Source organism: Methylobacterium fujisawaense, assembly GCF_039619325.1.
In the GTDB taxonomy this organism is placed as follows: domain Bacteria; phylum Pseudomonadota; class Alphaproteobacteria; order Rhizobiales; family Beijerinckiaceae; genus Methylobacterium; species Methylobacterium fujisawaense.
The window spans coordinates 3,171,471-3,283,027 of the sequence record NZ_CP155000.1 but is presented as its reverse complement, the minus strand read 5'-3'; the positions used below and the strand labels follow the sequence as shown (position 1 = coordinate 3,283,027).

General features: G+C 70.5%; 107 protein-coding genes and 1 tRNA gene (2 of these 108 cut by a window edge). 52 read left to right on the top strand and 56 right to left on the bottom strand.

Annotated features, from left to right (window positions below; translation table 11 throughout):
• On the top strand, positions 1-329 hold the 3' portion of the coding sequence (locus ABC766_RS15630; RefSeq protein ID WP_043759809.1) for a hypothetical protein. Its footprint begins 28 nt before the window's first position; 329 of the gene's 357 nt are visible here — the last part of the coding sequence; the start codon falls outside the window, past its left edge; the stop codon is at positions 327-329.
• Here ABC766_RS15630 and ABC766_RS15625 read toward each other — a convergent pair.
• The 4 genes from ABC766_RS15625 to ABC766_RS15610 all read right to left on the bottom strand — a co-directional run bounded on the left by ABC766_RS15625 (position 265) and on the right by ABC766_RS15610 (position 5,852).
• Positions 265-1,458, bottom strand: coding sequence for a GNAT family N-acetyltransferase (locus ABC766_RS15625; RefSeq protein WP_345822627.1), 1,194 nt, complete (start codon positions 1,456-1,458; stop codon positions 265-267). The genes ABC766_RS15630 and ABC766_RS15625 overlap by 65 nt on opposite strands.
• Before the next feature lie 10 nt (positions 1,459-1,468).
• A complete protein-coding gene (locus ABC766_RS15620) occupies positions 1,469-2,884 on the bottom strand; it encodes a lipopolysaccharide biosynthesis protein (RefSeq protein WP_345822626.1) in 1,416 nt (471 codons plus the stop codon).
• Between the two features lie 133 nt (positions 2,885-3,017).
• Positions 3,018-4,529: a 2,3-bisphosphoglycerate-independent phosphoglycerate mutase gene (gene gpmI, locus ABC766_RS15615; RefSeq protein ID WP_345822769.1), complete on the bottom strand. Its 1,512-nt coding sequence runs from the start codon at positions 4,527-4,529 to the stop codon at positions 3,018-3,020.
• Positions 4,530-4,772: 243 nt separating this feature from the next.
• A complete protein-coding gene (locus ABC766_RS15610; RefSeq protein WP_345822625.1) occupies positions 4,773-5,852 on the bottom strand; it encodes a glycosyltransferase family 2 protein in 1,080 nt (359 codons plus the stop codon).
• A 301-nt stretch (positions 5,853-6,153) separates the two neighbouring features.
• Between ABC766_RS15610 and ABC766_RS15605 the strand changes: the two genes are divergently transcribed.
• The 5 genes from ABC766_RS15605 to ABC766_RS15585 all read left to right on the top strand — a co-directional run bounded on the left by ABC766_RS15605 (position 6,154) and on the right by ABC766_RS15585 (position 11,373).
• The gene (locus ABC766_RS15605; RefSeq protein ID WP_043355138.1) at positions 6,154-7,050 is read left to right on the top strand and encodes an ABC transporter permease; all 897 of its coding nucleotides are present in this window, start codon (positions 6,154-6,156) and stop codon (positions 7,048-7,050) included.
• Entirely contained in the window at positions 7,050-8,270 is a 1,221-nt protein-coding gene (locus ABC766_RS15600; protein ID WP_043355139.1) for an ABC transporter ATP-binding protein, read from the top strand. Before ABC766_RS15605 ends, ABC766_RS15600 begins: the two co-directional genes overlap by 1 nt.
• Before the next feature lie 23 nt (positions 8,271-8,293).
• Positions 8,294-9,343, top strand: coding sequence for a glycosyltransferase family 2 protein (locus ABC766_RS15595; RefSeq protein WP_274926469.1), 1,050 nt, complete (start codon positions 8,294-8,296; stop codon positions 9,341-9,343).
• Between the two features lie 69 nt (positions 9,344-9,412).
• Positions 9,413-10,318: a glycosyltransferase family 8 protein gene (locus ABC766_RS15590; RefSeq protein WP_342141737.1), complete on the top strand. Its 906-nt coding sequence runs from the start codon at positions 9,413-9,415 to the stop codon at positions 10,316-10,318.
• A 95-nt stretch (positions 10,319-10,413) separates the two neighbouring features.
• Positions 10,414-11,373: a polysaccharide pyruvyl transferase family protein gene (locus ABC766_RS15585; protein ID WP_205782333.1), complete on the top strand. Its 960-nt coding sequence runs from the start codon at positions 10,414-10,416 to the stop codon at positions 11,371-11,373.
• A gap of 55 nt (positions 11,374-11,428) precedes the next feature.
• Here ABC766_RS15585 and ABC766_RS15580 read toward each other — a convergent pair whose 3' ends face one another.
• The 7 genes from ABC766_RS15580 to ABC766_RS15550 all read right to left on the bottom strand — a co-directional run bounded on the left by ABC766_RS15580 (position 11,429) and on the right by ABC766_RS15550 (position 18,111).
• Positions 11,429-12,376, bottom strand: a complete 948-nt coding sequence (locus ABC766_RS15580) for a glycosyltransferase family 2 protein (protein ID WP_043379183.1) — start codon at positions 12,374-12,376, stop codon at positions 11,429-11,431.
• Positions 12,377-12,463: 87 nt separating this feature from the next.
• Positions 12,464-13,264 (bottom strand): polysaccharide deacetylase family protein, encoded by an 801-nt coding sequence (locus tag ABC766_RS15575; RefSeq protein ID WP_274926467.1) that lies wholly within the window; start codon positions 13,262-13,264, stop codon positions 12,464-12,466.
• Positions 13,261-14,397, bottom strand: coding sequence for a DegT/DnrJ/EryC1/StrS family aminotransferase (locus ABC766_RS15570; RefSeq protein WP_345822624.1), 1,137 nt, complete (start codon positions 14,395-14,397; stop codon positions 13,261-13,263). The genes ABC766_RS15575 and ABC766_RS15570 overlap by 4 nt, the downstream gene beginning before the upstream one ends.
• Entirely contained in the window at positions 14,394-15,425 is a 1,032-nt protein-coding gene (locus ABC766_RS15565) for an NAD-dependent epimerase/dehydratase family protein (RefSeq protein WP_043759825.1), read from the bottom strand. The genes ABC766_RS15570 and ABC766_RS15565 overlap by 4 nt, the downstream gene beginning before the upstream one ends.
• Positions 15,409-16,524, bottom strand: a complete 1,116-nt coding sequence (locus tag ABC766_RS15560) for a DegT/DnrJ/EryC1/StrS family aminotransferase (protein WP_043379175.1) — start codon at positions 16,522-16,524, stop codon at positions 15,409-15,411. Before ABC766_RS15560 ends, ABC766_RS15565 begins: the two co-directional genes overlap by 17 nt.
• The gene (locus ABC766_RS15555; protein ID WP_043379174.1) at positions 16,521-17,549 is read right to left on the bottom strand and encodes a Gfo/Idh/MocA family protein; all 1,029 of its coding nucleotides are present in this window, start codon (positions 17,547-17,549) and stop codon (positions 16,521-16,523) included. The genes ABC766_RS15560 and ABC766_RS15555 overlap by 4 nt, the downstream gene beginning before the upstream one ends.
• Positions 17,550-17,562: 13 nt before the next feature.
• On the bottom strand, positions 17,563-18,111 hold the full coding sequence (locus ABC766_RS15550) for an acyltransferase (RefSeq protein ID WP_075381125.1): 549 nt from the start codon (positions 18,109-18,111) through the stop codon (positions 17,563-17,565).
• Between the two features lie 375 nt (positions 18,112-18,486).
• Here ABC766_RS15550 and ABC766_RS15545 point away from each other — a divergent pair, with 375 nt between their 5' ends.
• From ABC766_RS15545 to ABC766_RS15510, 8 genes are all read left to right on the top strand, one after another.
• A complete protein-coding gene (locus tag ABC766_RS15545; protein ID WP_043379172.1) occupies positions 18,487-19,776 on the top strand; it encodes a polysaccharide biosynthesis/export family protein in 1,290 nt (429 codons plus the stop codon).
• Between the two features lie 92 nt (positions 19,777-19,868).
• Positions 19,869-22,226, top strand: coding sequence for a polysaccharide biosynthesis tyrosine autokinase (locus ABC766_RS15540; RefSeq protein ID WP_345822623.1), 2,358 nt, complete (start codon positions 19,869-19,871; stop codon positions 22,224-22,226).
• Positions 22,223-23,458: a glucosyl transferase gene (locus ABC766_RS15535; RefSeq protein ID WP_345822622.1), complete on the top strand. Its 1,236-nt coding sequence runs from the start codon at positions 22,223-22,225 to the stop codon at positions 23,456-23,458. The genes ABC766_RS15540 and ABC766_RS15535 overlap by 4 nt, the downstream gene beginning before the upstream one ends.
• Before the next feature lie 695 nt (positions 23,459-24,153).
• Entirely contained in the window at positions 24,154-24,981 is an 828-nt protein-coding gene (locus tag ABC766_RS15530; protein WP_043355160.1) for a LuxR C-terminal-related transcriptional regulator, read from the top strand.
• Between the two features lie 800 nt (positions 24,982-25,781).
• A complete protein-coding gene (locus ABC766_RS15525; RefSeq protein ID WP_043355162.1) occupies positions 25,782-26,003 on the top strand; it encodes a DUF6894 family protein in 222 nt (73 codons plus the stop codon).
• Positions 26,004-26,100: 97 nt separating this feature from the next.
• Positions 26,101-26,343: a hypothetical protein gene (locus ABC766_RS15520; protein WP_043355164.1), complete on the top strand. Its 243-nt coding sequence runs from the start codon at positions 26,101-26,103 to the stop codon at positions 26,341-26,343.
• Positions 26,344-26,802: 459 nt separating this feature from the next.
• Positions 26,803-27,108, top strand: coding sequence for a hypothetical protein (locus ABC766_RS15515; protein WP_287089586.1), 306 nt, complete (start codon positions 26,803-26,805; stop codon positions 27,106-27,108).
• A gap of 194 nt (positions 27,109-27,302) precedes the next feature.
• On the top strand, positions 27,303-27,611 hold the full coding sequence (locus ABC766_RS15510; RefSeq protein ID WP_287089587.1) for a hypothetical protein: 309 nt from the start codon (positions 27,303-27,305) through the stop codon (positions 27,609-27,611).
• Positions 27,612-27,642: 31 nt separating this feature from the next.
• On the opposite strand, the gene ABC766_RS15505 is transcribed toward ABC766_RS15510, so the two are convergent.
• The gene (locus ABC766_RS15505) at positions 27,643-28,668 is read right to left on the bottom strand and encodes a glycosyltransferase (protein WP_345822621.1); all 1,026 of its coding nucleotides are present in this window, start codon (positions 28,666-28,668) and stop codon (positions 27,643-27,645) included.
• A gap of 202 nt (positions 28,669-28,870) precedes the next feature.
• On the opposite strand from ABC766_RS15505, the gene ABC766_RS15500 reads away from it, so the two are divergent.
• Complete coding sequence (locus tag ABC766_RS15500; protein ID WP_043355170.1) at positions 28,871-29,704, top strand: family 16 glycosylhydrolase; 834 nt, start codon at positions 28,871-28,873, stop codon at positions 29,702-29,704.
• 243 nt (positions 29,705-29,947) lie between these two features.
• Here ABC766_RS15500 and ABC766_RS15495 read toward each other — a convergent pair whose 3' ends face one another.
• Both ABC766_RS15495 and ABC766_RS15490 read right to left on the bottom strand, forming a co-directional pair.
• A complete protein-coding gene (locus tag ABC766_RS15495; RefSeq protein WP_043355172.1) occupies positions 29,948-30,178 on the bottom strand; it encodes a hypothetical protein in 231 nt (76 codons plus the stop codon).
• Positions 30,179-30,232: 54 nt separating this feature from the next.
• Positions 30,233-30,970, bottom strand: coding sequence for a sugar transferase (locus ABC766_RS15490; protein WP_051045014.1), 738 nt, complete (start codon positions 30,968-30,970; stop codon positions 30,233-30,235).
• 211 nt (positions 30,971-31,181) lie between these two features.
• Here ABC766_RS15490 and ABC766_RS15485 point away from each other — a divergent pair, with 211 nt between their 5' ends.
• Together ABC766_RS15485 and ABC766_RS15480 are read left to right on the top strand one after the other, a co-directional pair.
• A complete protein-coding gene (locus ABC766_RS15485) occupies positions 31,182-31,334 on the top strand; it encodes a hypothetical protein (RefSeq protein ID WP_164706357.1) in 153 nt (50 codons plus the stop codon).
• A gap of 177 nt (positions 31,335-31,511) precedes the next feature.
• Positions 31,512-32,588, top strand: a complete 1,077-nt coding sequence (locus tag ABC766_RS15480) for an acyltransferase (protein ID WP_345822620.1) — start codon at positions 31,512-31,514, stop codon at positions 32,586-32,588.
• A 59-nt stretch (positions 32,589-32,647) separates the two neighbouring features.
• Here the strand turns inward: ABC766_RS15480 and ABC766_RS15475 are convergent, their stop codons facing one another.
• Complete coding sequence (locus ABC766_RS15475) at positions 32,648-32,869, bottom strand: DUF6894 family protein (RefSeq protein WP_043355176.1); 222 nt, start codon at positions 32,867-32,869, stop codon at positions 32,648-32,650.
• Between the two features lie 542 nt (positions 32,870-33,411).
• Between ABC766_RS15475 and ABC766_RS15470 the strand changes: the two genes are divergently transcribed.
• A complete protein-coding gene (locus ABC766_RS15470) occupies positions 33,412-34,446 on the top strand; it encodes a glycosyltransferase family 2 protein (protein ID WP_342144641.1) in 1,035 nt (344 codons plus the stop codon).
• 4 nt (positions 34,447-34,450) lie between these two features.
• The gene (locus ABC766_RS15465) at positions 34,451-35,383 is read left to right on the top strand and encodes a glycosyltransferase family 2 protein (protein ID WP_043355178.1); all 933 of its coding nucleotides are present in this window, start codon (positions 34,451-34,453) and stop codon (positions 35,381-35,383) included.
• A gap of 16 nt (positions 35,384-35,399) precedes the next feature.
• Here the strand turns inward: ABC766_RS15465 and ABC766_RS15460 are convergent, their stop codons facing one another.
• The 9 genes from ABC766_RS15460 to ABC766_RS15420 all read right to left on the bottom strand — a co-directional run bounded on the left by ABC766_RS15460 (position 35,400) and on the right by ABC766_RS15420 (position 46,977).
• The gene (locus ABC766_RS15460) at positions 35,400-37,535 is read right to left on the bottom strand and encodes a TonB-dependent hemoglobin/transferrin/lactoferrin family receptor (RefSeq protein ID WP_345822619.1); all 2,136 of its coding nucleotides are present in this window, start codon (positions 37,533-37,535) and stop codon (positions 35,400-35,402) included.
• Positions 37,536-37,716: 181 nt separating this feature from the next.
• The gene (locus ABC766_RS15455) at positions 37,717-38,541 is read right to left on the bottom strand and encodes a heme ABC transporter ATP-binding protein (RefSeq protein ID WP_345822618.1); all 825 of its coding nucleotides are present in this window, start codon (positions 38,539-38,541) and stop codon (positions 37,717-37,719) included.
• A complete protein-coding gene (locus ABC766_RS15450) occupies positions 38,534-39,580 on the bottom strand; it encodes an iron ABC transporter permease (RefSeq protein WP_345822617.1) in 1,047 nt (348 codons plus the stop codon). Before ABC766_RS15450 ends, ABC766_RS15455 begins: the two co-directional genes overlap by 8 nt.
• A gap of 24 nt (positions 39,581-39,604) precedes the next feature.
• Positions 39,605-40,483, bottom strand: a complete 879-nt coding sequence (locus ABC766_RS15445; RefSeq protein WP_345822616.1) for a heme/hemin ABC transporter substrate-binding protein — start codon at positions 40,481-40,483, stop codon at positions 39,605-39,607.
• Complete coding sequence (locus tag ABC766_RS15440; RefSeq protein WP_345822615.1) at positions 40,480-40,692, bottom strand: hemin uptake protein HemP; 213 nt, start codon at positions 40,690-40,692, stop codon at positions 40,480-40,482. The genes ABC766_RS15445 and ABC766_RS15440 overlap by 4 nt, the downstream gene beginning before the upstream one ends.
• A gap of 390 nt (positions 40,693-41,082) precedes the next feature.
• On the bottom strand, positions 41,083-42,933 hold the full coding sequence (locus ABC766_RS15435; RefSeq protein WP_345822614.1) for an ABC transporter ATP-binding protein: 1,851 nt from the start codon (positions 42,931-42,933) through the stop codon (positions 41,083-41,085).
• A gap of 380 nt (positions 42,934-43,313) precedes the next feature.
• On the bottom strand, positions 43,314-44,246 hold the full coding sequence (locus ABC766_RS15430; protein WP_053609320.1) for an ABC transporter permease: 933 nt from the start codon (positions 44,244-44,246) through the stop codon (positions 43,314-43,316).
• The gene (locus ABC766_RS15425) at positions 44,212-45,171 is read right to left on the bottom strand and encodes an ABC transporter permease (RefSeq protein ID WP_345822613.1); all 960 of its coding nucleotides are present in this window, start codon (positions 45,169-45,171) and stop codon (positions 44,212-44,214) included. Before ABC766_RS15425 ends, ABC766_RS15430 begins: the two co-directional genes overlap by 35 nt.
• A 15-nt stretch (positions 45,172-45,186) precedes the next feature.
• Positions 45,187-46,977, bottom strand: coding sequence for a peptide ABC transporter substrate-binding protein (locus ABC766_RS15420; RefSeq protein ID WP_345822612.1), 1,791 nt, complete (start codon positions 46,975-46,977; stop codon positions 45,187-45,189).
• 330 nt (positions 46,978-47,307) lie between these two features.
• Here ABC766_RS15420 and ABC766_RS15415 point away from each other — a divergent pair, with 330 nt between their 5' ends.
• Positions 47,308-48,729, top strand: coding sequence for a M20 family metallopeptidase (locus ABC766_RS15415; RefSeq protein ID WP_345822611.1), 1,422 nt, complete (start codon positions 47,308-47,310; stop codon positions 48,727-48,729).
• A 7-nt stretch (positions 48,730-48,736) separates the two neighbouring features.
• On the opposite strand, the gene phnE (ABC766_RS15410) is transcribed toward ABC766_RS15415, so the two are convergent.
• The 4 genes from phnE (ABC766_RS15410) to phnD are packed head-to-tail and all read right to left on the bottom strand — an operon-like array spanning position 48,737 to position 52,204.
• The gene (gene phnE, locus ABC766_RS15410; protein WP_043356476.1) at positions 48,737-49,552 is read right to left on the bottom strand and encodes a phosphonate ABC transporter, permease protein PhnE; all 816 of its coding nucleotides are present in this window, start codon (positions 49,550-49,552) and stop codon (positions 48,737-48,739) included.
• Entirely contained in the window at positions 49,549-50,355 is an 807-nt protein-coding gene (gene phnE, locus ABC766_RS15405; protein ID WP_043356475.1) for a phosphonate ABC transporter, permease protein PhnE, read from the bottom strand. The genes phnE (ABC766_RS15410) and phnE (ABC766_RS15405) overlap by 4 nt, the downstream gene beginning before the upstream one ends.
• A complete protein-coding gene (gene phnC / locus ABC766_RS15400; protein ID WP_051045083.1) occupies positions 50,352-51,155 on the bottom strand; it encodes a phosphonate ABC transporter ATP-binding protein in 804 nt (267 codons plus the stop codon). Before phnC ends, phnE (ABC766_RS15405) begins: the two co-directional genes overlap by 4 nt.
• A gap of 26 nt (positions 51,156-51,181) precedes the next feature.
• The gene (phnD, locus tag ABC766_RS15395; RefSeq protein WP_043353999.1) at positions 51,182-52,204 is read right to left on the bottom strand and encodes a phosphate/phosphite/phosphonate ABC transporter substrate-binding protein; all 1,023 of its coding nucleotides are present in this window, start codon (positions 52,202-52,204) and stop codon (positions 51,182-51,184) included.
• Positions 52,205-52,530: 326 nt separating this feature from the next.
• Here phnD and ABC766_RS15390 point away from each other — a divergent pair, with 326 nt between their 5' ends.
• The gene (locus ABC766_RS15390) at positions 52,531-53,538 is read left to right on the top strand and encodes a dienelactone hydrolase family protein (protein ID WP_345822610.1); all 1,008 of its coding nucleotides are present in this window, start codon (positions 52,531-52,533) and stop codon (positions 53,536-53,538) included.
• 47 nt (positions 53,539-53,585) lie between these two features.
• Here ABC766_RS15390 and ABC766_RS15385 read toward each other — a convergent pair whose 3' ends face one another.
• Complete coding sequence (locus ABC766_RS15385; protein WP_345822609.1) at positions 53,586-53,978, bottom strand: hypothetical protein; 393 nt, start codon at positions 53,976-53,978, stop codon at positions 53,586-53,588.
• A complete protein-coding gene (locus ABC766_RS15380; protein WP_236952756.1) occupies positions 53,975-54,646 on the bottom strand; it encodes a hypothetical protein in 672 nt (223 codons plus the stop codon). The genes ABC766_RS15385 and ABC766_RS15380 overlap by 4 nt, the downstream gene beginning before the upstream one ends.
• A 576-nt stretch (positions 54,647-55,222) precedes the next feature.
• Between ABC766_RS15380 and ABC766_RS15375 the strand changes: the two genes are divergently transcribed.
• From ABC766_RS15375 to ABC766_RS15350, 6 genes are all read left to right on the top strand, one after another.
• Positions 55,223-56,041: a hypothetical protein gene (locus ABC766_RS15375; RefSeq protein WP_170867475.1), complete on the top strand. Its 819-nt coding sequence runs from the start codon at positions 55,223-55,225 to the stop codon at positions 56,039-56,041.
• A 152-nt stretch (positions 56,042-56,193) separates the two neighbouring features.
• Entirely contained in the window at positions 56,194-56,475 is a 282-nt protein-coding gene (csgH, locus tag ABC766_RS15370) for a curli-like amyloid fiber formation chaperone CsgH (protein WP_345822608.1), read from the top strand.
• Between the two features lie 237 nt (positions 56,476-56,712).
• The gene (locus ABC766_RS15365) at positions 56,713-57,276 is read left to right on the top strand and encodes a hypothetical protein (RefSeq protein ID WP_345822607.1); all 564 of its coding nucleotides are present in this window, start codon (positions 56,713-56,715) and stop codon (positions 57,274-57,276) included.
• 4 nt (positions 57,277-57,280) lie between these two features.
• Positions 57,281-57,778 carry a curli assembly protein CsgF gene (locus ABC766_RS15360; protein WP_274926454.1) on the top strand — a complete coding sequence of 166 codons (498 nt, stop codon included), beginning with the start codon at positions 57,281-57,283 and terminating at the stop codon, positions 57,776-57,778.
• Positions 57,779-57,894: 116 nt separating this feature from the next.
• A complete protein-coding gene (locus ABC766_RS15355) occupies positions 57,895-58,797 on the top strand; it encodes a CsgG/HfaB family protein (protein WP_111474318.1) in 903 nt (300 codons plus the stop codon).
• 6 nt (positions 58,798-58,803) lie between these two features.
• Positions 58,804-59,802: a lytic transglycosylase domain-containing protein gene (locus ABC766_RS15350; protein WP_345822606.1), complete on the top strand. Its 999-nt coding sequence runs from the start codon at positions 58,804-58,806 to the stop codon at positions 59,800-59,802.
• Here ABC766_RS15350 and ABC766_RS15345 read toward each other — a convergent pair.
• Together ABC766_RS15345 and ABC766_RS15340 are read right to left on the bottom strand one after the other, a co-directional pair.
• The gene (locus ABC766_RS15345) at positions 59,796-60,152 is read right to left on the bottom strand and encodes a hypothetical protein (RefSeq protein ID WP_043355336.1); all 357 of its coding nucleotides are present in this window, start codon (positions 60,150-60,152) and stop codon (positions 59,796-59,798) included. The two genes, ABC766_RS15350 and ABC766_RS15345, sit on opposite strands and share 7 nt — an antisense overlap.
• Positions 60,153-60,746: 594 nt before the next feature.
• Positions 60,747-61,217, bottom strand: a complete 471-nt coding sequence (locus tag ABC766_RS15340; protein WP_345822605.1) for a tRNA (cytidine(34)-2'-O)-methyltransferase — start codon at positions 61,215-61,217, stop codon at positions 60,747-60,749.
• 178 nt (positions 61,218-61,395) lie between these two features.
• Here ABC766_RS15340 and ABC766_RS15335 point away from each other — a divergent pair, with 178 nt between their 5' ends.
• Positions 61,396-61,899 carry a PRC-barrel domain-containing protein gene (locus ABC766_RS15335; protein ID WP_043355339.1) on the top strand — a complete coding sequence of 168 codons (504 nt, stop codon included), beginning with the start codon at positions 61,396-61,398 and terminating at the stop codon, positions 61,897-61,899.
• Positions 61,900-62,004: 105 nt separating this feature from the next.
• Entirely contained in the window at positions 62,005-62,586 is a 582-nt protein-coding gene (locus ABC766_RS15330; protein WP_345822604.1) for an SCO family protein, read from the top strand.
• Between the two features lie 27 nt (positions 62,587-62,613).
• On the opposite strand, the gene ABC766_RS15325 is transcribed toward ABC766_RS15330, so the two are convergent.
• Together ABC766_RS15325 and ABC766_RS15320 are read right to left on the bottom strand one after the other, a co-directional pair.
• A complete protein-coding gene (locus tag ABC766_RS15325; RefSeq protein ID WP_043355343.1) occupies positions 62,614-63,255 on the bottom strand; it encodes a PilZ domain-containing protein in 642 nt (213 codons plus the stop codon).
• 230 nt (positions 63,256-63,485) lie between these two features.
• Positions 63,486-64,085 carry a PAS domain-containing protein gene (locus ABC766_RS15320; RefSeq protein WP_043379090.1) on the bottom strand — a complete coding sequence of 200 codons (600 nt, stop codon included), beginning with the start codon at positions 64,083-64,085 and terminating at the stop codon, positions 63,486-63,488.
• Positions 64,086-64,435: 350 nt separating this feature from the next.
• Between ABC766_RS15320 and ABC766_RS15315 the strand changes: the two genes are divergently transcribed.
• Complete coding sequence (locus ABC766_RS15315; protein ID WP_043759868.1) at positions 64,436-65,257, top strand: rhomboid family intramembrane serine protease; 822 nt, start codon at positions 64,436-64,438, stop codon at positions 65,255-65,257.
• 131 nt (positions 65,258-65,388) lie between these two features.
• A complete protein-coding gene (locus ABC766_RS15310) occupies positions 65,389-65,820 on the top strand; it encodes a CBS domain-containing protein (RefSeq protein WP_043355353.1) in 432 nt (143 codons plus the stop codon).
• 179 nt (positions 65,821-65,999) lie between these two features.
• Here ABC766_RS15310 and ABC766_RS15305 read toward each other — a convergent pair whose 3' ends face one another.
• From ABC766_RS15305 to folE, 4 genes are all read right to left on the bottom strand, one after another.
• Positions 66,000-67,571, bottom strand: coding sequence for an alkaline phosphatase D family protein (locus ABC766_RS15305; protein ID WP_345822603.1), 1,572 nt, complete (start codon positions 67,569-67,571; stop codon positions 66,000-66,002).
• 97 nt (positions 67,572-67,668) lie between these two features.
• Positions 67,669-68,652: a patatin-like phospholipase family protein gene (locus ABC766_RS15300; protein WP_043379096.1), complete on the bottom strand. Its 984-nt coding sequence runs from the start codon at positions 68,650-68,652 to the stop codon at positions 67,669-67,671.
• Entirely contained in the window at positions 68,649-69,071 is a 423-nt protein-coding gene (hisI, locus tag ABC766_RS15295) for a phosphoribosyl-AMP cyclohydrolase (protein ID WP_043355359.1), read from the bottom strand. Before hisI ends, ABC766_RS15300 begins: the two co-directional genes overlap by 4 nt.
• A 20-nt stretch (positions 69,072-69,091) precedes the next feature.
• A complete protein-coding gene (folE, locus tag ABC766_RS15290) occupies positions 69,092-69,910 on the bottom strand; it encodes a GTP cyclohydrolase I FolE (RefSeq protein ID WP_043379097.1) in 819 nt (272 codons plus the stop codon).
• A gap of 239 nt (positions 69,911-70,149) precedes the next feature.
• Here folE and ABC766_RS15285 point away from each other — a divergent pair, with 239 nt between their 5' ends.
• The 5 genes from ABC766_RS15285 to uraD all read left to right on the top strand — a co-directional run bounded on the left by ABC766_RS15285 (position 70,150) and on the right by uraD (position 72,527).
• The gene (locus tag ABC766_RS15285) at positions 70,150-70,593 is read left to right on the top strand and encodes an iron-sulfur cluster assembly scaffold protein (RefSeq protein WP_342143578.1); all 444 of its coding nucleotides are present in this window, start codon (positions 70,150-70,152) and stop codon (positions 70,591-70,593) included.
• A 4-nt stretch (positions 70,594-70,597) separates the two neighbouring features.
• Positions 70,598-70,936, top strand: a complete 339-nt coding sequence (yidD, locus tag ABC766_RS15280; protein ID WP_182591374.1) for a membrane protein insertion efficiency factor YidD — start codon at positions 70,598-70,600, stop codon at positions 70,934-70,936.
• 239 nt (positions 70,937-71,175) lie between these two features.
• Complete coding sequence (locus tag ABC766_RS15275) at positions 71,176-71,346, top strand: DUF3606 domain-containing protein (RefSeq protein WP_075381142.1); 171 nt, start codon at positions 71,176-71,178, stop codon at positions 71,344-71,346.
• A gap of 61 nt (positions 71,347-71,407) precedes the next feature.
• A complete protein-coding gene (locus ABC766_RS15270; protein WP_345822602.1) occupies positions 71,408-71,665 on the top strand; it encodes a DUF2934 domain-containing protein in 258 nt (85 codons plus the stop codon).
• A gap of 352 nt (positions 71,666-72,017) precedes the next feature.
• On the top strand, positions 72,018-72,527 hold the full coding sequence (gene uraD / locus ABC766_RS15265; protein WP_278306233.1) for a 2-oxo-4-hydroxy-4-carboxy-5-ureidoimidazoline decarboxylase: 510 nt from the start codon (positions 72,018-72,020) through the stop codon (positions 72,525-72,527).
• A gap of 40 nt (positions 72,528-72,567) precedes the next feature.
• Here uraD and ABC766_RS15260 read toward each other — a convergent pair whose 3' ends face one another.
• The 7 genes from ABC766_RS15260 to ABC766_RS15230 form a co-directional block, all read right to left on the bottom strand.
• Positions 72,568-73,716 carry a methyl-accepting chemotaxis protein gene (locus ABC766_RS15260; RefSeq protein ID WP_236952758.1) on the bottom strand — a complete coding sequence of 383 codons (1,149 nt, stop codon included), beginning with the start codon at positions 73,714-73,716 and terminating at the stop codon, positions 72,568-72,570.
• A 267-nt stretch (positions 73,717-73,983) separates the two neighbouring features.
• On the bottom strand, positions 73,984-77,058 hold the full coding sequence (locus tag ABC766_RS15255) for an Rne/Rng family ribonuclease (protein ID WP_345822601.1): 3,075 nt from the start codon (positions 77,056-77,058) through the stop codon (positions 73,984-73,986).
• A gap of 673 nt (positions 77,059-77,731) precedes the next feature.
• Positions 77,732-79,060: a glycolate oxidase subunit GlcF gene (gene glcF / locus ABC766_RS15250; protein ID WP_345822600.1), complete on the bottom strand. Its 1,329-nt coding sequence runs from the start codon at positions 79,058-79,060 to the stop codon at positions 77,732-77,734.
• 148 nt (positions 79,061-79,208) lie between these two features.
• Complete coding sequence (locus ABC766_RS15245) at positions 79,209-80,396, bottom strand: FAD-binding protein (protein WP_342142280.1); 1,188 nt, start codon at positions 80,394-80,396, stop codon at positions 79,209-79,211.
• Positions 80,397-80,486: 90 nt separating this feature from the next.
• Positions 80,487-81,989, bottom strand: a complete 1,503-nt coding sequence (locus tag ABC766_RS15240) for a lipopolysaccharide biosynthesis protein (RefSeq protein WP_342142281.1) — start codon at positions 81,987-81,989, stop codon at positions 80,487-80,489.
• A 124-nt stretch (positions 81,990-82,113) separates the two neighbouring features.
• Complete coding sequence (locus tag ABC766_RS15235) at positions 82,114-84,213, bottom strand: methyl-accepting chemotaxis protein (RefSeq protein WP_342142282.1); 2,100 nt, start codon at positions 84,211-84,213, stop codon at positions 82,114-82,116.
• Positions 84,214-84,729: 516 nt separating this feature from the next.
• A complete protein-coding gene (locus ABC766_RS15230; RefSeq protein ID WP_043355384.1) occupies positions 84,730-85,236 on the bottom strand; it encodes a GNAT family N-acetyltransferase in 507 nt (168 codons plus the stop codon).
• 733 nt (positions 85,237-85,969) lie between these two features.
• Between ABC766_RS15230 and ABC766_RS15225 the strand changes: the two genes are divergently transcribed.
• The 5 genes from ABC766_RS15225 to ABC766_RS15205 all read left to right on the top strand — a co-directional run bounded on the left by ABC766_RS15225 (position 85,970) and on the right by ABC766_RS15205 (position 91,489).
• The gene (locus ABC766_RS15225) at positions 85,970-87,136 is read left to right on the top strand and encodes a type III PLP-dependent enzyme (RefSeq protein WP_043355385.1); all 1,167 of its coding nucleotides are present in this window, start codon (positions 85,970-85,972) and stop codon (positions 87,134-87,136) included.
• A gap of 252 nt (positions 87,137-87,388) precedes the next feature.
• The gene (locus ABC766_RS15220; RefSeq protein ID WP_345822599.1) at positions 87,389-87,940 is read left to right on the top strand and encodes an N-acetyltransferase; all 552 of its coding nucleotides are present in this window, start codon (positions 87,389-87,391) and stop codon (positions 87,938-87,940) included.
• A 318-nt stretch (positions 87,941-88,258) separates the two neighbouring features.
• Complete coding sequence (gene dgcN, locus ABC766_RS15215) at positions 88,259-89,272, top strand: N-acetyltransferase DgcN (RefSeq protein WP_043355388.1); 1,014 nt, start codon at positions 88,259-88,261, stop codon at positions 89,270-89,272.
• Between the two features lies 1 nt (position 89,273).
• The gene (gene dgcA, locus ABC766_RS15210; RefSeq protein ID WP_043759890.1) at positions 89,274-90,257 is read left to right on the top strand and encodes an N-acetyl-D-Glu racemase DgcA; all 984 of its coding nucleotides are present in this window, start codon (positions 89,274-89,276) and stop codon (positions 90,255-90,257) included.
• Positions 90,258-90,439: 182 nt separating this feature from the next.
• The gene (locus ABC766_RS15205) at positions 90,440-91,489 is read left to right on the top strand and encodes a ketopantoate reductase family protein (protein WP_043355391.1); all 1,050 of its coding nucleotides are present in this window, start codon (positions 90,440-90,442) and stop codon (positions 91,487-91,489) included.
• A 364-nt stretch (positions 91,490-91,853) separates the two neighbouring features.
• Here ABC766_RS15205 and ABC766_RS15200 read toward each other — a convergent pair whose 3' ends face one another.
• Positions 91,854-92,192 carry a DUF1491 family protein gene (locus tag ABC766_RS15200; RefSeq protein WP_043355392.1) on the bottom strand — a complete coding sequence of 113 codons (339 nt, stop codon included), beginning with the start codon at positions 92,190-92,192 and terminating at the stop codon, positions 91,854-91,856.
• A 318-nt stretch (positions 92,193-92,510) separates the two neighbouring features.
• On the opposite strand from ABC766_RS15200, the gene ABC766_RS15195 reads away from it, so the two are divergent.
• Positions 92,511-92,801 carry a hypothetical protein gene (locus ABC766_RS15195; RefSeq protein ID WP_043355394.1) on the top strand — a complete coding sequence of 97 codons (291 nt, stop codon included), beginning with the start codon at positions 92,511-92,513 and terminating at the stop codon, positions 92,799-92,801.
• 72 nt (positions 92,802-92,873) lie between these two features.
• On the opposite strand, the gene ABC766_RS15190 is transcribed toward ABC766_RS15195, so the two are convergent.
• Together ABC766_RS15190 and ABC766_RS15185 are read right to left on the bottom strand one after the other, a co-directional pair.
• Positions 92,874-93,590: a peptidoglycan-binding domain-containing protein gene (locus ABC766_RS15190; protein ID WP_043355396.1), complete on the bottom strand. Its 717-nt coding sequence runs from the start codon at positions 93,588-93,590 to the stop codon at positions 92,874-92,876.
• A 27-nt stretch (positions 93,591-93,617) separates the two neighbouring features.
• A complete protein-coding gene (locus ABC766_RS15185; RefSeq protein ID WP_043379122.1) occupies positions 93,618-95,510 on the bottom strand; it encodes a sensor histidine kinase in 1,893 nt (630 codons plus the stop codon).
• A 253-nt stretch (positions 95,511-95,763) separates the two neighbouring features.
• Between ABC766_RS15185 and ABC766_RS15180 the strand changes: the two genes are divergently transcribed.
• A complete protein-coding gene (locus ABC766_RS15180) occupies positions 95,764-96,093 on the top strand; it encodes a hypothetical protein (RefSeq protein ID WP_075382045.1) in 330 nt (109 codons plus the stop codon).
• An 11-nt stretch (positions 96,094-96,104) separates the two neighbouring features.
• Here the strand turns inward: ABC766_RS15180 and ABC766_RS15175 are convergent, their stop codons facing one another.
• The 3 genes from ABC766_RS15175 to ABC766_RS15165 all read right to left on the bottom strand — a co-directional run bounded on the left by ABC766_RS15175 (position 96,105) and on the right by ABC766_RS15165 (position 98,254).
• Complete coding sequence (locus ABC766_RS15175) at positions 96,105-97,235, bottom strand: DUF2336 domain-containing protein (RefSeq protein WP_345822596.1); 1,131 nt, start codon at positions 97,233-97,235, stop codon at positions 96,105-96,107.
• Positions 97,236-97,365: 130 nt separating this feature from the next.
• Positions 97,366-97,722: a hypothetical protein gene (locus tag ABC766_RS15170; RefSeq protein ID WP_043355404.1), complete on the bottom strand. Its 357-nt coding sequence runs from the start codon at positions 97,720-97,722 to the stop codon at positions 97,366-97,368.
• A 70-nt stretch (positions 97,723-97,792) separates the two neighbouring features.
• A complete protein-coding gene (locus ABC766_RS15165; protein WP_342142287.1) occupies positions 97,793-98,254 on the bottom strand; it encodes a GNAT family N-acetyltransferase in 462 nt (153 codons plus the stop codon).
• Between the two features lie 276 nt (positions 98,255-98,530).
• Here ABC766_RS15165 and ABC766_RS15160 point away from each other — a divergent pair, with 276 nt between their 5' ends.
• Positions 98,531-98,710, top strand: coding sequence for a hypothetical protein (locus tag ABC766_RS15160; protein ID WP_043355407.1), 180 nt, complete (start codon positions 98,531-98,533; stop codon positions 98,708-98,710).
• 61 nt (positions 98,711-98,771) lie between these two features.
• On the opposite strand, the gene ABC766_RS15155 is transcribed toward ABC766_RS15160, so the two are convergent.
• Positions 98,772-99,287 carry a MucR family transcriptional regulator gene (locus ABC766_RS15155; RefSeq protein ID WP_043355409.1) on the bottom strand — a complete coding sequence of 172 codons (516 nt, stop codon included), beginning with the start codon at positions 99,285-99,287 and terminating at the stop codon, positions 98,772-98,774.
• A 437-nt stretch (positions 99,288-99,724) separates the two neighbouring features.
• Between ABC766_RS15155 and ABC766_RS15150 the strand changes: the two genes are divergently transcribed.
• The 6 genes from ABC766_RS15150 (at position 99,725) to ABC766_RS15125 (ending at position 104,963) form a co-directional block, all read left to right on the top strand.
• Positions 99,725-100,138, top strand: a complete 414-nt coding sequence (locus ABC766_RS15150) for a hotdog fold thioesterase (RefSeq protein ID WP_053609299.1) — start codon at positions 99,725-99,727, stop codon at positions 100,136-100,138.
• Positions 100,139-100,242: 104 nt separating this feature from the next.
• Positions 100,243-101,175 (top strand): oxygen-dependent coproporphyrinogen oxidase, encoded by a 933-nt coding sequence (gene hemF, locus ABC766_RS15145; protein WP_345822595.1) that lies wholly within the window; start codon positions 100,243-100,245, stop codon positions 101,173-101,175.
• Positions 101,172-102,290 (top strand): ATP-dependent DNA helicase, encoded by a 1,119-nt coding sequence (locus ABC766_RS15140; protein ID WP_342142289.1) that lies wholly within the window; start codon positions 101,172-101,174, stop codon positions 102,288-102,290. Before hemF ends, ABC766_RS15140 begins: the two co-directional genes overlap by 4 nt.
• 81 nt (positions 102,291-102,371) lie before the next feature.
• A tRNA-Ser gene (locus ABC766_RS15135) sits at positions 102,372-102,461 on the top strand.
• Positions 102,462-102,560: 99 nt separating this feature from the next.
• Positions 102,561-104,198, top strand: a complete 1,638-nt coding sequence (locus tag ABC766_RS15130; protein WP_345822594.1) for a DUF6538 domain-containing protein — start codon at positions 102,561-102,563, stop codon at positions 104,196-104,198.
• A 162-nt stretch (positions 104,199-104,360) separates the two neighbouring features.
• Entirely contained in the window at positions 104,361-104,963 is a 603-nt protein-coding gene (locus ABC766_RS15125) for a hypothetical protein (RefSeq protein WP_342142306.1), read from the top strand.
• Between the two features lie 42 nt (positions 104,964-105,005).
• Here the strand turns inward: ABC766_RS15125 and ABC766_RS15120 are convergent, their stop codons facing one another.
• From ABC766_RS15120 to ABC766_RS15110, 3 genes are all read right to left on the bottom strand, one after another.
• Entirely contained in the window at positions 105,006-106,412 is a 1,407-nt protein-coding gene (locus ABC766_RS15120) for a reverse transcriptase domain-containing protein (protein WP_345822592.1), read from the bottom strand.
• A 1,202-nt stretch (positions 106,413-107,614) separates the two neighbouring features.
• Positions 107,615-107,872 (bottom strand): hypothetical protein, encoded by a 258-nt coding sequence (locus ABC766_RS15115; protein ID WP_342142308.1) that lies wholly within the window; start codon positions 107,870-107,872, stop codon positions 107,615-107,617.
• Positions 107,873-108,179: 307 nt separating this feature from the next.
• On the bottom strand, positions 108,180-108,584 hold the full coding sequence (locus tag ABC766_RS15110; RefSeq protein WP_342142309.1) for a hypothetical protein: 405 nt from the start codon (positions 108,582-108,584) through the stop codon (positions 108,180-108,182).
• Between the two features lie 795 nt (positions 108,585-109,379).
• On the opposite strand from ABC766_RS15110, the gene istA reads away from it, so the two are divergent.
• Positions 109,380-110,678: an IS21 family transposase gene (gene istA, locus ABC766_RS15105; RefSeq protein WP_427902312.1), complete on the top strand. Its 1,299-nt coding sequence runs from the start codon at positions 109,380-109,382 to the stop codon at positions 110,676-110,678.
• Positions 110,678-111,466 (top strand): IS21-like element helper ATPase IstB, encoded by a 789-nt coding sequence (gene istB, locus ABC766_RS15100; protein WP_127991182.1) that lies wholly within the window; start codon positions 110,678-110,680, stop codon positions 111,464-111,466. Before istA ends, istB begins: the two co-directional genes overlap by 1 nt.
• Here istB and ABC766_RS15095 read toward each other — a convergent pair.
• A protein-coding gene (locus ABC766_RS15095) for a hypothetical protein (RefSeq protein ID WP_345822590.1) crosses the window boundary here: on the bottom strand, positions 111,463-111,557 show its final stretch. It continues 181 nt past the right edge of the window; only the last 95 of its 276 coding nucleotides appear in the window; its start codon lies off the right edge, out of view; its stop codon occupies positions 111,463-111,465. The genes istB and ABC766_RS15095 overlap by 4 nt on opposite strands.

Genomic DNA, 111,557 nt, shown 5'->3' with positions numbered 1-111,557 from the left:
TGCTCCTCGCCGCCTGCGCGCTGTTCCTGCGCAGCTACACCCTGCCGCCGGCCCCCGACCGCCGGGGCGGCACCACGCTCCTGCTGACCTGGCCGAACCGCCCGGCCTTCGGCAGCCCCCGGGCCGATTGCCTCGCCGGGCCCGCGGACGGGCCGGTCCTGCCCTGCCTGATCGCCTCCGTCGCCCGGGCGCGCGACGATGGGTACACGCTGCTGCAACTGCCGTTCTGCGCGGCCTGCTACGACCTGTCCGGGCGGATCGCCGTCATGGGCGGCGACGCGGCGGCGACGCGGGCACGGCTGGAGCAGATCGCCCGCTTCGGATGGTGACACGCGCCCGGGCGACGCGCTCCCGGGCGCGCTCCAGGGTCCGGGCGACCGGGAACAGGGGATCGCGCCCCCCCTCGACCAGGAGATGGGCGATCGGCCGGCGCTCCGTCCAGAAGGTGGTGCCGAGGGCGAAGCCCGGCGGCGCGCAGGAATCGATCCGGTCGATCGGCCAGTCGCCCGCGGCCAGGGCCTCGGTCAGCCGGTGGACGAGCTGGACGCCCGGCGCGGTCTCCGGTCGGGTCTCGTCGTTGGCGATCTTCAGCACCCAGGCCTCCCGGCCGGTGACCGGCAGGATCAGGGAGGCCAGAAGTTGCTCCCCCCGGCGCAGGCGGGCGATGCGCACGCCATCCGCCGCGCCGAGATCGGCCAGGGCGGCGCGCAGGAAGGCGATCTCCGCCGGCCGCTGCGCCAGGCTCGTGCCGGCCTGCCCCTTCCAGCCGGCGGTCTCGAGGGCGACGTGGGCGTCCAGGGCCGTGCCGAGGGCTTCGGGCGCGGCGAGGATCTCGAAGGTCACGGGCCCCGCCGCCTCCAGGCGCGCGCGGCCGCGGCGCAGCTTGCGGCGGCGCTGACCGGAGAGGTGCCCGAGATAGCCGCTCCGCGCCTCCGGCGCGAAGCCGGTCAGATCGAGCAGGCCGCGGTCATGCGGCCAGTAGGCGGCCCGGCGTCCGCCCTGCGCGGTGAGGAGGTCCGGCAGGGGGCCGTCGGCGGGGGCGTTCGGCAGGAGGAGCCGCGGCGGCAGGCCGAGCATGCCCGGCGCGGCGAGCAGCCCCGCGAGGGCGGCCTGTGGATCGGCGCCGTCGAGGAGCGGCGCGCCGAACGGGGCGTAGCCGTGGGTCCAGCCCATGAGCAGCGGCAGCGGCAGGCCCCAGCGCCGCCGCGACAGCCGGAACGGCCAGACGGCGACGAGCCGGGCCCCCGGCGCCTCCGGCGGCCGGTCGGCGACGAGGAGGAGCCGGACATCCGCCCCGAAGGCGTCGCGGGCAGCCAGGGCGTAGCCGGCCTCGTAGAACGGGTTTCGGATGAGGGACGCCGCGCCCAGCGCCCGCCAAGCCGGGATCCAGGGGGCTCCGGGATCGAGGGGCCGGACCGCCGCCACGAACCCCCCCGGTAGCGCGGCGATGTCTGCCATAGCGGGACCGTCAGGCCGCGAGCCGGTGGCGGATCGCGCCGGCGAAGCCGAGCACGTCGTAGCGCCATGCCGTCATGCCGGCGGCGGCGGCGAGCAGGACCAGGCGCAGGGCCTGCCCCGGCGGCATCAGCCCGCCCGGGACCAGGGCGATGCCGGCATTCACCGCGCCGCAGGCGAGCGCGATCCCGGCGATCCCCGTCATGTCGGCGAGGGGCAGCGGCATCGTCGTGCCGGCCCGGCGGGCGCCCAGCACCAGCACGAGGCAGGCCGCGCTCTGGCCGCCCGCGAAGGCGAGGGCCGCCCCGGCGGCACCGAACCGCGGGATCAGCAGGAGCGACAGGGCGGCGACCGCGGCGAGGGTCGCGAAGGCGGCGGCGGCCTCCAGGCCGCTGGAGCGGGTGAAGTAGATCACCTGCCCGAAATAATAGGCGCGGAACATCATCAGGATGGAGGCCAGGATCAGGACCGGCGCGAGCTCCCGCGCCTCCGCCCGGTAGGCGGGCCCGAGCAGCACCGCCACGACCAGATCGTCGAAGCACAGGAAGAACACCGCCCCGAAGGCGGCGATCAGCGTCATGGCCCGGGCGGCGTCGCGCAGCACCCCGGACGCCGCCGCCATCCCGCCCGCCCGCGCCTCGCGCTTGGCGATGGAGATCAGCGACAGGGCGATCGCCTCGCCGAACACGATGAAGCTCTGCTTCAGGAAGTCGGCCAGCGCCCCGTAGGCGCCGAGCCCCGCTGGCCCCACCGTCTTGGCGATGATCAGCCGGTCGAGGCTCTGGGCGAGCGCCGCCGTCCCGAAGGACAGGACCAATGGCCAGCCATAGGCGAAGAGCCGCAGGGCCTCGGCCCGGCTGCCGCGGCCGGGCATCATCGGCGCGATCGTGGCGGCGGCGGGGAGCGAGGCCAGGACGTTGGCGGCCGCCACCGCGAAGGCGAGATGCAGCGGATCCTGCGAGAGATGCAGCGCGAGGCTGCCGAGGGCGAGGATCAGGACGGCCCGGCTCATCACCGAGGCTGCCACCGCCCCGGCCCGGAGGCGCGTCCGGGCGATCTCGGTGGAGCCCTCGAACAGGGTGCTCCCGAAGGCGAGCGCCAGGATCGCGGCCGCCATCCGCGCCGACATCAGCCCGAGGCCGGCGGCCAGCGCGCTCCCGAGCCCCGCGAGCAGCAGCGTGCCGCCCAGGATCCGCACCACGGTGCCGACCTGCGCGGGCTCGCGCGCCTCGTCGTAGAGGGCGAAGAACGCGAATTTCGGCCACTGGCAGGTCGCCCCGTAGAGCACCAGCGACCAGGACAGGACGTAGAGGTAGGTGCCGTAGCTCTCCACCGGCGCGAGCCGCGTGAACACCGCCACGGAGGCCATGTTCAGGGCTGCCGCGAAGCCCCGGGAGCCGACATAGATCAGGCTGTGTCGGGCGATCATGTCCTAGAACCGGTCACACGCACCACGACCTCGCACCACGCTGGGACAGACCGGCTTCGTGGCGGGACGTAACGCAGGGACGGCGGGCATGACAGCCCGGGCCGTGCAGGCGGCGTGCCGCCGGCCCCGGCCCTCAGTCCGCGCCCCGCTTCCGGATCAGCGACGCGCCGGTCATCTCGGCCGGCTGGTCGAGCCCCATCAGGTCGAGGAGGGTGGGCGCCACATCCGCCAGGCGGCCGTCGGCCAGGGACACGCCGTCGACGCCGATGAGCAGGGCCGGCACCGGGTTGAGGGTGTGGGCGGTGTGGGGCTCCCCGGTCTCGGGATCGCGCATCATCTCGCAATTGCCGTGGTCGGCGGTCACCAGCAGCGCCCCGCCCTGCGCCGTCACCGCCTCGACCACGCGGCCGAGGCAGGTGTCGACGGTCTCTACCGCCTTCACGGCGGCCGCGAGACTGCCGGTATGGCCGACCATGTCGGGATTGGCGAAGTTCAGGATGATGAGGTCGTAGCGCCCGGAGCCGATCGCCTCCACGGCGCGATCGGTGAGTTCCGGCGCCGACATCTCCGGCTGCAGGTCGTAGGTTGCGACCTTGGGCGAGGGCACGAGGACCGCGTCCTGCCCCGCGAACGGTTCCTCGCGGCCGCCGTTCATGAAGTAGGTGACGTGCGGGTACTTCTCGGTCTCGGCCATGCGCAACTGCGTGCGCCCGGCCCGGGCCACGGTCTCGCCGAGGCCGTTGGGCAGGTCGAGGGGGCCGAACAGGGTCTCGGCGAAGGCGTCGATCTCGACGCTGTACTGGACGATGCCCAGGGCGGCGGCGAACCGGACCGTCCGCGCGCGGTCGAATCCCGCGAAGGCCGGGTCGAGGAGCGCCTCCAGGATCTGCCGGGTCCGGTCGGCGCGGAAGTTGAAGCACAGCAGGCCGTCGCCGTCCCGCATGCCGGCATAGTCGCCGATGATCGCGGGCCGCATGAACTCATCCGACACGTCCTGCGCGTAGGACGCGGCGACCGCCTGCCCGGCCCGCTCGAACCGGGTCCCGCGCGCCTCCGTGAGGGCGTCGTAGGCCGTCTGGACCCGCTCCCAGCGCCGGTCGCGGTCCATCCCGAAATAGCGGCCGCACAGGGTGGCGATGCGCGCGCCCTTGGGCAGGGTGGCCGCCACATCGGCGATGCAGGTGGCCGCGGAGCGGGGCGGCATGTCGCGCCCGTCGGTGAAGCCATGGAGACGGACCGGGATCCCCGCCGCGACCAGCAACCGCGCCAGCGCCACGGCGTGGTCCTGATGGGCGTGGACGCCGCCGGGCGAGAGCAGGCCGACGAGGTGGCAGGTGCCCCCCGATGCGCGGAGGGTCTCGATGAACCGGATCAGCGCCGGATTCCGGGCGAGCGAACCGTCGGCGACGGCGGAGTCGATCCGCGGCAGGTCCTGCAGGACCACGCGGCCCGCCCCGATATTGAGATGCCCAACCTCGGAATTGCCCATCTGCCCCGCGGGGAGGCCGACATCGGCGCCGAAGGTTTTCAGCTGCGCCCGGGGATGCGCCTGCATCAGCGCGTCGAAGACCGGGGTCTTGGCTTGGTGGACGGCGTTGTCGGCCACCGCGTCCCGCAGACCCCAGCCGTCGAGGATCACGAGCATCACGGGACGCGGCGTACTGTCGGGCACGGTCACAACTCTCCTGCGCTGCCGCACGCGGGGCGCGGCCGGTCTCCGGGCCCTGCGCGGCCGGATCGTTGCGCGTGTCGATAATCGCCTTGGCCCCGTGAGGCCACCGCCCCAATGGGCGAATGGGCGACGGATGCGAGAGAGCGTCGGGCTTCTGACATGGCAGGGCCGCGCCCAGCCCATCGCCAGGCGCGGCACCGGCCCGGCGTCAACCGGTCAGTTGACGCGCGCCGCGTCGGATCCCGGCGGGACGCCGAGCCCGGGCCGCTTGCGGCGCAGGGCGGCCCGGAGGACGGTCCGCCAGTAGCCTGGATGGGACAGGAACCCCGCCGCCCAGGACAGGTGCATGGCCACGGCTGCCGGTCCGCTCAGGAGCAGGACGGGGTCCCGCGCCTTGAGGGCCAGGGCGAGGCCGCACAGGCCGCAGGCTCCGGCGTAGAGCAGCAGCGGGATCAGCACGGCGGGCATCAGGGCCGCCAGGGGCAGGGCCGCGACGGCGTAGAGCAGAACCAGGGCCGGCAGCATCTGGCGGGCGCGCGGCAGGCTGGCGTGCTTCTCGAGGGTCCGCGCGCAGCCGCGACCGTACTGACGGTATTGCCGCGCGAGGCTGCCGAAGCGCGCGCGGGGAAAATACGTGATCGCGAGGTCGGCGGCGAGGTAGATCCGCCCGCCCGCCGCGCAGAGCCGCCGGTCGAGCTCGGCATCCTCGTTGTGGGTGAAGGTCTCGTCGTAGCCGCCCACCCGCAGGAACGCCCGCCGGTCGAAGGCCGCGTGGTGGCCGTGGGCGACGTAGCCCGAGATGCCGCCCTGCCGGTGGGCCGAGCCGCCGTTGCCGAGGCGGCTGTTCTGCGCCGCCGCGATGGCCCGCTGCAGCGGCGTGACCCCGACGGTCCGGAGTGGCACGACCACCGAGACGGCTTCCCGCAGCTGCATCGTGCCGACGAGGTTCTGCACGAACCCCTCCGGATAGACGGCGTGGCAATCGGCGCGGACCAGGTAGGCGGAGGCGGGATGCGCCAGCCGTGCCGCGAGGTTGAGGGCCGCCGCCTGGATCCGGCGCTCGTTGTGGACGAGCCGGATCCGCGGATCCCCGGCGCTCAGGGCGGCGACGATCGCGCAGGTGCCATCGCGGCTGCCGCCGTCCAACACCAGCAATTCGCAGGCGACCGCATCCCGGTCGGGCAGAACGGACGCGATGGCCTCGGCGATGTGGTCGGCCTCGTCGAGGGCCGGCATGGCGATCGTCACGAGCGGAGCACCGGCGGCGCGCGCGGGGGGGCTCGTGGGTGATCTCATGGGGGCTCTCCCGACACCGGGCCCCGGTGGTCGGCGGATCCGGGCCGGCCGTTCCGGAGGGAAGCGGACGCCGACGGTCCCGCATCCGAGGGCTCATCTGCCGTGATTGGCCGTGATTACGGGCATTGATCACAACCACCACTTCGGTTGGCCGCACCGATACGACGAAAGGTGTAATTCTGACCGCCCCACCGCAATGATAGCCCGTTCCGGCGGGACAACCGGACGGCTCGACAGTCGATTCGAACCGGATCCCGCGAGCTCGATCACGGGCTCGAAGCGTCATGCGGGACCCCCTCGAATGATGAAATCTCTGGATGCGCTTGCCCTCGGCCCGTCGGAATGCGGGCTGACCGAACAGCGAGGCGATCCGTCGACGCTGCGGGTCACCGAGATTGCGCCCGACGACCGGATCATCGCCTTCGACGCCGTGGGCCTCTGGCAGTATCGCGGTCTCTTGCGCGTCCTGATCCTGCGGGACCTGAAGGTCCTCTATCGTCAGACCGCGCTCGGCGCCTGCTGGGCGATCGCACAGCCGCTCTTCACCGTCCTGATCTTCACCGTGATCTTCGGCCACTTCGCCAAGATCCCCACCGACGGCGCGCCCTACGCGCTGTTCGCGGGCAGCGCGGTCGTCCTGTGGACCTACTTCGCCGAAGCGGTCCGGCGCAGCGCCAACGGCCTCGTGGCGGAGGCCGAACTCATCCGCAAGATCTACTTCCCGCGGCTGGTCATCCCGCTCGCCACGGTGATCTCGCCGATGGTCGATTTCGCCATCGCGCTGGCCGTCATGCTGGCCCTGATGGTCTGGTACGGCGTGGTGCCGGACTGGCACCTCGTGCTGGCCGTCCCGACCCTGATCGTCACGGCGATGCTCGCCCTCGGCGTGAGTCTGTGGCTCGGCCCGATCAATGTCCGCTTCCGGGACGTCAAGCATACGCTGCCGTTCCTGATCCAGATCTGGATGTACGCCTCGCCGATCGTCTACGCGTCGAGCATCGTGCCCGCCTCGGTGCGCTGGCTCTACGCACTCAATCCCATGGTCGGCCTGATCGAGGCGTTCCGGTTCGCCGTCCTCGGCGGGACGCCGCCCGACGCCTTCGCGATCACGGTCTCGGTCACGGCAGCGTTCGTCCTGCTCGTCAGCGGACTGATCTTCTTCCAGCGCATGGAGCGCTCCTTCGCGGATGTAATCTGATGTCGATGGCAATCAGCGTACAAGATATCGGCAAGCAGTACTGGCGCGCACCGCGGGCCGCGCACCAGAACTCCCTGCGCGACGCCCTCAGCGAGGGCGTCCGGGGCCTCCTGTCCCGCCGCTCCGAGGCGCGCCCGGCACGGGAATCCTTCTGGGCGCTAAGGGACGTCAGCTTCGGCATCAAGCACGGTGAGAATGTCGGCATCATCGGCCTGAACGGCGCCGGCAAGAGCACGCTCCTCAAGCTGCTCTCACGGATCGCCGCCCCCACCACCGGCCGCATCCGCCTCGAGGGTCGGGTCGGTGCCCTGCTCGAGGTCGGCACTGGCTTCCACAGAGAGCTGACCGGCCGGGAGAACATCTTCCTGTACGGCTCGATCCTGGGCATGGGCCGGCAGGAGATCGCCGACAAGTTCGACGCGATCGTCGCGTTCTCGGAGATCGGAGACTTCATCGACACGCCGGTCAAACGCTACTCGAGCGGCATGTATGTCCGGCTGGCCTTCTCGGTCGCGGCCCATCTCGAGCCCGACATCCTGCTCCTGGATGAAGTCCTGGCCGTCGGAGACTACGCCTTCCAGAGAAAATGCATGGACTTCGCCCATCGCCTGCAAGCGAGCGGCGCCACCATCCTGATCGTGTCGCACAACATGTTCAGCGTGAAGACGATGTGCAAGCGCGTGATCTACATCAAGAACGGGACGGTGGCCTATGACGGGCCCGTGGATGCGGGCCTCAAAATCTACGAGCAGGACAGCTACCTGTCCCATCCCTCGTGGTACAGACCCGAACAGTCGAGCCAGGACTTCCGGATCACCGGCGTCGAGATCTTCGACGCGGCCGGAGAGGGCAAGACGGTCTTCTCCCACGGCGAGCGGATGCGGATCCGCATGCGGTATGCGGCCGATCTGCCGATCCACGACGCGAACGTCTCCTGCTCCTTCACCCGCGCCGACGAGACCCATTGCTGCACGTTCAGCACGCTGCTCGACGCGGCACCGGTGCCGGTGATCGCCGGTACGGGGACGATCGAGCTGCTGACACCGCCGCTCCGGCTCACCGCGGACGATTACCGGGTGTCGATCTCCGTGCGCCGCAAGGGCTTCGACACGATCGCCGACGCCAAGATCGGCGCCCGGTTCCACGTTCAGCACCCGGATCTCGATCCGTACATCTTCGGCATCTTCCACGAAGAAGGTCACTGGACCTTCGGCAGGTAGACTTATCGGGAAGGCAAGGAACCATGAGCACGGTCGATGTCGTCGTCCCCTGCTACAATTACGGCCGCTACCTCCGCGCATGCGTCGACAGTATCCTGACGCAGCGCGATGTGGACGTCCGGATTCTCATCATCGACGACATGTCGAACGACTCATCCGAAGAGGTGGGACGGGCCCTGGCCCGGGAGGATGCCCGCGTCACCTATCGGCGCCACACGGTCAACCAGGGACATATCAAGACCTTCAACGAAGGAATCATCGACTGGGCCACGGCCGACTACACGCTGCTGCTTTCGGCCGACGACATGCTGACGCCCGGGGCGCTCGCCCGCGCGGCGCAGGCGCTGAACCGGCATCCCGAAGCGGGGCTCGTCTGCGGGATGGCGGTGTCCCAGGCCGGCGACGTGGAGCCGGTGGCCGTCGCCGACGCATCGGACCCGGAATGCCGGCTCGTCCCGGGGCGCACGTTCATCAAGCGCTTCTGCGACTTCGGAAACCAGTTCGCGTCCCCGGTCGTGATCGTCCGCACATCCGTCCAGCATCGTCTCGGCGGCTACAATCCGAAGATGCGGCACACCTCCGACATGGAGATGTGGATGCGCTTCGCGTGCCATGGGCCCGTGGTCATCCTGAATGCAAAGCAGGCCTATTACCGCTGGCATAACCAGAACATGAGTTCTCATTACTATGCACAGGCGATCAGCGATCGCCGTGAGCAGATGGAAACCTGCCGCGTCATCCTGCAGGAGCAGGGAGACAGGATCCCCGAGCTTCAGGGATGGGTGGCCGCGATGCAGCGGCGGATCGGACGCGAACTCCTGATCACGGCGAGCAACTCCTTCACCCTGCATCACGACGACGACTGGAAGGAGATCCTCGCAGCTGCAGCGGAGTTCGATCCGCACCTGCTCCTGCGGCGCGACTGGTGGAAGCTCGCCCTGAAGCGGGTGATCGGTCGTCCGGCGCTCCATACCTTCCGCAGGCAGCTGCACCGATCGAACGGACGGTCGATCCGGGACTGTCGTCTCGACTGGACGAACCATGGCGAGGTCACCGGCTGGTGGCCCGCCTGAACATCCTGTCGCGGACGGTGCCTTCTCGGCGCCGCATGTCAGCACAGGTGCAATCGAGCGGAGGACGACGTGCAGAGGCCCGTCATAAACGTCGCATTCGGCATCGATCAGTCGTACATCCCACAACTTCGTGTGGTCATGCGATCGATCGAGACACGAAACGAACGCAACCCGCTGCGGTTTTTCGTCTTCCATGACGGCATCGACGCGGCCAGCCGAGCCCAGGTTTCGACCCGGCGCGCCACGATCGAGTGGATTCAGATCTGCGATCCGGTCCTGCTCGGGTTCGACGCCCATCGCCCGAGCATGAGTCGGGCGACGTATTTCCGGTTGATGATCCCGCGATTTATGCCGCCTGACGTCAGTCGTGCGATCTATCTCGATTCCGATCTCATCCTTCAAAGCGACATCGCCGAACTCTGGGACTTCGACCTCGGCGCCCATGCGCTCGGAGCCGTGGTCGATGCCGGCCTCAACCCGCGCGACTTCGCCGCGCGGTACGCCCTGCCGGCCCAGGGCCGATACTTCAACGCGGGCGTGCTCCTGCTGGATGTCCAGAAACTCAGAGCGGACCAGAGCTTCGATCACACGATCGCGCTCCTTGCAAGCAACGTCTACGATTACGACGATCAGGATGCGTTGAACATCAGCTTCTGGAACCGTTGGACCAGCATTCCACCGGACTGGAACTTCCAGCGCAATTTCCTCTACGAGAAGTTCGCAACGTGGACCGCCCTGACCCGGAGCGCCCCGCGGCCGAAGATCATCCACTTCACCGACGCGACCAAACCCTGGCGCCGCGACGAATGGCATCCTCTGGCGTGGCTTTACCTGAAGGAGCTGCGCGGTGCCGAGTTCGGCCTGAGCCTCCTGCGGAATGCGGGCATCGGCTTCAAGACCCGGCTCAAATGGCGTCTGCGCTGGCTGCTGTGGAATTTCAGATGCTTCTGCAGATGGAACCTCGGCCTCCAATAGCGAAGCCGGCCTTCTCCTGAGTTTCTCGGAAGCGTGCCGGCGCCGAACGCGCCGACGCGGCCCCGGTCGAACCCCGACACGCCACGGCGCCCGACATGAAGCTGACCTACTTTGCCGGCGATCCGCCGAACTTCGGGGATGAACTCAACCCGCTGGTCTGGAGCGCGATGCTTCCGGACGGCTTTCTGGATGATCGCGAGGAGGCGCTGTTCCTCGGGATCGGCTCGATCATCCAGGACATCTACCCGAGATCGGCAAGAAAATACGTTATCGGGTCCGGCTACGGCGGCTATTCGGCGATGCCGGACGTGCATGACGGATCCTGGGACGTCCTGTTCGTCCGTGGCCCCGGGACCGCGCGGCGCCTCGGCCTCCCGGCGGAGCGGGCGATCTGCGATCCAGCCGTCCTGCTGCGCCTGCTGCCGCTGCCGGAGGCTGCGTCGGGCATCACGGTCGCCTTCATGCCGCATTACGAAAGCCTGGAGCGTGGCTTCTGGCAGGTGGCCTGCCGGATGGCGGGCGTCACGCTGATCGATCCCCGGGACGATGTCGGGCGGATCCTGTCCCAGATCAGGGGCGCCAGGCTCCTCATCACCGAGGCGATGCACGGCGCCATCGTCGCCGATGCCCTCCGCACGCCCTGGATCGCCGCCAAGCCGCTCCATCACTCGCATCGCATGAAGTGGCGGGACTGGTCCGAGTCCCTCGAGATCGACCTGCGCCCGCATGCCTTGCTGCCGAGCAACATCCGCGAGATGTATCACGCCGTTTGGCCCAACGCCGAAGTCTGGCGCGCGGCGCGTTCGAGCACGATGCCGACTCTCAAGCCCGTCAATCAGATGCTGACCTGGATCGCCGCGAAGCGTCTGCAGCAACTGTCGCATGCGGAGCCGCAGATGAGCCGCGACACCCGGCTGGACGCGGCCGTCGACGGAGTCGCCTCTGCCATAGATCGGTTCGTTCGGTCCCGCGGCGGTTCGGGCCTGCGCGCGACCGGGCGGGCACCGGCTTCGGCCCGTTCCGCGTCGATGCGGTCGATGCGCTTGACGGCGTGACGGCGGCCGCGGGGGCGATCCCGCCGATCCCCGTGACGGCCCGGCTGGCGTCCGATCAGATCGGCCGATGCATCGAGGCCATCTGAACCAGCGCCCTTCGGCAATCCCGGCGCGCGACCAGATGATAGGTCGCGCGGACCGGGAAGACCCTCAGCGCTCCGACGATGGCCCTGAAGGCCCGGCGCTTCTGGCCGCGCGAGGCCGCGGCGATCATGATCGTGACGAAATACCAGTAAAAATGCTGCAGCGTGCCTTGATACGCCCTGAGGAACGCGAGGGGCGAGGGCCAGATACGCCATTCCGGCACACTATGCCTGAAGAAGACCAGCCGGTCGTAGGCAAGACGGTCGTACTGGATCGCGTCGTAGGTGCCGTGGGCGCGGCCGCGGAAGAGCATGCAGGGTGTCTCGACATAGCCCAGGGTCCGCCGGCGGGCGATACGGAGCTGCCAATCCAGGTCTTCTCCACCGATGAGCGTCTCGTCGAACAGACCCACCAAATCGCGGACGCGTCTGCGGACCACGAGCGTGCCCAGTTGAGGAAAGTAGCCGCTCAGCATGGTCCGAAGAAGCGCGTCGCCGACGCCCGGATGCCGTTCCGGCCAAGGGGCTGAGGGATTCTTCAGGTCCGGGTCCGTGCCGACGGCCTGCCCCAGAACGCCGTCCAAGGCGGGATCCGCATCGAGGACCGCAATCTGCGCACGCACATTCCCCGGAAGCCACGCGTCGTCATCGTCGAGGAAGGCGATGAAGTCGCCGGTCGCCAAACGCAGGCCCGCATTCCGTGCCGCGCTCGGCCCGCGGCGCTCCACCGCCACGTAGGTGGCCCCGAACGCCTCGGCGATCGCCCGGTTCTCGCACGCGCCCCCATTGTCCGCGACGAGAATTTCAAACGCGAGATCGCGATCTTCGAGGCGCCGGATGCTTGCGAGCGCACCGCGCAGAAGATGGGGCCGCCGGAATGTCGGCACGATGACCGAAACCAGCCTCGGACCGTCTTGCATCGGGGCGCCTCCCAGGCCGATGGATCTGCTGCGACATGACAGGGCAGTACGGCCTCGGACTGTTGGAGCACCCCGAGACGCCGGAGATCAGACCCATTCTTCCCACGCATCGAAGGCGCCGCGCAGCAGGGCCTGGAAGATCAGATCATGGTCGAAGCAGGTGACGAAGGTCCGCCCCACGGTGCCCTCAGGTTTGGTCTCCTCCGCCTGCGCATAGAGGGTCCGGTAGCCGGCCTCGCGGGCCGCCTGTTGGGCGAAGGGCGTCCAGTTCATCGATTGACCGAGCGGGATCGCGAAGCTCGCCGGAGCGACGCCCAGGCGCCGCGCGATGATGGCCCGGGAGACGACGAGTTCCTCGACGGTCCGATCCGTGTCGAGGCGCCCGAAATCCGGGTGCGTCACCGAGTGGCTGCCGATCTCGACCCCGGCCGCAGCGAGCGCCTCGATGGCGCGCCAGTCCAGGATGCCGCGCGGCCCGGTCTCGGGCCGGTCCAGCCAGCCTGCCACGATGAACAGGGTCCACGGGATCCCGTAATCACGCAGGATCGGGGCCGCCGCGCTCAGCACGCTGTGCCAGCCATCGTCGAAGGTGATGGCGAGGTCGCGGGCGCCGCCGCGTCCCTCGGCGATGGCGGCCGCCGGCACGAAGCGGTAGCCCAGACGGAGCGCCCGCTCGATCTGATGCCGGAAGCGCCCGGGGGCGACGTCGTTGACGCCGCATTCCGGCTGGCCCACCGAGTGGTAGCAGAGGATGCGCCCGCCCGGCAGGGCCCGACGCCGGCGGCCGAGGGCGAGCGTCGTGCGCTCGCAGGCCATCCGGGCGGCGGCGACGCGCGGGCGCGTCAGGCCGACCGTCCGGGCGAGGCTCTTGACCGGTGCGGGGATCATCGCAGGGCGGCGCGCAGGCCGTCGGCGACCTGATCCTGCGCCGCCTCCGTCATCGCCGCGTAGAGCGGCAGCAGGATCGCGTGGTCGCGGGCCCGCTCGGATTCCGGCAGCGCGAACCGCCGCGGCGCCTCGGCGTAGGGCGGCTCCAGATGCGCGCACATGATGCCCCGGCGGGTGGCGATGCCCCGGTCGAGCATCGCCTGCATGACCGCCTGCTGGTCCGCATCGTCCGGGAGGCGGACGCAGTAGCTCTGCCAGTTGCTGCGCAGCCCCATCGGCTCGGGCGGCGGCGTCACCCCGGGGAGGTCGGCCAGCCGCACGCGGTAGCCGTCGGCGAGGTCGCGGCGCCGGGCGATCAGGTCGGGCAGCCGCTTCAGCTGCTCCCGGCCGATGGCCGCCTGCACGTCGGTCATCCGGTAGTTGAAGCCCGCGATGGCGTACTCCTCGACCACCACCCGGGCGCTGCCGTGGCGGGCGATGTCGGAGACGCTCATCCCGTGCTGGCGCAGCAGCCGGAAGGTCCGGTCCCACGCGGCGTTGGCGGTGGTGATCATGCCGCCGTCGCCGGTGGTCAGCACCTTGCGCGGGTGGAACGAGAAGCAGGCGATGTCCCCCGCCGGGCTGCCGATCGGCCGCCAGACGTCGCCCTGGAGCCGCTCGGAGCCGATGGCGCAGGCCGCGTCCTCGATCACCGGGATGCCGGACCGGCGCCCGATCGCCACGATCGCCTCCAGGTCGCAGGGCATGCCCATCTGGTGGACGCAGACGATGGCCTTCGTCTTCCCGGTGACCGCCGCCGCGGCGGCGTCCGGGGCCATGTTGTAGGTCGCCGGGTCGATGTCGACGAAGATCGGCGTCGCCCCGCACTGGGCGATGGCGTTGGCGGTGGCGATGAAGCTGTGGCTCACCGTCACCACCTCGTCGCCGGGGCCGACCCCGACGGCGAGGAGCGCGAGATGCAGCGCGGTCGTGCAGTTCGAGACCGCGCAGGCATGGGGCGCGCCGACGATCGCGGCGAACTCCGTCTCGAAGGCCGCGACCTGCGGCCCCTGGGTCAGCCATCCGGAGCGGACGACGGCGGCGGCGGCCTCGGCCTCGGGGTCGCCGACTTCGGGCTTGGCGATCGGGATCATGCCAGCGCCCGCCGCAGGTGTTCCGAGCGGGACTCGTCCTGCCACCAGGCGACGAGGTCGGCGAGGCCCTCGGCCGCCCCGATCTTCGCCTCGAAGCCGATCAGCGCCTTGGCGAGGCTCGTGTCGCAGAGGCGCCGGGGCACCGGGTTCACGGCCCGCTCGGCCTCGTGGATCAGCGGCGTGCCGTCCCGGCCCATGATCCGGGTGAGGTGGCCGGCGAGGTCGACCAGCGAGGTCTCGACGCCGGTGCCGACGTTGAGCACCACGTCGGTGGCCGGCGAGATCGCCGACAGGATGTTGGCCCGGGCGATGTCGCGGACATGGACGAGGTCCATGGTCTGCAGGCCGTCGCCGAAGACGATCGGCGACTGGCCCTCGGCCAGGCGCTGCATCCAGCGGACCATGACCTCGGTGTAGCGGCCGGTCAGGTCCATCCGCGGGCCGTAGGCGTTGAAGTACCGGAGCGCGACGTAGTCCAGCCCGTACATGTCGTTGAACGAGCGCAGCAGACCTTCGCCGAAGGACTTGGCGGCGCCGTACAGGGTCCGGTTGTCGTAGGGGTGGTGCTTCTCGGTCGTCGGGAAGACCTCCGCCATCCCGTAGACCGAGGCCGAGGAGGCCATCACCACCTTGGCGACGCCGGCCTCGACGCAGCTCTCAAGCAGGTTGAAGGTCGCGGCGGCCATCACCTCGAAGGCGTGGCGCGGCTCCGCGGCGCATTGCGTGATCCGCAGGGCCGCCTGGTGGAACACCACGTCGGTGCCTTTGACCAGCGTGTCCATCAGGGCGCGGTCGCGGATGTCGCCCTGGACGAGGCGGACGCGGCCGGAGCCGAGGGCGTCCCCGAGATTCTCGGGGCGGCCGCGGATCATGTTGTCGATGGCCACGATCTCCTCGCAGCCGGCCTCGACCAGCAGGTCGATGATGTGCGAGCCGATGAAGCCCGATCCGCCGGTGACCAGGATCCGGGTCCCGCGCAGGTCGCCGCTGAAGCGGCTTCCCTTGGTGACCTCACGCAGCTTGGGCATCGGCGACCTCGCAGTAGCTCGCGACGGCCCGGCAGACGGTGTCGATCTGCGCGGACGTCATCTCGGGGAACATCGGGAGGGACAGGGTCCGGGCGGCCAGCCGCTCGGTGACCGGCAGGCGGCCGGCGCCGTCGTCGAGGTGGCTGTAGGCGGGCTGCCGGTGGACCGGGACGGGATAGTGGATGCCGGTGGCGATGCCGGCCGCGTTGAGGTACTGGCGCAGCCCCTCGCGGTCCGCCGTCGACACGGCGTAGACGTGGAACACGTGGTCGAGCCCGGCGGGCGCCGGCAGCTCCAGGCCGAGGCCCGCGAGCCGGGCGCCGTACTCCGCCGCCACCGCCTGGCGGGCGCGGGTCCAGCCCTCCAGGTGCGGGAGCTTGACCCCCAGCACCGCGCCCTGGACGCCGTCCATGCGCAGGTTGAAGCCGTGGCGGACGTGGTTGTACTTGCCCTGCTGGCCCCAGTCGCGCAGGCAGCGGGCCGCCGCGGCGAGGTCGTCGCGGTCCGTGACGATGGCGCCGCCCTCGCCGTAGGCCCCGAGATTCTTGCCGGGATAGAAGCTGAAGCAGCCGATATCCCCGATCGTGCCGGCCTTGCGGCCGCCGCGCTCGGCGAGATGCGCCTGGGCGGCGTCCTCGACGAGGGCGAGCCCGTGGCGCCGGGCGATGGCGCCGAGCGCGTCGAGATCGGCCATCCGGCCGTGGAGGTGCACCGGCAGGATCGCCTTGGTGCGGGGCGTGATCGCCGCCTCGACCAGGGCCGGGTCCATGGTCCAGGTGACCGGGTCGATGTCGACGAGGACCGGGGTGGCCCCGGCATACAGGACCGCCGCGACCGTCGCCACGAAGGTCGACGAGACCGTGATCACCTCGTCGCCCGGGCCGATGTCGAGGGCGAGGAGGGCGAGGTGCAGGGCCGCGGTGCCGCTGCTGACGGCGACCGCGTGGCGGGCGCCGCAGGCCTCGGCGAAGGCCGTCTCGAAGGCGCTGACCGCCGGGCCGAGGACGAAGTCGCCGCTGCGCAGGACGTTGAGGATTGCGGTCTCGACGTCGCCGCCGATCGCCGCGTACTGCGCCTTGAGGTCGAGGAAGGGGATCACGAGGCCCTCGCAAGTGGCATGAGGTCGATGGGGGCGCCGTTCTGGCGCAGGGAGCGCATGGCGGCTTCGAGCATCTCGACGACGCGCAGGCCGCTGTGGCCGTCGGTCATGGGCGCGGTGCCGTTCTCGATGGAATCGGCGAAGTGCTCGATCTCGACGATCAGCGCCTCGCGGAAGGACAGGTGCGGCGACCACATGTCGCCGGTCCGGTAGGAGACCATCAGCTCGGTGATGTCGTCCGAGCCGCCGCCGACCGTGACGCCGCGGTCGTAGACCTTGACCTTCTCGATCGGGTCGAGGTCATTGTAGACGATCATCTTCTTGCTGCCGCCGATCAGCGTCTGCCGCACCTTCACGGGCGCGAGCCAGTTGACGTTGATCTGCGCGACCACGCCGCGCGGGTAGAAGACGGTCAGGTGGGCCATGTTCTCGGGACGGCCGCTGAAATGGCCGGTGCCGCTCGCCGAGATCGCCACCGGGGCGAGGTCCAGGATGTGGTCGAGGATCGCGAGGTCGTGGACCGCCAGGTCCCAGATCACGTTCACGTCGCGCTGGAACAGGCCGAGGTTCACCCGGGTCGAGTCGTAGTAGAACACGTCGCCGATGGCGTCGGTCGTGACGAGCTCGTGGATCTTCTCGACCGCACCCGTGTAGACGAAGGTGTGATCGACCATCAGCCTCAGGTTGCGCTTGGCTGCCTCCTCGATCAGCAGCCGGGCCTCGAAGGCCGAGGGCGTGATCGGCTTCTCGATGAAGACGTGCTTGCCGGCCCGGAGCGCGTTGATGGCGATCTCGAAATGCGAGCTCACCGGCGTCGCCACCATGACGGCGTCGATCGCGGGATCGGCCACGAGGTCGCGCCAGTCCTGATGGAGCTGGACGGCGGGGTAGCGCTTGCCGGCCCGTGCGAGCGCGGCGGGCGACTGGTCGGCGATGGCCACCAGCTGGCAGCGCTCGCTCTCCGACGTGCACCGGGCGAGGTTCGGCCCCCAGTAGCCGTATCCGACGATACCGATCGAGATCATGAGTGCATTCCCCTCAAGCAATCTGCAGAGGCTCGGCCGGCTCGGGCCGCGGCGACTGGACGGAACGGGCGCGCGCGGCGCTTTCGGCGCGCTTGGTGCGCGTGTCCCCGACGACCCGCGCGGGGCATCCGGCGACGATGGCGAAGGCCGGGACATCCCGGGTGACGACGGCGCCGGCGCCGACCAGGGCGCCCTCGCCGATGGTGATCCCCGCCACGATGGTGGCGTTGGAGCCGATGGAGGCGCGGGCCTCGACCACGGTCTCGACGAGCTCCCACTCGCCGTCCCGCTTCAGGCTCCCGTCCGCGTTGGTGGCTTCCGGGTAGAGCTCGTTGGTGAAGACCACGCCGTGGCCGACGAACACCTCGGCCCCGATCGAGACGCCCGCGCAGATGAAGCTGTGCGAGGAGATCTTGCAGCGCGGGCCGATATGGCTGCCGCGCTGGATCTCCACGAACGGGCCGATGCGCGAGCCGTCTTCGATTCGACATCCATAAATATTGACCAGATCTGGGTACAATATGCCCACATCAGAACCAATATTGACATCATTAATCGGCATACCGGTCGCTCCACCCGCCGAATTTCCGTGCGGTAAAGCTGCACAGAGCTGCAGGTGGCCGGGAACCCAGGCTTTCGATGTCGTTCGTCCGTCGAAAGGCGAATAGCGTCTGCCCGATGCTGCCGGCCGTCGCGATCCGGCGGCGCTCCGGTCGCCGCGCCTACGCCGAAAGGCGGGGATCCTGCCCCGACGGGACGGCGCCGGCCCACCTTTTGGAGGAGTCCCGGCGGACTTTGCCGTTACGCATCATGCCGCCTCAGCCACCCATAAGCCCGTGAGGCCGACGCGCGGTTCGCCGCTCGATGGCCACGCCCGGACATGGCAGCGCATTCGAGGGGACGACGCGTGTCGAGGATTCTGGCGAAGACTGAGCCTATGCCTGCCGGATATCGGTCCGCCGTCACCCGGCGCGCCTCCCGAGCCGGCATCATGGCCTGCCTGCTCGCCCTGTTCACGGTCCCCGCGGCGGCGGAGTACCGGATCGCCCCCGGGGACACGATCGAGGTGTCGGCCCTGAGCCTCCCGAACTTCAAGCAGGAATCCACGGTCTCGACCGATGGCGCCCTCATGGTCCCGCTGCTCGGGGACGTGCCGGCCGCCGGCCTGACCCTCGCGGAGCTGCGCCGGAACCTGCAGAAGACCCTGGCCGCCAAGGCGGTGCGGCAGCGCGGCCCGGACGGCAGGGAAACGATCGCCGTGATCGAGCCGGACGAGATCGGCGTGCGGGTCGCGAAGTACCAGCCGATCTACCTGAGCGGCGACGTGACCAAGCAGGGCGAGCACCCGTTCCATCCGGGCATGACCGTCCGGCAGGCGGTCGCCCTCGCGGGCGGCTACAATCTCCTGCGGTTCCGGATGGAGAACCCGATCATCGAATCCGCGAACCTGCGCGCCGACTACGATGCGACCTGGGCGAGCATCGCGCGGGAGAATGCGACGATCTGGCGCCTGAAGGCGATCATCGCCGCGCCGCGGGACAGGAGCGCCCCGGCCGCGGACCCGCAGGCCGCCTCGGGCGGCCGCCCGACACCGGCGCAGAAGCTCGCCGAGCAGCAGCTCCGGATCCAGCTGACCGACATCGCGAAGGAGAAGGAGCATCTGCAGCGCTCCCTCGCCCGGGCCCAGACGCAGTACGCGAATCTCAGCGAGCAGCAGGTCAAGGAGAAGGAGGGCGTCAACGCCGATGCCGAGGAGTACGACACGGTGCGTGCTCTGTTCCAGCGCGGCGCGGTGGTCACCACGCGGCTGACCGACGCCCGGCGGGCGGTGCTGCTCTCCTCGACCCGCGCCCTGCAGACGACGGTCCAGCTCACCCAGCTCGACCGTGACAAGAGCGACGTCGCCCGCAAGCTCGAGCGGGTCGAGGACCTGCAGGCCATGGACGCCCTGGAGAAGCTCCAGGCCGCGGAGAGCAACCTGTCGGCACTTCGCTCGAAGCTGAACAGCATCAACGACAAGCTCGTCTACACCGGCGCCCTGCGGGCCCAGCTCCTATCCGGAAGCCGGGCGCAGGCCGCGATCTCGGTCTTCCGCCAGGGCAGCACGTCCCGGACCCAGCTCGACGCCGCCGAGGACATGGAGCTTCAGCCGGGCGACGTCCTGGAGGTCGCGCTCAAGCCGGATCCCACCCTGCGGGGCATCGGTGACGGAGCCGGCCAGAACTGACGCCCCCCGGTTCGGCACCCCATGGGCCGAGCCGACATCCCCTTCGACAGAGAGCGCTCCGAGGCGGTGTCCGCCGCGGTGAGGAGAGAGCCATGAACCGACACTCGACCAGCGCGTCCTTCCTGCCGATCGGTGCGGCCCGCGCCGGTGGGACGGGCCCCTGGCGCAGCCTGCCGTTCTCGTCCGAGGCGGAGGCGCAGGTCTCCATCCTGACGATCGCCCGGCAGAACTGGCGGTCGATCCTGGTCTTCGCCACCATCGGCCTGGTCTGCGCCGGATTCTACGTCGCGACCGCGCCCGCGATCTTCACGGCCCGGACGCGCATCTACATCGAGAGCCGCACCAGCCCGGTGACGGCCCGCGACACGCCCAATGCCGGGGCCCCGCTCGAGATCGCCGAGGTCGAGAGCCAGGTCGAGTACATACGCTCGGAGAAGATCGCGCTGGCCGCCGTGCGCCGGCTCGGCCTCCCCCCCCTGCAGGACCTCGCGGTGCCCTCGCACCCGCTGGTGGCGAAGATCCGTGAGGTCGTGAAGGCCCTCAAGGCGCTCCCCCATCGATTGATCGGCACCGAGCCGCCGGTCCGGGAGACTGCCCCCGTGAGCCCGGAACTGAGCCAGGCACGGACCCTCCGGGAGAACGTGGAGGCCAACCGCATCGGCGCGGCCTACGTCATCGAGGTCGGGTACAGCGCCGACAACCCGACCACCGCCGCCGCCGTCGCGAACGCGGTGGCCGAGGCCTATGTCAGCACCGAGCTGGAGAACCGGGCCCAGATCTGGAAGGTCGCCGGCGAGTGGATGCTGCCGCGGCTGAAGGAACTCCAGCAGCGCGCCAGCCAGGCCTCGCGCGAGGCCCAGACCTACAAGGCCGAGCACACCATCATCGACCTGGGCAAGCGCGGCCTCGTGGGCGAGCAGCAGGTGGAAGAGCTCAACACCGCCGTGGCCGCGGCCCGCGCCAAGACCATGGATGCCCGGGCGGTGCGCGACCAGATCCGCGGGCTCCTCGATTCGGACATCGCCGATCCCGGGATCACCGAGGCCTTCAAGGATAGCGTGATCATCCAGCTGCGCCGGCAATATGTCGACCTCGTGCAGCGCGCCGACGACCTGAAGCGCCGGCTCGGCCCCGACCACGAGGCGGTCCAGGCGATCCAGCGGGACATTCAGGCGGCCAAGCAGTCGCTGCGCACCGAACTCGAGCGCCTCGCCATGTCCCTGGACCACGATTACGAGGTCGCCAAGGCACGCGAGGACAGCATGACGGCGGCCTTCGACGCCCTGATCTCGAAGACGCTGATCATGAGCAATGCCCGGGTCAAGGCGAAAGAACTCGACCGCACCGCCGAGACCTACGACCAGATCTACACGAACCTGCTCCAGCGCTACATCGACGCCGTCAACCAGCAATCCTATCCGCAGCCCTCCGCCCACGTGATCACGCCGGCGACCGTGCCGGAGGCTCCGAGCGCGCCCCGCGGCAGCCTGATCCTGCTCCTCGGCCTCTTCGTCGGCACCGGGTTCGGGGTGAGCAGCGCCTTCGCACGGCACTGGTTCGACCGGACGATCCGCTCGCCCCGGCAGCTCACCGGCCACGGCCTGACCTGCCTCGCCGCTCTCCCCGAGCTGCGGCGCGAGCCGGGCTTCCGGGCCGCCCTGGCGCTGGCTCAGGCCCATGCCAGCGAGGCGCAGCGCCCGGCCAATGTCGAAGCGTTCAAGGCGAGCGCGGTGCGGTTCATGCCCCAATCGGTCTTCGTCGAGCGCCTGCACAGCCTGAAGGCCCATGTGCTGGGCAGCGATCGCCGCGGTGCGGTCTTCGCGATCGGCGTCACCTCGGTGGGGTCCGGCGCGGGCAAGACCCTGTTCGCGAGCAATTTCGGTCAGCTCCTCGCCCGCGTCCGGTCGAGCGCCGGGCGGGTGCTGGTGATCGACGCGGACGTCAGGCGGGCGACGCTCTCGCAGATCAACCGGGCCACGGACCAGCGCGGCCTGCTCGATGTGCTCGCCGGCCGCTGCTGCGCCACGGAGGCGGTCCGGCCCCAGCCCGGGGAAGTCCGCCTGCTCGCCTGCGGGAACCGCCACCCGAACGACCCCCATTTCAGCGACCTGATGACCCCGGAAGGCGTCGCGTCGGTCGTCGGGGACGAGCGCACCACCCTCGACCGCGTCGTCGTCGATCTGCCGCCGGTGGACGAATTGCCCACGCTTCAGCCGCTCCTCGACAGCCTCGACGGCCTGATCATCGTGGTGGAGGCGGGGCGGACGAGCATCGACGAGGTCGCCGCCGCCGTCCACGATCTCGAGTCGAGCGGCAGCACCGTCCTGGGCATCGTGCTCAACAAGACGAGCGACGGGACGACGGTCCGGCGCGGCGGCCTCAGGAGCGCGCTCCGGCGCTGGGCCACGGCCCCGCGGCGGCCCCACGACGCAACCCAGGCGGCTCTGTGATCGGCCCGCTCAGCCGGGGCATCGGCCGGACCTCGGCCTTCGGGCCGGGCGCGGCCACCGCGCCCCCGGCGGTCGCGAACCCGAAGACCGTGCCCGGCCGTCGGGTCGCCTTCTTCGGCCACGATCTGGCCGAGCCGACGGTCCGGAAGCGGGTCGATGCCATCCGGGAAGCCGGCTGGTCCGTGGTCGTCTACGCCTTCGAGCGGGCCCGACCCGGCGGCGCAGCCACGCCCCGGGAGGCGGACGACGCCGTCCCGCTCGGCTGGACCGTCGACCGGAACTACGCAAGCCGGCTGCCACGCCTCGCCCTCGGCATCCTCCGCGCCCTGCGCCGCGGGCCCGACCTGCGCGCGGCGGACGTGATCTACGTGCGCAACCTCGACATGGCCCTCGTGGCCTGGACCTCTTCACGCCTCGCCGGAAGCCGCGCGCGCCTCGTCTACGAGGTGCTCGACATCCAGCGACTGATGGTCCGGCCGGACGCCCCGGGGCGGATCGCCCGCACGGTCGAGCGCTGGCTCCTCCGCCGCAGCGCCCTCCTCGTCGTGAGCGCACCGGACTTCATCGACCGGTACTTCCGGCCCGTCCAAGGCTTCGCCGGCGCGTGGCATCTGCTGGAGAACAAGGTCATGGGCCATCGCCTCGGCGAGGTGGCGGACCGGCTCGATCGCACCCGCGCGGCTGAGCCGCCCTGGGTGATCGGCTGGTTCGGGACGCTGCGCTGCCGCAGGAGCCTGACGCTTCTCGCCGCCATTGCCGACGCCCTCGGCGACTCGGTGCGGATCGTCCTGGCCGGGCGTCTCTCCGAGGAGGACATAGCCCCGCACATGCTGGCCGAAACCCTGGACGGCCGTGCGAACATGGCGTTCCGCGGTCCTTACGCCAATCCCCGCGATCTCCCCGAGATCTACAGCGGGGTCCACTTCAGCTGGGCCGTCGATTACCTCGACGATGGACTGAATTCGGACTGGCTGCTGCCGAACCGGCTCTACGAGGGCGGCCTGTGCGGGGCGCTGACGCTTGCGCGCGCCTCGACCGCCACCGGGCGCTACGCGGTCGCCGAAGGGCTCGGCTGGGCCTTCCCCGAGCCGCTCGCGGATTCCGTGACGGCGTTCCTGCGGACGCTGACGCCCGCCGTCTACGCGCAGCGACACGCCCGCCTGCTCGCCTGCGACCTCGCCACGTTCGTCGATGTCGGCGGCATGCGCGATCTCCTGGTCCGGATGGACTGAAAAGGCCTCTTCAGAGCAGTCCGGGCATCGCATTTCCGGCGCGCAGGCGCGGGCTGATTCGCCCGCCGCGCGGGGCGGCACGCCCAGCCGCGCCGCGGATCCGGATGCCCTGCCATTCGGTACCGCAGCGTACCCATGAAATCAGTACTCGACTCAAAACAGCCCCAACAAACACCCACATATGTTGCATTTTAGCCTCATCATTTGACACCGAATCGCATTGGGGCGAATACTTGCAATCGAATACCTGAAGCGCATTCGGATCATCGAAATCGGTTCGAAAGCCAAGCCAAACGCCTTAGCAATAAGCGGAGACAAGCAAAGCAAAGTTTGATCATTCAGAAAATCGATGAACGATGGACTACATTCGCAAAGATCTTGAGACCGATCGCTGCCCGACGACAAACGACCTTGCGAATGCACATCTCGATCAGTCTAAGAACCGGCTATCAAACAAATCACCCTGTACGTACGTAGTGAGCGATGATTGTATTTAGAGAAGAAATTTAGGCAGTTAATTTCATACAGGGTATTTACAGGCGATTTTACGAAAGTTAGCATTGTATCCGTGGTCATCGGCCATCGCCCCAGACGACCGGAGCGACCGCGTATCTCAGTGTCACGCCGTCGGCGGGCTCATTGGGTACTCACGTCATCGCTGACAATGGACTTCCTTCGAAAGGAGGTAATTTCTCATGGCCAGTCTTGGTACTCGAGACGCGCTCATCATCGTTGAGCGGGACACGGCCGAGAGCCGCGGCGGCTTTTCGGGTGCACATGCCGGTGACAACCCGGCCGTCGTCGAGCAACGGGACCAGTCCCGGGGCCGCTCCAGCCGCATCGTGATCATCGATCGACGCCAGCTCGTCGGCCGATGCCTCGCCGCCTCGCTCAGCGAGGCCGACCGGGAGACTTCGTTCGAAGTCTTCGCGGACATCGAATCGTGGAAGCGTCAGACGCCCTTCGTTCCGGCGAGCGTGGTCGTCCTCTGTCGGCCGGACGGCAATCTGTCCGAGACCGAGTGGGCCGAGATCACCCGGGAGCTGACCTTCCTGCAGGGCGAGGCCGGCACGCCGCCGGTGGCGGTCATCTCGGACGGCGAGCACCTCGAGCAGATCGTGCGGATCATCAAGCTCGGGGTCAAAGGCTACATTCCGACGACGACCTCCGTCGATATCGCCTTGCAGGCTCTCCAGCTCGTGCAGGCCGGCGGCGTCTACATCCCGGCCGAGTGCCTCCTGCCCCTGCTGGCCAACATCAAGGTGGACGAGCCGGTCGAGGCCGGCGACGATGAGATCTTCTCGCCGCGGCAGCTCTGCGTGGCGCGGGCGCTGCGGAAGGGCACGCCGAACAAGATCATCGCGTATGAACTGAACATGTGCGAGAGCACCGTGAAGGTTCATGTCCGCAACATCATGAAGAAGCTCAAGGCCAAGAACCGGACGGAAGTCGCCTATCTGACGAACAAGTACTTCCTCCGGGAGGATTCGAGCCTGGCGAGCGTGAAGGCCCCCGCGGCCTGATCGCTCCCGGCGCCCCTCCCGCGGTCGCAGGGTGACCCCGGCGAGACCGCGATCCGGCGGCGCCAAGCAGGGCTTCACGGACTCCTCTCCGGTCGACGGCTTGATCGGCCCGGGAGGGGCCTCGTCAGCCTCGCTGCCGCTCAAGGCATCGGGCTCCTGAAGCGGACGGATCGCCGCCGCCTTGCCCCGGCGGGCGCGATCATCGGCGCAGATCCCGGCTCGCGCGGCGACGGGCCCCATTGTGGGCGAAGTCGAGATCGCTTCCCTGCCGGCCGCCCCACTCCGTCGCGGGCAGTTCGCGCAGCGTCTCGCCCGCCCCGTCGGGCATGCGGGCGCAGGACCGCACCGGAACTGGCCGCTTCGGCCGCTGGCGGGCCGCCGCCCGTCCAGGCATCGCGCACCCGGCCGCCGACCGCCTCCACCCGCATGCAGGGCCACGCCCGCCTCGCGCTTGGCGGCGCCCCGCAGCGCGGCGCCGGACGCGTCTCCCCGCCCCAGCCTGGGAGCCTGGGAGGCGCCGGCACGTCCGCGCAGGGCTCGACATCCCCCGTCCTTCGGTCCGCAGCCGTGCTGCCCCGACATCACCGTCCGGACATCGCGGGTGTCAGACGGCTACGCCCTTCGGCCTACGTCGAGCCATCCTTCGGCGATCCGGCGAAGATTGCGCACAGGCATCACCCGAATTGCCAAAGACGGCTGCTCTTTTCTGACCGCTTCATCTCAGGGCGCACGCGGCTAAGATGCGTGCATCGGGCTATAGCAGAGAACTCCCGAAAGAGTTCCGACCGAGGAGAATCCTGTTGGCGGCGCGTTTCTACTTCGAGATCGCAAATGCCGAGGAGACGATCCGCGACCTGGTCGGCGTCGAGGCCGCGGGCCTCGAGGAAGCCCTGATCGAGGCCCGCAGCGTGATCGCCGAGATGGCCGAGGAGATCACCGGAGGCGGCCGGGAACCGCTCTGGACCCTGCTCGTGCGCAACGAGGCCGGCTGGCTGGTCGGCCGGTTGCCCATCCGGAAATGACGGCACTGGCCGCACCCGCCGCCTCTGAGGCGCGCCTGTTAAGATATCGTTAACGGATCGTCTTGAGGATCGGGCCAGCCCTCGCACCGTGGCAGCCATGGCCGGAATGCCCCTCTCCTCGACCGACCCGCGCGCCGCCCTGCAGGCTGATGCCATGGCCGCCCAGATGGCGCTGGCCGCCGACGCCCTGCAGTTGCGCGGCGATATCGAGACGGCCGAATCGCTTCGCGCCATGGCGCGGCACAACCGGATCCTCGGACTCAAGCTGCGGGTCGAGCACGGTCTCGCGCCGCTCCCGAGCCGCGACCGCGTCCGGCGTCAGGGCAGCGCGACCCGCTGACGGTTCCGCCCGGAGCGACGCGGCACGCCCGGTTCCGCCCCCGTCGAGACAGGGCGTCCCGGGCACAGGCCCCCACGCCCGCACCGGCGCCGATTGCTCGCCGCGCCTTCACGGCCGGCGCCTGCCCCCGTCATGCGACGGGCCCGACCCTGATCGATGCCCCCGGGGCGGCCGATCCGCCGATCCGGCCATGCGGCGACCGTGCCGGTCTGCGCTGGCGGATCCGGGCTCTCCACGCGTGGCCGCCCGCCTCGCGCCCGATCCGGCCGAAGCGACACGCCGTGTCCTGGACAGTCCCCCCCCGCGGGCCAGCTCGGCCGGAAAGCGGTTCCGGGACGGTCGCGGTCCGAACGGGATGCGTGAAAGGCGCCATCCCATTGAAAAAATTCGACATGGCTGGCGTCGAATTGAGAATGTGATAGAGTAGCAGTTCAGCTTGCGACAGGAAATTCAGTCGTCGTGCCGGCGCCAGAAGCGGAAAATTCGGATATCAGCACAACCCTGGCGCTGGACATGGTCGGACGCGCCTATTTGGCCCTCGCCCTGCTCTATGAGACGGCTCATCCTGGCGAGTTCGGCGATGTTCAGCAGAAGATCCGCACGTTCGTCGAAGATAATTTCCGCATCATTCAAGAAACAAGCCGCAACGGAAGCCTGACAACCGGGACGGTCGACGACGCCGTTCAACTTGTGAACAGCGTCCTCGTTGAGGTTGAAAACAAGATTGCCACGATGATCCGGCCGACACGACATGTGCGCGGCTAGGCATAGACTTGACATAGGCTTGGCATAGACTTGCGCTGAGCTTGTCCGTTCCGCGACTGTTGCAGTCGAGCCATGGGCCTCCGCGAAATCGCCGTGCCGCACGCCGTGTCGAAAATTGCAATTGGCCTCAATATCGACAGATATAATTGAGCATGTTACCCGGACAAAAGGGCAGCAATAGAATATCAATCACGATGATATGCAGCGATGATTGTGATCGAGGCGCACGCAGCGCGGATGTCGCGCTCGAGGTCCTGATCCGGGCCTATCACGCTCTTGCGGTCGTCTACGAGTTGTCCAGCCCCGGTGCCTACGTGGCGCTCCATGGCAAGATGATGCCCTACCTGAAGGACAGCTTCCATCAGGGCGCGAAGCGGGACGCGGTCGATCCGAATCTGGACGCGGCGTTCTCGACCGCCCTCGAACGGGTCCGCTGCGCGCTGGACGACGTCTGCTCCGACGTGGCGGCCGTGCGCACCCGCAAGGCGGAGCGCGACCGCTGATCGGCCGGGCAGGCTCGGCCGGAGCCTGGGATCAGCGCACGGGCTCGAGGCGGCGCTCGGGCCCGAGGAGCAGGCGCGGCCGGATCTCCGGGTCCGGCGCGGCCGCGGGCACCAGGCGCGCGAGCTTGGCCGCCAGAGTCACCGACAGGATGTGCCGCCACGCCATGGGCGTGCCGAGCAGTTCCCTCACGGCCGCCGCGTAGCCCTGGGCGCGTCGCCGGTCGAGAACGCGCCGGTGTTGCCAGCGCTTGGCCGTCGCGGTCCGGTGAGCCCGGAGCGCCGCCCGGGCGTCCGGGGTGAGACCCGGCCGGTCCAGCATGGCGTCGTCGAAGGCCAGGATCGCCGCGAGATCGTCCGTCCGGTGCTGGGCGCTCAGCGAGTTCGCCCGTTCGACCGCCACATAGCCGCAGGGCGCCGTCACGGCGAACACCGCCCCGGCCGCCAGCGCCTCCACGTAGAGGGCGTAATCCTCCCCGAGGCGCAGGCGCACGTCGTAGCGCAGCCCCTGCCGCTCCAGGAATCCCCGCCGCATGACCGGCTTCAGGAAGCCGAGTTCGCGCCGGTACGCGCCGGGACGGGGGATGTTGCCGGCCACGAAGGTCGCGAGGGTGAGCCGCTGCGGCCGCCCGGGCCCGGTCACGAGGCCGGCGGCGGAGCCCGCCTCGCGGCCGCGGACCATGATGATGTCGTCGGCGATCAGGTCCCAGGTCCGGGGCGCGGACAGGAGCCGGCCGAGCCGGCCGTCGACGAAGTGGTCGTCGGCGTCGAGGATGCAGAGCAGCGGAGCGGTCGCGGCCGCGATGGCCCGGTTGCGGGCGGCCGCGGGTCCGACATTGACGGACAGCCGGATCAGCTTCAGGCGGCCCGAACCGTCGTCGGCCGCCGCGGCGGCCGCGCCGGTCCGGTCCGCGGAGGCATCGTCCACCACGATGACCTCCGCGACCTCCGGCTGCCGGAGCGCCGAGGCGATGGCGGTCGCGATCGTGTCCGCGGCGTCCCGGGCCGCGATGATGACGCAGACCTCCGGGACGGGGGACGGGGCCTGTAATCTGCGCACCGGACGACTCCGCGACTCTCGGGCCGGTCCGCGCCGCGGCCGGTCCGCCGCACGGTAGGACGGCTCCGCCGCGGGGCGCGAGATCGTCCGAAAGGAGAGGGAGCGCCCCGGCCCGGATCGTCCGAATGATCACCGGCCCGCGGCGCCCCCGTCGCTACGATCCGCACCGCCGCGATCGGGCGGCGAAGATAAGGACGCGCGCATGACGATCTGGTCCGGCCCGGTCCGCCGCCTCTGCGTGGCGGCGACGCTCCTCCTGCAAGCCCATCCCGGCAGCGCCGGCGAGACCGCCGCTCCGCCGGCCGGCGCCCCGGCCGAACAGGGCGGCGGATCCTTCGTCGAGACCTTCAACACCTTGAGCGACCGCCGCTGGTACATCTCGGACGGCTGGGCCAACGGCGACTGGCAGGGCTGCATGTGGTCGAAGCAGCGCGTCCGGATCGCGAAGCCCGGCGAACTGACGCTGGCCCTGGCGAACATCGCCTACAAGGAGCGCCCGTTCAGCTGCGCCGAGATCCAGACCCACGAGCGCTACGGCTACGGCACCTACGAGGTCCGGATGCGGCCCGGCGCCGGGTCCGGCATGGTCTCGGCGTTCTTCACCTACAACGGCCCCGAGAACGGCGACCGGCGCACGAACGACGAGATCGACTTCGAGTTCCTCGGCAAGGACACCGGCAAGGTCCAGCTCAACTACTTCGTCGGCGGCGTCGGCGGCCACGACAGCTTCGACCCGCTCGGATTCGACGCCGCGACCGCCACCGCCGACTACGCCCTCGAGTGGCTGCCCGACCGCCTGCGCTGGTACGTCAACGGACGCCTGCTGCGCGAGGTGCGCGCCGCGCCCGACCGGCCGCTCCCGTCGCATCCGGGCAAGATCATGCTCAGCGTCTGGTCGGGACAGGGCCAGGATTTCGCGTCCTGGCTCGGACCGACGGTCTATCCGGGACGGCCGGTCACCGCGCTGTTCGAGCGGGTGGCGTTCACCCGGATGGGCGATCCGTGCGGCTTCAAGGAATCGATCGTCTGCCGGTAGCGGCCCCCGTCGGTCGGCCTCGCCCCGGACACCGGACGGGGCGGAATCTTAACGTCTCCGCATCAGGCTCAGCCCGCGAATATGCCCGGAGCTGCGCGATGCATTGGTCGAGCCTCGTCATCGCCGCCTACGCCGCCGGATTCGTGGAGTTCTGGCGCCTCTGCATCGAGGCACCCACCGCCGAGGACGATGCGGCCTGACGTGCCCGCGTCGCCGCGGCGGCCCGGGCCGGCCCCGGGGGCGTCACCGCTGATTGGCGATGGGCCGCAGCAGCGCGCCGAGCAGAAAGGCCAGCTGGCCGCAGATCAGCAGCGCCGTACCGCGGCGCAGACACGCACCTGCGCTCAGGTTGTAGACGCAGAGGCCGTAGCCGACCTCCGCCGCCACGATCGGAACGAAGACCAGCAGCCGCCAGACCGAACCGAAGCGTCCGAGCATCACGCCCAGCAGGGCGTTGAGCATCATGCCCTTCATCGGCGTATTCCACGGTGTGCGCGGCGATTGGGACGCGGCCGCCAGGCCATGGCCCTAGCGGCTGCCGCGCTGGCTCAACACGGCCGGCACCGTCTTGAGCAGGATGCCGAGGTCGCGGGCGAGGCTCCACTGGCTGGCATAGGCGCAATCCAGGGCGACGCGCTCGGCGTAGCCCGTGTCGCTGCGCCCGGAGACCTGCCACAGGCCGGTCAGCCCCGGCGGAACCGAGAAGCAGGTGATGAAGTCGGCGCCGTAGCGGACGACCTCCGCCTGCACGATCGGCCGCGGACCGACGAGGCTCATCTCTCCGCACAGCACGTTCCAGAGCTGCGGCAGCTCGTCGAGGGAGGTCTTGCGCAGGACCTGGCCCAGCGCCGTCACGCGGGGGTCGTGCGTGAGCTTGTAGGACGCCTCCCACTCGGCCCGGGCCTCGGGATGCTCGGCGAAGTGCCGCGTCAGAACCGTGTCGCTGTCCGGCACCATGGACCGGAACTTCAGGCAGCCGAAGGGGCGCCCGTACCGGCCGAGGCGCTTGTGGCGGAAGATCGGCGACCGGCCGTCGCTCCCCCAGATCAGCAGGGCGATGAACAGCAGGAGCGGCAGCAGCAGGAGCAGGGCCGTCAGGGCGATGGTGGCGTCGAGGATGCGCTTCGTCACCCAGCTCGCCCTGAGGCCTGGGCCGGCCTGCACCGTCGCCGGCAACGTCTTGACCAAGGCCTCGTTGATCGTCTCGACCACATCCTGCGGCGTCGACGACTCGATCGGCGTCGGGGTCCCGGCCGGGCGCAACATGTCGGCTCCTTGACTCGAAGCGAGACGGGGTCCGAACCTGCGGAGCGGCGTGCGCGCCCGGCCGGTCCGGCCCGCGTCGCCGCAGCCGGCTTCGACGGCTGTCAGCCGGTCCGAAGGGGCGTCGATCGCAGGCGGAACCCTTGCGCCGACTCTGGGCCGGCGAGAGGTTCGGCAACAAGACGGCCGCCGATCCATCAATGGAGGTAAATCGTTGCTGGTCGTGCTGGTCTTCGCTGCGCTGATAGGAGGAGCGATCGGCTTCACACTGGTCCTGCCGAAGGGGATCCTGGTCGCGCTGCTGGCCGCCCAGGCTGCGGCGGCCGTTTCCGTCGGCCTCGTCGCCCTCCTCGCCCGGCGCCGCTGAGCGGCAAGACCGCTTTCGGGGAGCCCCGCTCCCCCGATCGAGGTAGGGACCTCCAGCTCTCAGCCCGGTCTATGGCGGCGTGTCCGGCCCTCCCGGACGCGAACGAAGCCGCACGGGCGAGATCGGCACTCAGGTCTGCCCCGGCGCGGCGCGGACGATCACCGGACGAGGCGCGCCGTGGCCCCTCCAGAGCGCCGCATCATCGGGTTCGACGGCCTCCGGGCCGTGGCGTTCCTGATGGTCTTCATCAGCCACAAGGCGTCGAGCCCGAGGACCGAAGCCCTCGGCACCGCCGGCGTGTGGCTGTTCTTCGTCCTGAGCGGCTTCCTGATCGTCCGCATCCTCGACGCCGCCCGCGCGGCGGTGGAGGCCGGCACGGCGACGCCGCTCGGCAGCCTCGGACTGTTCTACCGGAACCGGATCGCCCGCATCGTGCCGGTCTACTACGTCTTCCTGTTCGTGCTCTACACGGTCCGGCCCGGCGACCCGTCCAGTCTCGGCACCGCCACGTTCAAGGGCGCGACGTGGTTCTACGTCACGAACGTCTACATCGCGCAGAACGGCTGGGGGACCGAACTCGGCCACCTCTGGAGCCTCGCCGTCGAGCAGCAATTCTACCTGCTGTTCGCGCCGGCGGCGCTGTTCCTGCCGCGGCGGCACCTCGGCACGCTGTGCGGGATCCTGATCGGGGTCAGCGTCGTGACGCACGGCGCCCTGTGGCTGTCGGGCGCCGGGCCGACGCGCTTCGATGTCGATACGCTGGCCAATCTCGGGCTGATCGCGCTGGGCGGCCTCGCCGGTCTGCGCACCAAGCCGCTTCCGGCCTGGCTCGCCCACGACGCCGCCCTGGCCGGCGTGGCGATCCTGTTCCTGACCCTGCCGCTCGTGGTCGCGCCGACCGGCTGGTGGCTGATCCTCGGCCGCCTCAGCGGCGTCCTGGCGGCGCTGCTCCTGCTGCAGGTGGTTCAGGTGCGGGACGGCCGCGCGGTCGCCCTGCTGGAGATCCCGTGGCTGCGCCGGATCGGCGTGATCAGCTACGCCGCCTACCTGTTCCACGTTCCACTCCACGCGGAACGGGTGCTCGCGCCAATCGGCCTCGACATCGCCGGCCCGCGCCCGGTCTCGATGGCGCTGGACCTCCTCCTGACGCTGTTGCTGGCGGAATTGTCGTGGCGGCTCCTCGAGGCGCCGGCCCGCCGGCTCCTGCGGGCGCCACCCCGGCGGGTCGGCTCGTCTGCGCTGATCGGCCCGTAGCCGCGTCCCGCGGCGGCAGCGGCCGGGCCGGTTTGCGGAGGCCCGCGGGCGGGCCCCGTCTAGCTCTTGATCGGCAACCGGCCGACCTCGGCACCGGTGGCGTCGCGCACGACGAGCGTCCACCTGCCGTCCGAACCTGCAGCACCCAGATCGCCTGCCACTTCGTCGATCACGCTGCGGGCCTCCGCCAGCGCCTCGGCCAGGTCTTCGGCTTCCACGCCCTGCGCGTCGCGGATCGTTTCCTTGCCGTTCTCGATATCGAAATAGAAGCGACTGGGCACCCATCTCCTCCCTGAATGCTGCCCTCGGGAGGGCCCCCTCGGATACTACCTACGTAGTTCGCCCGTGCCCGACAATGCTCAGTAGGAGACATAAACCTTAACAAACACCAAAACTGTTTTCGCCAGTCGCGTTGCAATAATGTCGAGATTCCATCCAAATAATCCATTATAGGTATCGCCGATCACCCTTCCGGCCGCGTCGGCCATGGCGACGCGCGGTGACGGGCCTCAGCGGCGTTCGACATGACAGCCTCCGGCGATTCGAGCCTCAAGAAGGATTCTCCCGCCTCGGCGGAGCGAAAGCAGAAATTGCGTGCCCATGTCCGGTCGATCCTGACACAGGGCCTCACCCCGCAGGAGCCGCGTCCCGGCGGCGAATCGAAGCCCGGGTCACGCTGAGCGCCCACCGCCACCGGGGCCATCCGCCGCAAGAGGAAGGGCTGCCGGCGGACCTACGCCCTTTGAGCGTCGTGCGCGCCGATCACTTCGGGCTCATGTCGAGGGCGGCCCGGGAGGCCGCGCCCGTCGGGCCAGGAAACGCGATGGCGGATCAACTCTTGTCCGATGCCCGGGGCACGTCCGTGGACGTCTCGTTCATCATGGCTGCGCACGATGCGGCGCCCTGGATCGAGATGGCCGTTCGCTCCGCCCTCGCCCAGACCGGCGTCGCCGTGGAGGTCGTGGCGGTCGATGACGGCTCGCGGGACGGGACCGGGACCGTGCTGGCGCGCTTGGCGGAGGCCGATCGGCGCGTCCGCGTGATCTCCCTCGCCGGGGCCGGGCCGGGATCGCCCCGGGGCCCGTCGAGCGCCCGGAACGCGGCCCTGGACGCCGCCCGGGGCCGCTGGATCGCGATCCTCGACGCCGACGACCTGATCCTGCCAAATCGCTCCCGGTCGCTGCTCGATCTTGCCCTGGCGGCGGATGCCGACATCGTCGCCGACAACCCGATCCCGTTCACGGACGTGTTCGATCCCCGGGGACCGGGCATGATGGAGGGCGGCCGGGAGCCGTACCTGTTCGAGATCGATCTCGCCAAGTACATCGCCTGCAATCAACTTCTCAGGCCCGGGACCAAGCTCGGCTACCTCAAGCCCATGATCCGGGCCGAGACCCTCGACCGGCACAAGATCCGGTACGACGAAGGCGTCCGGATCGGCGAGGACTTCCTGCTGTGCCTCGAGGCCCTCGCGGCGGGCGCGCGGTTCGTGGTCACCAGCGACGCGGGCTACGGCTATCGGCGCGGCCCGACCTCCCTGTCCCACCGGCTGCGCCAAGCCGACATCGCGCGCTTGGAGGCGGCCTTCGCGGCCCGGGCGGAGCACGGCCGCCTCGCGGAGGCCCGGGCGCGGTCCGCTGAGATCCGCCACGGCAGCCGCGCCTACCGCGACGGCCTCGCGATGATGCGCATGATGGCCCAGGTCATCGAGGCCGCCCAGGCCGGCCGGTGGATCCAGGGCGCCGCCCTGGCGCTCCGGCATCCCCGGATGTGGCAATCCCTGGCCGCGACGCTGCTGGAAGCGGCGGGCAAGCGCCTGCGGCCGAGGCTACACGCCCTCCCGATCGGACAGAGGTGAGACGATGCGCCTGTGCATCTGTATCTGCACCTGCGAGCGGCCCGTCGGGCTCGCGCGCCTTCTCAAGGCGCTGGACCAGCAGCGGCTCGGCAACCTCGCCGAGACCGCCCTGCGCATCCTGATCATCGACAACGGGCGCAGCCGCGCCGCCGTGCCGGTCGTGGAGGCCTACCGGGCGACCGGCCGTTTCCCGGTCACCTATGCCCGGGAGGAGACCCGCGGCCTCGCCGCGGTCCGCAACCGGAGCCTCGCGGAGGCCTCCGCGGCCGGCGCGGACTGGGTCGCGCTGATCGACGACGACGAGTTCCCCGACCGGGACTGGCTCCACAACCTGCTCGAGACCGCCCTCGGAACGGGGGCCGCGGCCTGCATCGGGCCGGTCGTGCCGTTCTTCGACCGGGTGCCGCCCACCTGGGCGGCGGCGGGGGGCTTCTTCGCCAAGCGCCTGCCGGTCCGCGACGGCTTCGTGCAGGACGGCTACACCGCCAACGCGCTCCTGGACCTGCGGGTGATCCGGGCGCTGGGCCTGTCCTTCGACATGCGCTTCAACACCCTGGGCGGCGAGGACACCTTCTTCTTCCGGTCCCTGCTGCAGGCCGGGCACCGGATCGCCTGGGCCGAGACGGCTTTGGTCTACGACAGCATCCCGACGCACCGGATGCGGGTGCGCTGGCTGCTGGCCCGCTGGTACCGCAGCGGCAACGTCGAGGCCTATCTCGGCCGGCTCCGCCCGGAGACGGTGACCGGCCGCCTCGCCAATGCGGGCCGCGGCCTCGCGCGCCTCGGCGGTGGCCTGCTGCGGCTCGGGATCGCCGGCCTGTCCCTCAGGCCGGAGACCCTGATCGGCGGCGGCTACACGCTGTGCCGGGGGGCCGGCCTGCTCGCGGCGGTCATCGGCCTGAGCTACCGGGAATATCACCCGTCGCGCTACCGGTAGCGTCTCCTAGCGTCTCCTAGCGGGTCGCGAACGCGATGCTGAGCGCCGCCTTGGCCACGAGGCCCGGGCTTGCCAGGGCGTCGCGGTACTGGCGGTAGCGCCGGTCGAGGGCGTTCTGGACGACGACATCCGCCGTGACCCGGTCGGTGACCGCATAGGTGGCGAAGAGGTCCACCAGCCCGTAGGCCTTGGTGGCCCGGTTCCGGGAACCCGCCGGGAGGTCGGTGCGCGCATCCACCAGGGTCAGGCGCGTCCCGACGGTGAGCCGGTCGGCGAGGAAGCGCAGGCCCAACGTCGTGCCGATCCGGTCCGGCGGCACCGTGAGCAGGCTCTCGCGGGTGGCGCGGTCGCGACCGTCGATATGGGTGGCGGCGAGCGACACGAAGCCCCGGCCCCAATCGTAGGTGCCCTCCAGTTCCACGCCCGACAGGTCGGCCCGGGCGATGTTGCGGTACTGGTAGGAGCGCACCGGGATCACGCAGGGGAAGCGCCCGGGCCGGGCGGCGCAGGCCGAGGCCGGGATGCCGGGGATCGCCGGGACGAAGTAGGTCGGCCCGACCGCCTGCATGTCGATGAAGGCGTCGACCGCGGTGTCGAACACGGCGAGCTTGGCGCGCAGGGAATCCTCCGGCCCCATCACGGCGTCGGCGCGCAGGTTGACGCCGCCCTCGACGGTGCGGGCCACCTCCGGCCGCAGGGCCGGATTCGGCAGGATCGTGAAGGCCGGGAACGGGTGGAGGCCCTGCACCAGCGTCTCGGTGACGGTGGGGGCGCGATAGCCCTCGGCATAGGTGCCGTAGAGTTCGAGGCCGCCCAGCGGCGCAACGCCGATCGTGATCTTCGGGGAGACCCGCGCGCCGCCGGCGCGATAGGCCCCGCCGTCGAGCCGGTAGCTGTCGTGCCGGAGCGCGCCGACGATCCGCAGCCACGGCGCGGCTTGGATCTCGTCCTGCAGGAAGGCGCCGGCCAGGTCCCGCCGCCCCGACGGCGTGAAGGCCGCCCCGAAGCCGCCGGCCCGGTCGGTGGTCCGGACGCGATTCGCCACGCCGTCGCCGCCGAGCGTGAGCGCGTGCGCGACCGGACCGGTCTCGAACCGGGCGGTGTTGTGAGCGTCGAAGCCCAACGTCGCGATGTCGTAGGTCAGACGGTCGCCGGCCCGGGTGCCGAGCCGGCTGTAAACGCCCCGCGGCGAGTCCTGGAGGAAAGTCAGGGCGTCGTGCGTCGTGGTCGCGTAGCCGTCGAGGCTGAGATCGACGAGCGGCACGTCCGGCCGGGCGAAGCGGTAGCCGACGGTGTAGGTGTCGGCCTGCACGGCGTTGGCGAAGCGGGCCCCGCCGCCGGTGTCGCCGCCATTGACGAAGTCGAAGCGCTGGAGGAGCGCGGTGGCGTGGATCGCATGTCCGTCCGCGGGCCGCAGGGTGAGCTTGGCGAGGCCCGCATTCAGGTCGCTGCCGGTATCGGGCACCGGCAGGCCGGCGCCGTCGCGATAGGGCGCGGTGTCGCGGAAGACGAACTGCCCGAACAGGTCCGCGGTGGTGCCGATGCGGGTGCCGAGCGCCGAGCTGTTCACGAAGCGCTGGCCGTTCGTGCCGAAGCCCTGCTTCTGCACGAAGCCGGCGGTCTCGTCGGGGGCCAGGATGTCGTCGATCGACCGGGTGCGGAACGCCGCGACGCCCCCGATGGCGCCCGAGCCGTAGATCGTCGCCGTGGGCCCGCGGGTGATGTCGACGCCGCCGACGAGTTCGGGATCCAGGTAGAACACGCCGTTGGCGCCGTGGCCCGAGACCTGGAAGTCCTGCCGCGCGCCGTCGACCAGGACGTTGACCCGGCCGAAATCCTGCAGGCCGCGGATGTTGATCGCCTGCGCGGGATCGGTCCGGTTCTCCTGGGTGGTCACGCCGGGCACGTCGCGCAGCACCTCGGACAGGCGTCCGGGCTGGAGCCGGTCGAGGGCCGCGCGCGGGACGACGCTCGTGCCCGCCAGGGCGTCGACGGCCGGAACGGCGGTCTTCGTCGCGGTGACCGACAGCGTATCGAGGCCGATCTCGGGCTCGAGGCGCGCGACCGGGCCGGACTCCTCCGCCCGGGCGCCCGGCAGAGTCGCCAGCGCAACGCCGAGGGCGACGAGCGCCCGGTGGAAAGCATAAGCCATGATGACGGTCGCCCCCGCACAGTCGTTTCCAAGAGCTGGCTGGCGGATGGCTGGCTTGCTGAAGCTTTTCTCGCCGATCGCGACGGCGATGCGCAACAGATTTTTCTGGGATGTCGGGCCGGCATGCCGAGAAGGCCGTCCTGGCGCCGGCCGGACGACGTCGAGGATCCACGAAATCCGGTCAGGTCGGTGTCCGGCCGGCCACATCCCGATGCGGCAGGAGGAAGGGCTGGTCGCCCTCGGGCACCCGGCCGACCGGCCAGCGGACGCCGAAGACCCGCGCGATCAGCTCGTCCGTCAGGACCTCGGCCGGTCGCCCGCGCGCGACCAGCCGGCCCCCGTCCAGAACCAGAAGCCGGTCGGCATAGGCCGCGGCGAGGTTGAGGTCGTGCAGGATCGCCACCACGGCGATGCCGGCCGCTGCCAGCCCGGCCGCGGCGTCGAGAAGCGCGCCCTGGTGGCGGAGGTCGAGACTCGCGGTCGGCTCGTCGAGGAACAGCACCTGCCGCTCCGCGACCGTGCGGCCGGCCTCCAGCTGGCAGAGTACGCGGGCGAATTGCACCCGCGCCTGCTCCCCGCCCGACAGGGTCGGATAGGCGCGCCCGGCGAGATGGGCCACGTCGGCCTGTTCGAGGGCCCGGGCCAGGATCGCGGCGCGGTCGCGGGCGCCGAGGCCCCGGCCGATGCCGTCGAGGCCGATCCGGACCACCTCGGCCGCCGTGAACGGGAAGGCGAGGCGCGCCGCCTGCGGCAGTACGGCCCGCATCGCTGCGAGCCGCCAGGGCGGGATCGTCTCAATTGCCGCGCCGGCATAGGCGACGGTGCCCCGGGTCGGGCGCAGGGCGCCGCTGAGCAGGCGGAGGAGGGTGGACTTGCCGGCCCCGTTCGGGCCGGCGATCACCTGGAGGGTGCCGCCTTCCACCCCCAGGGAGACGTCGCGCACGAGGTCGCGCCCCGCCACCGTGACGGTCAGGTCGCGCGCCGTGAGCAGGGCCGGATCAGACATCGTCCGGCCGCACCCGGTCGAGGAGCAGCCACAGGAAGACCGGCGCCCCGACCAGCGCCGTTACGATCCCGATGGGCAGTTCGGCGGGCGCGGCGACGAGGCGCGCCACCACGTCGGCGAGGATCAGGAAGGCGCCGCCGAGGAGCGCCGAGGCCGGGAGCAGCAGCCGGTGCCCCGGGCCGATCAGCAGCCGCAGGGCGTGCGGCACCACGAGGCCGACGAAGCCGATCACCCCGGCCACCGCCACGCTGGCGCCGACCGCGACCGCCACCAGCACGATGCAGGCGCGCTTCAGCCGCTCCACCGGGACGCCGAGATGGAACGCCTCGGCCTCGCCGAGGACCAGGGCGTTCAGGCCGCGGCCGAGGAACGGGACCGCGGCCAGCACCGGCAGGATCAGCGGCGCCGAGGCCGCGACCTTGGCCCAGGTGGCGCCCCCGAGGCTGCCGAGGGACCAGAAGGCGAGATCGCGCAATTGCCGGTCGTCGCTGACGAAGGTCAGCAGGCCGGTCAGCGCGCCGGTCAGCGCGCCGAGGGCGATCCCGGCGAGCAGCATCGTCCCCACGGCGGTGCGCCCGGACCGCGTGGCGAGGACGTACAGAATGAGGGTCGCGCCCAGGCCCCCGAGGAAGGCCCCGGCCGGCAGGACCGCGTAGGGCAGCGGCCCGGGCAGCCCGAGATGGGCGAGGATGCGGTCGCCGAGGACGATGATGAGCGCGGCGGCGAGCCCCGCCCCCGACGAGACCCCGACCAGCGCCGGGTCGGCCAGGGGATTGCGGAACAGCCCCTGCATCAGCGCGCCGGAGACCGCCAGCCCCGCCCCGACCATCAGCCCCAGCAGGGTGCGGGGCAGGCGGATGGAGAGGATCACGAGGGCGTCCCGGGCGCGGGCCGGATCGCTGCCGTCCCCCAGCAGGACCGCCAGGACCCGCTCCACCGGGATGCGGATCGCCCCGAGGCTCACGGAGAGCAGGGCGGCGGACACCACCAGGGCCGCCAGGATCCCCAGCACCCAGGGCGCCGGGGACCGCCGGCTCACGCGCGCCGCCCGCCGCCGCGCGGCTCAGTCACGCGGCAGGTCCGGGTAGAGCGCCCGCATCAGGTCCGTGGCGGCCTGCGGCGTGCGCGGACCGAAGCCGAGGAGGTAGAGCCCGTCCATGGCCACCAGCCGGCCTTGGGCGCCCGCGGGGGTCTGGGCGAGGGCCGTGCCGGGGGCGAAGATGCCCTCGGGCTTCGGCGGCTCCGGGCCATTCTGCATCATCACCACCGCGTCGGGAGCGGCGGCCACGATGGCCTCGTCGGTCATCGGCTTGAAGCCCTCCAGGCCCGTGGCCGCGTTGGCGATGCCCGCCAGGGTCAGGATGCCGTCCGCCGAGGAGCCGGCACCGCCGACGACGGTCCGGCCGCCCTGGACCGAGAGGACGACGAGAGCCCGGGCCGGCCGGGCGATCCGGGCGCGCCGGGCTGCGAGGTCGGCGAAACGGGCGCGGACCTCGGCCTCGAGGGCCTCGGTCGCGCGCTCCAGCCCGGCGAGGCGCCCGACCGTCTCGATCTTGTCCAGCACGCCCTCGGGGCTCGGCGGCTCCGTCACGGTCTCCACACGCAGCCCGGCCTCGCGCAGCTGCGCCAGGACCGCGGGCGGGCCCGCCCCCTCGGCGGCGATGATCAGGTCGGGCTGCTGCGCCAGCAGGCCCTCGGCCGAGAGCGCCCGCAGGTAGCCGACATTCGGCTTCTCGCGCAGCGCCTCGGGCGGGTAGAGGCTGGTCGTGTCGACCGCGACGATCCGGCCGCCGGCGCCGAGGCGGTAGAGGATCTCGGTGACGGCACCGCCCAGTGCGGCGATGCGGGTGGCCGCCTGCGCGGCGGCGGCGCGCGGGGCGAGCGCACCGGCCGCGGCGGCGGCCAGGAGGGTGCGGCGCGATATCGGGGCGGGGCCGTTCATTTGGTCAGGATCAGCTTGTCGCTCGCGGTCACGCGCAGGCGATAGGCGTGGCCGCCGTGGCGGATGACGATCTCCCGGCGCCCCTGCAGGAGACGCGCCGAGCCGATCTCGGCCGCCGGCTCTGGCAGCGGACCGGGCTGCGTCGCGCCGGGCCCCGCGCGGGTCCCAGCCGGAAAGCCGCGCTGCCCCTCTCCTTCGGCACGCAACATGGACCGATCGCTCCAGAGCTGTTGTTTGTAAATCTTCAAATGAAAGACTTACTTGGATAGAGGAACAGCTTAGCGGCAATCGATTGCGGGCGCCACCCCGCTGCGGTGGTGTCGTAATACTTCAAAAATCTCCTGTAGAAACCGGGCGATTCCGATTTTCGGATCCGCCGATGCGGCGCTGGACCGGTTCGGTTCCGTTGAGACTCTCGACCCGAGCGATATCGGCCGGAGCGCTGTCGACCGCGACGACCGGGTGCCATCGGGGCCCGCGCCCAGAGCGGGCCGGCATGGGCCGCCACGCTGCGCGCCCAGTCCGGCCGCGCGATCGCCGCAGCGGTGAGGCGGGCGAGGCGCTGCGTCCGATCGCCGGAGCGGCGGAGCTGAGCGGCGTCAGGCCGCCGCGCCCTGACGCGGGCCCGCGTCCCAGTCGCCCCCCCAATCCTGGACGCTGTGGCCAGGCGCGACCTCCCGGTAGAGCCGCTCCGGCGCCACGTAGTCGGGCGCGCGGATCGGGCTGCGGATCTCGTCGTCCGGCAGGGCGTGCCGCGCGCCCCGCCGGGCCGGATCCGGGACCGGCACGGCGGCGAGCAGCTTCTTCGTGTAGGGGTGCTGCGGGTCGCCGAAGATCGCGGCGCGCGGTCCGATCTCCACGATCTCGCCGAGATACATCACGGCGACCCGGTGGCTCACCCGCTCCACCACCGCCATGTCGTGCGAGATGAACAGATAGGCGAGGCCGAACTCGGCCTGGAGGTCGAGCATCAGGTTCACGACCTGCGCCTTCACCGAGACGTCGAGCGCCGAGACCGCCTCGTCGGCGACGATCAGCCGGGGGTTCAGGGCGAGGGCCCGGGCGATGCAGATGCGCTGGCGCTGGCCGCCGGAGAATTCGTGCGGGAAGCGCCCGGCCGTCTCGGGCGCGAGTCCGACCCGGGCCAGCAGGTCCTCGGCCCGAAGCCTTGCCTCGCGGGGCGCGGCGAGGCGGTTGATCAGCAGCGGCTCGGCCACCGCTGCGCCGACGCTCAGGCGCGGGTCGAGGCTCGCGAACGGGTCCTGGAAGATCATCTGCATGCGCTGGCGGCGGTTGCGCAGGGTCTTCGGGTCGAGGCCCGTGATGTCCTCGCCGTCGAGCAGGACCGAGCCCGACAGCGGCTCGACGAGGCGCAGGATCGCGCGGCCGGTGGTGGACTTGCCGCAGCCGGATTCGCCGACCAGCGCCAGGGTCTCCCCGGCCGCGAGGCTGAACGAGACCCGCTCCACCGCGTGGACGCGGCCGGTCACGCGGCCGAGGAGGCCGGAGCGGATGTCGAACCGGGCGGTCAGGTCGCGCACCTCCAGCACCGGGCGCTCGGCGGCCCTGACGGTGTCGGGGGTCTCGGGCGTCGGCGCCGCCAGGCCGGTCGCCCGGTCGACCACCGGGAAGCGCATCGGGCGGGCGCGGCCCGCCATGGCCCCCAGCCGCGGGACCGCGGCCAGCAGCGCCCGCGTGTAGGGCTCGGCGGGGGCGTCGAAGATCCGTGCGGTCGGACCGGCCTCCACGGCGCGGCCCCGGTACATCACCACGGTGCGGTCGGCGATCTCGGCGACCACGCCCATGTCGTGGGTGATGAACAGGACCGACATGCCCTCCTCGTCCTGCAGGCTCTTGATGAGGTCGAGGATCTGGGCCTGGATCGTGACGTCCAGCGCCGTGGTCGGCTCGTCGGCGATGAGGAGCTTCGGCCGGCAGGCGAGCGCCATGGCGATCATCACCCGCTGGCGCATGCCGCCGGAGAAGCGGTGCGGGTACTCGTGCAGGCGCGATCGGGCGGCCGGGATCCGGACCTTGTCGAGGAGCCGGAGCGCCTCCGCCTCGGCGGCGGACCGCGACAGGCCCCGGTGCCGGATCAGCGCCTCGGCGATCTGGAAGCCGATGGTGAGCACCGGGTTCAGGGAGGTCATCGGCTCCTGAAAGATCATGGCGATGGAATCGCCGCGCACCCGCCGCATCTCGGCCTCGGGGGCCGTGAGCAGCTCGCGGCCCCCGAAGCGCACGCTGCCGCCGATGCGGCTCGCATCCCGCGGCAGGAGGCGCAGGATCGACAGGGCGCTGACGCTCTTGCCGGATCCGGACTCGCCCACCAGCGCCACGGTCTCGCGGGGCCCGACATCGAAGGAGACGCCGTGCACGACCGCGCGCCAGCGGCCCTCCGAGCGGAAGGACACGGTGAGGTCGGAGACCGAGAGGATCGGGTCCGTCACGGGCTTCACTCCTGATCCAGCGGGGTTCGACGGGGCGACTCCACACCGTCCCCGCGTCCTCCGACGCGACGATGTTCCCGCCTCTCCGATGCGCACCGACGCTGATGACGGAGCGCGACGGGCCCCCTCTCCCGTGCGGGAGAGGGTTGGGGTGAGGGATGAGAAGGTTCAGGACCGAGCACACCGTCGACGCTCCGACAGGGCGCGCCCCATCCTGAAAGACCTGATCCCTCATCCTGTCCCTCTCCCGCCCGGGAGAGGGGACCCGCGCCCGATCCTGAAGCCCCAGTGCCGGAAAGGGCCTTCCGGTCTGTCCGCCCCTCTGCGGGGGCAGGCGCGTTCACGGCAAGCCGGCAGCCCTCGAAGCCCCGCCGCATGCCCTAGAGCACCCGGCGCGGGTCGAGGGCGTCGCGCAAACCGTCGCCGATGAAGTTGATCGACAGCACCGTCAGGAAGATCGCGCCCCCCGGGAACAGCGCCCAGTGCGGGGCGACGTCGAGATGGTCCTTGGCGTCGAACAGCAGCCGCCCCCAGGTCGGGATGTCGGGCGGGAAGCCGAGCCCCAGGAAGGAGAGCGTCGATTCCGCGATGATCGCGGACGAGACCTCGATGGAGGCCGCCACGATCACCGGCCCCAGTGCGTTCGGCAGGATGTGGCGGCGCACGAGGTGCCCGGTGGTCGCCCCCTGTGAGCGGGCCGCCTCCACGAACTCCTTCTCGCGCAAGGACAGGAACTGCGCCCGCACCAGCCGGGCGACCGGCATCCAGCGCAGGCCCCCGATCACCGCGACGATCATCAGGAACACGCCGCCCTGGCTGCCGAACACGGCCTTCAGGCTGTCGCGGAACAGGTAGATCACGAGGAGCAGCAGCGGCAGCTGCGGCAGCGACAGGAACAGGTCGGTCAGCCACATCAGCACCGGGTCGAGGAGGCGGCGCGACATGCCGGCGAGCGCGCCCACCAGAACGCCGATCAGGCTCGCCACCGCCATGGCGGCGAAGCCCACGGCGAGCGAGATCCGGCCGCCGTAGATCATCCGGGCGAGGAGATCCTGGCCGAGATCGTCGGTGCCGAACGGGTGGTCCCAGGACGGGCCCTGGAGCTGGGCCGCGAAGTCGATGTCGTCGATGGCGACCGGCCAGAGCAGGCCGCCGAACACCACGCCGGCGACGAGGAGCGCCAGCACGCCGACGCTGGCGAGCGCCAGCCGGTGCCGCCGGAAGCGCCGCCACGTCTCCCGCCCCGGCGAGGCCGGCGCGCGGGCGACGGGCACCGCCTCATCGGAGGGCGATGCGAGGGTCGAGCCAGCCATAGAGCAGGTCCGCGACGAGGTTGAACAGGATGACGAGGCCGGCGAACACGAAGGTCACGGCCATCACCACCGGCGTGTCGTTGGCCAGCATCGCGTCGATCAGCAGCGAGCCGATGCCGGGGATCCGGAAGATCTGCTCGGTGACGATGGCGCCGCCGAACACCGCCGGGATCTGGAGGGCGACGAGCGTCACCACCGGGATCAGGGCGTTGCGGGCGATGTGCCGGCGGGTCACCGTGCCCTCCGACAGGCCCTTGGCGCGGGCCGTGGTGACGTAGTCGAGGCGGGCGACGTCCAGCGCCGAGGCGCGCACGTAGCGGGTGTAGGAGGCGGCCTGGAAGAAGCCCAGCACCGCCACCGGCATGATCGCCTGCCGGACATTCGCCCAGACCCAGGGCAGGCCGGAGCCCGGCAGGTCGGCCTGGTAGACGAAGGGCAGCCAGCCGAGCTTGATCGAGAACAGCAGGATGAACAGCAGGCCGGTGAAGAAGGTCGGCAGCGAGAAGCCCACGAAGGCCAAAGTGTTGGCGACCTGGTCGGCGAGCGAGTAGGGCCGACGCGCCGCATAGAGGCCTACCGGCACGGCGATCAGCAGCGCCAGGATCTGCGAGGAGCCGACGATGAACAGGGTCGTCGGCAGCCGCTGCAGGATCAGCGTGTCGACATTCACCCGGCTGGCGAAGGAGAAGCCCCAATCCCCCTGCAGCATGGCGGTGAGCCAGTGCAGGTAGCGGGTGAGGATCGGGTCATCGAGGCCGAATTTCACCCGCAGGGCCGCCCGCACCTCCGGGGGCACGTTCGGGTTGCTGGCGAGTTCGCCGAACGGGTCGCCCGGCGCGAGCGCCAGGACGGTGAACAGGATCAGGCTGATGCCGAGCAGGCTCGGGATCGCGATCAGGAGCCGTCGCAGGATGTAGGCGCCCATGGCCCGCGCTCCCGCTCAGGCCTCCCTGTACCAGTCGGGCAGGAACGACAGGTCGTTGTCCCAGCCGCTGCGGGGGGCCGTGAGCGTGGCGCCCACCGCCGAGACCTCGGCGCGGTGGATCAGCGGCAGCACGTTCTCCGAGACCGCGAGGTCATTGCAGGTGATGAGAAGCGCCGCGCGCTTGACCGGGTCGAGCTCGCTCTGGGCGGCATTGTAGGCCTTGTCGTAGGCGGCGTTGCGCCAGCGCACGACGTTGCGGCCCTGCCACTTGTTGGCCTTCTGGGCCACCTCCCAGGAGGCGTACATGAGCAGCCAGATCGCCGGATCGGCCTGGGTCATGCTGTAGGCGTACATCTCCATGTCGGCGTAGAAATGCGTGCAGGTGTCCGGGTTCGCCGGGTCGGAGGAGAAGAACACCGAGCCGGTCACCGATTTCAGCTCGATCTCGATCCCGGCCTTGGCGGCCGCCTGCTTGATGATCGCCTGGGTCTTCTGACGCGGCGCGTTGATCGAGGTCTGGAAGAGCAGCTTGAGCTTCTTGCCGTCCTTGGCGCGGATGCCGTCGGAGCCCTTCTTCCAGCCGGCCTCGTCGAGGAGCGCGTTGGCCTTGGCCGGGTCGAAGGCGAAGTTGGTGTTCTTCGAGACGAAGCGCTCCGGGCCGTTGACCGTGTTGGCGGTGGGCTTGCCGGTGCGGCCGTAGATGTAGGTCTGGATCGACTTGCGGTCGACCAGCAGGTTCATCGCCTGGCAGACCTTGGGGTCGGAGAAGGCGGGGTGCTTGGTGGTGATCGAGGCGCGCTCGCCGTCGACCTCGACGTTCGGGTCGGTGGCGTTGAGGAGCAGGAACTCGAGCTTGCCGCCGTAGACCACGTCGACCCGGCCCTTGCCGCCGGTCTCCAGGCGCTTCAGCACCTCGTCCTCGATCAGCATGTTCCAGGCGTAGTCGTACTCGCCGGTCTGGAGCACCGCGCGGGCCGCCGAGACCGCGTCGCCGCCGCCCTTCATCTCGATCGTGTCGAAATACGGCCGGTTCGGCAGGTGATAGTCCGGGTTGCGCTCCCCGCGGACGATGTCGCCGGGCCGGAACTCCACGAACCGGTACGGGCCGGTGCCCACGGGGGCGAGGTTCTGCGGCGCGTCCCGGGACTTGGCGCCGCTATAGGGCCCGAACAGGTGCTTCGGCAGCACCATCCCGACGATGCCCACGAAGGCGTCGCACCAGTAGGGCGTCGGCTTGTCGAACAGCACCCGGACGCTGAGGTCGTCGACCTTCTCGACCTTGCAATCCTTGTAGGAGCCGGCCGTCACCGCCGCGGTGGCGGGGTCGCGGGCGTAGTCCCAGGTGAAGACGAGGTCGTCGGCGGTGAGCGGCTTGCCGTCGTGCCACGTCACGCCGGGCTTCAGCGTCCACACCACCGAGCGGCCGTCGGCGGCGAGCGCCCCGTTCTCCTTGGACGGGATCGAGGCGGCCAGCACCGGCACGAGGTTGCCGTCCGCGTCCCAGGCGGCGAGCGGCTCGTAGAAGATCCGCGAGGCGTCCTGGTCCTTGGTCCCGATGGCGAAATGCGGGTTGATCAGCGTCGGGGCCTGCCACCAGAGCAGCTTCAGGGCGCCGCCGCCGCCGGCCTTGGTCGGCTTGTAGCCGGCCCGGATATCGGCCGCCATCGCGACCCCGTTCCCGGCCAGCATCAGCCCGGCCATGGGCGCGGTGAGGCCGAAAGCCACCATCCGCTGCACGAAGGCGCGCCGCGACAGGCGGCCGCCTTTCACCTGCCCGATGAGGCCGCGCAGATCCCGCTCGTCCATGTACGCATTCCCGTTGACCGCCGCGCGGCACAGCAACATTCCGGTGGCGGCCTTGGCAAGGGGCGGGCCAGTGACGGTTCAACCGAAACGTGTTGAGGAAGGTTCGCTTCGTGCACAGCATGGCCCCGGCCCTGCATGCCAGTCCCTCTCCTGCCGCACCGAGCCGAGCAGCGCGACGCCGCCGTCTTTGCGAGCGCAGCGAAGCAATCCAGCAGCGCCACGTCCCCTGACCGTGCGCAGCCCTGGGTCGCTTCGCTGCGCTCGCGATGACGGCGCGGAGCCCGCTATGATGGCGCGAACGCGACGCGCGACCTTCCGGGAGACGACACGATGGACAACCGCAACACCGTGTGGCGCCACGTCGACGCGCAGACGGAGCGGCTGATCGCCCTGTCCGACGGGGTCTGGGGCATGCCGGAGGTCTGCTACACGGAAGCGCGGTCCTGCGCCGAGCATGTCGCCGAGCTGCGCCACCAGGGCTTCCGCGTAACCGAGCAGGTCGCCGGCATCCCCACCGCCGTGATGGGCGAGGCCGGTGAAGGCGGGCCGGTCATCGCCTTCCTCGGCGAGTACGACGCCCTGCCGGCCCTGTCGCAGGAGGCCGGCGTCGCCGAGCACCGGCCGGTGGAGGCGGGCGGCCACGGCCACGGCTGCGGCCACAACCTCCTCGGCTCGGCGGCTTTGCTGGCCGCCACCGCCCTGAAGGACTGGCTCGCCGAGACCGGCACCCCCGGCCGCGTGCGCTACTACGGCTGTCCCGCCGAGGAGGGCGGCGCCGCCAAGGCCTTCATGGTCCGGGCCGGCGCCTTCGCGGATGCCGACATCGCGATCACCTGGCATCCGGGCAGCTTCTGGGAGGTGGCGCCGCCGGTGGCGCTCGCCAACACTCGGGCGGACTTCGTCTTCACCGGGCGCACCGCCCACGCGGCGGCTTCCCCGCATCTCGGGCGCTCGGCGCTCGACGCCGTCGAGCTGATGAGCGTCGGCGTGAACTACATGCGGGAGCACATGCCCTCCGACGCGCGGGTCCACTACGCCTATCTCGACGCCGGCGGCATCGCCCCCAACGTCGTCCAGGCCGGCGCCACGGTGCGCTACTCGATCCGAGCGCGCGACCTGCCGGGCATGCTGGCGCTGGTCGAGCGGGTGAAGAAGATCGCGGAAGGCGCCGCCCTGATGACCGAGACCGCCCTCGAGGTGCGGATCGTCAGCGCGGTGTCGAACCTCCTGGGCAACGATCCCCTGGAGCGGGCGCTGCACGGCGTCATGGAGGAACTCGGCCCGCCGCATTTCGACGAGGCCGACCGGGACTTCGCCGGCCAGATCCGGGCGACGCTCACCGACGGCGACATCGATGCCGTGTTCCGCGCCATCGGGATGCCCCGCACGGAGGCGCCGCTCGCCGATTTCCTCGTGCCCCTCGACGCGCCGCGCAACCCGGCGGTCGGCTCCACGGATGTCGGCGACGTGAGCTGGGTGGTGCCCACCGTCCAGGCCCACGCGCCGACCGTGGCGATCGGCACGCCGTTCCACACCTGGCAGGTGGTGGCGCAGGGCAAGACCCCGGCGGCCCACAAGGCGATGGTGCAGGTCGCCAAGGCGATGGCCGCCACCGGCGCCCGGGCGGTGACCGACGCGGCCCTGCGCGACGCCGCCAAGGCGGACCTCGCCCGCCGGGTCGGCGCCGCCGGCTACGTCTCGCCGCTGCCGCCGGAGGTCGCGCCGCCGCTCGGCATGTCGCTGGGGCGGTGAGGCCCCCTCAGAGCGTCCGGGCGCGGAGCGCCGTCACGACGATCTCGGCCAGGATGACGACGCCGAAGATCGCGGCGAGCACCACGGCGACCTGATCCCAGTAGAGCAGGTTCAGGGCGGTATCGAGCGCGACGCCGATGCCGCCCGCGCCGACCAGCCCGAGCACGGCGGATTCACGGATGTTGATGTCCCACCGGAACAGCGCGATCGACCAGAAGGCCGGCTTCACCTGCGGCCAGTAGCCGAGCAGCAGCGTCGAGAGCCGGCCGGCGCCCGCGGCCTGCAGGGCCTCGATCGAGCCGCGATTGGCCTCCTCCAGCGCCTCGGCGAACAGCTTGCCGGTGAAGCCGACGGAGCGGAGCGCGATCGCCAGGGTCCCGGCCAGGGGGCCGGGGCCGAACACCGCCACGAACAGCAGCGCCCAGACCAGGGAATTCACCGAGCGCGAGGTCACGAACACGAACTTCGCGAACAGGTTCAGCGCGCGGTTGGGCGTGACGTTGCGGGCCGCCATCAGCCCGATCGGCACCGCGATCGCGATGGCGATCAGGGTGCCGAGCGTCGCGATGTGGAGCGTCTCCACCAGCGCCCGCAGGGTCGGCCCGACATAGCCGGCATCCATCGGCCACATCCGGCCGAACAGGTCGGCCAGCTGCTCGGGGGCGTCGTAGAGGAATTCCGGGATCACCTCGATGGTGCGCAGGCTCGCCACGAAGGCCGCCACCGCGCAGAGCGTGAAGGCGAGCCGCGCCAGCCGCTTCCACAGGGGGAAGCGCTGCCAGTGGCGCGGGCCGGCGGTAGCGGGGGCGAGGGCGACGCTCACTGGAACACCTTGCGGGCCCAGCCGGAGACGATCTCGGCCACCATGATCAGGGCGACGATGACGATCAGGATCGCCAGCACGACGTCGAAGTCGAAGCGCTGGTAGGCGGTGAACAGCGTCGCGCCGATGCCGCCGCCGCCGACGATGCCCACCATGGTGGAGTTCCGCAGGTTGGAATCGAGCTGGTAGGTGGCGAAGCCGATGAAGCGCGGCAGAACCTGCGGCTGCACGCCCATGATCAGGGTCGACAGGAAGCCGGCACCGGTCGCCCGCACCGCCTCGACCTGCTTCAGGGAGATCTCCTCGATCGCCTCGGCGAACAGCTTGGCGATGAAGCCCACCGAGGCGACGATCAGCGCCATGACGCCGGCGAGCGCCCCGAAGCCGATCGCCTTCACGAACAGGATCGCCACGATGATCGGGTGGAACGACCGGCAGAGCGCGATCAGGATGCGGGTCGGCCACGTCACCCAGGGCGGCATCAGGTTGCGGGCCGCCAGGAAGCCGATCGGCAGGGCGACCGCGATGCCGATCACCGTCGCGATCACGGCGATCTGCAGGCTCTCGAGGATGCCCGACTGGATCAGCTCCCAGCGGGAGAAGTTCGGCGGGAACATCCGGGCCAGGAACTGCTGCCCGTGGGCGAGGCCGCCGGCGAAGCGCTCGGGGGAGAAGCCGAGCTGGGTCGCCGCGTAGACCGCGTAGAGGGCGAGGAGCGCCCAGCCGGCGCGGGCGGTCCAGTTGGGCCGGAACGCGACGCGGCCGGCGGCGTCGGAGGAGGCCGGTCGGGCGGTCGGAATCATTCGAGCCAGTTCTCGCCGCCGTAGATGCCGCGCAGGTCGGCCTCGCTCAGCCGGTCGGGCGGCCCGTCATAGACCACATGCCCGCCCGACATGCCGACGATCCGCGCCGCGAAGCGCTGGGCGAGCGCCACGTTGTGGATGTTGACCACCACCGGCACGCCGCGCTCGGCCGCGAGCCGGGACAGGATCTCCATGATCTCCACGGAGCTCTTCGGATCGAGGGACGAGGTCGGCTCGTCGGCGAGCACGATCTCGGGCTCCTGCATGATCGCCCGGGCGATGCCGACGCGCTGGCGCTGGCCGCCCGACAGGGCGTCGGCCCGGCGCGTGGCGAAGCCCGACAGGCCGACCGCGTCGAGGAGGTCGAAGGCGCGGGCGATGTCCGCCTCGGGGAAGCGGCGCAGCCACGCGCGCCACGCCGGCACGTAGCCGAGGCGGCCGCAGAGCAGGTTCTCCATCACCGAGAGGCGCTCGACCAGGTTGTACTCCTGGAACACCATCCCGATCCGGCGGCGCGCCCGGCGCAGGGCGGGGCCGGAGAGCCGGGCGAGGTCCTCGCCGCGGAACAGGATCTCCCCCGCGGTCGGCTGGACCAGCCGGTTGATGCAGCGGATCAGGGTGCTCTTACCGGTGCCGGACGGCCCGATGATCGCCGTGAGCCCGGTGCCGGGCACCACGAGGTCGATGCCCTTCAGGACCGGCTGGCCGGGCCGGTATTCCTTGGTCAGCCCGCGGATCACCAGGGCTCGGGGATCCTCCGCCCGGGGATCGCCGTCGGGTCCGTCCTTGACCGCGCGCATCGCGCTTCCCGCCGTCACAGCCTGCATCACGGCTTGGGCGCGTCCGCGGCCTTCTTGCGGGCGGCCTCGGCCTCGCGTGCGGCCTCACGCTCGTAGGCGACCTTGTTGTACGGCGTGCCCGATTCCTCCGCGACCTTGCGGACGATCGCCCAGTCCTTGAGGTAGGTGATCGGCGCGAACCGGTCGTCGCCCTCGAAATCCTTCACCATGTCGGGCGGGAAGCGGAAATCGTAGAAGCACTGCTTCAGCTTCTCGGCGAGGTCCGGCTTGAGATCGTGGGCATAGGCGAAGCCCGAGGTCGGGAACTTCTCGCTCGTGTAGATCACCCGGTAATCGTCGCCCTTGATCGTGCCGCGGGCGACCATCCGGTAGAACACGTCCGAGGCCACCGGGGCGGCGTCGTAGTCGCCGGTGCCGACGCCCAAAGCCGACTTGTCGTGCCCGCCCGAATAGATGAGCTTGTAATCCTCGCCGGGCTTCAGCCCCTGCTCGGGGAAGAGGGCCTTGGGGGCGAGGTTGCCGGAATTCGACGACGGCGCCGTGTGGGCCACCCGCTTGCCCTTCAGGTCGGCCAGCGTCTTGTACGGGCTGCTCGCCTTCACCACGACGATCAGGTTGTAGCCCTCAGACCCCTTCTCGGTGCCCTTGGCGGCGAACGGGACCGCGCCGGCCATGTTGACGGCGAAGCCGAGGGGCCCGGTCGAGAAGCCCGCCACCGTGAGCCGGCCGGAGCGCATCGCCTCGATCTCGGCGGAGTTCGACTGGACCGGATAGTAGACGACCCGCTTGCCCGTGCACTGGCTGAGGTAGGTCGTGAACGGCTTGAACGAGTTCTCGTAGACCGCGGGATCCTCCACCGGCGTGTAGGCGAAGACGATGACGCTCGGGTCACGGGTCTTGGCCGGGACGTCGGCGACGAGATCCTTGTCGGCGTCGCAATAGGCATCGTCGAGCTGGCCGCGGTTGGGACACGCGTCGGCCCTGACGGGCGACAGGGAACCGAAGCCGCAGAGCAGCGCCAGGGCTGCGCCGTATCGGGCGAATGTCACGCGGTATCCTCCCTGCGGAGCCGTGCCTCGGGCCGGCGCCGTCATGTCCTCGCTCGATCGCGGCCGAGCCTTAAGTCGGCAAACTTGTAGGCGGCGGCTTCCGGGCGATGCAAGGCAGTCCGTGGAACAGAAGTTGAAGGACACGGCCCGGTGACAGGGGCCTGCGGCGGCTCCGAAGCGTCCCGTTTCCGTCGGCATCCAGATGCCCACCGCCGGAGCCCCAGGGCGTGACACCGGGCGCCGAAGGGAAACCGGTTCCGTCCTGGCGCGCCGCGACAGGGCCGCCGCGCCGCTGATACGGTATCGCGCGGCTGTGGAGCGTTTCGATGCGGCGATCAATCCTGTTCCTGACGGCCGGCCTCCTGGCCTGCAGCCCGCGTGCGGCCTCCGCCGAGCCGGCGCAGGACGGCGTCGCCGATCTCGGCAGCTATGCCGCCCGCGTGGAGATGCATCCCTTCGAGAGCCTGACGCTGACCGACCGGCAGTTCCTGACCGGCACGTCCGAGGGTGCGAAGCCCGTCACGGTCGCCGGGCTCCTGCGCATCGCCAAGCCGGGGTCGGAGCGGTTGCCGACCGTGATCCTGATGCACGGCTCCGGGGGCCTCGGCGGCAACATCGAGTTCTGGCAGCGGGCGCTGGCGGCGCGGGGGATCTCGACCTTCGCCATCGACGGCTTCACCGGCCGGGGCCTGACCAGCGTCAACACCGATCAGAGTCTCCTCGCGCGCACGAACCTGATCCTCGACATCTACCGGGCGCTGGGCGTGCTGGCCCAGCATCCGCGGGTCGATCCGTCGCGCATCGCCGTGATGGGCTTCTCGCGCGGCGGCCAGGCTGCGCTGTATGCCAGCCTCAAGCGCTTCGACGCGGCCTGGAACCGCTCCGGCGTCACCCCCGCCCTCTACCTGCCGGTCTATCCCGACTGCGCGATCCGATTCCGGGACGACACCGCCCTGGTGGACCGGCCGATCCGGATGTTCGGGGGCAGCGGCGACGATTACAATCCGGCCGCGACCTGCGCCGCCTACGCCGAGCGACTGAAGGCGGCCGGCGCCGATGTCGGCCTGACCGTCTATCCCGGCGCGCAGCACGTCTTCGACAACCCGAACGGGCCGGCCCACCCCGTGGTCGCCAAGGGCGCGCAGACGGTCCGGGCCTGCGCGATCCGCGAGGCGGAGGGCGGCGCCCTCGTGGAGGGCCCGAACGCCACGCCGTTCACCTATACCGCCCCGTGCGTGCAGCACGACCCGCATATCGGCTCCGACGCCGCCGCCCGCGCCGCGACCCTGTCGAGCGTCTCGGACGCGCTCGAGGCCGCGTTCCGGCGGCCGTGACGGCCGGATCGTCGCCGGATCGTCGCCGGATCGATGCCGTGCAGGCGTCACTGGAGATCGATGACCGTCCGTCCCGACGGATGGGCCCGCGGTGCGGGCTCCCGCCTGTTGCCGAGGAAGTCCGTCGGCGGCAGGGCGCCGGGCTTGGCGCCGGGCAGGGCGCCGGGCTTGGCGACCGGGGCGCCGCGCGCGGCCTGCACCACCTGTTCGGGGCGCTCGGATGTGGCCGGCCCCGCGACCGGCGGCAGGGGCGCCACCACGCGTCCCTCCGCCTGATCGAGGCAGCGCCGCAGGGCGCCCGGGTCCGGCAGCAAGGTGCAATCGTTCACCGAGAGCGGGCTCGGCTGCGCGGCGGCGGGGGCCGCACCGAGGCCGGCCAGCAGGGCCAGGACGGCTTTGGCTTGCCGGGACCTGGCTTGCCGGGACCGGGTCGGGATCATGGCTGCGCCTGCCGGATCCGCGGGTTGACCTGCCGGATCTCGACCTCGCTCGGCTCCGACGGAAGCAGCCTGCGTGGGACCGGCGCCCCGACGCGGCCAGCCTGCTGCTGCGCCTGGGGCGCCATCGGCTGCGAGGACGAAGCATTGGCCCGGACCTGCTGCGGCGGCTGTGCGGGCGCGTCCGCCTGGTCGAGCCGGCCGAGCCGCACCCGCACATACGCGACCGAGCGGTTGGCCGCATCGAACCCGCACTCGTAGGTCACCCGCACCCATTCCTTCGCGGGGCTGAGGAAGCGGATCGAATCCCCCCGATAGCGCACCACCGTGGCGGCGCCCTCGGGCGCCTCCGCCTGCTGGAAGATCTTGGCGAAGGGCCGCGAGACCCACTCGAAATCCGTCGGCGCCTGCGCCTCGATCCGCGGCGCGCAGATCTGGGACGCGACCTCGTTGTTGGCGCGCACGCAGGTGGCGTCGCAGCCCGCGGGGGCGGGCGCCGGTTGCGTCGACGCGGCCCTGGCGGAGGCTGGCTGCTGCGCGGGCGGTGTCTGTGGTGAGGCTGCCGGCGGGGCCGGGGCCGCGGGCTGAGCCTCGGCCGAGTTGGCGCCGACGGACCCCAGGGTCGCGGTGGCGAGCAGGACCTGCATCAGCGATCGGCCGCGCTGCCTCATCGTAGCCTCCCACTCAACGCGTATCGCAGACGATTTTTCGTCTTGCGGTGAATTCGATCTCTTCGTCGTCCGCGAAAACCTTTCGGCTCAAGCACAGTCGACGGATCCTAAGCGGCGACGGCGGCATGGCCCTGTGAGACCCGTCCCACATCACCTTTCGGAGCATTCTTGCTTGGCCAGCAACATACCACTTTCAGCCATAACTGATGTGACCAATTTAACACGCCTATACCGACCTGTGATGGCACTAACGAAGACTGCCTATCCCGTGGAATGGATTCTAAGTCAGCGATCGCGGCAGGGCCACTTTAAACAGTTGAGAATGTTCGTCTTTCGACGCGCCATCCATACTGAATTCACGGCATTTTTATCTGAAAAATGAATCCAAAAAATTGTAAAGATTGTAGATTTTTGCCTAACTCACGCTTGACACCCATCATCGGCTTATGGATACGCTTAACAAGCCGTTAAATCGCTGTAACGATAGAGCGACTGCGATGGCATAGATTGTGTTCGAGAGGACACATAAATAAAAATGGGAGTGCATCTATGTTCAAGTCAGTTGTTCTGGCGTCCGTGGCGGTCGCCGGTCTGACGGCCTTTGCGACAGGCGCCTCGGCGCAGTCCCAGACCCCCGTCATGGGCGCTGGAACTACCGCGAACGAAGCCTTCGTCATCCAGCGCGGTCTATCGAACTCCGCGACTGTCGATCAGACCGGAACGAACAATAAGGCCGGCAAGCTCTCGACCAATGTCGACCTGTCAGTCCCGAATCTGTCGGAGAGCAACCTGAACGGCGTCTCGAACGGCGCCCAGACCATTCTGCAGAACGGTGCGTTCAACGAACTGAAGGTCACGCAGGGCGGCTCGAACAACACCGTGAGCACGATCGCCGGCAATCGCTACGGCAATCCGACGATCGGCGTCGCCAACGGCTCGTTCCAGCAAGGCATCGCCAACTCCGTCGACTCGAATCAGCTCGGGACCAACGGCGTGGCGCAGTTCCAGCAGAACGGCGACAAGAACAAGGCGTGGATCACCGCCGAGGCCGGATCGAAGAACACCTACGCGGGCATTTTCCAGTTCAACGGCGACAACAACAGGGCCCGCATCACGCAAGACTACAGAGCTGACAACGCCTATGCCGCGATCGTCCAGTCCGGCGACTATAACGTAGGCAACATCAGCCAGAACGGCAACACCAACTACGCCGCCCTGCTCCAGATCGGCCGAGGCAACGAGGCGTCGATCACGCAGACCGGATCGTCTGTCGGCGCCTTCGGCTATCAGAACGGCTTCGGCAATTATGGATCCATCACGCAGTCGGCGAACTCGGCCAATGCTGCTTTCGCGCAGATCGGCGGCTTCAACAGCGTGACGATCCGCCAGCACTAATGGATCGGGCTGAGGCCCATCCCCAGTCTGACGTGTCCTGGAAGGGGCGCTCCTGCGGGAGCGTCCCTTCTCTCGCCATCCCAGCGTCTTCGATCGCAGGCGCAGTCTCGATCATGCCCAGCCTCACCGTCGATCCGCCCGTCCTCTGTCGCGTGGTCGAGAGCCGCTCGGCCGAAACGACGCGTCTGGCTCTTCGCGTCGAGGCGCCCCGCGGCAGCGCAGGGTGGTACAGCCTGGTCGTGCGGAAATCGGATCCGGCAGGCACCGCGACGATGCAGCAGGGCGGTGGCTTCGACCTCGCCCCCGGCGAAACCCGGGATGTCGGCAATCTGACCGTCAGCGTCCTGCCGAACGGCCAGCTCCGGATCGACGCGTCCGTGCTGATCGACGGGCGCAAGATCAACTGCGGTCATATCAGCATATACGATCTTTGATCGGCTGATCGATAATCGCCGATGTCAGTCGGTTGACATACCACTTTTTCGTTATCGGGAAATTATCCGCCGATTCATTGACATGGGCTGCCAACGGCGGCAGCGGTTCGATTCTTATCAGAATTCATTGTGCCATAGTCACCACACGCCGGCTTAGAAGCCGTGTGGATAAGATATTTTGCTGTACGTTATCGAATAGCACTGATTTAAGGTGGGCCAAACAAGCAGGGGGGACAGATGATGCGCCGCACGCGCCGCAGCCGGACCGCAGGTCAAGTGCTGCTCTTCGTCCTCCCGCTCATGGCCGGCTCGGCGGCGGCCCAGGATCGCGTCGCGATCGAACAGATCCAAGCCCTAGCCCAACGCGCCGCGGCCGCTGCTCCGGGGCGGGCGATCCAGGAGAGCGACTACATCCTGGGCAACCAGTCCGGCATCCTGCTGCTCAGCCCGAGCCTCCCGCCCCAGCCGGCAGCCAATCAAGCCCGGGCCCTTCAGGTCGGAACAGGCAACATCTCCACGATCGACATGTCGGGCTACGGGAATGTCGCGATCCAGAGCATCATCGGCGCGCGCAATACGGTGACGCAGCAGCAGACAGGCTCCTACAATCAGTCGACAGTCTCGGTCTTCGGCGATTCCAACACCGTCGGCACCCGGCAGGACGGCAGCGGCGCGGCCGCGACGATCACGGTCCGCGGCGACAACAACGCCATCTCGGCGCAGCAGCAGGGCAACAACGCCCTGCCGATCAGCATCACGCAAGTCGGCAACGGCGCCAACGTCTCGGTCACCCGGAGGTAACCCCATGCGCTTGTCCCGTCTCCTCGGGCCGCTCGTCTGCGGCGCGGCTCTCCTTGCGGGCGCAGAGGCGCAGGCCAGCAGCCTCGTCTACCAGCCGATCAACCCGTCCTTCGGGGGAAGCCCCCTGAACGGCGCCTGGCTGCAGGCCGAGGCCGCCGCCCAGAACGACGCGCAACGGTCCGCCCAGCGCGACCAGCAGCTGTTCTCGGCGGCCCAGAGCAACGCCAACACCAAGACCCCGGGTCAAATCTTCGCCCAGCAGTTGCAGACGCAGATCTACAGCTCGCTGGCGAACCAGATCACCCAGGCCCTCTTCGGCGAGAACGCCCAGCAGAGTGGCAGCTACAGCTTCGGCGGATCGCAGGTCACGTTCCAGCGTCTGGGGACCAACATCCAGCTCCAGATATTCGACGGCCAGTCGACCACCACCATCGTCGTCCCGGCGACGGCGGCGGCCGGCGGCAGCGCGATCGCCACGACGCCGCTCTCGGGCGCGCCCTGAAGCCGGGCGCAGGACGATGGAAACCGATCATCCTTGGCGGCCGGCTTCGCCGACCTGTGCCGCGCGAGCGGACGCGGCGGACCGGCATGCGGACCGGAACGGAGACGGCGTTGCCCGTGCGTAGCCTTCTGAACAGCCTGGTCGGCGCCGTCATCCTGTGTGCGGGCCTCGCCGCCTGCGCCCCCTGGGAGCGGGAGCTGCTTGCCCAGGCCCCGGTGGTGACGCCGCCGTCGCCCACCGACCTCAATCTGGAGACGCTGCCGCCGCCGACCCGCCGGGTCGACATCGCCATCTACAGCTTCCCGGACCTCACCGGTCAGAACAAGCCGAACGACAACATCGCGGAATATTCCCGCGCGGTCACGCAGGGCGGGGGCGCCTTCGTGGTCGACGCCCTGCGGCGCGCCGGCCGCGGCCAGTGGTTCTCGGTGGTGGAGCGCACCGGTCTCGCCAATCTGCTGCAGGAGCGGCAGCTCATCCGGGCCACGCGCCAGGAATTCGAGGGCGTGGAGGCCAAGCCGCTGCCGCCGATCCGGTTCGCCGGCCTGATCGTGGAGGGCGGCATCATCGGCTACGATGCCAACACCGTCACGGGCGGCGCCGGCGCCAACCTTCTGGGCATCGGCGGCGACACCAAATACCGGCGCGACGAGGTGACGGTGGCAATGCGCATCGTCTCCGTGCAGAGCGGCGAGGTGCTCAACAGCGTCACGGTGACGAAGACGATCTACTCGGTCGCCCTCAACGCCAACGCGTACCGCTACGTGGCGGTGGCCAAGCTGCTGCAGGTCGAGGCGGGCGTGACCCGCAACGAGCCGACCCAGATGGCCGTCCGCGAGGCGATCGACCTCGCCGTCTACGCGACGATCATGGAAGGCACGCGCAAGAAGCTCTGGCGCTTCCGGGACCCGGTGCTCGGGACGCGCTTGGTCGACGCGTACCTCGCCCGCGACAAGCCGACGCCGCTCGAGGTTCCGGCCGCAGAGGCGCCGGTGGGGCCCGTGGTGGTCAAGTCCTGAACCGCCATGCTGGAGCCCGTCGCACGCCCGCTCCAGTTCGGCCACCGCCGCAGGGGCGTGCGGGGGCCGCTCGCCCTCTGTCTCGTTCTGGCCGCCGCCCTGACCCCGATCATCGCGCCCCGGGCATCGAGCACCGCGCGTGCCCCGATGGCGCCGGATGCGGCCGACCTCACACCCTTCGCGCAAAGTGCGCCGCCGCCGATTGGGCCAGTGGCCAGCCTGGTCCGGTGGCCGGCGATCAGTCCGGCGATCAGTCCGGCCATGGCCGACCTTCTGGTCCTGGATCGGGGCGCGTTCCAGCCGATCGATGCCGCGTCGCTGCTGTTCTCGCGGGGTGATGGCGACCTGGACCGGCTGATCGCGACCGCGGCCGCGGCCAACGACCTGCCGCCCGACTTCTTCCTGCGCCTTCTGCGTCAGGAGAGCGGCCTCAATCCCTATGCGGTCAGTCCGGTCGGCGCACAGGGAATCGCCCAGTTCATGCCCGGGACCGCTGCCGAGCGCGGCCTGCGAAACCCGTTCGATCCCGTGGAGGCGATTCCGAAATCCGCCGAACTCCTGCGCGAGCACCGCGCGCGCTTCGGCAATCTCGGTTTGGCGGCCGCCGCGTACAATGCCGGCCCTCAGCGCGTGCGCGGATGGCTCGACGGCCGTTCGGGCATGCCCGCCGAGACGCGCGACTACGTGATCCGCATCACGGGCCGCCCCCTGGAGGAGTGGGCCCTGCAGAGCGGCCGGTCCCTGCCGGGGACGGCGCTGGCCTTCCTCGCCCCGCGCAGTCTCGGCTCTGCCTGGGCCGGCCGCGCCGACCCGCTCCTGCGTCCTGCGTCCCTGCTGGGGACCGAGCCGGTCTTGCGCGACGGGCCCGTGCCGTCGACGGCGCGCTCCGCCAGGACGAGGTCCCAGCGCCCGTCGGCACGGAGCCCGCAGCCGCGCTCCGAGCAGGCCCTCTGCGCGGTCCTGAACGGCGAAGGCCGCACCTGCCTCGTCCAGGCGGTCTATTGAGGGGGCGCGAGCTGCTCGATCCGGACCGCCTGGGCGGGCGTGGTCGGCTGGCGGCTCTGCCGAAGCCTGCGCCGCTTCCCGCGCCGTGATGCCCCCGCCGCCGGGATTGGGCCTGCCGCCTCAAGCAGGGACCGGTCGATCACCGGCGCCCGCTGAAACGCAGCCGGTCGCGGGCCGGGCGCGAGGCGCTGCCCCTCGTAGAGTTCGATGCAGTCCCGGAGGGCCGTCGGGTCGCGGATGAAGGTGCAGTCGTTCACGTTCGGCACCGGCGCGCCCTGCGCCGCAGCGGCGGTGATGCTCCCCGCGGCGGCGGCGGCGAACACAATCGTCCGCAGTGCAAATCCGGACATGGATGAACCTCACGGCCGTGCAGGCGAGTCGCCGCGTCGGCCTGAAACTACATTATTCAGCGTCTATCAGAACATTCACCTATCCTGCCAGTTCCGAAATTCTGATTTCGCTCGAACTCCAGAGGCCAGATCTGGGCCGCGGCCGCCGGTCGGGCGCGCGGCCGAGGCCCGCGCGGCTTCGCCGCCCCGTTTCGCAGCATCGACCGGCGCTCGGCGGACCGCCGCGCCACGTCGCCGAGGGGACCATCTCTACATCCGCAAGTCATGTCGGCGAGACGGCCGGCTCCTGGTGGCCTGCAAGCGGCGGCACCTGGCGCAGGCGCCCCCTCGTCCGACCGATGCCTGCGGGACGGGCCTGATCGGCAATGGCACAGCGATCCGGTGGGATGTCGGTGAGGGCCGCTCAAGGCGATCCCCCGGAGCGCGGCAAGCTGCAGCGCCAAAAGGACTGCCCCTTCACGGGGGGCGGATCACTCTGCCGACGGCCCCGCGCAGCCCGCACGGTCCGCCTAAGGGATGGCGTCACAGTCCGCTGAGTGACGGTATCGGGTCGAACGCAGCCGTTCGCGCGGCCAATCCGGCCGCGTTCAGATTCTAGACGCCCGCCCGCGATGGCCCGCCCACCTGCCGCAGGGCCTCGCCGGCGATCATCGCGGCCGCAACCGCGACGTTGAGCGAGCGCAGTCCGGGCCGGATCGGCACCACGATCCGGGCATCGGCCGCCGCGTGCACCGCCTCCGGTACGCCGGCGGATTCGCGTCCCACCATCACGCAATCGTCCGGGCGGAAGGCGAAGTCCGTGTAGGGTAGGGCGCCCGCCGTGGTTGCGAGGACGAGCCGGATCCCGGCCTCGGCCCGCCACGCCGCGAAGGCCGCGAAGGAGCGGTGCCGCGTGATCGCCACGTGGTCGAGGTAGTCGAGCCCGGAGCGGCGCAGGTGCCGGTCGGAGACATCGAAGCCCGCGGGTTCCACGATCTCCACCGCGAGCCCCAGGCAGGCGGCCATGCGCAGCATCGTGCCGGTGTTCTGGGGAATGTCGGGCTGGTAGAGGGCGAGGCGGAGCATGGCGCCCGCCTTGTGCGGGGTGGGGCCCGCGCCGTCAAAGGCCCGCGCCGACGACGCACAGCCGGCAAACCGCCGCGGCGGCCCCCGCCGACGCCGAGACCGGGCGGAACTTAAGCCCCGCCAGAACCTTGAGGCGGCGCCACCCCATGTTCGGCCCCCGTCTGAAAGACCTGCTCCGATGCGCACCCCGCTCCTCGCCTCGGCCCTCCTGCTGGCCGGCCTCGCCACCGCCTCGGCGCAGACCGACGGCACCAAGCCGGACGGCGGCAGCGCCGCGACCCCGGTTCCCGGCGCACCCGCCACCATGGCCGACAACCTGCGCCCGACCTTCGTGGCTCAGACCCCCGACGACATGGTCGCCAGCAAGCTGATCGGCTCCAGCGTCGTCAACGGCGCCAACGAGACGATCGGGCAGATCGCCGATTTCGTCCTCGACCAGAAGGGCGCCGTGAAGGCCTGGATCATCGGGGTCGGCGGCTTTTTGGGGATCGGCTCGAAATACGTCGCGGTCGACCCGTCCGTGCTCAAGCTCGACCGCACCGACGGCAAGACCCTTCAGGCACGGATCGACACGACCAAGGACCAGCTCCGGGCGGCGCCGGAATACGTCTATCTCGGCAAGGAGCCGCCGAAGGGCGCCGCTCCGGCGAGCCCCGCGGGGGAGCCGGCGCAGAAGCCCTGACCGCGCCGACGGCGCGGGGCCGGGCGGCCGGCGGCACCGCGCCGGCTTGCCTCCGCGCGCCGTTGTGTGCTGTGCCGGCCTCCCCCGGAGGTCGGAACCCGTCCCATGCGCCGCGCCCTCGTCCCGCTTCTCGCCTTCTGCCTCGGCCTCGTGGGCCTCACCGGGGCGGCGGTGTTCGCGTTCCTGCCCGACAAGGCGCCGGTGGGCGTACCCAGCGTCGGCGGCCCGTTCACCCTCGTGAACCAGGACGGACGCACCGTCACCGAGCGCGATTTCGCCGGGGCGACCCATATCGTGTTCTTCGGCTTCACCCACTGCCCGGATGTCTGCCCGACCACCCTGCAGCAGATCTCCGCCGTGCTGGCCGCTCTCGGGCCGAAGGGCCAGGCGATGCGGGTCGCCTTCATCACGGTGGATCCCGAGCGGGACGATCCGGCGAGCCTGAAGACCTACCTGTCGAGTTTCGATCCGCGCATCACCGGCCTCACCGGGACCCCCGAGCAGGTCACCGCCACCGAGAAGGCGTACCGGGCCTATGCCCGCAAGGTGCCGGCCAAGGACGGCGACTACACGATGGAGCATACCGCCCTGGTGTACATCATGGACGCGCAGAACCACTTCCTCGGCGCCCTCGACCTGACCCGGCCGGCCGACGAGGTCGCTGCGCAGCTCGCCAGGAAGATCTGAGCGCGGGGCGGTCCGGCCGGGGACGCGCTACAGCGTCATCCCGGCATGGAAGCGGTCGGGGGAGAGGGGCAGCAGGAACTGCACGCCGAAGCCGCCCTCGAAATAGCGGACCAGCCGCCCCGGCGTGCTGCCCACCGTGACGGCGGCGCCGAGGGGCAGCGGCACCGGGCAGGAGATCGCCACGCCCGACATCGAGATGTCGATGAGGCGTGCCCTGATCTCGCGGCCGCTCTCGACGCGCAGGATCACGGCCGTGTTGGTCGGGACGAGACGCTCGTGCGAGCGCCCCTCCGGCAGCCCCAGCATCTCCCGGTTGGCCAGCCAGGTGAGCTGGGAGGCGAGCTTGTCCCGCTTGCGCGGCGTGGCGTTGAGCTGGACCGCAAAGCCGTCCGCGCAGGGGCGGGCGATCACGCCTTCGATCCGGCCGATATGCTCCAGGTAGAGCACCACGCGTTCGCCGACTTCGCCCTGCACCGCGCAGGTCAGCCGCACGCCGCCCGGCGACATGTCCACCGTCTGGCAGGGATACTCCCGACGATCGGCCAGCATGTAGCGGCCGAGCACGGCGACCCGCACGCGCTGGTGCCGGCGCTGGTCGGCCGCACCGCGCGCCGGCTCGGGGGGCGCCCCGCGTCGATCTGTTCCGGCGGTGGCCGCGACCGCGATCATTCCGAGATAGGTCCTACGCCGAGATAAAGGCCGGTACAGACTAAGCTCGGACTGTTACGAAACCCTTTTTTCCTGCTTCTGCGTGTTTCGGCCCTGTAGAAGCATTCACTATCGGACGTTGCCTCGACGGGCGCGATCGACTTTCGCCGTGACGGTGTTCTCGGATTCCCGCGCGGATCCGCTCGTGGCAGCGAGCGTCATCCCAGTGAATCTTTGAATGAATACAATCCTCAGGCACGCCCGCCGGCGTGGACGAGGAGGTGACCGTGGCGCACCGGTCCGGGATAGGTGGCGCTCGTGCGCACGGCGGTGCGGGCGGGCGGCCCCGCCTCGGGACGGCGGCTGGGCAGGATGCGCAGGGAGGTTGTCTCGGCTTCCATCAGCGGGCGCAGGCCGAGCCAGTGCGGCGCACCGTCGAGGCTCAGGGTGCCGAGGGCGCGGACCTGGGTCCGGCCGCGGTGGCGCAGGGGCAGGAGCAGGAGTTCGAGGTCCGCCGCCTCGCCGGCCGCATTCGTGCCGCGCAGGCCCGCCACGACGCCGAGCGTGTCGCTGGCGACGATCTCGACGATCCGCCAGGGATCCGGCGCCCGGGAACCCCAGAGCCGGGCGAAGGGCTCACCCTTCAGCTCACGGCCATACAGGGCGCAGACCCGCGTCCCTGCGAGCCGGATCGTCGCGGAACGGGCGAGCATGTCGAGTTCCAAGATCAGGCTGTCGGCGAGAAGGTGCCGGATCTCGCCCGGCTCGATCTCGGCGCGCTCCGGAGCAGCCCGCTCTCCGCGCAGGCGCTCCCAGTAGGCGTGGAGCATGCGGCTGGTGGGATGTTTCATCGGTGTCCCGATTCTCAACGCCTGTGGTTCATCCCCGGATCACTCTGGCACATCCGCGCGGGTGTGACGGGCCGATCCGGGCGCTCACCGCGTCTGGGCGCATGGGCCGTGCCGGCCCGGTGCGTCCGCGCATCGCTGGACCGACCGGCGACGCGCGGCCCGGGGGTTAGCGCGTCAGGGCCGGCGACACAATCGTCGCACCCCGCGCGGCGCTCAGCCGTCATCCGGGGCGGAACCGGTGCGAAGACAGATGGGCGCCTTGTGATGGACTGGTATCCTCTGCGTCTTTGCGAGCTTCAATACGTCGCCGGGGCTTGCCCAGTCGCGCCGCGCCCCGACATGGTGCCGCGATGGATGCCTCCCCCGACTTTCCGCGGCAGAGCCGCGTGCCCGTGTTCAACATGCCGGGGGTTGTCACCCTCGCGATCGGGCTTCTTCTGGCGATCCAGGCGGTGCGCGATTTCCTGCTGCCGGACACCTGGGACATCCGCCTCGTCCTCGACCTGGCGCTGATCCCGGCGCGCTGGACCCTCTGGTTCGATCCCGGCCAGGCCACCGAGGTGATCCGCGCGGCCGCCGATACGGGCGATCCCAGCCTGGAGGCGGCCCGCGAGGCCTTCGCCCGCTACATCGTGGGCGAGCACGCCCTCCAGCCCTGGACGCTCGTCACCTACGCGCTGCTGCACGGCTCGTGGATGCACGTGATCTTCAACAGCGTCTGGCTCGCGGCCTTCGGCGCCCCGGTGGCGCGCCGCTGCGGCGCCCTGCGCTGGTGCGTTCTCGCCCTTGCCGGCACCGCGGCCGGGGGCCTGTTCCACATCCTGATCGATCCCCTGGGCGCCGGGCCGCTGGTCGGCGCCTCGGCGGGGATCTCGGCCCTGATGGCGGCCGCCGCCCGCTTCGTGTTCCAGCCGCCGGTCTCCGGCTACGGCGCGCCGGCCTGGCAGGTGCCGCCGGCCCGGCCCGCCGAGACGATCCCCGAATTGCTGCGCAACCGGACGGCCGTGTCGTTCCTGGTGATCTGGCTCCTGACCAACCTGCTCTTCGGCCTCGTCAGCATGCCGCTGGTCGGCGAGAACGCCGCCATCGCCTGGGACGCGCATCTCGGCGGCTTCATCGCGGGCTTCTTCCTGTTCCCTCTCGTCGATCCTCGGGAGCCGCGGCGGCACTGAGCACCTTGCCATCCGGCCGGATCGGTCACACACTCGCCACAATGTGAACGCGCCGGGCCCAACCCGGCCGAGAACGCAATCAGGGCGCCGCGGGCTGACGGCGTACCGGACGCGTCACAAGGGAGAGAGCCATGACCGTCGCACGCATCCTCGCCGAGAAGGGAAGCTCCGTCGTCACCGTGAGCCCCGACAAGACACTGGAGGACGTGATCCAGATCCTCGCCGACAAGCGGATCGGTGCCCTGGTGGCCGCCCATGCCGACGGGACGGTGGCGGGCATCATCTCCGAGCGGGACATCATGCGTGCGCTGGCCCGGCACGGAGGCTCGGCCTTCGACGCGCCGGTCTCGGCCCATATGACCACCGCGGTCACGACTTGCGGTCGGAGCACCACGATCGAGGAGGTCATGGCGCTGATGACCGACGGGCGCTTCCGCCACGTGCCGGTCTGCGAGGACGGGCGGCTGATCGGCCTCGTCTCGATCGGCGACGTGGTGGCACGCAAGATCGCCTCCGTCGAGGCCGAGCAGCAGGCCCTGCGCGACTACATCACGATGGCGTAGGGGCGCGAAGCCTCACGTCTCTCGCGCCCTCCGCCCCCGGGCTTCACCGGTTCAGAGCAGGCCGGTGGTGCCGGAGCGCGACGCGCGCCCTCTCCCGCACGGGAAAGGGGACCTGCACGCCTCCGCGTCGACGGACGAGCGGGCCGACAGCTCAAGCCCATGATCGCCCGCGGTCCGTTTCACGCCTTCATGGGATCGAGGGTGACGTGCCAGAGGTCGGTGTCGGCCGCGTCCTTGAGAGTCACGGTCATCTGCTCGGTCCGACCGTCCACCGCCACGTGGCCGAAGAACTGGTAGCCGGCGGCCGGCGACAGGTTCACCTGACCCTTGTCGGGCGCCTTCACGAAGCGCAGCTGCGGCCCGAACGTGTTGTCTAGGGCGTTCGGCCCGAAGGTGCCCGCGTGCAGCGGGCCGGAGACGAACTCCCAGAACGGGTCGAAATCCTGGAACTGCGCCTTGTTGGGGTCGTAGTAGTGGGCGGCCGTGTAGTGCACGTCGGCCGTGAGCCAGACCGTGTTGCGGATCCCCGCGCTCTTGATGAAGCGCAGGAGGTCGGCGATCTCCAGTTCGCGCCCCAGGGGCGGCCCGTCGCCCTGCGCCACCGCCTCCGAGCCGAAATTCCGGTCGACGTCGTAGGTCACCACGAGGCCGAGGGGCATGTCGGCGGCGATCACCTTCCAGGTCGCGCGGGAGTCGAGCAGCGCCTGCTTCAGCCACGCGAGTTGCTGCGGCCCGAGGAAGTGGGATTCGGGGCCGTACTCCGTCTGCTTGTTCTCGCCGTTCGGCCCCCGGCAGGAGCGCATGTCGAGCATGAACACGTCGACCAGCGGACCGTAGGCGATCTTGCGGTAGACCCGGCCGGGTTCCGCCGGCTCGAAGCGCATCGGCATGTACTCGTGAAACGCCTTGGCCGCCCGCAGCTGCAGGGCCAGGACGTTCGGGTCGGAGTATTTCTTCTTGAGGTGCTCGGCCCGGGTGAGCGGCTCGCCCGGCCACCAGTTGTTGGTAACCTCGTGGTCGTCCCACTGCGCCAGGATCGGCACGGCGGCGTTCATCGCCAGCACGTTCCGGTCGGTGAGGTTGTACTTGTGCCGGCCCCGGAACTCCGCGAGCGTCTCGGCGGGCTTGGCCACCTCCTCGGTGACCCGGTTGCGCCACAGGCTGCCGTCGGGGAGCTTCACCTCGGACTGGATCGGCCCGTCGGCGTAGATCGTGTCGCCGGAATGGATGAAGAAGTCCGGCCGGTTCTTCAGGATGGCCGAGTAGATCGTCATGCCGCCGCGGGCCTCGTCGATGCCCCAGCCCTGGCCCGCCGTGTCGCCCGACCAGCAGAACGACACCGTGCGCCTGTCCGCCGGCGCGGTACGGAACCGGCCGATCTGAGCCGGTCCGACGATCGTCGGGGCGGCGATGTCCTGGAGGCGGACCCGGTAGAACACGTCCTGGCCGGCCGGCAGCCCGGTCAGGGCCACCTTCACGGTGCCATCGGTCTCGGGCAGGGCGTCGGCGAAGACGCCGCCGCGGATGTCGGAAAAGCTCTCGGTGGTCGCCCATTCGACGATCGCCCGGGCGGGCCGGTCGGAGCGCGCCCAGACGACCGCCGAGTCGGTGCCGACATCGCCCGATTGCAGGCCGTGTGTGAGGACCGGCCGGTCGGCGGCACGGCTTAGGCCGGGGCGCCCGAGGCCGGAGGCCAGCCCGACGAGGCTCGCGCCCCCGGACAGCAGGATCTGACGGCGACTCGTATACATTGGAAGCCCTCCAGTATGCAGGGCGCCAATCGCAGGCGGTCGCGACAGCCGGATGACGGGCGGGCACGCAGGCGGGCTGGATCGGGTCCCGACAGCCTCACGCCCGAGCCGCGGCACCTTCAAGCATAGTGCGGATCCGGGGCAGGGCGGCCCGGGCGGCGCGGTGCCCCAGAGCAATGCCCTCCGCGGCGCGGTGGAAATCGAACAGCCCGAAGGCGCCGAGATCCGGGCCGATGGCGACGTCCGGCGGGTCGCGTTCCAGCCGCGCCCGCGAGATCCGATCCTGGGTGGTGTTGAAGGCGTCGAGCACCACCCGGGCGATACCCGGTACGGCGAGCTCGGGCTCGGGACGGTCGAAACCCGGCAGGCGTCCGCGCACCACCTGCAGAAGGCCGCGGCGCGGGGGCGGATGCGGCGCCTCGCGCACCACCGGACCGCCGGTATCGCCGTTGAGGTTCACGCAGATGACCAGGTCGGCACCCAGCGCCCGGGCCAACGCCACCGGCACCGGGTTGACCAGAGTCCCGTCCATCAGCACGCGGCCCGCGTGGGCCACCGGTGGGAACAGGCCGGGAATCGCGTAGGAGGCGCGCACCGCATCCACCGCCGGGCCCTCGGTGAGGCTGATCTCGTCGCCGGTGCCGTACTCGGTGGCGACGCAGCCGAAGCGGATGGGCAGCGTCTCGATGCGGCGCGCGCCGAGATCCGCGGCGAGGCGCTGGCGCAGGCGATTGCCGGCGATCAGGCCGGAGCCCGGCAGACGGGGATCGATGAGCCCGACGACGCGGCGCCGGGTCAGCGCCCGGGCGAAGGCTTCGAGCCGGTCGAGGCGCCCGGCCGCGTAGCAGGCGCCGACCACCGCGCCGATGGAGCAGCCCGCCACAACGGTCGGATGGATGCCGGCTTCCTCGAGGGCACGGATCACCCCGATATGCGCCCAGCCCCGGGCCGAGCCGCCGCCGAGCGCGAGCCCGACCCGCGGTCCGGCACTCGGCGACGGCCGGACCGGCTCGACGGTTCCGGGAAGGAAATGGGGATCGGCGGATTCGTCTTGCCACCGTGTGGCAAGAGGGTGGTTCATCGCCCGGCGGCCTTCAGGACGACCTGGCCGTCCGCCTCACGGACGACGCTGCGGTAGAAGCAGTCCCGCCGGCCGGTGTGGCAGCAGCCGCCGTCGCCCCCGACCTCGACGCGGATCAGCAGGGCGTCCTGATCGCAATCGACCCGCATCTCGACCACGCGCTGGATCTGACCGCTGGTCGCCCCCTTGTGCCAGAGTTCGCCCCGCGAGCGCGACCAGTACCAAGCCTCGCCGGTCTCGAGCGTGCGCGCCAGCGATTCGGCGTTCATGTGGGCGAGCATCAGCACCCGCCCGTCTTGCGCGTCCACCGCGATGCAGGCGACGAGCCCGTCGCGGTCGAATCGGGGCGTGAGGGCCGTACCTTCCTCGACCTCGGCGCGGGTGCCGGGGGGAGCGAAAGCGATGTCGCGGGCAGTCATGGGCAGGTCGTCGCCTGAGGCTACTTGGCGCCGCCGCGCACCAGGGTCAGGAAGCGGACCTGCTCGTTGGCATTGTCCTTGAAGACGCCGCGGAACTGGCTGGTGATGGTCGAGACGCCGGCCTTCTGGACGCCGCGCATCGCCATGCAGAGATGCTCGGCCTCCACCATCACGGCGACGCCGCGGGGCTTGAGGATGCTCTCGATCACGTCGGCGATCTGGGCGGTCATCGTCTCTTGGGTCTGCAGGCGGCGGGCGAAGGTGTCGACCACGCGGGCGAGCTTCGACAGGCCGACCACGCCCCGGGTCGGGTAGTAGGCGATGTGGGCGAGGCCCATGAACGGCACCATGTGGTGCTCGCAATGGGAGTGGAACGGGATGTCGCGCACCAGCACGATGTCCGAGTAGCCCTCGACCTCCTCGAAGACGCGTTCGAGGAGCTTCTCGGCATCGACCCCATAGCCGCCGAACAGCTGCTCGTAGGCCTTGGTCACCCGGGCCGGCGTGTCGAGCAGGCCCTCGCGGGTCGGATCGTCGCCGGCCCAGCGCAGGAGCGTGCGCACGGCGGCCTCGGCCTCGGCGCGGCTCGGGCGGCCGGTCTCGATCCCGTCCGGGACGCGGGTGGCGGAAGCCGGCTCGGGCGCGACCTCGATGGGACGCCCGTCATCCACCGGCCGATTGTCATTGCGCATGCCGTTCAGCCCTTGCCCATCACTCCCGTTCCGGCCGAAACCCTGGCCATCGCCCTGGTAGGACAAGGATTTGAGCGCGGCATCCATGGCATCTCCGGCCCGCGCGATGCGGGACTTCATCGGGGTGCTGTCGGGCTTTGCGTACATCGTCGGATCGGGTCGGGCGTTCGAGGGAAGTTCCCGGGCTCGAAAAGGTTTCAAGCCGGCGCCCCGGGATGGTCTAAAGCCGTGAGCACCACCGTGGCCGTGGGCGCGACCCTGGTCGACGGCCCGCCTCCTCGCGAAGCGACCGTACGGCGCCTATATCATCGTTCGCGGGGCAACGCGCAATGCGCGATGCACGCGGCAGAGTCCCGATGGGATTGACGCCTCCGGTTGAGGACCCGATGCTCGACGATATCTACAACCGCCGTATCCTGGAACTCGCCGCCGATATCCCCCGGCTCGGTCGGCTGGAGAACCCGGATGCCAGCGCCACCGCCCATTCCCGCCTCTGCGGCTCGACCGTGACGGTCGACCTCGTCCTCGGCGAGGACGGGCGGGTGACGGATTTCGCCCACGAGGTGAGGGCCTGTGCCCTGGGCCAGGCCTCCTCGTCACTGATGGGCCGGCACGTGGTCGGCACCACGGCGGAGGAGCTGCGCGGCGTCCGCGAGACTATGCGGGCGATGCTCAAGGAGAACGGGCCTGCGCCCGACGGCGCCTGGGCGGACCTCGCGGTGCTGGAGCCGGTGCGGGCGTTCAAGGCGCGCCATGCCTCGACGCTCCTGACCTTCGACGCGGTGGTGGACGCCCTCGATCAGATCGCCGCCAAGCGACAGGCCGCCTGAGGGCATGGTCCGGCGCGCCGCCCATTGGGCGATCCGCCTGTATCAGCTCACCCTGTCGGGTCTGATCGGCCGCCAATGCCGTCATTGGCCGAGCTGCTCCGAATACACCGACACGGCCATCGCCCGGCACGGGGTCTGGCCCGGCGGCTGGATGGGCGTCGCTCGGATCTGCCGCTGCGGCCCGTTCGGAACCCACGGGATCGATCTCGTGCCGGAGCAGCTGCCCGCGGGGGCAGCGTGGTACCGCCCCTGGACCTATGGCCGCTGGCGCGGCGTCGAGGCGCCGCCGTCACCCTTCGCCTGTGAGGCGGTGGCGGAGGGGCGTGGAGCGGACGCGCGGTGAAGGTCGCGATCCGGGCCTGTTTCAGGTGAAGCAGCAGGCGACGGGATCGATGCTCCGGCAGCCGAACAGCCCGCCTGCTCCGGCCCGGCCACAGGGCCTCGTCCAGCCGGTAGGGGATGTGGTCCGCGAGCCGGCGGCGCTCGCCGTGCGACCGGCCGCAACCGAAGGCTTCGACCCCGGTTGTCCTTGCGGAGAGCCCGGCATGTCCGCGGCTCACGGCGAACCGGAGCGGGCACAGAATGTCCACCGAATTCAGAGGCAAGACGCATATCGACATCTATGACCGCGCCATCCGCGAGGAGTGGGCGCAGCGCTTCGGCGTCAGCGAGGAGCGGCTGCGCAAGGCTGTGACCATGGTTGGAAGCCGGATCACGAGCGTGGCCGCCTATCTCGACAAGCCGGCCTCCTGAGCGCGGTGGCATCGTGGACGTGCCCCCCGATTTCCGACCGCCTCCGGAGCTTCCGGCGGCGGTGACGCCGTCGGTTGAGCCCGGGCCCTCGTCCGGATCCGACGACGCTGTAACCCAGCCTCCGGCCCGGTTGCCCGATGCCCTCACGTTCGAGCAGATCCGCGAGCGGGCCTACGAACTCTGGGAGCGCAACCACCGGCCGGAGGGTTTCGAGATCGAGTTCTGGCTGCTGGCCGAGCGGGAATTGCGCAAGGAGCGGGAGCGCCGGAAGAGCGCGGATCGGCCGAACCATCCGGCATCCGGTTCGCCGCCGGCTTGAGCGGCGGTCTCGCGAGACCGGGGCATCATCCGCCATCGACCAGGCGGCGCGGGATGACAGCCCCCGGGACGCGGCCGCCCGGGCCGCGGCATCTGGTCGGCGGGGCCGGCCTGTGCGAGATCGGCGGAGGGACGCCACAAGGTCGCGGGTGATCGCCCGCATGGCCGCGCAACGCGCAAGGCGCGATCAGGGCTGGGCCTTGCGCGGTCGCGCGCCGTGAGAAACCTTCGGCCCCGAAGGCCCGGTCTCCACCGCAACGGGCCGTCCGCTCACCCGTGCGACAGGAGCCCCCGTTGAAGCCCTCCGTCCCCGCTGCCCGAGCCCGGCCCGGTGCCAACGCAGGACCGGTCGCGTGACCGGTCTCGCCGCCCTGAACGACATGGATGCGCCGGCCTTCGAGGCGCTCCTCGGCAGCGTCTTCGAGCATGCGCCCTGGGTGGCTCGGGCCGCCTGGGCCCGGCGGCCCTTCGCCGACATCGCGGATCTGCACGCGGCGATGATGGCGGCGGTGCGTGCCGCCCCCGTCGAAACCCGCCGCGCCTTCCTGAACGGCCATCCGGAACTCGCCGGGCCCGAGGCCCGCGCCCGCAGCCTCACCGCGGATTCCGCGAGCGAGCAGGGGAGTGCGGGCCTCGACCGCATGGGCGAGGCCGACGCGCAAGTCTTCGACCGCCTGAATGCCGCCTACCGGGCGCGCTTCGGCTTCCCGTTCATCATCGCCGTGCGGGGCCGGGGACGGGCCGAGATCCGGTCCATCTTCGAGGCTCGGCTCGGCCGGGATCCGGCGGTCGAGGAAGCGACCGCGCTGGAGGAGGTCGCCCAGATCACGCGGATGCGCCTGGACCGCCTGATCACGCCGTGAGACGGCCCGCGACGCAACGGTCCCGGAACCGGCCCGGGTCTCAGGCCTCGATCGCCGACCGGGCCTCCTTCACGGCCGCCTCGAAGGCGACGAAGGCCGTGGTCGCCTGATCCCAGGCCTGGCTGCGCACGTGGCGGATCAAGGCGGCTGCCTGTTCGCGAGCCTGCGCCAGCGGCCGCTCGATGGCGGCGGCGCGCGTCGAATCGGCGGGGATCCCCTCCGGCGGCGTGTCGGTCGAGCGCATCCCGACCAGGGTCGCCGCGATCGCGCGGCGCCAGGCCGCGCAATCCGCCGAAAGGCGGATCACTTGCTGATCCGCGCTGGTCCCGATCTGGCGATCGAGCAGGGTGCGCCCCAGATCCTCGATCCGACTCAGCTGCGCCAGGGCGTCACCGATCTCCCGGCGCGCCTTGTCGGTGCCTTCCGCGATGCGGCCGACATTCTGGGCGATGTCGCCGGTGGCCTGCATCTGCTGGCCGAGGATCTCCGAGGCCTCGCGCATCTGCGCCGCCACATTCGCCACGGCGCCACTCTCGGCCTCGACGCGGGCATTGGCCCGCATCATCGCGGAGGCGCCGGCCTCGACCGCGTTGCGGCTGCGGGTCACCGCGGCCTGCATCGCCGCCATCTCCTCGCGCAGGCCGCTGACGCGCGCCCGGATCTCATCGGTCGCCTTGGCGGTCTGCGCCGACAGCGTCTTGACCTCCGCGGCGACCACCGCGAACCCGCGGCCGGCCTCGCCGGCCCGTGCCGCCTCGATGGTGGCGTTGAGCGCCAGCAGATTGGTCTGGGCCGAGATCGCCGCGATGGTGCCGGCCATCTCCTCGATCCGCAGGGCGGCGGTCGAGAAGCTGTCGAGCCGGCTGCCGATCTCTTCGGTCCCCTCTTCGATCCCGCGCATGCCCTCGGTGGCGCGGTGAAGGTCGCCCACGCAGGTGACGATACCGGCCCGGGCCGTCTCGGCAGTCTCGGCCGCCGAGGAGGAGCGGGCGGCGATCTCCCCCGTCGTCGCGGCGAGCTCCTCGCTCGCCGCCGCGATCAGACGGGCCTGCTCGGCGGTGCCGGAGGCGTCGTGGGTCATCCAGCCGATGGAGGTCCCGGCGTCGGAGGCGGAGGCGGACAGGCGCGCCAGGAGCGACAGCCACTCGCGATCGACGGTCGATTCGGGTTCGGGACGCAGAGGTTCCACGACCAGCGCCGCCGCCGGAATCGTGGACGGCGCAGGCGTTATGACCGGTGTTGCGACCGCGTCAGAGACGTGACGCTGCCGACGCAAACTGAACATGCGGGACACTCCGATATCCGAATCGGAGCGGACCCTCGCACAGAACCTTCAATCAATGGTGAAGGATAACCAGATCTGCCCGCCGCCGATATAGCACTCTGCGGAAGTGCAATCGGCGGCGCTGCCAGAGGTTGCGCCTCCAGATATGGATCTATCTGGAGGCGCAATGCTTCATTCGCCCGTCAGAGCGGCCTTGGTGCGCGACCACCAGCCCGCGCGCTTGGGACGGTCCGGATCGGCGGGCGGCGTCAGAACCACCGCCACGGGCTCCGCGGGGACCTCCGCCGGGCCAGCGGTCGCGGCGTCCGGCGCAGCGGCGGGCTCCCGGTCGGCCGGCGCAGGGGCTTCGGCTTCCGCCACCGGCAGATCCACGGCGGTCTCGGTGCGGCCGGCCGCCGGGGCGGCCTCGACCGCCTCCGCCACCGCCTGGGCGCTCACCGGCTCTTCCGCCGACAGGGCCACCGTCTCGCCCACCGCCTCGGGAGCATCCTCCGTCTCGGTGGCGTCCCGCGTGCGGCCCTCGCTCCGTCCGCGACCGCCGCGGCGTCCGCGGCGGCGGCGGCGTCCGCCCTCGTCCTCGGCGCGGGCCGCCTCGTCGGGGCCGGCCACGGCCTCGTCGGTCTCCCCGGCCTCGGCTGCGACGGCCTCGGCCGGCGCCTCGGCTGCGGCCGGCTCCTCGCCGTCCCAGTCCTCGTCCCGACCGTCCTCGTCCGAGCGCTCGCCCTCCTGGCGATCATCGTCGCCGCGATCGTCCTCGGCGCGACCGTCCTGACGCCCACCCCGGCGGCGGCGGCGCCGGCGGCGGCGGCGGCCTTCACCCTCCTCGCGCGTCGCCTCCTCGCGCGTCTCGGCACGGCCCTCCTCGGCCTCGCCCTCGGCATCCGCCTCGACCTCGGCCTCGACCTCGTCGGCCTCCTCGTCCTCGTCCTCGAACTCCGTGGTGGGCGAGATCGCCTGGGCGCGCACGCCCGTCACCGGACCCTCGGCGCGCTGAGCCGGCTCGCCGCGGTCGAGCTGGAAGGCCGCGGTGGCGGCCAGCCGCTCGTCGGCCGCGATCGTGATGGTCACGCCGAAGCGCATCTCCAGCTCGCGCAGGTGCCCGCGCTTCTGGTTGAGGATGTAGAGGGCGACCTCGGTGCGGGTCCGCAGCACGAGGTTGTGGCTCGCCGACTTGAGCAGCGCCTCCTCGATGGAGCGCAGGATGTGCAGGGCCACCGAGGCGGTGGCGCGCACGAAGCCCGAGCCGCCGCAATGGGCGCAGGGGATCGAGGAGGATTCGAGCACGCCCGTGCGGATGCGCTGGCGGCTCATCTCCATGAGGCCGAAGGGCGAGATCCGGCCGACCTGGATGCGGGCGCGGTCGTTCTTCAGGCACTCGTTCAGCTTCTTCTCGACGGCGCGGTTGTTGCGCTTCTCCTCCATGTCGATGAAGTCGATGACGATCAGGCCCGCGAGGTCGCGCAGGCGCAGCTGGCGGGCAACCTCCTCGGCGGCCTCCAGGTTCGTCTTGAGGGCGGTGTCCTCGATGTCGTGCTCGCGGGTGGCGCGGCCCGAGTTCACGTCGATCGAGACCAGGGCCTCGGTCGGGTTGATCACCAGATAGCCGCCGGACTTCAGCGAGACGTGGCTGGAGAACATCGCGTCGAGCTGCTGCTCGACGCCGAAGCGGGCGAAGATCGGCGTCGGGTCGCGGTAGGGCTTCACGACCTTGGACTGGCCGGGCATCAGCATCCGCATGAAGTCCTTGGCCTCGCGGTAGGCGTCCTCGCCGGCGACCAGAACCTCGTCCAGATCCTTGTTGTACAGGTCGCGGATGGCGCGCTTGATCAGCGAGCCTTCCTCGTAGACCAGCGCGGGCGCCATCGAGGTCAGCGTCAGCTCGCGGACCGACTCCCACAGCCGCATCAGGTACTCGAAGTCGCGGGCGATCTCGGGCTTGGAGCGCGAGGCGCCGGCGGTGCGCAGGATGACGCCCATCCCTTCGGGCACCTCCAGATCCTGCACGACCTCCTTGAGGCGCTTGCGGTCGGCCGCCGAGGTGATCTTCCGGGAGATGCCGCCGCCGCGACCGGTATTGGGCATCAGCACCGAGTAGCGGCCGGCGAGCGACAGGTAGGTGGTGAGCGCCGCGCCCTTCGTGCCGCGCTCCTCCTTGACCACCTGAACCAGGATGATCTGGCGGCGCTTGATCACCTCCTGGATCTTGTACTGGCGGCGGTAGTGGCGGGGCCGCTCGGGGATCTCGGCCAGGGCGTCGCCGTTGCCGCCGACCTGGGCGATCTTGGGCTCGGCGTCGGGATCGTCGGAATCCTCGTCCGACTCGTCCTCATCCTCGTCGGACTCGTCCTCGTCGTCCTCCGACTCGTCCTCGTCCTCATCCTCGTCGTCGGATTCCTCGTCGTCCTCGTCGGACGCGTCATCCGCCTCGTCGGCGTCCGCCGGCTCGGCGGTCTCCTCCGCGAGGGACTCGGCCGGCGCTTCGGCGACGGTCAGCGCCCCCGCCACGGCGATGCGGGCCTCGGCCTCGACCGGGGCGTCCTGCTCGGCGGCGGCGTCGTCAGCGACCGGCCCGGCCATGTCGTGCGCCGCCTGCGCCTCGGCAGGGGCGGCCTCGGCGGGGGCAGCGTCGAACGGCGCCTCGGCCGCCGGCTCGGCGGCCTGCGCCGGCTCGTCCCGTGCCGGCTCGTCCTGCGCCACGGGGATGTCGCCGGCCGCGGTCTCGGAGGCGAGGGCCTCCCGCACGGCCTCGGGATGCTCGGCGAGCGTATCGGGCTCGGCGGCCGGATCGAAACCGGCTTCCGTCCGGATCTCGGCCTGATCCTCGGTCTGGGACGCCTCGTGCCCGTCCTCGGCGCTCACGGTCTCGTCGGCGCCGCGGGCGCGGGCCTCGGCGCGGCGGCCGCGGGAGCGGCGCGGCGACCGGCGGCGGCGCTCCTCGCGCTCGCGGTGCTCCTCGGCGTCGCGGGCGTCCTCCTCGAGGAGCGCCTGCCGGTCGGCGAGCGGGATCTGGTAGTAGTCGGGGTGGATCTCGTTGAAGGCCAGGAAGCCGTGGCGGTTGCCGCCATACTCCACGAACGCCGCCTGGAGCGACGGCTCCACCCGGGTCACCTTGGCGAGATAGATGTTGCCGCGCAGCTGACGCCGGTTGGCGGCTTCGAAATCGAACTCCTCGACCCTAGACCCGTGGACCGTGACGACCCGGGTCTCCTCCGGGTGCATCGCGTCGATCAGCATTTTGTTGGCCATGTCGGACTCTCGGCATGGCGGCCGACGTCGTTCTCCGTGCCCGTGGTCCCGGCGGCGCCTCGCCCGACGTCAAACCTGTCGGGTGGGGTGCCGGCCTCGTCGCCGAGGCGGATGGGTTCGAGGGGAAATTGCCGTCAACCGCCGTTCGGCGCCCTGGGCGCCTGGGGTTGAAACAGGCCGGGAGGAGGGACGGACCGGTGCGACGCGCCTCTTGCGCCTCCGGGGCACGCGCAGCTCTATGCTGGGCCGTGCGTCCGTCCATCGTGGTCCCGACCTCGCGAAACAATCTCGGCCGGATGGGGACCGGCCGTGAATTCTGGGGTGCGGCGGAGAAGCTCCGCCGCGTCGTGTGACACCTGCCCGATCACGGGCGACACCCGTCGCCGTCAGGCGGACCGAAACGGCCCGCCGCGACACCGCGACCGTTTTCGCAAGGAATTCGGTCACGTCCGCGGGCCGTTGCGGCGACCGGCGGGACCGGAGAGGGGTCCTCATCATTACAGACCGCTGTGCGGATTTGGCAAGGGTCAAGCGTGAATAGATGTCACGGGGCTGTCATGGCGCGCGAGGGCGGAGCCGCCGTCCCTGCGCGCGCGGTCCTGCGTCGTAGCGCATCCCCGGGGCCCGGTGCTTGCGCGCGCGATGCCGGGGCGGCGATCCGGCCGGGAGGATCCTATTCCGCCGCCGCGATCCGCGGCGCCACCCCGGCGAGCGCGGCGGGCTTCGGGCCGCCGGTCGCCCAGTCGAGCAGCTCGACCGTGTGGACGATCGGGATGCCGGTGCCCTTCCCGATCTGCGTGGCGCAGCCGATGTTGCCGGTGGCGATCACGTCGGGGCGCACGCGCTCGATGTTGGCGACCTTGCGGGCGCGCAGCTTCGCAGCCAGCTCCGGCTGCAGGATGTTGTAGGTCCCCGCCGAGCCGCAGCAGATATGGCCCTCGGGCACGTCCTTCACGGTGAAGCCCGCCCGCTTGAGCAGCGTCTTCGGCTCCAGCCGGATGCCCTGGCCGTGCTGCATCGAGCAGGCGGAGTGGTAGGCCACCACGAGGTCGTTTTCGGCCACCGGAGCGAGGTCGAGCAACGCCAGATACTCGGTGACGTCCTTGGCCAAGGACGACACGCGCCGCGCCTTCTCGGCATAGGCCGGGTCGTCGCGGAACATGAAGCCGTAATCCTTGATGGTCGTGCCGCATCCGGACGCCGTGACCAAGATCGCGTCGAGGCCCTTGGCGATCTCGGCGTCCCAGGCGTCGATCGTCTGCTTGGCATGGGCGTGTGCGGAATCCTCCTTGCCCATGTGGTGGGTCAGCGCCCCGCAGCAGCCCTCGTTGGCGTGCACCACCTCGATCCCGTGCCGGTTGAGCAGCCGGATCGCCGCCGCGTTGAAGTCCGGCCGCAGCACGCTCTGGGCGCAGCCGCGCAGCAGGGCGACGCGCTTGGTCGCCGGGCCGCCCGTCGGCGGGAATCGGCCCGGCCGGTTTGTCGGCTCGCGGGGCGGCATCCCGGCGGGCGCCAGGTCGAGCATGGCGGCGAGGCGGTTGCCGACCCGCGGCAGCCGCGCCACCAGCCCGCGGACCGGGCTTCCGAGCTTGGCGGCGGCGACGGCGAGGCGGAACCGGTTCGGGTACGGCAGAACCTGGGCGAGCAGCGTCCGCAGGAACCGGTCGCCGGCCGGCCGCGCGTAGGTCTTCTCGATATGGGCCCGGGCATGGTCGACGAGGTGCATGTAGTGCACCCCGGACGGGCAGGTGGTCATGCACGACAGGCAGGAGAGGCAGCGGTCGATATGCTTGACCACCTCCTGCGAGGCCGGCTTGCCGCCCTCCAGCATGTCCTTGATCAGGTAGATGCGGCCGCGCGGCGAATCGAGCTCGTCGCCGAGCAGCAGGTAAGTCGGGCAGGTCGCAGTGCAGAAGCCGCAATGCACGCAGGTCCGCAGGATCTTCTCCGAGGCCGCCATGGCGGGATCGGCGAGCTGGGCGGGGGCAAAATTGGTCTGCACGGTCTCTTCCTGCCTGCTCTCCGCCCCCCTTGCGGGGCGGAGTTCCGGGATCGCGGATCCCGCGTGGGGGTGGCGCAGGAGGCACCGTTGCGCCCGGTCCTCAGCCACCCCGTTCCTGGCCCCTCCCCGCGGGGTGAGGGGATGAACCTCAAACCTGCGCGTACATCCGGCCGGGGTTGAGCACCCCGGCGGGATCGTGCGCCGCCTTGATACCGGCGGTGAGCCGCATCAGCGGCTCGGCCAGCGGCTGGAACACCGGCACGGCGGCGCGCACGGCGTCGGGGGCGCGGACCAGCGTGGCGTGGCCGCCCTGGGTCTTCACGGCCCGGCGCACCGCATCCGCGCCGGCATCGCCTTCGGCACCGGTGGCGAGCCAGATCAGGCCGCCGCCCCAGTCGAAGAACCAGCGCGCGGCGCGCTCCGCCGCCACCGCCGCCGCCAGGGCCGGCCCGTGGATCGGCGCGGTGGAGATCCGCCAGAGGGCGGCCTCCCGGGGCTCGGCCAGGGGCGCGGCGTCCCGCACGGACCGCCAGAGGGCGGCGCCGGCCTCGCCGTCCACGATCTCGGGCTGGCCGTAGCGCTTGAGCAGGCGGCGCAGCTCGCCCGTGCGGTAGTCGATGGAGTCGGAAAAGCCTTCGAGGCGCATCAGGGTCCGCGCCTCCGGGGCGCCGATCCCCGCCGGCAGATGCGCGGCGCCGGTGAGTTCGAAGGGCGAGCCGAGGGCCTCCGAAAGGGCCGTCACCGCCCGGGCATCGTCCAGCCCGGAGAAGACGAGGGTCGCCACGCGCTCGCAGGCCGGCAGCACCTTGAAGGTGACCTCGGTGAGCAGGCCCAGCGTGCCGTGGGCGCCGGCCATCAGCTTCACGAGGTCGAGCCCGGTGACGTTCTTCATCACCCGCCCGCCCGACTTGATCGCCTCGCCCCGCCCGTTGACGAAGCGCACGCCGATCAGGCTGTCCCGGGCCGCCCCGGCATTGATGCGGCGCGGGCCGGCATTGTTGATCGCCGCCACCGCGCCGAGGGTCGGCGCGCCGGAGCTGCCGTAGAGGCCGCGCAGGTCCATCGGCTCGAAGGGCAGCATCTGGCCCCGGGAGGCGAGCAGCGCCTCGACCTCGGCCAGCGGCGTGCCCGCCCGGGCCGCCACCACCATCTCGGCGGGTTCGTAGAGCGTGACGCCGGTCAGCGCCTTCGCGGAGAGCGTCGCGCTGTCCTGCGCGGGCCGACCGAGCCCCGCGGCGGTGCCGCCGCCCGCGAGCCGCAGGCGCTCGCCGCGCCCGGCGGCCGCCCGCACGATCTCCCCGGCCTCCGCCTCGGTGCCGGGCTCGTACACGCCCATCGTTTCCGTCCCGGTCCTGTTTGTATCCATTCCAGGACGGGTGTCGCCGGATCCGGCGGCGGATTCAAGCGGAGGTGGAGTCGCGGGGTTTCAGCGGGCGGGTTTCCTGTGCGGAGCTGCCGCGAAGGCGGCTGCCTGGGGCCTGGAACCCTGCTCCGCCGCCAGGGTCCGCGCGGGACGCAGACGCGCCAGGACCTGACGGCGCAGGCCGGCGATGTCGAAGATCCAGACCAGCGCCCCGTAGAGCGCCGTCCCGGCCGGGACCAGGACCGCCAGCGCGGTGGCGGGCGGCAGGTGCCGGAAGGGGGCGAGCGCGAGGCCCATCGCCGCGCAGGCGAGGGCCGCGACGCCGATCTCCCCCCAGGGCAGCACGATCCGCTCGGCGCCGGTGAGGGCGCGCCAGCCGAGCCACAATCCCGCGGCGGCGAGCCCGGCGGTCTGCGCCAGGGCGACGCCGACCCCGCCCATCCGGTCCGGCAGGATCAGAAGGCCGGCGCCGTTGACCGCGAGGCCGACCAGGGCGGCGGCGACCACCGGCAGGGTCCGGCGGCGGATCTGGAAGACCGGGTTGAGGGCGTAGAACATCATCGACAGGCAGAAGAGGCCCGGCATCAGCACGGTGCTGTAGGTCTCGAACGGCCCGCGATAGGCGTCCGGCACGACCAGTCCCTGGAGGGCCGGCAGCACCGCCCAGAAACCGACCGCGCAGGGTGCCAGCAGGGCGAACACCGTGCCGGCATTGGCGGCGACCTGCGCCTCGGCGGCGGCGCGGCCGCTCTGCTCCTCCGCCTGCACGGCGAGCTGGAACAGGAGCAGGTCGAGGGCGGTGCCGAGCGTCGTCATCGCGCGCGCGGTGACGTCGGCGGCCAGCGCGAAGTAGCCGGCCTCGGCGAAGCCGGCATGGCTGGCGATGGCGCCCCGGTTCACGAAGGCGAGGCACTGATAGGCGGTGTTGGCGGCGATGAGCGGCAGGCCGTAGCGGGCGAAGACCCGCCAGGTCGCCGACAGGCGCGGCCGTTCGAAGGGCGTGTGCGGGTCGCGCAGGGGGTGTCGCAGCAGGAGCACCGCGAGGAGCTGGCTGAGCCCCGCCGCCGCCAGCACCCAGGCCGGCTGGGGCAGCCACCACGCCGCCGCCGCCATCAGGGCGAAGGACAGGACGTTCTTCACAGCGACGAGGCCGAGATAGAGCTTGCCGTCGAACCGGGCCCGGGCGAGGGCCGCGTGGTAGTCGAACACGCCGATGCCGAGCGCCGCGAGGCCGGTTCCGCACAGCACCGCCTCGCGCCCGTCGGCGCCGCCGGCGAAGCCGAAGGCCCCGCACAGGGCGGCGGCGGCCAGAAGCAGCAGGCCGATGCGCAGATAGGCCCGGTCGAGCCCGTGGCGGATCCACGGCTCGTCGACGCGCACCCGTCCCGAGTAGAACCGCGTCGCCGAGAGGCGCAGCCACTCGAACAGCACCGTGTTCAGCACGATGGCGCCGGTGGTCGCGAGGGCGAACCGGCCGAAATCGGCCGGCCCCAGAAGCTTGGCGATCAGCAGGCCGAGGACGAAGTTGAGCCCCGCATTGATGACGAAGGCGGCGATCACGGCCATGGACGGCGTCTCATGCGCGGCGGGGTCGCCCCGCCCGTTCCCGCGCTGTAGCGCGCGAGCCGTAAGACTCCCCTAACCGGGCGAGATCGGGGCGGAGACCCGCGGGGCCTCCGACACCGTCCGGTCAGGCGGCCCGGACGGTGTCGAGGAAGCGCGTGACTTCGGCCGTGAGCGTCTCGGATTGGCGCGACAGCGCGGACGCCGCCGCCAGCACCGCGTCGGCGGCCCGGCCGGTCTCCTCGGCGGCCCCGGCGACGCCCAGGATGGTGCTGGTCACCGCACCGGTGCCGACGGCCGCCTGCCCGACGTTCCGGACGATCTCCCGGGTGGCCGATCCCTGCTCCTCCACCGCCGCGGCGATCGCGTTCGCCACGCCGCTGATCTCCTCGATCCGCCCCGTGATCGCGCCGATCGCCGTGACGGCCCGGCCGGTCACGCCCTGGATGCCGGCGATCTGGCCGGCGATCTCCTCGGTCGCCCGCGCGGTCTGCGCCGCCAGCGCCTTCACCTCGCTGGCGACGACCGCGAAGCCCCGGCCGGCCTCGCCGGCGCGGGCGGCCTCGATCGTCGCGTTGAGCGCCAGCAGATTGGTCTGGCCGGCGATCGCCGCGATCAGCCCGATCACGTCGCCGATCCGCGCGACCGCGCCGCTCAGGTCCCGGACCAGCGTGCCCGTCTGTCCCGCCTCCGAGACGGCCCCTTGGGCGAGCTTGGTCGATCCCTCGACCTGCCGGCCGATCTCCTCCACGGAGGCCCCGAGTTCCTCGGCCGCCGCCGCCACGGTGTTGACGTTGGCGGCGGCCTCCTCGGCGGCGGCCGCCACGGTGCTGGACTGGCTCGCGGTCTGGGTCGCGGTGGCCGTCATGGTCTGGGCCGTACCCTGCAGGGCGGTGGCCGAGTCCGAGACCTGAGCGATGATGCCGCCGACCGTCTGCTCGAAGCGCTCGGCCATCGCCCGCAGGTCGGACCGGCGCCGCGCCTCCGCCGCCAGCCGCGCCTCGGCGGCCTCGGCTTCGAGCTGGCGGCTGCGGATCAGGTTGTCCTTGAACACCTGGACGGCCCGCGCCATCGCGCCGATCTCATTGCGGTAGGCGCGCGCCGGGACCGTGGCGGAGGCGTCCCCGTCCGCCAGCGCCTGCATCGTCGCCGTCAGCGCCCGGAGCGGGCGCAGCACGCCGCCGAACAGGGTCCACAGGCCGAGGGCCACCAGCAGGATCACCGCCAGCAGCGCCGCGACGCTGTGCACGACGTCGGTCCGGGCCGCGTCGGCGAGAGTCTCGGCGCGCGCCACCATCGCGTCGAGGGCCGCGTCGCAGAGGGCCACGAGGGAGCGCTGGTTCTCGGTGTTGCGGTCGCGCAGCTCCGCGAAGGTGTGGCGCGGGGGCGTGTGCATGCTGAGCGCGTCGAAGACCGCCTGCGCGATGGCCTTGGTGTCGCCCTCGAAATTGTCGGCCTTCGCCCGCTCGAACGCGGCCCGCACCGTCTCCGAGACGTCGGTCGCGGCCTCGGTCGTGCGCCGCCACGCGGACAGAAGTTCGGTCCGCTCCTCAGCCGCCGCGACGGTCTCGGGTAGGGACCACGACGTTCCGGCGATCAGGGAGGTCTGCACCCGCACCGCGACGTTGCCGCTGGCGACGCGCGTGTCCCAGGCCGCCTGTTTGAGGGCGAGATAGCGCTCCAGGACGGGATCGGACCGGGGAATGGCCGCGTCGACCGCCTTCAGCGTGGCCGTCAGGGCCTCGAGCAGGTCCTGGAAGGCGGCCATCGCGGCGTCCCGCAGCGCCGGCTCACGACGGGCCTTCGGCAGCCTGAGGGCCGCGTCGATGCGGGGGCGCAGGGCCGCCATCGCCTCCTGGGCCGCGTTCAGGCGATCGAGCGTCGCGCTGACCGCCGGCTCGGCCAGATCGCTCAGGCTGCGCTGAGCCTGGCGGTAATTCTCGATCAGCGCCTGCCGGCTGCCCGCGATGGTCGACAGGGTCTTCGCGTCCGCGGGCGCCTCACCCCCGAGGGCGAGGGTCGATCCGCGCTCCAGCCGCAGCGGCAGGATGGTCCGGAGGAGTCCCTGGCTCGCCTGCGTCAAGGTCACCGCCCTGACCGCACCCATCGCCTGCGCCCGCTCGTCGACGAGTGTCCTGACGGCGTTGGCCAGCGCCATGCAGGCCATGATGACGATCACCAGGGACAGCAACGTCCGGATCGAGAAGCGCCCCAGCCAGCGAGTCATGGGTAAAGTCTCAAGGTCTGCGATGCTTTGTCTTAAAACGTTAGGTTTCGTCAGGCAATCGGCGGATGATGTGTTGTATAATTGCGATTTTATAAGGATATTTTCATTCAGATTTTATAATAGAACGCGAATTTGATTGAGAGGCGAGTCAATTTACGGGGGTTGTACCGAATTTATAAGCGCTGAAATCAGCGTGGCCTGGGCGGCGCGGCGGGGCTGCTCCCCGCGGTGGAACGGCGCGAGGCGGATCTGGCGCCCTGCGGTCGCATCCGCGAACGGCCCGAGGCCGAGCGCGGCCGGCCTGCCGGCGCCCTGCGGGAGCGTGCGGCGAAGCAGTCCCGGGCGGCGCTCGCCTGCTCGGCGTCCTGCTCGGCGTCCTGCCCGTCGGGCCGCCGCGTCCCCTCGTGATGACGAACAGGGCCGCGGGAGGGGACGGCTTCGATCGCATCCGGATGTCAACGTGATGGCTGCCGGCCCGCAGGCGGCCCGCGTATCGGCGGCAGCCCTGCGCGACGCCTACAGCCCGCGCTCGTAGCGCCAGGCTTCCATCCCGTCCTCGTAATAGTCCGGCCGCACGGCGAAGCGGGTATAGCCCCGGCGCTCGTAGAGGCGGATGCCGGCGCCGTTGTCGGCGCGCACCTCCAGCCGGAGCCGGTCGCAGCCCTGGCTGCGGGCCTGCGCCTCCGCAGCGTCGAGGAGTCGGCCGCCGAGGCCGAGGCCGCCGCGATTCGGCGCCACCGCGATCGAGGCCAGCCGGGCGATCCGGCTGCTGCGCCGCCGCTCCAGCACCGCGGCGCCGACGAGGACCGGCGTCGGGTCCGCATCCGGCGCGTCGATCAGCGCCGCCAGCACGTCCATGGTGGGCGACAGGATCGCGTGGCGGATCGCCCGGCGCTCCGCCCGGTCTGTGGCGAAGGCGGCGTGCTCCAGGGCGACCAGGGCGTCGAGATCGGCGAGCGTGGCGGTCCGGATCGTCGGCTCGGGGAGCCCGTCGCCGACCGGGTTGCGCAAGGGAGCGCTCACAGGGGGGCGCTCACGCCCGCGCCGTCGCGGTGGATCTGGTCGGCCCGGCCATCGCTTGCTTACCTGCGTGTTCTGCCCGCTCCGGTCAGATGCCCGCTTCCGCCCCGCTTGGGAAGCCCGCACGGTGCCTTCGGCCCGGTCGGGCTGCGTCGTTTTTGCAACGGGCCGCACGGGGTGTGGATTCCGGGCGGAAAAGCGGGCGGTCCGGGGCATCTTCCCCTTGCCGGGCCGGGCCTGTCTCCGTATATGCGCCGTGCCCAATTTCGCACGTGCCTGTGGCCGCGTGTCGGTTGGTGGGCATCCGGTCAACTGCCGGACAGCCGCCAGGGGTCTTAAAGGATCGATGGTCGCAAGGGTGGATCCCTACGGCCGGCATCCAGGTGGCGACACCGGACCCCGACAACAACCGGCAGCCGGAGGCGAAACCGGCGAACCCCGCTCTCCACGGGGGACGCAGCTTAAAGCAACGACGAACGGGCTTTTTTGGTCTCGTCGGCCCTCCACAGGCCGGCACCGAAGAGGCTTGTTTCTCTTTGCCCGGCGTGCGGTGGGGGTCATCCCTTCCAATCCACGGCAGCTTCCGGGTGCTCTGCGCCCGCACTGACGCACGCGTCTCCAAAGCGCGTGGGTCCGCGCGACGCATCGCCCCCTGACGCCGACGGCCAGTCCTGGCCGTCATCTTCGACAGCGCGCCCCGCGTAGGGCGCTCGCGAACCCGTGCCGGGAGACGACTATGACCGACCGCATCCGTGACTTCCTGCGCGTGCGCCGCGACCTCGGTCAGGACGAGGGCCCCGTGATGGTCCTCGATCTCGACGTCGTGCGTGACAACTACACCGCCTTCGCGCGCTCCCTGCCGGACACCCGCGTGTTCTACGCCGTGAAGGCGAACCCGGCCCCCGAGGTGCTGCGGCTGCTCGCCGAGATGGGCTCGTGCTTCGACACCGCCTCCGTCGCCGAGATGGAGATGGTGCTGGCCGCCGGCGCCACCGCCGACCGGATCTCCTTCGGCAACACGATCAAGAAGGAGCGCTGCATCGGCCGCGCCCTGAAGCTCGGCATCCGCCTGTTCGCGGTCGACTGCCAGGCCGAGGTCGAGAAGATCGCCCGGGCCGCCGTGGCCACGGACGTGCCGACCGGCGAGATCCGGGTGTTCTGCCGCATCCTGTGCGACGGCGCGGGCGCCGACTGGCCGCTCTCGCGCAAGTTCGGCTGCGTGCCCGAGATGGCCGCGGACGTGCTGGAGCACGCCCATCGCCAGGGGCTGGAGGCCTACGGCATCTCGTTCCATGTCGGCTCGCAGCAGGGCAACACCGAGGCCTGGGACGGGGCGCTCGGCTCCGCGGCGGCGATCTTCCGCGAGTGCGCGGAGCGCGGGATCGGCCTGTCGATGGTCAATCTCGGCGGCGGCTTCCCGACCAAGTACCTCAAGGCGGTGCCGGGCGTGGAGAGCTACGGCGAGGCGATCTTCCGGGGCCTGACCAAGCATTTCGGCAACCAGATCCCCGAGACGATCATCGAGCCGGGCCGCGGCATGGTCGGCAATGCCGGCCTGATCGAGGCCGAGGTCGTGCTCGTGTCGAAGAAGTCCGCGGACGCCGACGAGGTCCGGTGGGTCTACCTCGACATCGGCAAGTTCGGCGGTCTGGCCGAGACCATGGACGAGGCGATCCGCTACCCGATCCGCACCGCCCGGGACGGCGACGCGACCGAGCCCTGCGTCATCGCCGGGCCGACCTGCGACTCGGTGGACGTGCTCTACGAGCGGCAGCTCTATCCGCTGCCGGTCTCGCTCTCGATCGGCGACAAGGTGCTGATCGAGGGTGCGGGCGCCTACACCACCACCTACGCGGCGGTGGCCTTCAACGGCTTCCCGCCCCTTCAGCAGATCGTCATCTGACTCTTCTTAGGATCAAGACGGGTTCCGGTTGAGGCCGCAGAGACATGGTCGTCTTTGCGAGCGGAGCGAAGCAATCCAGTGGCGCCACGCCGATTGAGGTCGCGCAGCCCTGGGTCACTTCGCTTCGCTCGTGATGACGGTGCGGGCGACCTGGCCGGACACAGACATCCACCGCCGCACCGACCGAGGGCACCCGGTCCTCGGTCGGAACCCACCGCTTCTCCCGCTTGCCGGCCCGGGGAGGGCACAGCCATGATCGAGATCCGCGCGGAGCATGTCCACGACGTCCCGGCGCGCGAGCGCCTGCTCGACGCGTGCTTTCCCGGCAACCGCCATGCCAAGACCTCGGAGCGCCTGCGCGAAGGCCGTCGGCCGGCCCGCGGACTCGCCTTCGCGGCGATTCGGGGCGGCCGCCTCGTCGGCACTCTGCGGCTGTGGCACGTCGAGGCCGGGCCCGCCCGCCCGGCGCTGCTGCTCGGCCCGCTCGCCGTCGATCCGGCGATCCAGGGGCAGGGGCTCGGCTCGGTGATGATGCAGGCGGCCCTCGGCCGGGCGGAGGCCCTCGGCCACGGCGCCGTGCTGCTGGTCGGCGACGCGCCCTACTATGCCCGCTTCGGCTTCGACCGGGCGCTCGCGGAGGGCCTGACCCTGCCGGGGCCGTTCGAGCGCGAGCGCTTCCTCGGTCTCGAGCTGCGCGCGGGCGCTCTGGCGGGCGTCGAGGGGATGGTCCGGGCGACCGGCGCGCTGTCGCCGGTGGGCGCGGTGGCCAACGAGGCGGGGGTGGCGCGACGACGCGCCGCCTGAACGGGGACACCACGCGCCGCAGGGGTGAGATCGGCTTTCCCCAACGCGATTTCATCCCAGGGTGCCCACGTGAGCGGGCCTCGAAGGAGCCCTCGAGCCAGCCGCGCGAGCCCTGGAGGCCTCCTTCGCGGCCTCCCTGCGCTGCGGCGCCTCGGGTTGCGGAGAGGGTCGGAGGGGCGTCCCTTCCGGATGGCGCAACCCGGTCATGCCCGCGACGGCGGCCGCGTCCACCCGCTTGGCCGGTCTCGTGCATTGCGCCCGGCGCCCGCGATCCCGCATAGACGGTCCGCCGGCCTCCCGGAGAAGGTTGCTCGACCGATGCAGATCGCCACGCCCTACCTGATGTTCCTGGGCGACGTGCCCGATACGCTGGCGGCCAAGACCGCCTACGGGATCAAGGACTGGCGCCCCGAATGGTGCGTCGGCCAGATGCGCCTGCCGGGCTGCGCCGCCGATCTCGGCATCCCCGACATGACCCTGCCCGAGGCCCTGGCGAAGGGCTGCCGGACCCTTGTGATCGGCGTCGTCAATGCCGGCGGCGTGCTGCCGGATCACTGGGTCAAGGAGATCGTCGCGGCGATCGAGGCCGGGCTCGACGTGGCGAGCGGCCTGCACGTCAAGCTCGGTACGATTCCGGCCATCGCGGAGGCCGCCGCGCGGCGTAACCGCCAGCTCCACGACGTCCGCCACACCGACGAGCGCTTCCCCACCGGCAAGGGCACCAAGCGGTCGGGCCGGCGCCTGCTCACCGTCGGCACCGACTGCTCCGTCGGCAAGAAGTACACCGTGCTCGCCCTGGAGCGCGGCATGCGCGAGCGCGGCCTCGACGCCGATTTCTGCGCCACCGGCCAGACCGGCGTGTTCATCTCCGGCCGGGGCGTCGCCATCGACGCCGTGGTGGCCGACTTCATCTCCGGCGCCGTCGAGACGATCTCGCCGGAGGCGGCCTCCAACCATTGGGACCTGATCGAGGGCCAGGGCTCGCTCTACCACCCGTCCTTCGCGGGGGTGAGCCTCGGCCTGCTGCACGGCGCCCAGGCCGACGCCTTCGTGGTCTGCCACGAGCCGACCCGCACCACGATGCGCGGCGTGAAGCACCCGCTCCCCACCATCCGCCAGGTGATCGACCTGACCGTCCAGCTCGGCAGCCTGACCAACCCGGCGATCAGGCCGGTGGGCATCGCGGTCAACACCCAGGCGCTTGCCGAGGGCGAGGCACGGGCGCTCCTCGAGACGCTCGCGTCCGAGCACGACCTGCCCGCCACCGACCCGGTGCGCTTCGGCGTCGACGGGCTGGTCGACCGGATCGTCGCCGAGTTTCCGGAGATCTGACATGGCCCGTCGCCTGAGCCTCGCCGTCGAGCGCTTCCCGATCGCCGGCGCCTTCACGATCTCCCGCGGCAGCCGCACCGAGATCGCCGTCGTGGTGGCGACGCTCACGGACGGCGACACGGTCGGGCGCGGCGAGTGCGTGCCCTATCCGCGCTACGGCGAGAGCGTCGAGAGCGTCAGCGCGCTGATCGAAGGGCAGGCGGAGGCGATCGCGGCCGGGATCGGGCGCGATGCGCTGATGACCCGCATGAAAGCGGGAGCGGCGCGCAACGCCCTGGACTGCGCGCTGTTCGACCTCGAGGCGAAGCTCCAGGGCCGCCCCGCCTGGGCGATCGCCGGTCTGCCGGCGCCGCAGCCGGTCATCACCGCCTACACGCTGAGCCTCGGCACGCCGGAGAGCATGGAAGAGGCCGCCCGCAAGGCGGCCCACCGGCCTTTGCTCAAGGTCAAGCTCGGCGGGGTAGGGGATCCGGAGCGCATCGCCGCCGTCCGGGCCGGCGCGCCCGATTCCCGGCTGATCGTCGACGCCAACGAGGCGTGGCGGCCCGAGACCATCGAGGCCAACCTCGCCGCCTGCCTGAAGGCCGGCGTCGCGCTGATCGAGCAGCCGCTGCCGGCCGACGCCGATGCCCTGCTCGCCGAGATCGCGCATCCGGTGCCGGTCTGCGCCGACGAGAGCCTGCACGACCGTGCCGGCCTCGACGCGCTCGCCGGGCGCTACGATGCGATCAACATCAAGCTCGACAAGACCGGCGGCCTGACCGAGGCGGTGCTGCTCGCCCGCGAGGCGAAGGGGAGGGGGCTCGCGATCATGGTCGGCTGCATGCTCGGCACCTCGCTGGGCATGGCGCCGGCGGCGCTCCTCGCCGAGGGGGCCGACTTCGTCGATCTCGACGGGCCGCTGCTGCTCGCCCGCGACCGCGACCCGCCGCTCCGCTACGACGGCAGCCTGATGCACCCGCCCACGCCGGAGCTGTGGGGATAGGATTCGCCTCGCCTGTCACCGGCGGGGCGTCACAACGGGTTTGGGATTAGGTATACCAGAAGGCTTGCGTTCCGCCCGCCCGGCTGCCATCCATCGGCGGTGCGATGGGGCCGTGGCGTGGACGCGCTGTTCCCCGCAGCCAGACAACACAACAGCAGTCTTCAATGCTGGGGAGGAACGACGTGGCCAGAAACATCCTGATCCTGGGGGCCTCCTACGGCTCGCTCCTGGGGACCAAGCTCCTGATGGCCGGTCACAACGTGACCCTGGTCTGCCGCAGGAAGACCGCCGACCTGATCAACCGCGAGGGCACCGAGGTCCGCATCAAGCTCCGCGACGAGAAGGAGCACCGCGCGATCCACTCGCGCGACCTGCCCGGCAAGGTCGACGCCATGCCGCCGGAAGACGTCGACGTGTCGCGCTACGACCTCGTCGGCCTCGCCATGCAGGAGCCGCAGTACAACAACCACACGATCCGCGTCCTGATGATCAAGATCGCGGCGGCGAAGCTGCCGTGCCTGTCGATCATGAACATGCCGCCGCTGCCCTACCTCAAGCGGATCCCGGCGCTCGCCGCCATGGATCTTGAGGATGCCTACACCAATGCCGGCGTCTGGGACCGGTTCGAGCCGGGGCTGGTGTCGCTCTGCTCCCCCGACCCGCAGGCCTTCCGGCCGCCGGAGGAGGAGGCCAACGTCCTCCATGTCGGCCTGCCGACCAACTTCAAGGCCGCGACCTTCGCCGACGAGGCGCACAACACGCTTCTCCGCGAGCTGGAGGCCGACATCGATGCCGTGCGCCTCGACGGGCACGACGTGCCGGTGAAGCTGAAGGTGTTCGACTCGCTGTTCGTGCCGCTGGCCAAGTGGTCGATGCTGCTCACCGGCAATTACCGGTGCATCACCCCGGGCGCGCCGCAATCGATCCACGACGCCGTCCACGGCGACCTCGCGCGCTCGCGGGCGATCTACGACCATGTCGACGGGATCGCCCGGAAGCTCGGCGCCGATCCGGCCGATCAGGTGCCGTTCGAGAAATACGCCAAGGCGGCCGAGAGCCTGCTGAAGCCGTCCTCGGCGGCGCGCGCGGTGGCCAACGGTGCGCCCTACATCGAGCGCGTCGACCTGCTGGTGAAGCTGATCTCGCACCAGCTCGGTGATCCGAACGCCGAGATCGACCGCACCGTCGAGACCGTCGACCGCAAGCTCGACGAGCGCATCATCGAGGGCTGACGGGCGCCGTCGCTTCGCTCCGCCCCGGTATTACGGGCGCAGCGAAGCGATTCAGGTCGCGCGACATCGGCGGCCGTGGCGTCGCTGGATTGCTTCGCTGCGCTCGCAACGACGGCGAGCGGGCGCTGGAGCCGCTCCCCCCGGAGCGCGTCGCGTCACGGGACACGGCGTTCTGGCCTTCGGTCCTTCCGGCCCTCCCCTCATCCTGAGGGGCCGGAGCGCAGCGGAGGCCTCGAAGGAAAGCTCCAGCCAGCCGCGCGATCCCCGGAGGGCTCCTTCGAGGCCGCTGCGCAGCACCTCAGGATGCGGGCGATGTGTGGGACGGCCCTCAGTCAGGCGCAGCCCGACCGGTCGCGGCCCTCCATCACTCCGCCAAGTCCAGGAAATGCCGCCCCTGGCGGTCGTCGATCTCGATGATCCAGAGATCGGAATCGAACCGGATCTCCTTTGTCAGGCGCTCCTCCACGTCGAGCGGGCTGCCGCCGGTGACGATCCCGGCGAAACGGCGGTCGCCGCTCTCCTCGGCCTCGAACAGGGCCTGCGGCGCCGGTCCGTAGAGGTCGGCGCTGCCGTCGAGCCGGTCGACCTTCACGAAGATCGCACCCGCCTCCGCGGACCCGCGCCGCCGCAGCACGGCCGGGATGCCGGCGACATCCAGACGCCGCAGATGGGCCGAAACCCAGAAATCGGAGCGCAGGCGCATGCGTCTGTAGCCCTGTGAGGATCCGTTCGCCGCGGGGCCTGTGTCCCGGCGGATCAGCCGGATCCGGAACCCTGCGAGCGCCGGGTGGCGCGTCCTCCGCCATGCGCGAAAGCGCCGGTCCGGGCAACCGCCGGTGCACGGCCCGGCTTCTTGGTAACGGTTCAGGTGGCGGAATATTCCTTCAGAAAATCGAGTATTTATCGGGATTAAAATAGAATTGACCGATGTGCGACAACGCACATCTATAGTATTGTTTGCTGATTATCTGAGCAAAGGGCGCCCGAATTTGCATCTCACGATGATTTAAGGAGCACTCCGATGTGGAGAATGACCTCGCTTGCGGCGCTGATCGTCGCCGGCCTGTGCGGTGTTGTGCCGTCGGCCCACGCCCGTCCGGAGACGCTCATGGATTTACTGGGCAACCGCGATTCCGCATCCTGCCCGCGCTACCAGCGGACGCCGCAGGATCGCTGCAACATCGTCGTGCATCGGCCTGGGGGTAATCCCACGCAGGACATGACCGGATCGATCGGACACGCGAAGTCCTGGCAGGCCAATGGCGGTCCACGCTGCAAGACGATCTGCCGGTTCACCGGCACGCAATACTGAGGGCCGGGCTCCCCGCTCTCACGCCGATCGGCACCCGCGCCGCAAGCGCGGCGGGGGTGCCGCCCTGTCTCGCTAACCGTGGCCGGCCCGGGCCATCAGCTCGCGCAGGGTCCGGCCCGTCGCCTCGCCGGTGACCGGCAGCTTGGCGCTGCGCTCGAACTTCTCGATCGCCGCCCGCGTGCCCGGGCCCATCGCGCCGTCGGGCTTCACCGCGTAGCCGAGCTTCGACAGCGCCTTCTGGGCCCGCATCACCGGATCACCGTCCTTCTCGGGCTTGGCGGTCTTGGCGGCGTCCTTCGTCTCCTTCGGAGCCGGCTTCGCGGCCGGGCGGACCGGCGACGCCTTCGGGGTGACCGAGGCGGTGGTCTCATCGGATCGGATCAGCTCGCCGATCGCGTCCCGGGCCGCCGGCTTGGCGGGCGCCGGCGCGGCGACGCGTTCGGGATCGATGACGCGCACCGGATCCCGGGCCGCCTCCCGGACGGGCTCCTTGGCGGCCGGGGCCGCCTCGCGCGCGGCAGGCGCCTTCTGGGCGAGCTTGGGCAGGATCGGCGCCGGATGGCGCCCGGTCTGGTAGCCGAGGGCGTTGACGCAGACGAAGCCCGCCGCGCAGAGGGCCGCGAGGCTGCCGAGAACGGTGCCCGGGCTGGTCCGGCAGGTGGCGCCCGTCGCCTTCAGTGCGCCGACGAGGACGGCACGCCAGTCGCCCTGGACGGCGGCGCGGCGCGGCGCGGGACGGCGTGCGCGGCTGGGTTCGCCCGGTACGGTGATCTCGCGGTAGCCTGACATCATGTCTCCTTCCGGGGGATCTGCCGATCAGGCGGTGCGGCGCAGGACCGGGTCGGCCGGGACCGAGGCGGCGCTCGGCTCCGCGTCGAACAGGCCGAGCGGCAGGCGCACCACGCGGCGCGACACCGGGGCGCCCCGCACGGCGGTGCGGATCGGGGCCGGCCCATGGTCGGCCGCCGGAGCCGGGCAGACGAGGGGCAGGGTTACGGTCACGACGGTCCCGGCCTGCGGGGCGCTCTCGATCAGCAGGGCGCCGCCGTGCAAGCCGACCAGACCCTGCACCACCGAGAGTCCGAGGCCGGTCCCCTCGTGCTGGCGCTTGTAGCCGCCGCTGCCCGCCTGGAAGAACGGGGTCCCGAGCTTGGGCAGGTCGTCCGTACCGATGCCGACGCCGGTATCGGCCACGACGATGTCCAGGCTGCCCGCGCCGCGGCGCAGGGACAGGTCGACCCGGCCGCCGCGCGGGGTGAACTTCACGGCGTTCGAGATGAGATTGATCAGAACCTGCCGGCAGGCGGCGGGATCGGCGGTGATCTCCACCGGGCCCGACGGGGCGACGGTGAGGACGATGCCGGCGGCGTCGGCCTTCAGGCGCATCAGGTCGCAGCAGGCCCGAAGCAGGCCCGCGATGTCGAAGCATTCGGGGGCGCAGTCGAAGTTGCCGCTCTGGATCCGGCTCATGTCGAGCAGCGTGTTGACCACGCCGAGCAGATGGTGGCCGGAGGCGCCGATAATGCCGGCATATTCCCGCGCCTGGTCCGGGCCGAGGCTGACGGCGCCTTGGCCCGCCAGGACCTCGGAGAAGCCGATGATCGCATTGAGCGGCGTGCGCAGCTCGTGGGTCACGTTGGCCAGGAACCGGCCCTTGATCGCGTCGGCGCGTTCGGCCTCGGCGCGGGCGCGCTCCAGCTCCACGGCATGCCGGTGGTGCTCGGTCATGTCGCGGGTGACCGCCACCACCGCCATGGCGGCCTCGTGCGGCCCGTGCTCGATCCGATGGGCGCGCATCTCGGCGTGGATCAGGCTCGCGCCGTCGGGCCGGCCGGCCTCGGCCTCGACGTGCAGGCGCAGGGGCAGGGTCGCGGGCCGCCCGGTCGCCGCCACGTCGCTCACCGCCTTGAGGAAGGCCGGCCGGTCGGCGACATGGACCCGCTCCAGCAGCCCATGGCCGCGCAGCCGGGCCGGGTCGCTGCCGAGCAGCCGCGTGGCCGAGACCGAGGCTTCCAGCACGCGGCCGTTGCGGTCGTGCCAGGTCACGAGATCGTCGATCGCCGAGAGGAGCAGCCGGTCGCGGGCCTCGTTGTCGCGCAGCCGCTCGCGCCAGACGCCTTCGTTGCGCATGTGCTCCAGAGCCTGGGCGGCGACATGGCCGATCGCGGTGATCGCGAAGGCCGGGAGCGCGATCCCTGCCGAGATGTCCATGACCGGCAGGGCGCCGGCCCAGGCGCCGAGGGCCACCACGGTCAGCACGCCGAGAACCGCCATGACGGAGGCCGCGATCGTCGCGCGGAGCGAGCCTGAGACCAGCGCCTCGAGGGGGATCGCCACCAGCCAGACCGCGGCGGGCGAGGTGGCGCCGCCGGTGACGCCCGCCAGGGCGACGACGAGGCCGGTCAGGCCCGCCGAGGAGACCGCGTGGGCGATCCAGAGGGACCCGGTGCGGGCGAGCAGGACGGCGGCGAAGACCGGCAGCAGCAGGCTCGCGATCGCCAGGACCTCGAAGCCGGACGGCACCCCGCGCCAGAGCAGATAGGGCGGCAGACCGACCATCATGACGGCGCCGGTCGCCAGCCGCGACACCAGGAAGCGCTGGTGGCGCGCACGGGCCGGCGCATTGTCGGCCACGGATTCGTGGACGAGACCCGCGAGCCGGTCGTCGATCAACGACGTCAGGACAGTCTTAATGGTCAAGGTTGGCACGCGCCGCGCAGAATGCGTTCCCGCATCCGTCGCGCCTCCGGTTCGACTTCGAACGACTTCCGGACGGTCGCAGAGCCGGCTTAAACGAGTGTTGCGGGACTTGTCCGATTGATCGGGATGCTTTCCGCGAGGTAACCAGCCGATTGCGGACAAGCTTCATTCACCATCGCGCGGAAAAGCTCGGGTCGGTTGAGGCCCGGTTGAGGAAATCCGTCGAATGATTCCGCTTGATCTCGAGCGGAGGAATCGTCTCATGACCGTCCTGCTGCGCGCCGCGCTGGTGATCGGCGTGCTCTCCTACTTTGCCTTGCTGCGAGCCGGGACGGATCCGGCCGCCGAGGCGAGACGGCTCGCCGACGCGGTGCCCAGCGCCCAGGCGGCGCTGCCGGCGGCCCTCGACGCGGTGCCAGCCGAGACCCGCGAGCGGGCGGTGCGCGCCGTCCTGGCCCGCGGCCTGATGGCCGAACTGAGCCGCCGCGCCGCGGAGCCGACGGCCTCAACCGACACCCTTGAGGAGACCGATCGGCAGCCCGCTTGGCGGGGCGCCGATCCGCAGCGCGATCCGCCCGTGGATCCCCGCTGACGTCCGGCCCGTCAGGCCGGCTCCCCGCCGCTCGCCGCCCGGGCGCGCACCGGCAGGGAGGGGCGCTGCGCGGCGACGCGCTCTGCGCCCTGGCGCAGCTTCGCCTCCGGGCCGTGCAGCGGCTGATGGGCCTCGCCGCGCCCGCGCTCGGCGAGGGGCCGGTCGAGGATCGCGGCGATCAGGTCCCGGGAGGCTGGCCGGCTCACGGTGCGGAACAGCCGGACGAGGTCGGCCACCCGCTCGGCCGAGCGCGCGACACCCTGGTTGAGGGTCAGGAAGATGTAGACCGCCTCCTCCTCGTGCAGGCCGGCGGCCCGCAAACCCAGGGTCAGGAGGTCGTAGCGGGCGCCGGCGTCGGCGACCACGGTCAGGAAATCGCGCGGCAGGCCGAGGCCGTCGGCCAGGGCCGCCATGAAGGCCGGCACGTCGCGGGCGGCGGACAGGCCGGTCAGGGTCTCGCCGAGGCCGCGGGGCGCCGGCGGGCAGGGGCGCAGGGCGGCGGTCGCCTCGACGGCCCGGCCGATCACCGTGCGGCGGATCGGATCGGCGTGCAGGTACAGGGGCACGAGGTCGGCGGCCGAGACGTCGGGCCGGACCAGGAGGAGCCGGGCGAGGTCGGGGGCGCCGCGGCCGCGGTTCACGAGCCGCGCCAGGGCTGCCCCCCGCAGGGTGTGGCCGAGATTGGCGGCCAGCGCGCGGTCGATCTCGGGGCGGCCCTCGCGGGAGAGCTCGTCCACCGCCTCGCGGCTCAACCCGGCCCGGGCGGCGATGCGGGCGGCGATGTCCGATCCCTCGGCCAGGGCCGCCTCGATCAGGCCATGGCTCAGGGTCGGGGCCAGTTCCACCACCGCGTCGCGGGCCTCGCCGCCGCGCAGCGCGAGCGCCTCCAGCACCGCCGGCGGCGTCTCGGGGCAGGGGGCCAGCTTGCGGGCCACCACCCGGGCGGTCTCCTCATCCACCGTGGGGATGAGGCCGCAGGCGAGCGATTCGAAGATCTCGATCTCGGTCCTGTCCCGGGCCGCCGCCCGGACGAACAGGTCGGTCTGAACCCGGAGGATCACCGGCTTCAGATCGAGATTCTCGATGCGTGAGAGTTCGAGGAGCCCGGACAGGTCCGGCGGAGCATCGACGGATGGGGGCATGGAGGATCGGTTACGCAAGACTGCAGTAAGGTCACGCTAACCGCATCGACGTGAATCGACCTTTAAACCGCCTCCGCCGCGACCGTGCCGTCCTGCATCATGGTGGCCCGCGCGCGGCCCCGCTTCGGCCTCAGCGCGTCAGCCAGAGAACGAGGCCGAGCCCCACGGCCGCCGCGACGATGATGCCGACATAGAGCGGCAGGACCCAAGGCTGCCGCTGGTGCACGTAGCCCTTCGCCGCCCGCTCCGAGGGGGCCCGCTCGTTCTGCCGGGCGATCCGGACCTCCTGGGGCGTCGGCGGCGTCCCGCCGGCCTCCTCGCAGGTCCCGAGCGGGGCCGCGCCGATATCCATGTGCGGGGTCTTGTCGGCGGTGCGGCCGCTGTCGATGTCGCCCTTGAGCTGCGCGGCGGTCGGCGCGTCGGAATCCGGTGGCGGATCGCAGGGCAGGTTCGCAGGGGGCGGCGGGGTCTCGGATCGCAGCGTCATCGGGGGGACTCCAGTCTCCGGTCACAACGCCCGATGGGCCCGGTCGGCTGCGGCCAGGATGTCGCGGCTTTCAGGCCTCTCCGGCGCCGCGCTTCAGCAGCGGCCGCGCGAGCATTTGCCCCGCATCGGTGAAGCCGGCCGCCCTGCAGAAGGCGCGCAGGGCCTCCTGGTCCGGCGCCGCGGCCAGGAGCAGCCGGTCGCAGCCCGCCTGTCGCGCGGCCCGGCCGGCCGCCTTCAGCAGAACCCGGCCGATGCCCCGGCGGCGGGATTCGATCGCGACCGCGAAGCTGGTGATCAGGCCGAAGGGCCGCGGCGCCTCGAGGGTCCGGACGGGGGACACGGTGATGAGGCCGCTCGGCGGTCCCCATTCCACGGCGACGAGGGCGGTGCCGCCGTCCTGTTGCAGAGCGTCGAGCCGGGTCGCGAGGTCCGCGGCGCCGACCGCGATCCCCGCCTCACCCAACAGGGCCGCGAGCCCGGTGGCGTCGGAACTCGCGGCAGCGCGGATCTCCAGCCCGTAGCGAGTGCCCAAATTCCGCTCCTGATCGGCCGGCCCGGACGTGCAACGCGGCGCATCGCGATCCGTCCCCCGCGGGCGCAGCCCGCACGGGCCGCGTCGAGGCCGGTGCCGTCGCGGCCCTCGGCCTCGTCCTTCGACGGGATCTGGAGAGCGTCTTCACGAAGGCGAACGAGCGCCGGACCGGGCTTCAGCGGGGTCACCCGTAGTGTTCGCGGGAGTGTTCGCAGGGCGGAACACGCACGGGCTTTGGCGCTTTGCTTCCCCGTTCAAGTTCGGGGAGCGCGCAGCATGGCGGGTCGGGTGACGGATCAATCCACCGACGACGCGGCCGGCAAGGCGCATCCGGAGACCGAGCGGCCGGTGCCGCGACCCGGGACGGCCGAAGAGGCCGAAGCGGTCGAGCGGCACAGGGCCGAGACGGACGTCGCCGCGGGCGACGTGGCCGACGATCTCGCCGACTTCGCATGATCCGGCCGGCACGCGGGCTGCGGGCCGGCCGGGATCCAGGGGCCCGGCGGAGGGGCCGGGCTCAGGCCGTTTCTTTGGCCTTGCGGGGGCGGCTCACGCGCTTGGGCTTCTCGGCCACCTCCGCGACGGGCTCCGGAGCCGGCGCCGGCGCCGGCGCAGCGGACTTGCGGCGCTGCTGGCCGAGGCCGAGGCTGCGGGCGAGTTCCGAACGCTGGGCCGAGTAGCTCGCGGCCGTCGACGGGTAGTCGCGCGGCAGGCCGAAGCGCTCGCGATACTGCTCGATCGTCAGGCCGTTGCGCGACAGATGGCGCTTCAGCGTCTTGTACGGCTTGCCGTCGATGAACGAGATCAGCGCGTCCGGCGTCACCGACTTGCGGATCTGGGCCGGCGTCGGCTTGTCGGCCGTCTCGGTCACGGTCGCCGCGGGGGCCGAAAGCTTCGTCAGCGCGGCGTGAACGCCGGCGAGCAGACCGGGCAACTCGCTGATGGGCACCGAATTGTTCGAGACATACGCCGAGACGATGTCCGACGCCTGCTCGATAAAGGTCTGCTGCTGCTCAGTGGCGGTGTCGTCCATCGATGATTCCCTCTATCCGACCGTGGTGAGACGGTTCTAACGTCTGTGCAGCAAAATCAAGTCGTCGTCGAGCATTTCCCTACACAATGCCCCGGTCATGAACACGCATATTGTTGAAGCCGTGGGTCGAGCTGAAATCGTTGGTCGAGCAAACCGACATGCCGGAGGCGAGGTTGGATGTGGCCGCGGCCTGCGGACGGGCGCCGATTATGCCTTCTGTCGGGATCTAGCGGCGGGCTTCCTCTGCGAAGATCCGTTTCGGGTCTGATGAGACGCCCGGAACTTCACGCGGCGGCCCGCCGCGATGTCCCGTCAGCGCGTCGACGCGGGATGAACGTTTCGGCCGGACTGTCACGTGATCTGCGCGGGGCCGGTCCTGGCCTCGGGCGCATCTGGGCCATAAGCGTCCGGGTGAGACGGGATCCGGGGCGATCGACGTGGACCAGCAATCGGAACCGGGCACCGTCTTCGGCGCCACCATCCCGTTCGTGGATCATTGCGGCATCGAGGCCCTCGACGTGCGCGCCGGCCGGACGCGCCTGCGCTTGGCCCTGCGGCCGGAGCATGCCAACAATCTCGGCATCGCCCATGGCGGCGCGCTCTGCACGTTGCTCGACGTCGCCCTCGGGACGGCGGCCCGGCTGCAGGCGGGGCGCCCCGTGGTGACCCTCGACATGCAGACCCGCTTCCTTGCCCCCGGGCGCGGTGTTCTGATCGCCGAGGGGCGGGTGACCCGGGCGGGGCGGTCGGTGATCTTCTGCGAGGCCGAGATCCGGGATGCGGCGGGGGATCTGGTGGCGACGGCCACGGGGTTGCTCAAGCCCGTCGGCGAGCGGCCGGGACCGGCGTAGGCCGCCCGCGCCGCCGCGGCGGGTTGCGGCTCCGGACGCCTGCGCGGTCGCGTCGGGCCGCGCCCGCATTGACGTGCGCCCGGCACGGTGGAAAAGCCTGTGTCATGACGATGCCGGATGACGCGCGCGCAGCCTTGGCTGCGCCTCCCTCAGAGGCCGACGTGGCGGCCATGAAGTCCGAGGCCGCGGCGTGGTTCGAGACGCTGCGCGATCGCATCCTCGCGGCCTTGGAGGCCATCGAGGCGGAGGCGACGGGCCCGTTCCATCCCGATGCGCCCGAGGGCCCCGGAACCTTCGAGAAGACCCCGTGGAACCGGACCGACCATACCGGCTGGCCCGGCGGCGGTGGCGTCATGGCGATGCTGCGCGGCCGCGTCTTCGAGAAGGCGGGGGTGCACATCTCGACGGTGCATGGCGAGTTCGCGCCGGAATTCCGGGCCCAGATGCCCGGCGCCGCCGAGGATCCGCGCTTCTTCGCCACCGGCATCTCGCTGATCGCCCATCCGTGGAATCCGCATGTGCCGACGGTGCACATGAACACCCGGTTCGTCGCGACGACGCGGGCGTGGTTCGGCGGCGGGGCCGATCTGACGCCGGTGCTCGACCGGCGCCGCACTCAGGACGATCCGGACAGCCGCCATTTCCACGCCTGCCTGGCGCGGGCCTGCGCGGCGCACGGCATCGATCACGCCCGCTACAAGGCGTGGTGCGACGAGTATTTCCACCTCAAGCATCGGAACGAGCCGCGCGGCATCGGCGGGATCTTCTACGATTATCTCTGGAGCGGCGATCCGCAGGCCGACCTCGCCTATACCCGCGACGTCGGACAGGCCTTCCTGGAGGCCTATCCGAAGATCGTGCGCGACAACGTCACCACGCCCTGGACCGAGGCGGACCGCCACGAGCAGCAGGTGCGGCGCGGCCGCTACGTCGAGTTCAACCTGCTCTACGACCGGGGCACGATCTTCGGCCTGAAGACCGGCGGCAACGTCGCCTCGATCCTCTCCTCGATGCCGCCGACCGTGCGCTGGCCGTGAGTGCGGGGCTGCCGGCCGCCTACGCCCCGCAGCAGGACGCGGCGCTGAAGGCGATCGCCGCGTGGCGGCGGGACGGGGGATCCCAGGTGTTCCGGCTGTTCGGCTATGCCGGCACCGGCAAGACCACGCTCGCCCGCCGGATCGCCGAGGATGTCGACGGCACGGTGGTCTACGGGGCCTTCACCGGCAAGGCGGCCTCGGTGATGCGCCAGAAGGGCTGCTACGACGCCGCTACGATCCACTCGCTGATCTACCGCACCAAGGAGGCGGAGGAGGGCGGACCGACCTTCACGCTGAACCGCTCGGGGCCGGCCGCCAAGGCGGATCTGATCATCATCGACGAGTGCTCGATGGTGGATTCCGACCTCGGCAACGATCTTCTGTCGTTCGAGCGGCCGGTGCTGGTCCTGGGCGATCCGGCGCAGCTGCCGCCGGTGCGCGGCGGCGGCTTCTTCACCGAGGCGGAGCCCGACGTGATGCTCACCGAGGTGCATCGGCAGGCCAAGGATGACCCGATCGTCCGGATGGCGATGACGATCCGCGAGGGCGGCCGGCTGGAACTCGGCAGCTATGGGCAGAGCCGGGTCGTGTCGCGCCGCACCCTGGATCCGGCCGAGGTGCTCGAATGCGACCAAGTGCTGGTCGGCCTCAACAAGACGCGCCGCCTCTACAATGCCCGGCTCCGGGAACTCGCCGGCCACACGGATCCGATGCCGGCGATCGGCGAGAAGCTGGTCTGCCTGCGCAACGATCGGGTGAAGGGCCTGCTCAACGGCTCGACCTGGACGGTCCAGGCGCTGCGCGCACCGCCGCGGCCGGATCTGATCCGGCTCGACGTGGTGCCGGAGGACGACCCGGCCCTGCGCCGGAAGCCCACCGACATCAAGGTGCTGCGGGCGATGATCGCCGGCTCGGACGAGGAGATCCCGCTGTTCCTGCGGCGCGAGACGGACGAATTCACCTACGGCTACGCGCTGACGGTGCACAAGGCTCAGGGATCGCAATGGGACCGGGTGACGTTGTTCGACGAATCCTACGCGTTCCGCGAGCACCGGGCGCGCTGGCTCTACACCGGCCTGACCCGCGCCGCGCAGGCGATCACGGTGGTGGTCTGATCCGGCGCAGTCGGGCTACGTCGCGCTTGTGAAGCTGCGCCGCGCGTGCTAGGCACCGCCGGTCTCATCGAGGCACCTTGCGGAGAGGTGGCAGAGCGGTTGAATGCACCGCACTCGAAATGCGGCATGCCTGCAAGGGCATCGGGGGTTCGAATCCCCCCCTCTCCGCCAAGCACCCTTCTAAGTGCCTGATCTTCCAGAAGTCGTTGCACGGTAAGGCTTTCTTGATCCGCCTGTTGTACACACAGGTGGTACACAGTACCTCTTCCAATGCCCCGACCCTTCAAGCATCAGTCCGGCGTTTACTACATGCGCCGCCGCGTGCCGGCCGACCTGGTGAAGCTCGTCGGCAAGACTGAAGTGAAGGTCTCTCTCCGGACGAAGGAGCCGGCCGAGGCCAAGGAACGCCACTACGACGAGATCGTAAAGCTGGACGAGTGCTGGGCGAACCTCCGCAAGGGCCAGCAGGCCCTGACGGAGGTGCAGATCCAGGCCTTGGCGGGCGAGATCTACCGCGCCAAGGTCGCGGAGCATTCGGACGATCCAGGCTCGTCTGACACTTGGCGTCGCCTCGCCGAGGCCGACCGCCGCCTACGGGACATCCAGCAGCGGCTGGGACGCAAGCCCTCGGCGCTGCGGCTCGCGACGGGCTGGTCGGAGGCCGAGACCCTCATCAGGGCGCGTCACGGCGAGGCCGTCGACGAACTCCTCGCGAAGAAGGGGATGACCGTCACGGAGGCGGACCGCCGCCGGATCACCTTCGCCGCGGCCAGGGCGACCCAGGAGGCGCACGAGAGCCTTCTGAAGAACGCCCAGGGCGACTACTCGCCCGACGCCAACGCCGGCCGCTTCCCGCCGCCGACGTCGGCCGCGGGGCCGGTCCGGCTCGCGCCGATATGGAGGGAGTACCAGCTCCAGAGCGAGCTCAAGCCCGCGACCGTGAAGCTCTCGGAGCCGATCCTCCGGAAGTTCGTCGCGTTCGTCGGCGTCGACGACCTCCGCCGCATCACGCAGGCCGACGTCATCAGGTGGCGCGACAGGATGCTGGCCGAGGGGTCGGGGGTGAGCCCGCTGACGGTCCGTGACGTCTACCTGGCCGCCCCGAAGGCTTTACTTGGATTCGCGTCCGACTTGGCCAGGATCGGCGCCAATCCTGCCGCCGGCGTCACCGTCAGGGTCGGCAAGAAGAGGAAGAAGGGCCGCAGGCTCGGGTTCGACCTGGAGGAGGCCAACCTGATCCTGTCGGCGTCGCTGGCGCCCCAGAACCACCTCTCCTCCCAAGAGCTCAAGGATGCCCGGCGCTGGGTGCCCTGGCTGTGCGCCTATTCCGGCGCGCGGGTGAACGAGATCACGCAGCTCCGTGGGCAGGACGTGTCCCGCAGCGAGGGTGTCTGGATCATGAAGGTCACCCCCGACGCAGGCACCGTGAAGACTTCCGAGGAGCGGAAGGTGCCCCTGCACGACCACCTCATCGAGCAGGGCTTCCTGGATTTCGCGCGCGCCAAGGGACCCGGCCCGCTCTTCTACAGGGTGAACCCCAAGCGGCCCGCCTCGGCCGCCAACCCTCCCTACGTCAAGGTCGGCGGGAAGCTCGCCGAATGGGTGCGTGCCATCGGCGTGATCAACCCGAGCCTACAGCCGAACCATGGCTGGAGGCATCGGTTCAAGACCGTCGGACGAGGCGTCGGCATCGATTCCGCCAAGCTCGATTTCATCCAGGGCCATGCCCCGCGTACGGAGGGCGAGGAGTACGGTGGCTTTTTGCCCACTGCCCTCAAGCCGGAGATCGACAAGATCCCCCGCTATGACGTCGTCCCGGCCGCGGCCCTCGACCGTCGGAGGAAGGGGGCCGGCAAGGGCGTGGCAAGCGGGGACGCGTCCGGAGACGGAGGCCCTCCAGATACGTAGGCGACGTCCGAGCGAGGTCGTTTCCTGTACGTAGGAGGTTGCCCATGATCTTTGGCGCGGGCGCATGTCGGCATTCTCGCGCGTCTCGCCCGTCCGATATCGCGACATCGGCACGTGGGGCCTGACATGACGCATCGGGGGCGAACGATGGACGGGGAGGGCATGCTGCCGGAAGATCGGGCCGGCCCGTTGTCGGAGGAGGCCAGGGAGGCGGTCTATCGCCGGCTGACGCGCCTGATGCTGTCGTGCTCGGACTTCTCGCAAGCGATGAGCGCGGCCACGTTCCTCTTGCAGGAATTCGAACAGGACACCGCTTACGGCCTGCCGGCCTGGCGGAAGTTCCGCTGCTACGAGACGACCCTCATAGTGGCCTATGCGAGGCCATTCTCGCGATCCGAGGGCGGGGTGCCGACGCTGGGTTTCAAGACCATCGACGTCAAGCTGACCGACGCCGAGCGAGCCTTGCACGAGAGGGTGATCGACTTTCGAAACAAGCTCTACGGCCACTCCGACGCCGACGCTGTCGAGATGCGGGTTCTCTGCCTGCACGAGATCTTCAAACACAACGGCGCCGAGATGAACCTGATCGTACCCAGGTTCGACGAGACAACGCGGATGTCGTGGGACGAGATTTTGCGTCCGTCTGAGTTGTCGAGCAAGCTTTACGAGAAAACATTCAAGAAGGCGCAGGAGCTCGGCGGTCAATTCAAGGACCGTTTCCGCGTCTTCGAGATGGACATGTCGAGGGGCATGGATGGACAGTAGTGGCGCACGGTCACCCATGGCCCCGTGCGCGGCAGCGGCTTGTCAGGACGTCGAAAGGCATTCCCCGATCTCGGATGCGGGCGCCACCTGCAGTGCGGCGATCGCCACGGGAAGGACCGGATCAGGCAGGCTTGCGGGTATCGCCGGAGTGCCGGCGGTGCGCCTCACCTTCCGCTTGGACGGCCAGGCGAAGGGCTCCCGCTGCATCCCCGCGAGCGACTCGATGCCGAGAAGCGAGCGGCGGCCGTCGATGTCTGCAGTCTTGCGCTCGTCGTAGTAGATGCCGAGGTAGTCACGGATCAATCGCTCCACGGCGGCGTCGAGCGCGGCGAAAGTCGTCTCGTCATTGCAGAAGCGGTAGTGCCGGCCCCAGCCCTGGATGGTCCCATCGACCCGTCGCAGGGTGCCCAGAAGGGATTGGGTCTTCGGGAGCGGCGTGCCCCTACGGAACGCCCGGAACGCGGCCGAGCCGTTGCCGAGCGTCTCGCCCAGGGACGTGATGAACTTCTGTTGGGACTTGGCGGACGGGCGGATGAGGCCGTTCCTCAGGTCGATGCCGAGGAACTCGAAACCGTCGGCGACGCCCCTGGGCTCCGCGTGCGTCTTCTCCGGCGAGAGGCTCATCCCCAGGTCGGCGAGCAGGCGCTTCGCCAGCCGCATGCGGGCGCCGGCCGCCCTTCGCGTGGGCGCGAGGACGATGAAGTCATCGATGTAGCGAATGCAGCGGCAGTCGCCCTCGTTCATGATCCGGTCGAAGTCGCTGAGGATCACGTTTCCCAAGAGGGGCGACAGCGAGTTTCCCTGCGCGACGCCGATGTCGTGGATCGGAAATTTCTCCGCCCGCTCTCGTAGCTCGGCCATGTTGCTGAGCTCCACCCTGACGGCGTCCTGCAGCAGGGACATGAACGCGTCGTCCCGCACCACCCCCGCGATGATGTCGGTCACCGTCGTCTTCGAGATCCGCGTGAAGAAACCGCTGATGTCGGCGCAGGAGACGTAGGTCGCCCCGTCGCCGATGGCCGACAGCACCTCCCGGATGGCGGCCGGCACGGCCGCGAGATCCTGGCCGTCCGCCTTCCGTATGCCACCGAAGCTGTTCGGGTTGCGGAAGTGGGGCTTGAGCTCCTCGACGTCGGTGAGCACCCCGAGGATCGACCTCTGGACGATCCGGGCCTCGACCGTCGCGAGCACGATGGGACGGAAGCTCGCACTGTCCTTTTTGTCGCCCTTCGGGATGGGCACCGCCCTGGCCGGCGGGAAGCGGAAGGTGTCGCGGCGCAGCCGGTCACTCAGGGACCGCAGCTTAGAGGACGCGTTTTCGCGGAATCCCTCGATCTCCGAGCGGACGGTCTCGGATTTGGAGAAGCGTCCGTTGTCCTCGATGACCCGCCAAGCGCGTTCGAGGCTTGCGCCCCTTCGGACCTCCTTGAGGAGCGCAGACCCGGCCATCCATCCGACCTCTAGTCTCAGGGCCCTGTTGTTTCACCCATACCCGTCCGACCAGGCTCCGCCCTCACCGGAGGTACCTTTCGGCCCGATCCGGACGGATGCGGTTGCGGCTGCCGCCACGACCGTTCCGCCGCTCCGCCACTGCGGGCCACCGGGCGAGCCGGTCCCCGTCGCGACGAGAGCGAAAGAGATCCCCGTGAGGAATGCCGTCAGGCCGCCTCGACGTGGCCGCGCCGCCTTTAGGCTGGCACGTTTTTGCTTGTCGCGCTGCGCATCATCTCCGACCTCTCCGCACCGTACCGTTTTTGGCCGGCGCGCAAGGGGCCGATGCCCACGCGACGCCGCCCCGCCCGCGAAATAAATTCGTCCAGCCGCCCAACAGGTCCCTTCCAGAGATAAGGTTGCGGCTGGTCTTTGATCGGACGAGACGGGTTTGCCCTCACCGGAGGTACCTTTCGGCCCGATCCGGACGGATGCGGTTGCGGCTGCCGCCACGACCGTTCCGCCGCTCCGCCACTGCGGGCCACCGGGCGAGCCGGTCCCCGTCGCGACGAGACGAAATTGCAAGACGGATATCAGAGCTTAGCAGCACGCTGAAGGCAAGGCCCCAACCTCAGATGCCCACAGCCGGCAAGCGCTCGGACCTGAGCTCGTCGTCCCTTAGGGAATGGCGCCGTCGCAAACTTTGGAACGTCCGGGAGGAGCTGCCGCTGCATCAGTCGCGCGAGGAGGGCGGGTAACCGTCCGCTTCGGTTTCGGGCAAAAATCAGAAGTCGGACTGGTCACATTGGCTTGGGACGGTCCAGAGCGTGGCCCGGCGGGGCGCCTTCCTCGACGCCTATCTCGCCGAATGGCGGAGGGGCCATTTCCTCACTCTAGGGATCCTCAGGAGCGGCCAGTCAGGAAGTAGTACCCGCGCGGCGGGCACGAGGCGCCGCCAGCGCAAGAGGCATAAATGAGCTGTCCGGCAACGACGCACCCATCCCTCGAACCTCGCGATCAAGAGCACCAGCATCAGCACCGCTCTGAAGCTTTGAACGGTGCATTCCGTCAGCTTTGATGGCGGAACCTGTGATACGATTTCGGACACCAAAGTTCCGTATCGCAGAAGCCGAGAGTGATCCGGGTCGCCGCTTAGAAGCGGCGGCCTCATTTTTTTTACGGGCATTGAGCCGAGGTGGCCTTCGGGTCGGCTGGCGGCATCAAGCGGCATCGTCCTCTGGGCGCCGCCGTCGATAGCGGGCCGTCCCTTCCTTCGCGAAGAGCTTCTTGAACTTGATCCGCTGGTCCATCACGCCCCGGATCAGGTCCACACCCCATTCCCCGGGATAGTCCTCGGCTTCCTTGACGAACTCATGCCCGATCCGGGGCACGATGTCGGCCAGGTGCATCGCCTCAGTTGCCGGGAGGATCTCCCAGATCTCCTGGGCCACCGTCCGCCAGAAGGCGCGCGATCTCACTAACGACAGGTGCTCCCTCACCCGGTCGAGCTCGGTCGCGTACCAGGAGGGCATCGTTCAGGGCGCTGGGGCTGACCTTCCTGCGCCGCGCCATCGGATGGGATGACCCTGTCGCGTGAGCGCGCCCGCGGCCTCGCCGTTGTCGAGGCCGCGGGCGCGAGTAAGGGCGCCAGACAGAGCCGTTGGGTCGCTCTCAGCTACCGATAGATGGCGGGGATCCGGCCAAACGGTGGAGCGGTCGACATCCAGTGTCCGCGCCCTCGGGATCTCACGTAGCAGCGTCTATCGCGCGTTTCAGGCGGCGGCATCACCAGGAACGCTGGCGCCGTCCCCGTCCCTCGAAGGACGGCTGGTTCATTTCGCGACCCTCGTGTGAGTAGTCGATCGGGCTCCAAAAGCCGTCCGGCCCCGCACCGCGCGGCTGCACGGGCGCATACCCACCGTCCCAGTTGCGAGGCCTCACGTCAGCTATCAGCCTGGAACCATTGTCGTAGCGGTACATCTCGCTGCGGTTGCCATTGGCAGGGCGCCGCACGGCGCTCAGGTCAGTCGCGATATCGATGGGGGCCTTCTTCTTGGAACCAACGCTCGGCGCGCGCTTCACAGTCACGAGCTTTGCATCGAAGTAGTCACGATAGTCCCCATAAGACTCGACCGCCATCGCGCCGACCGTCGATCCCAGAAATAGGGCGACTGCGAGCAACGTCTTCATCGTCTTACACCTTCTGCCTGTACGCTGGCATCTAGCAGATCCGATTTTACGTCGGCCTGCCGAACTGTGTAGAATTATAGACGGTCCTACAGGGATTTCGGTGACGGGCAGCACAAACCGGGGTGCTGCTCACAGCGCGCAAGGGGCCCGGATCGCCAGCTCCCACGATGCTTCTCGTTTTGCTTCGACCGGCCGTTCCGTTTCCGACCGAGGCTGTGTCAAAACTCGGATGTGCTGGGAAACCGTAGAACAAACGTCTCCGCAGCGGCCGGGAGGGATCTCCGGCGCGACTGACTGATGGCAACACGAGGTCCCTTAGCCCGATGTCACCCTGCTTCGAGAGAACGTTTTTCTACGAGGGCCGATAGCGTTCGGGTTTTGACACAGCCTCGACCCATGACGGTCGCTTCGACCGCCATCAACGGCTTCCCAAAGCGGCCACTCGTCTGCCGCTCAGTAAATTCGGCTCAGGGTGAGCACCCGCAATGGATCGCGTTGCGCTCAGAAGCAGGCACATGCCGCTCGTTGTCTTGAGGCTGGTCAGGGAACAGAAGTGAGCTTCGCAACCGCCTGAACCAACTCCGCTTCGACGAAGGGCTTCTCCAATCGTGGCTGGCCCCCGTAAAGAGAGCCTAGCGAGACTTGAACGTCCCCTGTGGCGAACAGATACGGCACGCCGAGCGCGCTAAGTCGGTCCGCGATCGGGAAGGACGTTCCTCTCTTGTCAGGCGACACGGCAAACTGACCCCCTGACGCCATGAGGATCTGACCCCCTCGATGAGCGAGGAGGTCGAGATGATCAGGAACGAGGCTCAGGCTCTGACGCGGATGGACGATCCGTGGAGGGCCGAGATGAAGACGCCGGACGACGTGTCGGCGATGATGCGGCTGCAGGCGCTCGGCTGGGGCGCGAAGCGGATCGCAGCCGAGCTTGGCTGTTCGAAGAACACGGTGAAGCAGTGGCTGCGACGGGGGGATTGGCGCCCCTGCGCGACGCCCTCGCGCTCGAAGCAGCTCGACGGCTTGGCGGACTGGCTGGTCGAACGCTTCCGGCAGCATGCGGGCAACGCCGACGTCGTGCGCCAGGATCTGGCGACCGAGAAGGGCATCCACGTCAGCCTGCGCACGGTGGAGCGGGCGGTCGCGCCGTTGCGGCGGGATCTGGTGATCGCCGCGCGGGCGAGCGTGCGGTTCGAGACGCGGCCGGGCGAGCAGATGCAAATCGACTTTGGCGAACGGCGCGTCGAGATCGGCGGCGTGCCGACTCGGGTCTCCCTGTTCGTAGCGACGCTCGGCTACTCGCGCCGCCTGCACGTGCGTGCCTTCGGCCACGAACGGCAGGAGGACTGGTTCGCCGGGCTGGAGAGCGCTTTCCGGGCTTTCGGCGGCGTGCCACACGAGGTGTTGCTCGACAACGCTCGCGCCCTGGTCTTGCACCACGACCCTGTGAGCCGCGAGGTCGTCCTGCACCCGCGCCTGCACGCCTTCTCCCGCCACTGGGGCTTCCGGGTGCGGGCCTGCGCCCCGTACCGGGCGCGCACGAAGGGCAAGGACGAGCGCGGCGTCGGCTACGTCAAGAACAATGCCGTGGCCGGCCGCCGCTTCGCGAGCTTCGCAGCCCTGGAGGCGCATCTCGATGCCTGGACGCGGGACGTCGCCGACCGGCGCGTGCACGGCACGACCGGCGAGGCGCCGGGCGAGCGGTTCGCCCGCGACGAGGCTCGGGCGCTACGGCCGCTCGCGGGCGTGCCGCCGTTTTCCGCCGCGCGCGATCTCGTGCGCCGGGTCGGAGCGGACTGCGCGGTTGCGGTCGACGGCAACGCTTACTCGGTACCCTGGCGGCTGATCGGTGAGCGGGTGCGGGTCACCGTGAGCGGAGCGGTGGTGCGCGTCCACCACGGCGGACGGGAGGTCGCCGCGCATGCCGAACTGAAGGGACGTCACGGCCGTGCGGTCGACGACGCTCATCTGGCCGGGCTCGTGGGTAGCCGTGAGCGACCGGCTCATCGGCGCGACCCGCCTCCTCTCGTGGCGACGCCGGAACTGCTGCGTCCGCTCGCCGAGTACGAGGCTGTCGCCGGGGGAGGCTTCTGATGAGCGAGGAACACGATCACCTCACCGTACTGCTCGACCGCCTGAAGCTGACGGCCATGCGTGACCAACTCGACAGCCTGATCGACGAGGCCGGCCGGGGCGAACTGACGATCCGCGAGGCGCTGACGCTGTTCTGCGAGCGGGAGATCGCCCGGCGCGATCAGCGGCGCATCGACATGGCCTTCGGGCTGGCCCGCTTCCCGTTCGTGCGCGACCTGACCGGCTTCGACTTCGGCGCACAGCCCTCGTTGGACAAGGCGCAGATCCGCGAGATCGCCACCGGCCGCTTCATCGCCAACGGTGAGGCGGTGCTGCTCCTCGGACCACCCGGGGTGGGCAAGACGCATCTGGCGGTGGCGATCGGGCGTGCGGCGATCGTGGCCGGCTACGGCGTGTTGTTCACCCCAGCCACGACGCTCGTGGCGCAGTTGGCCAAGGCGCACGCCGAGGGGCGGCTGGAGGAGCGGCTGACGCACTATGCCAAGCCGAAGCTGCTGATCATCGATGAGCTCGGCTACCTGCCGTTCGAGCCGGATGCCGCGCACCTGTTCTTCCAGCTCGTCAGTCGCCGCTACGAGCGCGGCGCGATGCTGGTGACCTCGAACCGGGCGGTGGGCGAGTGGGGCAGCGTGTTCGGGGACGCGGTGGTGGCCACCGCCATCCTCGACCGGCTGCTGCACCATAGCCACGTCGTCACCATCCGCGGTGACAGCTACCGCCTGCGCGAGAAGCGTCGCAGCGGACTTCTACAGAGGGCCGCTATCGTCCCCAACCCCACGCCCGTCTAGGCGAGGAAACCGGCATGGGGGTCAGATCCTCGTGACGCGAAGGGGTCAGTTCCGGTTGTCGCTTGAAATCTCTCGCCGAGGTTGATGTCGA

Bases quoted from the DNA above. Each gene is read 5' to 3' on its own strand.
- ABC766_RS15625 (WP_345822627.1), bottom strand. From the start codon at position 1,458: ATGGCAGACATCGCCGCGCTACCGGGGGGGTTCGTGGCGGCGGTCCGG.
- ABC766_RS15620 (WP_345822626.1), bottom strand. From the start codon at position 2,884: ATGATCGCCCGACACAGCCTGATCTATGTCGGCTCCCGGGGCTTCGCG.
- gpmI (WP_345822769.1), bottom strand. From the start codon at position 4,529: ATGCTCGTGATCCTCGACGGCTGGGGTCTGCGGGACGCGGTGGCCGAC.
- ABC766_RS15610 (WP_345822625.1), bottom strand. From the start codon at position 5,852: ATGAGATCACCCACGAGCCCCCCCGCGCGCGCCGCCGGTGCTCCGCTC.
- ABC766_RS15605 (WP_043355138.1), top strand. From the start codon at position 6,154: ATGATGAAATCTCTGGATGCGCTTGCCCTCGGCCCGTCGGAATGCGGG.
- ABC766_RS15600 (WP_043355139.1), top strand. From the start codon at position 7,050: ATGTCGATGGCAATCAGCGTACAAGATATCGGCAAGCAGTACTGGCGC.
- ABC766_RS15595 (WP_274926469.1), top strand. From the start codon at position 8,294: ATGAGCACGGTCGATGTCGTCGTCCCCTGCTACAATTACGGCCGCTAC.
- ABC766_RS15585 (WP_205782333.1), top strand. From the start codon at position 10,414: ATGAAGCTGACCTACTTTGCCGGCGATCCGCCGAACTTCGGGGATGAA.
- ABC766_RS15580 (WP_043379183.1), bottom strand. From the start codon at position 12,376: ATGCAAGACGGTCCGAGGCTGGTTTCGGTCATCGTGCCGACATTCCGG.
- ABC766_RS15575 (WP_274926467.1), bottom strand. From the start codon at position 13,264: ATGATCCCCGCACCGGTCAAGAGCCTCGCCCGGACGGTCGGCCTGACG.
- ABC766_RS15570 (WP_345822624.1), bottom strand. From the start codon at position 14,397: ATGATCCCGATCGCCAAGCCCGAAGTCGGCGACCCCGAGGCCGAGGCC.
- ABC766_RS15565 (WP_043759825.1), bottom strand. From the start codon at position 15,425: ATGCCCAAGCTGCGTGAGGTCACCAAGGGAAGCCGCTTCAGCGGCGAC.
- ABC766_RS15555 (WP_043379174.1), bottom strand. From the start codon at position 17,549: ATGATCTCGATCGGTATCGTCGGATACGGCTACTGGGGGCCGAACCTC.
- ABC766_RS15550 (WP_075381125.1), bottom strand. From the start codon at position 18,111: ATGCCGATTAATGATGTCAATATTGGTTCTGATGTGGGCATATTGTAC.
- ABC766_RS15545 (WP_043379172.1), top strand. From the start codon at position 18,487: ATGCCTGCCGGATATCGGTCCGCCGTCACCCGGCGCGCCTCCCGAGCC.
- ABC766_RS15540 (WP_345822623.1), top strand. From the start codon at position 19,869: ATGAACCGACACTCGACCAGCGCGTCCTTCCTGCCGATCGGTGCGGCC.
- ABC766_RS15530 (WP_043355160.1), top strand. From the start codon at position 24,154: ATGGCCAGTCTTGGTACTCGAGACGCGCTCATCATCGTTGAGCGGGAC.
- ABC766_RS15520 (WP_043355164.1), top strand. From the start codon at position 26,101: ATGGCCGGAATGCCCCTCTCCTCGACCGACCCGCGCGCCGCCCTGCAG.
- ABC766_RS15510 (WP_287089587.1), top strand. From the start codon at position 27,303: ATGATATGCAGCGATGATTGTGATCGAGGCGCACGCAGCGCGGATGTC.
- ABC766_RS15500 (WP_043355170.1), top strand. From the start codon at position 28,871: ATGACGATCTGGTCCGGCCCGGTCCGCCGCCTCTGCGTGGCGGCGACG.
- ABC766_RS15495 (WP_043355172.1), bottom strand. From the start codon at position 30,178: ATGAAGGGCATGATGCTCAACGCCCTGCTGGGCGTGATGCTCGGACGC.
- ABC766_RS15490 (WP_051045014.1), bottom strand. From the start codon at position 30,970: ATGTTGCGCCCGGCCGGGACCCCGACGCCGATCGAGTCGTCGACGCCG.
- ABC766_RS15470 (WP_342144641.1), top strand. From the start codon at position 33,412: ATGGCGGATCAACTCTTGTCCGATGCCCGGGGCACGTCCGTGGACGTC.
- ABC766_RS15465 (WP_043355178.1), top strand. From the start codon at position 34,451: ATGCGCCTGTGCATCTGTATCTGCACCTGCGAGCGGCCCGTCGGGCTC.
- ABC766_RS15460 (WP_345822619.1), bottom strand. From the start codon at position 37,535: ATGGCTTATGCTTTCCACCGGGCGCTCGTCGCCCTCGGCGTTGCGCTG.
- ABC766_RS15455 (WP_345822618.1), bottom strand. From the start codon at position 38,541: ATGTCTGATCCGGCCCTGCTCACGGCGCGCGACCTGACCGTCACGGTG.
- ABC766_RS15445 (WP_345822616.1), bottom strand. From the start codon at position 40,483: ATGAACGGCCCCGCCCCGATATCGCGCCGCACCCTCCTGGCCGCCGCC.
- ABC766_RS15440 (WP_345822615.1), bottom strand. From the start codon at position 40,692: ATGTTGCGTGCCGAAGGAGAGGGGCAGCGCGGCTTTCCGGCTGGGACC.
- ABC766_RS15430 (WP_053609320.1), bottom strand. From the start codon at position 44,246: ATGGCTGGCTCGACCCTCGCATCGCCCTCCGATGAGGCGGTGCCCGTC.
- ABC766_RS15425 (WP_345822613.1), bottom strand. From the start codon at position 45,171: ATGGGCGCCTACATCCTGCGACGGCTCCTGATCGCGATCCCGAGCCTG.
- ABC766_RS15420 (WP_345822612.1), bottom strand. From the start codon at position 46,977: ATGGACGAGCGGGATCTGCGCGGCCTCATCGGGCAGGTGAAAGGCGGC.
- ABC766_RS15415 (WP_345822611.1), top strand. From the start codon at position 47,308: ATGGACAACCGCAACACCGTGTGGCGCCACGTCGACGCGCAGACGGAG.
- phnE (WP_043356475.1), bottom strand. From the start codon at position 50,355: ATGATTCCGACCGCCCGACCGGCCTCCTCCGACGCCGCCGGCCGCGTC.
- phnC (WP_051045083.1), bottom strand. From the start codon at position 51,155: ATGCGCGCGGTCAAGGACGGACCCGACGGCGATCCCCGGGCGGAGGAT.
- ABC766_RS15390 (WP_345822610.1), top strand. From the start codon at position 52,531: ATGCGGCGATCAATCCTGTTCCTGACGGCCGGCCTCCTGGCCTGCAGC.
- ABC766_RS15385 (WP_345822609.1), bottom strand. From the start codon at position 53,978: ATGATCCCGACCCGGTCCCGGCAAGCCAGGTCCCGGCAAGCCAAAGCC.
- ABC766_RS15380 (WP_236952756.1), bottom strand. From the start codon at position 54,646: ATGAGGCAGCGCGGCCGATCGCTGATGCAGGTCCTGCTCGCCACCGCG.
- ABC766_RS15365 (WP_345822607.1), top strand. From the start codon at position 56,713: ATGATGCGCCGCACGCGCCGCAGCCGGACCGCAGGTCAAGTGCTGCTC.
- ABC766_RS15360 (WP_274926454.1), top strand. From the start codon at position 57,281: ATGCGCTTGTCCCGTCTCCTCGGGCCGCTCGTCTGCGGCGCGGCTCTC.
- ABC766_RS15350 (WP_345822606.1), top strand. From the start codon at position 58,804: ATGCTGGAGCCCGTCGCACGCCCGCTCCAGTTCGGCCACCGCCGCAGG.
- ABC766_RS15345 (WP_043355336.1), bottom strand. From the start codon at position 60,152: ATGTCCGGATTTGCACTGCGGACGATTGTGTTCGCCGCCGCCGCCGCG.
- ABC766_RS15340 (WP_345822605.1), bottom strand. From the start codon at position 61,217: ATGCTCCGCCTCGCCCTCTACCAGCCCGACATTCCCCAGAACACCGGC.
- ABC766_RS15335 (WP_043355339.1), top strand. From the start codon at position 61,396: ATGCGCACCCCGCTCCTCGCCTCGGCCCTCCTGCTGGCCGGCCTCGCC.
- ABC766_RS15330 (WP_345822604.1), top strand. From the start codon at position 62,005: ATGCGCCGCGCCCTCGTCCCGCTTCTCGCCTTCTGCCTCGGCCTCGTG.
- ABC766_RS15325 (WP_043355343.1), bottom strand. From the start codon at position 63,255: ATGATCGCGGTCGCGGCCACCGCCGGAACAGATCGACGCGGGGCGCCC.
- ABC766_RS15320 (WP_043379090.1), bottom strand. From the start codon at position 64,085: ATGAAACATCCCACCAGCCGCATGCTCCACGCCTACTGGGAGCGCCTG.
- ABC766_RS15315 (WP_043759868.1), top strand. From the start codon at position 64,436: ATGGATGCCTCCCCCGACTTTCCGCGGCAGAGCCGCGTGCCCGTGTTC.
- ABC766_RS15310 (WP_043355353.1), top strand. From the start codon at position 65,389: ATGACCGTCGCACGCATCCTCGCCGAGAAGGGAAGCTCCGTCGTCACC.
- ABC766_RS15305 (WP_345822603.1), bottom strand. From the start codon at position 67,571: ATGTATACGAGTCGCCGTCAGATCCTGCTGTCCGGGGGCGCGAGCCTC.
- ABC766_RS15300 (WP_043379096.1), bottom strand. From the start codon at position 68,652: ATGAACCACCCTCTTGCCACACGGTGGCAAGACGAATCCGCCGATCCC.
- hisI (WP_043355359.1), bottom strand. From the start codon at position 69,071: ATGACTGCCCGCGACATCGCTTTCGCTCCCCCCGGCACCCGCGCCGAG.
- folE (WP_043379097.1), bottom strand. From the start codon at position 69,910: ATGTACGCAAAGCCCGACAGCACCCCGATGAAGTCCCGCATCGCGCGG.
- ABC766_RS15285 (WP_342143578.1), top strand. From the start codon at position 70,150: ATGCTCGACGATATCTACAACCGCCGTATCCTGGAACTCGCCGCCGAT.
- yidD (WP_182591374.1), top strand. From the start codon at position 70,598: ATGGTCCGGCGCGCCGCCCATTGGGCGATCCGCCTGTATCAGCTCACC.
- ABC766_RS15275 (WP_075381142.1), top strand. From the start codon at position 71,176: ATGTCCACCGAATTCAGAGGCAAGACGCATATCGACATCTATGACCGC.
- ABC766_RS15255 (WP_345822601.1), bottom strand. From the start codon at position 77,058: ATGGCCAACAAAATGCTGATCGACGCGATGCACCCGGAGGAGACCCGG.
- ABC766_RS15245 (WP_342142280.1), bottom strand. From the start codon at position 80,396: ATGGGCGTGTACGAGCCCGGCACCGAGGCGGAGGCCGGGGAGATCGTG.
- ABC766_RS15240 (WP_342142281.1), bottom strand. From the start codon at position 81,989: ATGGCCGTGATCGCCGCCTTCGTCATCAATGCGGGGCTCAACTTCGTC.
- ABC766_RS15235 (WP_342142282.1), bottom strand. From the start codon at position 84,213: ATGACTCGCTGGCTGGGGCGCTTCTCGATCCGGACGTTGCTGTCCCTG.
- ABC766_RS15225 (WP_043355385.1), top strand. From the start codon at position 85,970: ATGACCGACCGCATCCGTGACTTCCTGCGCGTGCGCCGCGACCTCGGT.
- ABC766_RS15220 (WP_345822599.1), top strand. From the start codon at position 87,389: ATGATCGAGATCCGCGCGGAGCATGTCCACGACGTCCCGGCGCGCGAG.
- dgcN (WP_043355388.1), top strand. From the start codon at position 88,259: ATGCAGATCGCCACGCCCTACCTGATGTTCCTGGGCGACGTGCCCGAT.
- dgcA (WP_043759890.1), top strand. From the start codon at position 89,274: ATGGCCCGTCGCCTGAGCCTCGCCGTCGAGCGCTTCCCGATCGCCGGC.
- ABC766_RS15200 (WP_043355392.1), bottom strand. From the start codon at position 92,192: ATGCGCCTGCGCTCCGATTTCTGGGTTTCGGCCCATCTGCGGCGTCTG.
- ABC766_RS15195 (WP_043355394.1), top strand. From the start codon at position 92,511: ATGTGGAGAATGACCTCGCTTGCGGCGCTGATCGTCGCCGGCCTGTGC.
- ABC766_RS15190 (WP_043355396.1), bottom strand. From the start codon at position 93,590: ATGTCAGGCTACCGCGAGATCACCGTACCGGGCGAACCCAGCCGCGCA.
- ABC766_RS15180 (WP_075382045.1), top strand. From the start codon at position 95,764: ATGACCGTCCTGCTGCGCGCCGCGCTGGTGATCGGCGTGCTCTCCTAC.
- ABC766_RS15175 (WP_345822596.1), bottom strand. From the start codon at position 97,235: ATGCCCCCATCCGTCGATGCTCCGCCGGACCTGTCCGGGCTCCTCGAA.
- ABC766_RS15170 (WP_043355404.1), bottom strand. From the start codon at position 97,722: ATGACGCTGCGATCCGAGACCCCGCCGCCCCCTGCGAACCTGCCCTGC.
- ABC766_RS15160 (WP_043355407.1), top strand. From the start codon at position 98,531: ATGGCGGGTCGGGTGACGGATCAATCCACCGACGACGCGGCCGGCAAG.
- ABC766_RS15155 (WP_043355409.1), bottom strand. From the start codon at position 99,287: ATGGACGACACCGCCACTGAGCAGCAGCAGACCTTTATCGAGCAGGCG.
- hemF (WP_345822595.1), top strand. From the start codon at position 100,243: ATGACGATGCCGGATGACGCGCGCGCAGCCTTGGCTGCGCCTCCCTCA.
- ABC766_RS15130 (WP_345822594.1), top strand. From the start codon at position 102,561: ATGCCCCGACCCTTCAAGCATCAGTCCGGCGTTTACTACATGCGCCGC.
- ABC766_RS15125 (WP_342142306.1), top strand. From the start codon at position 104,361: ATGCTGCCGGAAGATCGGGCCGGCCCGTTGTCGGAGGAGGCCAGGGAG.
- ABC766_RS15120 (WP_345822592.1), bottom strand. From the start codon at position 106,412: ATGGCCGGGTCTGCGCTCCTCAAGGAGGTCCGAAGGGGCGCAAGCCTC.
- ABC766_RS15110 (WP_342142309.1), bottom strand. From the start codon at position 108,584: ATGAAGACGTTGCTCGCAGTCGCCCTATTTCTGGGATCGACGGTCGGC.
- istA (WP_427902312.1), top strand. From the start codon at position 109,380: ATGATCAGGAACGAGGCTCAGGCTCTGACGCGGATGGACGATCCGTGG.
- istB (WP_127991182.1), top strand. From the start codon at position 110,678: ATGAGCGAGGAACACGATCACCTCACCGTACTGCTCGACCGCCTGAAG.